Origin of the sequence: Pseudomonas sp. RA_5y_Pfl1_P24 (assembly GCF_963970945.1) — a bacterium.
Classification (GTDB): Bacteria; Pseudomonadota; Gammaproteobacteria; order Pseudomonadales; family Pseudomonadaceae; genus Aquipseudomonas; species Aquipseudomonas tritici.
Map to the genome: position 1 here is coordinate 167,314 of NZ_CAXAOJ010000008.1, position 114,211 is coordinate 281,524.

Sequence of the window (114,211 nt, forward strand, 5' to 3'; positions counted from 1 at the left end):
CTCATGAAGGTGTGCGAGTACGTTACACTCGCTGGCTTAAACAGCAGCCATGGAGGCAAGCATGAGTGTTCGCGGTCAAGATCGGCAAATCGACAACATCGAGTTCAATGTGGGCGACATTGCACGCAGCAAAGCGTTCTACGCCAGCGCGTTTGGCTGGACATTCGTCGACTACGGCCCTACCTACACTGAATTCAGCGATGGCCGCCTTACCGGTGGCTTCACCACCGGCGAACCGGTTCGACCGGGTGGTCCTTTAATCATTTTGTACACCGACGACCTCGATGCCGCGCAACAGCGGCTCAAAGCCCTGGGCGCTGTAATTACCCGCGCGACATTTTCGTTCCCCGGTGGAAGCAGGTTCCATTTCACCGATCCTGATGGTTATGAACTGGCTGTCTGGAGTGTTCAACCTCACCGCTGAATAAGCCTAATGAAATGGAAGTCACCTGATGTTCGAACGTAGCAAACTGGTTCCAGAGTTAATGGTCACTGACCTGGAAAGCAGCCTGGCCTTTTGGGTGTCCTGCCTGGGATTTGAAGTGGTTTATCAACGCCCAGAAGACGGGTTCGCTTACCTCGACCTGAACGGTGCGCAAGTCATGCTTGAGCAGGCCGTCCCGGATGCAGGCCAATGGCTGACTGCCCCGTTGAGTAAGCCGTTTGGAAGAGGCATCAACCTGCAGATTGACGTTGTGGCTGTGGCCCCCATCATCCAGAAACTGGGTCAGGCTGGATTTCCACTCTTTCGAGCATGCAAAGACACCTGGTATCGGGCGAACAACGTAGAAGTCGGCCAGCGCGAATTAATCGTCCAGGATCCCGATGGCTATCTTGTAAGGTTGGTCGAGCGTTTGGGTGAACGGCCGGCGGGTTCAGCTTGAAGCAGGCACAGGCGAGCGTCCGCTCAGCCGCACATGCCAGGTGGGCGAATAAGCACCCTTCATAGTAGGGTGGCGGCCACCAACCATCATCGGCATTCCCGCCAGCAAGGCAAGCAAAGCCATCAACCAATCGCCCAAGGTGTTTGACGAGCATGTCATCCCTGCGGGTAAACCCTTCATTGCCGGGTTCGCCATGGGCGGCTCGCAAATGTCCTGCTTTCCCGCACCCGTCACGCTCATCCCCGAGCCCGGCAAGGACTATGAAATGGAACTTCAAATGTTGAAAATCAGCACGTTCAAGGCCGGTTGCGTGATTGCCGTGCGCCAACTCTCGGCGCAGGGCGATACCACCGTTGAAACGCCGCTGAGACCGCAGGTGTGTGCCAAGACGCCGTCGGGATGGTACACCGTCAGCCCAGCACCTTTGCCCTGAAATACCAGAGCAGGACGGCATAGTCGGCCTGCTTATCGGGTAGCTCCCTGAGCTCGAAACCAGCGTGTATTCATGGAGGAAAAAATGCGGATTTACATCACAGGCGCTTCGTGTGCAGGCGTGACGACTTTGGGTCAGAACCTCGCCACGCGGCTTGATGTAAGGCAGGTCGATGTCGATGATTATTACTGGATGCCCACAGACCCTCCCTTCACGACCAAGCGGCCTCCCGCTGATCGCGTGTCATTGATGCAGCAAGCACTCGGTAAAGACGATTGGGTGTTGAGCGGTTCATGCATGGGCTGGGGAGATGCGCTCATCGCTGATGCGGAGCTGATTGTCTTCGTTGTCACACCTACACTCGTTCGCCCCTTGAACGGCTGGCCGCACGTGAGAAGGAGAACTTTGGCGGTCGGATAGCGCGAGGTGGTGACATGTATCAGATACATGAGGCTTTTCGGGAATGGGCTTCGCAGTATGATGATCCGAACTTTTCAGGACGCAACCGAGCGTGGCACGAGGCGTGGTTATCCCGGCAGGTGGCCTCGGTGTTGCGGGTTGACGGGATGAGCAGTGCTGAACGGATGGCGGAGGATGTCGTGCAGGCGGTGTCGCGCATGTCGCGATAGCTTAACGCTCTGAATCCGTTAACCCACATTGCCCCATCCACTGTTGGGACTTTTCAAGCAAGCTTTCTGTGAGAGCTGATTCTACTGAATAGAAACTGGAGCACTCGGGATGCAATTTCAGCCTGCAACTACGGATATCCCTTTAGTTACTCTTGTTGGAACTGAACCCGGTGATTTCGAAACACTTGTCGCTATTCGGATTGAAGCCATGCGTGAAAGCCTTGAGCGCATTGGTCGCTTCGATCCCGTGCGGGCCCGCGAGCGTTTTCGCGAAGGCTTTTCTTCCGAGTCCACTCGCTGCATTGAAGTTTCCGGCGAGCGAGTAGGTTTCGTCGTCATCAAGCCGCTTATCGACGGATTATTGCTTGATCATCTGTACATCAAGCCGAGCGCACAAGGCGCGGGCATAGGTTCCGTTGTCCTCAGTCAAATCTTCGTGGAAGCGGATGCCGCAGGAATGGCATTGCGGGTAGGGGCTCTCAGAGAAAGCGAGTCAAATCGTTTTTATACGCGTCATGGCTTCCAGTTTGTCGAAAGTACCGAATTCGACAACTACTATGTTCGTCACCCTGCCCAAGGCAACTCGGCGGCCGAGATCTGAGCCAGAGCCACCTGACCTGATGGATGGCATCGGCCAACGTTTGCGTGCCGAGGTGTCAACTACAGAAGAGACACCGGCACGCCATAGCTGAGTTGATCCGCGCGCGTTGGTTTCATCGCAGACTCAACGCGCGCATTGTCCAACAGCCCCCTACCCCCTTATCCTCACACCTCCCCGCCCACGCGATCCCGGAGCCGCCATGGACCTCGCCACTCTCGCCCTTTTCCTGCCCGCCTGCTTCGCCTTGAACATGGCGCCCGGCCCGAACAACTTACTGTCTGTGAGCAACGCCACGCGCTACGGCTACCGCACTTCGTGCCTGGCGGGTATCGGTCGGCTGCTGGCCTTTGCTGGGATGATCGCCCTCGCCTCGGCGGGTTTGGCGGTGGTGCTGCAAACGTCGGAGTTGTTGTTTTATGGGATCAAGTTTTTGGGCGCGGCGTATCTGTTTTATCTGGCATATCAGTTGTGGCGGGCGAATCCCGAGGCGCAAGAGCAATCGCCTACCGCCAAGGTGGGATTGTGGGCGTTGGCGCGTCAGGAGTTTTTAGTCGCAGCGGGCAATCCGAAAGCCATCTTGATCTTCACCGCGTTCCTGCCGCAATTCGTCGTGCCCGGCGAGCCGATCACTCCGAAATTCGCCCTCCTGGGCGTGATGTTCCTGGTGCTGGAATGGATCGCCATCAGTGCCTACGCCTATATCGGCCTGCATATGCGGCGCTGGTTTGCGGAGCCTCGGGGCAAGCGAATGTTTAATCGGTGCTGCGCGGGGTTGCTGTCAGCGGCGGCGACGGTGTTGTTGATGGCGCGCAGGGCTTAAATCACCTTAAATTTTCCGTGGCGTCCGACCATGACCCGCAAAAATACCCTTTGTCTCTGGTACAACGGCACCGCCCTTCATCGCCGCGATTGAAGCGGCGGTGGCCGCAGGTTAAGGCAGCACCTCAAGCATGGCCTTGGCCGCCAGCGCGTGGACTGTGCGGGTGGGGTGCCATTCGTCCCAGTAATAGTGGCCGTCGGGGTTGGTGCACAGCGGTTTCACTTCTGGGTAGGTGGCTTGGCACGGCGTGTCCAGGTCCTTGAAGCCGTTGGCGGCGGGATTGGCGCGCAGTTTGTCGCTGAAGGCCAAGTGGTCGAAATAGCTGACCTTTGCCGCGCCGATCTGCGCCAGCGCCGCCGGGAGTTTTTGCGCCAGCAACTGCTGGTATTTTTTCGCATTATCGACCTGGTTGCCCTGCACCACGGCGGGTACATGGCTGAGGTCAGTAGTCCCAACTACCATCACGTGCCTGGCGCCCGCCGCTACCAATTGCTCTGTGGCACTGCGAATGTTGGCCAAGCTGGATTCACTCAGCGCTTCAATGGTTTCAGGGTGGGAGAAATCGGCCCATTCGAAAAAATCGTTGGCCGAGATGAAGATGAAATACAGCGCCTTGGGGTCGGCTTTGTGCGACTTGGCGGCCTGCAAGTGCTCGGCGACCTGGCCCAGAACGCCCGTATCCTGGGACGGCATCATCCACGTGTAGTAGTTGCCGTGGCCACTTTTGGCCCCCCCTACCGCGTAGTCGGTCAGGGGTATGTTCAGTGCGTCGGCCAAGCCTTCGACGGCGGTCGGCCCATTGCTCCAGCGTCCCTTCCAATACAGCGGCCCTGGCAGCGCTTGGGCATCCTTGACCTTTTGCGTTGCGAGTCGAGTGGTGAGCGCTTCGCCCGCGCCATTGTCGGAATAGCTGTCGCCAAAGGCATACAGATGATCGTAGCTCGTGGCGCCCAAGGCGGTCGAGGCAGATAGAGCCAGCAGAGCAGCCAGGCACGCGCGTCGTATAATCGAAGTTCTCCCAGAATGTCTGGATAGACTAGCGGCCCGCTGCAAATGCAGTAAAACGATTGCGACCCGCACCTATCCGGCGGCGGCCATGCAAGCACTGTACAGATGCCGTTTGGCTCGTTAGGCTTTCACCTTGTAGCATCCGGCTACAGATTCAGCGCTCCCCGCCGTTACCCTTAAACCCGAATGGACTCAACGAGGCTCTCGTGCGCTTTATCACTCCTCTTTTGCTGATCGGTGGCATCGCCACCCTGGCCGGTTGTGCCAACCAGAAAACCCAAGTCGACCGCATGCTCGCCGACACTCTCGCCCAGCCCCTGGTTGAAAACAGCATCGTGCGCGAAGGCGACCTGCTGAGCTTCGAGCTGCTGATGCCGGACGGCCCGAGTGGTCTGCGACGCACCATGCAATTCGAGGCGGCCTGTTCATCGCCGCAACTGCATTTGCTGTACCTGGACGGCTCGCAACGGATCTACCCCGCCAGTGCAGGCCGCTACAGCGCGGCGCGCAAATTATCGCCGCAATTGCGCGCGACCTTGGCCGCCAACCAGACATTCGTGCGCGCCTGTGCCGAAACGCCTAAGCCAGACTGGCGCCTGATGCAGAGCAACGAGCGTGACAACCAGGTATTGATCGACGCCAACAGCATCAAGACCGTGAATGGCGAAACACGCTTCTGGGCTGCTTTCGACGAGCCAGCGGTGCTCAACGATATGCCCTACAACGCCCCCTATGCGCAGAAACGCGAGCACTTTGCGGTGTCGTGCACGGACGGTACCTATAAGGCGCTGGCCGGCTACGACATGGACGCCGACAACCGCGTCAGTGATGGCCGCGTCGACAGTTTCCCCACGCCACAGAAAATCGCCGGCAGCAATGCCGACTATGTGCAGTTGTTCAATAAGGTGTGCGTCAACCCGCAGAAGATTGCCGCGCTGCCGGCGTTCAAACCACGCCTGAAGGCGCCGGTGACCATCGCACTGACCTCGGTACAACCTCAGGTGCTGGCCGCAATCACGCCGTTGAACCTGGACAAGCCCGCCCGTGCCTTCAAATACGTGCACATGACCGGCACGTCGACCTTTAAGGGCGAGACCACCAACAGCCAGAGTACGGACTTCATCAGCCAGGATGCGGCAAGCGGACAACTGGCCATCGCCACCCGCGGGCAAGGCTATGAAAGCCACACGGTGAGCTGGCGCAACCTCATCCCGCTGGTGGCGAAAAACACCTACAGTTCCTCGGGCATGGCAGAAAGCGAAACGCTGACGCAGTTGAGCTTCACCGGCAACTGGAAATCCCTGCCGGTGGGCGACACCGTGATTTATCAAACAACGCGCTCCAGCCTCAATAGCCTCATTGGCAGCCGCACCAAAGTCCAGATTACCCGCTGCGTAGTTGAACGCGAACTGCAGGCCAGCGAGCTCAACCCTGGCCTGCTCGGGGCGGCCAAGGCCCTTAAGTGCAGCTTCGATAACGATGAATACAACCGGGTGAACCACCTGTACTACCTGACCGACTACGCCTACTTCTACGAGTCGAGCACGGACAAAAACGCGTTCTACTATTCCGACACGCGTATCGATAAATTCGAATAAACGCCGTTGACACACTCTGCAATATTCCATAAAGATGGAGGCCTTATTCAGGGTGTGTCAGCCAATGTCCGCAATGTCCTCCGTTAACCTTTCCGCCACTGGCTCCATTGCCAAGGCGCAAGGTTGCGTTGCGCACGCCCTCAAATCGAAGAAACAGTCGCTCATGTGACCGGGGCGCGCTGTCCCGTCAGATGAGCTGACAGGGCATTGAGCGCGACGGTCTTCCTCCCTTGCACAATTCCCTCTGCCCTTCTGACGGTGACTCAAGCGGTCAATCATCAGGAGAAAGTGCATGTCATCGTTTCAAGGTATCTGGGTCCCCGTGGTCACGCCGTTCCATGACGGTGCCATCGACTTTATCGGCCTGCGCCGGCTGGTCAGCCACCTGCTGGAAAAGCACGTGGCCGGGATCATGGTATGCACCACCACCGGGGAAGCCGCATCGCTGAGCCGCCAGGAACAACTCGCGGTGCTGGATGCGGTGTTGCAGTTGGTGCCGGCGCACCGCGTAGTCATGGGCTTGGCAGGCAACAACCAGATCGAGTTACTGCAATTCCAGCGTGAAATCCTGCAACGGCCGATCGCCGGTTTGCTGGTGCCGGCGCCAAGTTACATCCGCCCGTCCCAGGCCGGCCTGGTGGCCTTCTTCCACTCAGTGGCCGATGCGTCCAGCGTGCCGATCATTCTCTATGACATTCCCTATCGCACCGGCGCAACTTTCGAGCAGGCCACCTTGCTGACTATCGTCACCCACCCGCGGATCGTCGCGATCAAGGACTGCGGCGGCAACCTGGGCAATACCCTGGCGCTGCTGGCCAGCGGTGAGGTGGATGTGTTGTGTGGGGAAGATGTGCAGATGTTCAACGCGCTGTGCCTCGGCGCTACCGGGGCTATTGCGGCCTCGGCACATAGACAGACTGAAGAGTTTGTGGCTTTGTGCCAGCAGGTACGGGACAACCAACTGGCCGAGGCGCGGGCGACGTTCTTTGGGTTGCTGCCACTGATCAACACGATGTTCATGGAGCCCAACCCGGCACCGGTTAAAGCGGCGTTGGCCTTGGAGGGCTTGATCGGCAGCGAGTTGCGGGCGCCGATGCAAACGGCCGGGGCTGACGTGATAGCACGCTTGCAGCAGCTGCAGAACCGGGCCGGCTGATGCGCTAAAAACAGACCGCCAGCGGACCGTCCGGTTGCGACCGGACCGATCCCGGCCTATCGTCGAACGCAGGCTGTGCCTCTTGCTGTCCAACCCCTCCGTATCCCGGTGACGACATGCCCTCGCTTCCTCGCCCCGCTGTCCTCCAGCTTATCGGCAACACGCCGCTGGTTCGGGTCAGCGGGTTCGACAAGGTGCGCCAACGCAGCGCCGGGCACCGCTTCAGCTTTGTCGACCTGAGTGATTTTTTGGCGTTTGAGGCCAGCTTGCAGGACGACACGCGCATGGTCTGGGTCGAGACCCAACCCCCTGCTGAGCCTCACCGACCTTACCCGGGCCTGGCGTCCCATCCGCAGCATGAGCTGGCACGAAAACAGATGCGTGGGTTTGGCGCAGGCCCTGGCAAAAATCTAACAGCAGAAACCGATCACATGTGGGAGCTGGCTCCCACAGGCGTTTGCGTCAGGCTGAGGTGATCTTGGCCCGCGCCGAATGCAGCTTCTTGTAACTCTCGATTAGGCGCTGATGCCGCTCCAACCCTTCCAGCTTCATACTGGTCGGCGTCAGGCCATAGAACCGCACATCGCCCTTCACCGAACCAATCACCGCGTCCATCCGCTCATTGCCAAACATGCGGCGGAAGTTGGCTTCGTAATCCGCCCGTTCCAGGTCGTCGTCCAGTTCCATCTCCAGCACCGCATTCATCGCTTGATAGAACAGGCCACGCTCAGCGGTGTTGTCGTTGTACTGCAGGAACATCTCCACGCACTCTTTGGCTTCCTCGTGTTGCTGCAAGGCGAGGAAGATCAGCAGTTTCAACTCCAGAATGGTCAACTGACCCCAGGCGGTGTTGTCGTCGAACTCGATGCCGATAAGGGTGGTGATATCGGTGTAGTCGTCCAGCTCGCTTTCGATCAGACGCTCGACCAACGCTTGCAGCTCTTCCTCATTGAGGCTGTGCAGGTTGAGGATATCCGCGCGGAAAAACAGCGCCTTATTGGTGTTGTCCCAGATCAGGTCATCCACCGGGTAGATTTCCGAGTAGTCCGGCACCAGGATGCGGCACGCGGTGGCGCCGAGGTGCTCGTACACCGCCATGTAGGTTTCTTTACCCATGCTTTCAAGGATGCCGAACAGCGTCGCGGCTTCCTGGGCATTCGAGTCTTCGCCCTCGCCGGAGAAATCCCACTCAACGAACTCGTAGTCCGACTGGGCACTGAAGAAGCGCCACGACACTACGCCGCTGGAGTCGATGAAGTGCTCGACGAAGTTGTTCGGCTCGGTCACCGCCTGGCCTTCGAAGGTCGGCTGCGGCAGATCATTCAGACCCTCGAAACTGCGGCCTTGCAGCAGTTCGGTGAGGCTGCGTTCCAGTGCCACTTCCAGACTCGGGTGCGCGCCGAAGGAGGCGAAGACGCCGCCGGTGCGTGGGTTCATCAGGGTCACGCACATCACCGGGAATTCACCGCCCAGGGACGCATCTTTCACCAATACCGGGAAACCTTGGGCTTCGAGTCCCTGGATACCGGCGAGGATGCCAGGGTACTTGGCCAGCACCTCGGCCGGTACGTCCGGCAAGGCGAACTCACCTTCGATGATTTCACGCTTCACCGCGCGCTCGAAAATCTCCGACAAGCATTGCACCTGGGCTTCGGCCAAGGTGTTGCCGGCACTCATACCGTTGCTGAGGTAAAGGTTTTCGATCAGGTTGGACGGGAAGTACACCACCTCACCGTCGGACTGGCGCACGAATGGCAGCGAAACAATCCCGCGCGCTTCGTTGCCGGAGTTGGTATCGAACAGGTGCGAGCCACGCAGTTCGCCATCGCGGTTGTAAACCTTGAGGCAGTAAGCGTCGAGGATTTCGCTTGGCAGCGCGTCCTTGGGACCTGGCTGGAACCAACGCTCATCCGGGTAATGCACGAACGCTGCATTCGCCAGCTCTTCACCCCAGAACTGGTCGTTGTAGAAGAAGTTGCAGTTGAGCCGCTCGATAAACTCGCCCAACGCCGACGCCAAGGCGCCCTCTTTGGTCGCCCCCTTGCCGTTGGTGAAGCACATCGGCGAATGCGCATCGCGAATGTGCAGCGACCAGACGTTGGGCACGATATTGCGCCACGAAGCGATTTCGATCTTCATGCCCAAGCCGGCGAGAATGCCGGACATGTTGGCGATGGTCTGCTCCAGTGGCAGGTCTTTGCCGGCGATGTAGGTGCCGCCCTCGGCCGTAGAACCTGGCATTAACAACGCCTGGGCATCAGCGTCCAGGTTCTCGACTTCTTCGATGACGAACTCAGGCCCGGCCTGCACCACTTTTTTAACCGTGCAACGGTCGATGGAGCGCAGGATGCCCTGGCGGTCCTTGTCGGAGATATCCGCCGGCAACTCGACCTGGATCTTGAAGATCTGGTTGTAGCGGTTTTCCGGGTCGACGATGTTGTTCTGCGACAGGCGAATATTGTCCGTGGGGATATTGCGTGTTTCGCAGTACAACTTGACGAAGTACGCCGCGCACAACGCCGACGACGCCAGGAAGTAATCGAACGGCCCCGGTGCCGAGCCATCGCCTTTGTAGCGAATGGGCTGGTCGGCAATCACCGTGAAGTCATCGAACTTGGCTTCAAGCCGGAGGTTGTCGAGAAAGTTGACCTTGATTTCCATGGGGGCACACCAGAATAACGGCTAAACAAAAATGGCCGCCATTATGAGGGGTTTCATCTGCAAGTTTCAGGCTTTTGACCAGTGGCTGGCGAATTAGCCAACGTGTATTAACCTTTTTGCAGTTGGCGCCGATGGACTGAAGGCAACCAGGGAGTAGTCTGAATGCGCAATAACCAGCCTGTAACACAACGCGAGATTTCCCTCGCGCCGCAACAAAAACTCATCTCCGCCACGGATGTGCGCGGCGTCATCACTTACTGTAACGACGCCTTTGTCGAGATCAGCGGCTTTGAACGCGCCGACCTGATCGGCGCGCCGCAGAACATCGTACGTCACCCTGATGTGCCCCCCGCGGTTTTTGCGCACATGTGGAGCGCGCTCAAACAAGGCCAGCCGTGGATGGGCATCGTCAAGAATCGCTCGAAAAATGGTGACCACTATTGGGTCAACGCTTATGTCACGGCGATTTTTGAAGACAATAAGGTTGTCGGCTTCGAGTCAGTGCGGGTCAAGCCCAGCGACGACGAAATCCGCCGGGCCCAGGCCCTGTATCAGCGTATCAGCCGGGGCAAACCGGGCGTGCCACGCCAGGATGCCTGGCTGCCGGCCGCCGTCAGCTGCGTGCCTTACGTGGCAACCGGACTGGCTGGCAGCCTCGCTGGATTATTCCTCAGCGCACCGCTGGCCATTGCGGTGGCCGTCGCCGTCGCCGTGCCGGTCGGTATGCTTTGCTCACGCTGGCGCCAAGGCAGCACCTTGCGCCTGCTGCAAGGTGTCGAACCCTCGACTTCGGATGCGTTGATCGCGCAGATGTACAGCGACGCCCGGGGGCCACAGGCACGCTTGGAAACAGCGTTCCTCAGCCAGAGCGCGCGCCTGAAAACCTGCCTCACCCGCCTGCAGGACAGCGCTGAACAACTAAGTGCCCTGGCCGGGCAATCCGATCAGTTGGCCACTGCCAGTTCCAACGGCCTGGACCGCCAGCGTGTCGAAACCGAACAAGTCTCCGCCGCCGTCAACCAGATGGCCGCGACCACTCAAGAAGTCGCCAGCCACGTACAGCGCACTGCGGATGCCACCCAGCAAGCCAACGTGCTGACCGGACGCGGTCGTGAGGTGGCGCGGGATACCCGTGAAGCCATCGAGCGCCTGTCCACTGTCGTCGCCGAGACTGGCGTCACCGTGGCGCAATTGGCTCGGGACAGCGACGAAATCGGCAGCGTGGTGGATGTGATCAAAGGCATCGCCGACCAGACCAACCTGCTGGCGCTCAACGCGGCTATCGAAGCGGCCCGCGCGGGTGAAATGGGCCGCGGCTTTGCCGTAGTCGCCGACGAAGTGCGCCAACTGGCGCAACGCACCTCCCAATCCACCACCCAGATCCACGGGCTGATTACCCAGTTGCAGGTGTCCTCCAACAACGCCGTGAACAGCATGGCAAACGGTCAACGCCAAGCGCAGGAAGGCGTCGCTTGGGTGCTCGAAGCTGACCAGGCTCTGGTAGGCATCAGCGAAGCGGTGTCCCATATCACCGACATGACCACCCAGATCGCCGCCGCCACCGAAGAACAGAGCGCGGTCGCCGAGGAGATCAGCCGCAACATCACCACCATCGCCGAACTGGCTGACCAGACCTCGATACAAGCCCATCAATCCACAGACCTGAGCAAGGAGCTGACGAGTACCGCATCCACCCAATATGCGTTGGTTGAGCGGTTCAATCGCTGATCAGCAGTCATCCAGCACCCGTCATCGAAACGACGACGGGTGCACGCCGCAGATATTTTTCGACGAATTCAGCGCTATGTCCTAACCTTGCATAGCGCCTCGACGGATCATACCGTTGGTTGCTGAAATCATGGATGAGAGAAGGACCAGCCGTAGCGGAAACGGGTCGTTGTCCCCAGTGGTAGCACAGCTCGTTGTGTGCAGGGCGAAACTTGGCCTATCACCGCAATCCTCCCCTGAATGACCCCCTCCGCATTATGGCTTCGGCTTCGGCGAATAATCATTCCGACTCTCTCATTTAAAGGAATTTACCCATGAGCGATACACTAACGCCCGCCGCAGATGATCAACCCTTCGTACCCGATGGTCCCCCCCTGACCTCTCGCGGCGGCAGCCAATCCCCTCCGGATGACGAGTGGCTCAACCTTGAGCTGGAATATATCGACGACGACGGTAAAGTCAGGAAAGGCCATGCTTACTTTGTTGGTACCAATCCGACGTGGAGCTTCTACGACTACATCAGCGCAACCGCGTCCAACGGTCCGAAAGCCAAGTTCAAGAAAGTCTCCAACGATGGCAACTTCTTAGTCCTTGAGACTCAGGACGGCAACTATCTGTCCTGCCGAGCGGCCCCTCGCTGGTGGGTTTACCGCTCCTCGGCCTACCCGTTAGGCTGGGAGATTGTTGACGGGAAGTTGTACACCAACTATCACGACGGCGCCGTGGGTACAGTTCACCAGCGTAATGGTGCACCGGATGCCTATTACTTGCGCGTGAATGGTGGAAATACGCTGACAAACTGCAAATGGGTCAAGGCCGACAATTGACCGCTCTGTAGCCGGCAAAGGTGCCCGTTTACCGGTCACCTTTGCCGGCGTCAACGTTCCCCCTCACCGGGCCCCTGCCACCCCGTATGGGCGTGCGTGAGTTGACGCCTGACCACGCTCAGCTCGGAGGGAAAAGCGTTCTCCGGCCGCCCGCGAACCGCTGAAGAAATTGCTGTTTATGCTGACGGAATGGCTGATATGTTTCAGGCCTACGTAATCGCGCTACCCAGCAACTGGAGAGCCACGGCGTACTCTCCCTGGAACTGCCCGGTTTCAGCCAATCGCACTTGATGAGCGATCAACTGCCCCACCTGTTTGTCACCACTGACGACGCCGCCGGCGTACTGCTCGGCGGCCCAGCTCCAGACTTCCCTACCCGCCTCGACGACATGCCGCTGTCACCGGTACACCTGGTGCCGGTGGTGCTGATCACGGCTGCGGTTGGAGTATGTGCGTACCGGCGGGCGCGCGGCGCGGGAGGATCTGGTGGCACGGTTGCAGGCGGCAGGGGTTGGGCATGTCAACAGCGTATATCGGGAGAGTGTGGTCTAGCCTCGTGAGCCGCCTGGGAGATCACCCGCTGATGAAAGCGGATGTTGAGTCGAGAATCTAAAGACGGGAGCGCCCGGCCCGATATTCCTCTTGCGTTATCTCATCGCCGAAGCGGAGCGCTTCATTAAACAGGCGATTGTCGTGAGGGACTGGCTGGCTACTTTCGGGATCGCCGAAAAACCGCACAAACACGCGTTTTGAACGATGATCCCAGCGAAACATGACGTCTTCGTAAGGATAGGCTACGAAGATATCTTCTGTTTCGAATCGTTTGCCTTTACTTAATCCCATTAAGGCTTCCTACCGTGGCGTAGTTTGTCATCTGGCTCGCCACCGAGCCCATGGAAATGCGCGCCGTTAAACTGCGCGTACGCCATTGCGATGCACGTGTATAGGTGAAATGGAATCACTGCGTCGACACGTGGGAACCTACCCGCCGACTCATCTGTAGTTTGGCAACATTGCACCGTCAACTGAGCCGCGCACTAGCCCCTCTACATATGAAACTGCTTCACGAGCCTATTCAATTCGACCGCGAGTTTGGTCAGTTCAGACGTTGCAATAGCGGTCTGACTTGAACCCTCTGAAGCTTGACTTGATAGATCTCGGATGCTGATCAGGCTGCGATCCACCTCCCTGGCAACCTGAGCCTGCTCTTCCGATGCAGTTGCGATCAAAACATTGCGCTCGGTGATATTATCGATAGAGTCGGTGATTTCCACCAAAGCAGTACCGGCGCCTTGAGCTGTGTCAAGCGTTCTCTGAGCTTGGGCGTTGGTGTGGGTCATTGCCGAAACAGCCGCTCCAGTGCCTTTCTGAATCGAGCTGATCATCTGTTCAATCTCACTGGTCGACTGCTGCGTACGATGAGCCAAAGCCCTTACTTCATCCGCCACTACCGCGAAGCCTCGACCTGCCTCACCGGCACGAGCAGCTTCGATAGCAGCGTTCAATGCAAGAAGATTGGTCTGCTCGGCGATAGCCCGTATCACATCCAGAACCTTGCTGATGTCGGTCGCCATCACGGCGAGCCCTTGTACTTCTTGGGAAGCGTCTTCAACATTTGCGACCATTAAGCTGATGGCCTGAACGGTCTCATCTACGCGTGCACGACCTGCCAATGCGGCGGAGTTGGATCGATTGGCTGCTTCGGAGGCTGCTGAGGCATTTCTAGCCACTTCTTCTACGGCTGCGCTCATCTCGGTGACGGCAGTAGCGGCCATCTCGACCTCGTTATTTTGGCGCAGCATGCCTTTATTAGCATCCTCAGTGACGGCATGCATTTCTTCAGAAGTAGACGCTAACTGGCTGGACGAATCAGATATCAAAGAAAGCGTATTTCGCAGTCCCTGTTGCATGGCCTTCAAAGCCTGCATGAGCCTGGCAACTTCGTCGCTTCCTTGCACCTCAATGACCTCGCTGAGATCGTTTTTGGCAATACGCTCAGCGATGGCCAGTGACTGGCTGACCGGGCTAGTCACGCTGCGGGTATACATCAGAGCGAGAGTAATGGCAGCCAATGTGCCGACCAAGATAAAGCACCCAACAATAATTTTGGCCTGGTCGTAGATGAGAGTAGCTTCCTCGCCTGCTTTTTTAGCTTTGTTGGTGTTCAGTTCAATAAGTTTTTTTATATCCCGCTCCACAGTGTCTGCCGATTGCTTCATTGCTTCGTTAGACAATTTCACAGCGTCATCAAGACTGCCAGAAGAAATAAATGACAGGTATTGATCTTGTACTTTTTGGTAAGCGGCATAGCTTAGAGACAATTCACCGAAAACCTGTTTTCCCATAGCGGTGACTATGTACGGCTCAAGCGTCGAAAGTGTTTCTTGGACGCTTGCGCGGGCTTTACTTACGTCCTCAAGTGCTTGAGTTTTACGATTTTCCGGCTCGACAGGATTACGCAACCGCGCGTTGCTACCTCTAATACTTATAAAATCCCGGTCAATCGTTCCCAGCAAAGAGATGCTAGGCACTACGTTGGTTTCTACGAACTTTTCAGAAGCGTTCAAACTTGCCATCTGGTTAAGGGCGATGAGCCCCAACGCAATAATCACTAGGCAAAATAACCCGAAGCACAGGGCCGAGCGGGGAGCGAGATTGAGCTTGCGCAGTAACATAGGAAAACCTCTCTTCGTTTTATCTCTCTCGACGCTTCTGAACAGACCTGAAGCGCCGCTCGTCGCCCAAATGAAAACAGTCCATAAACGCGAGCGTTCAAAGAAAAAAAACATGTATCTAAATGTTATCCTTGTTAGCTCAAAGCCGAAGGCTGACTCAGCTAAGTATGGTCTGAAGTAGCCGCCTATTTCATGTTTGTTGCTGCTGCGAGTGCCTCCTAGCAGCCATTTCCCCCATTACGGACGCACCTGTCCCACGCCGCAGAGTAAATGTCGACGCGCCATCCACAGGTTCGACAAGGCGAACAGCGTCACCAGCTGAGCAGTGTTTTTCACCAAGCCCCGGAAGCGCACTTTGGTATAACCAAACTGGCGCTTGATCACCCGCAATGGATGCTCAACCTTGGCGCGAACCTGAGCCTTGGCTTTATCGATCTTGCGTATCGCTTTGTACAATACGCGGCGTTTGCCATGTTTTTTGTAGGTGCTACGCCGGGCTGCAATCTGCCAGATCACGTGGCGTCCCGCATGCTCTTCGCGCGTCTCGACACCGGGATAGGCTGCATCGGCGCAGACCACGTTCTCAGCACCGTGTAGCCGTTTGTCGACTTGGGTTATGTCCGCGACGTTGGCCGCAGTGACCGCCACGCTGTGCACCAGCCCTGACTCATCGTCGACACCAATGTGAGCTTTGGCACCGACTTAGTTTTTCAGCATGAGCGTTGGACGGCCGAAGGTTTGGAAAAAGCTGACGCGGTGACGTAGCGGAGCCTAAAAAGCACAGTCAGAACGTGTATTTCAATTTGCGATCCAGTGCCAGGCTGCCGCTGCCACGCACAGCGATGTACAGGGCGAGAAACGTCATCAGTACCGGGTATTCAATTCCCCGGTCGACCCACGGCCACGTTGGGCCGAGAGCGCAACTGATCCCTACCATTTCCAGAGCGACGATCAGAGCAACTGGTCGTACCCACAAGCCAACGGCGAGCATAAAAGCACCCAGGGTCTCCAGTAGCATGACAAGAAACGCAAGCTCGCTGGCGAACGGCAGCCCCAGGACGTTCTGCATAAGGTTGATGGAGCCTTCCATGGGATTTGCCATGGAGCCATGCGATATTCCTAACGCTTTCGGCAGGCCGTGAGTAAACAAAATAGCGCCGAAGGCCGCGCGCAAGACGGCATACATAACCGGCTCTCCCCGCGCATACAGGGGCGCTAGCGCTGGGAACAACAGGCGCTCCTGGCGGCTTACACTCTCAGTTGACAGCTGAACATCGTGTATTGATTTTTTCACATCCATACTCCTTAGAACCATTAAGCAAGCCCCGCCCCGATCAGATATAAATCCCGGTGGTTGCGAGGCGTTCTAGGGTTAGGCACTTAACGTCCCTGAGTTGGGGAACGCGTTTGCAGTGACCTTTTTAACCGACCTGGGGCCCAGCAAGTTGATCAGTTCACTGAGCGCAGGGTGGCAAAAGTGGCGCTCCATGGCCTGAGGCGACTCCCACAGGCCGGTCATAATCCAAAGGTCCTTTTTCGTATGACTTTGAAGCGCTTGATAAGTGATGCATCCAGGCGAGCCCAGGATGGTTGTCGCCAAGGATGACAAACACGATTCGCACGACGATGACGCCTCGGTCTGCACGTGGACTTCAATAATGCTGATCGCTTCAGTCACAACGGTATTGCTCGATGACTCGCCCGTTTCAGTCAACATTTCGCTTCTCCGGATACCTGCGAGGCGCGACCACCGTCAGTCGTGCGCATGCTGGCGTAGACAATATGGCCTGCGTCGGCCAACGCGCTCGCGCACATCGCGCCGAACCCACTGGATGCTCCGGTGATCAGAATAACTTGGCTCATGACATGACTCCTTGGTTGACTTAGGCGAAACCGCCATTGCTGCGAAGCACGTGCGAATTGATCCAGCCGCCGTCCGGTCCTGCCAGGAAGGCCACCGCACTGGCGATGTCCTCTGGGGTTCCCAAGCGTTCCAGCGGCGCAAGGTTGGCGATCTGCGCTATTTGTTCCGGGCTCTTGCCCTCAAAGAACAAATCAGTACCGACGGGTCCGGGTGCAACGGCGTTGACTGTGATGCGACGACCTCGCAGCTCGTTGGCAAGCACGTGTATAAGTCCTTCAACGCCTGCCTTAGACGCGATGTAGGGACCGTAGGAGGGGAACGATTTGGCGATCACGCTGGTGGACAGCGCGATAATGCGACCGCCGTCATCGACATGTGCAGCCGCTTGACCCAGTACCAGAAACGCACCCCGCAGGTTGGTGGCAATGACTTTGTCGAAGTCAGCCAGACTGCTTTCTCTGATGGTCGCCATCGGCATAATGCCTGCGCTGTTGACCACGACATCAATCCTGCCGAAAGCCTCTTTGGCGGCCGTGAACAAGGCAGCTACGTCCTCCGGATTGCCGACGTCACCCTTGACTGCGATGGCTCTGCCGCCGACAGCCTGGATCGCTGCAACTGTTTCTTCTGCCTTTGCGGTGTTGTGAGCGAAGTTGACCACCACAGCAAAGCCGTCGGCGGCGAGGCGCATGGCGATGCATTGGCCGATGCCACGAGAGCCTCCGGTAACAAGGGCCGTTTTCAAACTATTGTCAGTCATACAGGACTCCTGATTTGCAAGTCAGTGGGCGACAGTGCCCTTGAGTCCTATGTTGCTTGTTTGCCAGAACTGGATAAATACAGCTAAATGGCCAATAAAATTCCACCAGGAACAACAATAGATGGATCGCTTCGATTCACTCCAGCTGTTCGCGCGTATCGTTGAGTTGAGCAGCTTCAGCCGCGCAGCGGCAGCGCTCGACATTCCACGTGCCACCGCGACTCACGCCATCAAAGAGCTGGAAAGCCGACTGGGGATTCGACTACTGGAACGCACCACTCGGCATGTACGACCGACAGTCGACGGGCAGGCGTTCTACGAGCGATGTGTTTTCGTGCTGAGTGAACTGGACGACGCCGAGTCATCATTGCGCCACGTAGCGTCTAATCCGCAAGGATTGCTGCGCGTGGATATGCACGGTACTCATGCGACCAAGATTGTGCTGCCAAGGATTGATGAGTTTCGGGCGCGCTATCCAGGAATCGAATTGACAGCCAGTGGTGGTGATCGCTTGGTGGATCTCGTTCGGGAGGGGGTAGATTGCGTCGTGCGCGCAGGCACCCCCCAAGACTCGACTCTGGTAGCCAGGCCTCTTGCGGTAATGCCCCAGATCATTTGCGCGAGTCCTGAATACCTGACGCGTTTCGGCAGCCCTAAAAAACCTGAAGATTTGGCCGTGCATCAAACAGTAAAGTTCTTTTCGAGCAATGGCTCCTCGAATCTTCCTTTGGAATTGGTCCTCGGTGGCCAGATACGCCAGTTCACACTCAATGGCTGGATGGCAGTGAACGATGCTGAAAGCTACGTCGTATGTTCATTGCGTGGCTGCGGTCTGATTCAGGTGCCTCGTTACCACATTGAAGAGTATCTGGAAGCGGGGCGCCTGGTGGAAGTCTTGAGCGATTGGAAGAGCCCCGGCCTGACGGTTTCTGCCATGTACCCGCATCATCGGCACCTGTCGCCACGGGTACGCGTTTTCATTGACTGGCTGGGTGAGATCTACAGCGACATGTTTGGCACACTTCCAGCCAACTACTTGCAATCGACTTGAGACGCTGGGGTGTCCAGTCGCGATGAGTTTTGTGCGATGCCGGCATATGTTCGCTTTGGGGGCTGTAGGCGCCGCGCGAGCAACAGGTGGGTGGCGACCCGGCGATGGCCGTGCAGGATCTCGACGGCATGGGCGCTCACCCGGGCGTCAACGCTTTGCCGGACCAAGGCGCGTTGCTCCGCTATTGCAGCGGAATATACACATCTGTTTGCCATTGATCCTGCGGCGTCTCGGGGTAGGCGCTGAGGTAATGGAAAAACAGCGGCTGGTCACGAAGCTCCTCCCCACTGGCAGGAAGCCAATCGCGGTAAATGGGATAGATCGTTTCGCCGATGTGGTCCGGTGACCCCACGTGTCGCACCACGACGCAGCGACCGCCAGGAATGAGGAGCTCGTGCACGCCGAACGCATTCGCCGCCACAGCCTCGTGGATTTCGCCGCAGATTGCGAAGCGGAATGCTTGTGGGGGTGTCGTATCGGGGTTGTTAAAGGGAATGCCAAAGGTGCGACTCGACGCCACTGGCGACTGTCCGCTCTGTACACGCCACTCAATGAACCTGCACACGCTCTCATTGACAAGTCCCGGTGGTCCGCAGTGCTCAAGCGCGGCCACCTTGACTTCAGGGAAATCTACAATTCGTATTTGCATGGTGATAGTCCTGGAAAAGTGAGGGATTGCGAATACCGTATTCCAGACTTGCCAGTTAGGTTCCTTCCTGAAAGCACTCGGCGTGGTACCGAACGCTCGCCTGAACGCCCTGCAGAACGCCTCGGGGCTTTCAAAACCTGCATCGAATGCGGCGCACAGCACCGAGTGATCAGCGAGGGCGACCAAGCGATGTGCTGCACGCCGCAGTCGCATCAGTTGCACATAACGTGAAACCGGCACGCCTACGAACGCACTGAATTGTCGATGGAAGTGAAACGTCGAAAAGTTCGCCACCTGGCTTAACGCCCTCACCGACAGGTCGCCTTCGAGATTGGCATCTATGTAGGCGAGTACGGCGTTGAAACGTTTTGTGTAAGCGAAATGGGTCGGCATGTCAGACACGGGAAAAAGCTCCTGGAAGTACGGCCGTCAATAGAGTCGACCATAGCGTCGTGAGCACGCCTAGCCGCATTTGCTAAAGACACGCTTTGGGTTTGCCGATGCGATCCTCTTCCAAGGCGATTTAAAGGGCGGGGCAGTTCAATAATGAGACGGATCGAGCGGGCGTACCGACGCAGTGGTGCCGTACGCCGAGGCTCAGTTAAAGCTGCCCAGGTAGGAAATCGCTGTCTGGATGCCCACATTGGCTGTTATGTTTCGAGCCTCACGAGCAAAGGGAAGTGTCATGGAACCGCCAGCAACCCACGCGGCACTGCTGATCATCGATATGCAGCAAGGCATGAACCAGCCGAAGCTGGGACGTCGCAACAACCTCGACGCCGAAGTGCAGATACAGCGTTTGTTGAGCGCATGGCGCCAATCCAACCGTCCTGTCGTCCACATCCGGCACATTTCCCGCTCACCCGGCTCGGTATTCTGGCCAGGCCAGCCGGGTTGTGAGTTCCAGCCCGCGCTCCAACCGCTGGCGCATGAGCCTGTGGTGGACAAGAACGTTCCGGATGCCTTCACCGCCACCGGCCTGGAGCGCTGGTTGCATGCACGCTCGATCCGGCAGTTGGTGATCGTCGGTGTGATCACCAACAACTCCGTTGAAGCCACGGCGCGCTCCGCCGGCAACCTGGGTTTTGATGTGAGCGTGGTGGCGGATGCTTGTTATACGTTTGATCAGACTGATTTATCCGGGCGGCTGTGGCCTGCGGAGGATGTACATGCGCTGTCGCTGAGTAACCTGGCGATGGACTATGCCAAGGTTGTGGACGCCTCCGTAGTCCTGGGCGGGCTATGAATAGTTGGCGCGTCGCTGGCTTATCATTTGGCGAGCAAAGGCGCGAATGTCACCGCGCTGTGTGCAATCGCCCGGCATGCCGATGTTGTGGCGCTCACCTGCTCGACCTTGGGTCCATCCATTGAAAGAATCGCACCCGATATTCAGGTACCGATTTTGAGGGCGGATGAAGCCTTGGCCGCTACGGCGGTTCGCCACGGCGGCAAGATCGTCGTGCTTTGCGCCATCGAGACAACCCTAGAACCCACCACACGGCTATTTCACAAGGCCGCTCAGCAATCAAACGCAGAGGTTGATGTGCAGCGGGTTCCGGGTGCATGGCATCAGTTCAAGGCGGGAGAGTACCAGGACGCAGGGCTTATTCCGGCCTGATGGACTGAAGGGTCACCTGCGACAGGAAGACGAAAATGCCCTTGTTCATCGATGACCTCGCCCTCTGATCCGAACACATGGACATCCCATGGCCGCGTCGCTGGGGCTCGACAGCTCCCACGGTCGCTCAACCTACCCCCACCTCCACCACCCCACCGTTCAAACGCACCGGCCAGACGCGCAGGCGCTGGTCTGGCGCCTCCAGGCATTGCCCGTCAGCCAGGCGGTAATGCTGCTTGTAGATCGGCGCAGCCACCACCAGCTCGCCTTTGATACTGCCAATCAACCCCCTACCGATCACATTCGCCCCCGATTCCGGGTCGTGGTTATCAATGGCATACAGCGTCTGGTCTTGCGCACCCGGCAGGTAGAACAACGCCACTTGCGCGCCGTCCAACCACACCACCACGCCGGAGTTGGTCACCAGGTCTTGCCTGTTGCACACGGTTTTCCAGATGGGCTGGCTCATCACGCAATCTCCTCGATGACCGGAATCAAGTTGAGTTCAGAGGCCATGATCGGCCGGCGCTGGCCGCGCTCCTGGACGAAGTGGATGTCCGGGTCCGGGCGTTTGTCGTTGACGAAGGTGCGGAAGCGCTTGAGTTTCTCCGGGTCCGCGAGCGCGTTGGCCCACTCGCATTCGTAGCGGTCGACCACCCGTTGCATCTGCGCTTCGAGCTCGGCGCCCAGCCCCAGGCTGTCCTCAAGGATCACGTCCTTGAGGAAATCCAGGCCGCCCTCCAGGCTTTCGCGCCATACCGAAGTACGCTGCAACTTGTCGGCGGTGCGGATGTAGAACATCAGGAAGCGGTCGATGTAGCGGATCAGCGTGGCATCATCCAGGTCGGTGGCGAACAGCTCCGCATGGCGTGGGCGCATACCACCGTTGCCAGCGATGTAGAGGTTCCAGCCCTTCTCGGTGGCGATCACGCCGACGTCCTTGCTCTGGGCTTCAGCGCATTCTCGGGTGCAGCCAGACACCGCGAACTTGAGCTTGTGCGGCGAGCGCAGGCCTTTGTAGCGATCCTCGATCAGCAGCGCCATTTTCACGCTGTCCTGCACGCCGTAGCGGCACCAGGTGCTGCCCACGCAAGACTTCACCGTGCGCGTGGATTTGCCATAGGCATGCCCGGTCTCGAACCCCGCCGCGATCAGTTCGCCCCAGATGTCCGGCAGTTCATGCAGCTGCGCGCCAAACAGGTCGATGCGCTGGCCGCCGGTGATCTTGGTGTAGAGGTCGTATTTCTTCGCCACTTCGCCGATCACAATGAGTTTTTCTGCAGTGATCTCACCCCCCGGAATGCGTGGTACCACCGAGTAGGTGCCGTTCTTCTGCATGTTGGCCATGAACGTATCGTTGGTGTCCTGCAACGGCACCAAGGATGCGTCCATGATCGGCTGGTTCCAGCACGATGCCAGGATCGAGCCGACTGCCGGCTTGCACACATCGCAACCGGTGTGGCCACGGCCGTGTTTGGCCAGCAGTTCGTCAAAGGTGATGATGCCGTCCACACGCACCAAGGCGTACAGTTCCTGCCGGGTGTAGGCGAAGTGTTCGCACAGGCTTTTGTCAACGCTGACGCCACGGGCGATCAGCTCATGCTCGAACACCTGCTTGAGCAACCCGGCGCAGCCGCCGCAACCGGTGCAGGCCTTGGTCTGGGCTTTAAGCAGGCCGAGGTCGCTGCAGCCGCCGTCAATGGCTGAGCAGATCGAACCTTTGGTCACGTTGTGGCAGGAGCACACGGTAGCCGACTCCGGCAACGCGCCGGGGCCCAGGGTGGGAGCGCCGCTGGACGATGGCAGGATCAGGCTGGCCGGCTCGGACGGCAACGTGATGCTGTTCTGCATGTATTGCAGCAAGGTGTCGTAGTAGCTGTTGTCGCCCACCAGTACAGCACCAATCACATGCTTGCCCGAAGCATCCACCACCAGGCGCCGGTAACTGGCGCTGGCTTCGTCGATAAACTGGTAGCTGCGCGCGCCGGGCGTGTGGGCATGGGCATCGCCGATGGAGCCCACGTCCACACCGAGCAACTTGAGTTTGGTCGACATGTCGGCGCCCACAAACGGCTCGGCGGTTTGCTCGCAGAGCAGCGCGGCAACGCCTCGGGCCATCTGGTAGCCCGGCGCGACGAGGCCGAACAGGCTGCCGTTCCAGGACGCGCACTCACCAATCGCGTAGATATTGGGGTCGATGCTCAGGCATTCATCGTTGATCACCACGCCGCCGCGCGGGCCGATTTCCAGGCCAGCCTGGCGAGCCAGCGCGTCTTGGGCACGGATGCCAGCGGAGAACACGATCACGTCGGTTTCCAGGAATTCGTCATTGGCGAAGTTCATGCGGTAGCGATACTCCGCGCCCGCGCTGATCGACTGGGTTGCACGGGACAAGTGCACACCGACGCCCAGCCGCTCGATCTGCGCCTTGAGCGCGAGGCCGCCAAAATCGTCGAGTTGCACCGGCATCAAGCGCGGCGCGAACTCCACTACATGCGCTTCAAGCCCAAGGCTTTTCAGCGCGTGAGCGGCTTCCAGACCGAGCAGGCCGCCCCCCACCACCACGCCGCGTCGCGCATTGGCGGCCGCCTTGCGAATCGCATCCAGATCCTCAAGCGTGCGATACACCAGCCGCGAATCGCCTTCAGCGCCTTCGATGGGCGGCACAAATGGATAGGAACCGGTGGCCAACACCAGCTTGTCATAGGCCACGCAGCCGTCGGCGGTGATCACCTCGCAGCGGGCGCGGTCGATCTCCAGCACCGGCACGCCCAGGTGCAAGGTCACGCCTGGGGTCTGGTACAACGAAGCGTCGGACAATGCCAGCGACTCGGCATCACGGCCGGTGAAATATTCGGACAGGTGCACCCGGTCATAGGCGCGCACCGGCTCCTCGCTGAACACGTGCAAATGGTAGTGATCCAACGCGCCGCGTTCGATCAGTTGCGCCACACAGTGGTGACCGACCATGCCATTGCCGACGACGATCAGGGTTTTGAGACTGTTCATATAAATCACCCGACAAAGCTCATCACGGTTTAAAAAGCAAAAAAAAACGCCTGAAACCTTGCGGTTCCAGGCGTCTTTGCCTGTTCTTATGCGGGTTCGGATCGGGCGACTGCGCCGGATTCACCGCTATTGCCCAATGTTGTCGATCGTCGTTGACCGAGGTGGGTTGAGAGGGAGCTTGCAGGGTCTGTGCCAAACAGTCGGGCAGCCTACTGCACCGGTCCCTGGCATCAGCCAACTGCGCCGAACACCTCGCTCAGCGCCTCTCACTGGTGCGCCACGCTTCATAAATGTGCACCCCGACCGCTTTTGTAGTAGCGGGCTTGTCGAATCGTCGCACCGCCCGCTCACCACACGCCAGATGAAAAACCTGGCGCGTGACTTGCTAGGAATACTTCAACCAAGCAGTCAACGCTGATTGCTCTCTCACGACAAAGGCGCCGTGTAATCCCCGTTTTCAACGGAGGGTTACAAGGCGCCTTTTTTGTTTACGGGGTTACGGATGGCAAACCAAAACGTGCGCAGCGTGTGCCCTTATTGTGGCGTGGGCTGCGGCATCGTCATGCAGGTCGAGCACAACACAGTGGTCAAGGTGATCGGCGACAAGGCCCACCCCACCAACTTCGGCCGGCTGTGCACCAAGGGCACCACCTGCGGGCACGCCATCGCCGAGTCCGGCCGCATGGAAAGTGCCTACGTGCGCCAGGCGCGCGATCACGACCCGGTGCGCATTGCCATGGACAAGGCCATCAGCGAAACCGCCGCCCGCTTGCGTCACACCCTCGATACCCACGGGCCGGATGCGCTGGCTTTCTACGTGTCGGGCCAGATGTCGCTGGAATCCCAATACCTGATCAACAAATTGGCCAAGGGTTTCGTGCGCACCCCCAACATCGAATCCAACTCGCGCCTGTGCATGGCCAGCGCCGGCAGTGGCTACAAACTGTCGCTTGGCTCCGACGGGCCGCCGGGTTCCTACGAGGACTTCGACCGCGCCGACTTGTTCTTCGTGATCGGCGCGAACATGGCCGACTGTCACCCGATCCTGTTCCTGCGCATGATGGACCGGGTCAAGGCCGGCGCGAAGCTGATCGTGGTCGACCCCCGACGCAGTGCCACGGCGGACAAGGCCCACCTGTTCCTGCCGATAGGGCCCGGCACCGACCTCGCCTTGCTCAATGGCCTGTTGCACCTGCTGGTCAAGAACGGCCACACCGACCCTGCCTTTATCGCGGCCTTCACCGAGGGCTGGGAAGCCATGCCCGCGTTTCTGGAGGACTACTCGCCAGACCGGGTCGCCGCCATAACCGGCCTTGCCGAAGCCGATATCCGCCAAGCCGCCGACTGGATCGGCCAGGCTGCCGAGTGGATGAGTTGCTGGACCATGGGCCTCAACCAGAGCACCCACGGCACCTGGAACACCAACGCCCTGTGCAACCTGCACCTGGCCACCGGTGCCATCTGCCGCCCCGGCAGCGGACCGTTTTCCCTGACCGGGCAACCCAACGCCATGGGCGGGCGCGAAATGGGTTACATGGGCCCCGGCCTGCCAGGGCAGCGCTCGGTGCTGGTCGAGGCCGACCGCGCCTTTATCGAGGACCTGTGGCAGATCCCCCACGACAGCCTGCCGCGCCAGGCTGGCGGCGGCACCGTGGCGATGTTCGAGCAGATGGCGGCTGGGCAGATCAAAGCCTGCTGGATTATCTGCACCAACCCGGTGGCCAGCGTGCCCAACCGGCAAACGGTCATCAAAGGCCTGCAAACCGCCGAGCTGGTGATCACCCAGGACGCTTTCCTCGACACCGAGACCAACCGCTACGCCGACATCCTTTTGCCTGGCGCGCTGTGGGCCGAGGCCGAAGGGGTGATGATCAACTCCGAGCGCAACCTGACCCTGATGCAAAAGGCCGTCGAGGCCCCCGGCGAGGCCCTGCCCGACTGGCAGATCATCGCCAGGGTCGCCTGTGAGATGGGCTTCGCCGAGGCCTTCACCTACGCGTGCGCCGCCGACGTCTTTGAAGAGATCAAACGCGCCTGGAACTCCAAGACCGGCTATGACATTCGTGGCGCGAGCTACCCGCGCCTGCGTGACAAGCCGCTGCAATGGCCCTGCGCGTCAGATGACGCAGCGGACCGCAACCCGATCCGCTACGTGAAGGACGGCACGCTCGCTTTCGCCACTGAAAACGGCAAAGCCCAGTTCCTCGCACGCCCCCATATGCCGCCGGCGGAAATGCCGGATGAGGCGTTTCCCTTCGTGCTGAATACCGGCCGCGTGCAGCACCAATGGCACACGCTGACCAAGACCGGCAAGGTCGCCACGCTGAACAAACTCAACCCTGGCCCCTTCGTGGAACTACACCCCGAAGACGCCGCCCGCCTGGGTATCAAGGACAAGGACCGGGTTGAAATACGCTCACAGCGTGGCCGCGCCGTACTGCCTGCGGTAGTCACCGACCGTGTGCGGGCGGGCAACTGTTTTGCGCCGTTTCATTGGAACGATGTGTTTGGCGAAAACCTCGCGATCAACGCCGTGACCCATGACGCCGTGGACCCGATTTCCCTTCAGCCGGCGTTCAAGTTCTGCGCCGTCGCCCTGGCCCGGGTCGAACTGATCGACCACCTGTTTCTGGACGTCCACACTCCCAGACCAGACGACAGCACCTTGTCGCGCCTTAACGCCTTCGCCGACATCGTCGGCATCCGTCATCTATCGCCGCCGCCACTGAGCGACAGTGAGCGCACTTACCTCGCCGGCTTCCTCAGTGGCCTGCAATCCAGCGCCGCGGGCCAGACTGGCGGTGTACCGACGATGCCGGCGAATGCGCCATTGGCAAGGGAATCCAGGCTGTGGCTGGACGGCCTGCTTGGCGGTTTGTTCAGCCGTACAGACGCCATCGCAGCGCCCTCCCCGGCAGTCACGCTGCTGTGGGCGTCGCAAACCGGCAACGCCGAAGCCTTGGCCGAGCGTTTTGCCAAACGCCTGCGCGACGCTGGGATCACGGTGGAACTGAGCGCGATGGCGGACTTCCCCGCGAGCAAACTGGCGAGCACTCACACCCTCGCGCTGATCAGCAGCACCTTTGGCGACGGCGACCCACCGGACAACGGCGAAAGTTTCTGGCACAGCTTAAGCACCGCCGAAATACGCCTGGAATCCCTGCGCTTTGCGGTGCTGGCCCTGGGCGATCCCAATTACGACCAGTTCTGCAACCACGGCAAGCAACTCGACCAGCGCTTGCTGGAATTGGGCGCCACACGCCTGCTGGAGCGTGTCGACTGCGACACCGAATTCGAGGAACGCGCCGATGCCTGGCTGGTGCGGTTCCAACACACCCTAAACCCGGCAAAGCCCATAGCGCCGGCCACGCCAGCCGGTAAAACCAAGCTGTACGGGTCACGGCTGCTGCTCAACCGGCACCTGAACCCCCACAGCGCCCACAAGGAAACCCGCCAGTTTGCCCTGGACCTGGCTGACTCCGGGCTCACCTATGAAGCCGGTGATGCCCTCGGAGTAAGGCCGCGCAATTGCCCTGAACTGGTCAGCGAACTGCTCGACCTCATCCGCCTGAGTGCGAGCACGTGCGTGAACATCGACACCTTCGGTGATGTGCCGCTGCAACAGGCGCTCACCCAGCACTTCGAAATCGCCCGGCCGAGCAGCGACACCTTGGCCTTCATCGCCGAGCGCAGCGCCAACCCAGGCCTCAAACACTTGCTCAACCCCGAGCACAAGGCCGAACTGAATGACTGGCTGTGGGGCCGGCAACTGGCGGACGTGCTGCAGGCATACCCTATCGATTGCGCCGCGGACGAACTGCTGGGCACCCTCAAGCGCCTGCAGCCACGCTTGTATTCGATTGCCTCGAGTGCCAAGGCCTACCCGCAGGAAGTGCACCTCACAGTGGCCGCCGTGCGCTATGGCAAGCGCAAAGGCGTGTCCTCGACCTTTCTCGCCGACCGCGCGGGCGACGCTGAGGTGCCGTTGTTCGTGCAGCCGTCCAAACACTTCCGTACACCCAGCGATGGCGACGTGCCGATGATCATGATCGGGCCTGGCACCGGCGTCGCGCCGTTCCGCGCGTTTTTACAGGAACGCCGCGCCTTGGGGCATCAGGGCCGCAATTGGCTGTTTTTTGGCGAACAGCACGCGGCCAGCGATTTCTACTACCAGGACGAACTGCAAGGCATGCAACGTGACGGCATGCTCACTCACTTGAGCCTGGCGTTCTCCCGCGACCAGCCGCAGAAGGTCTACGTGCAGGACCGCATCCGCGAACAGGGCGCCGAGCTCTGGCGATGGCTGCAGGACGGCGCCAAGCTGTACATCTGCGGCGACGCCAGCCATATGGCCAAAGACGTCGACCAGGCGCTGCGTCAGGTCGCGCAAACCCACGGCGGGCTTGGCGTGGAAGCCGCCGTGGATTACTGGCGGCAGTTGAGTGAACAGAAGCGTTATCTGCGTGATGTGTATTGATTGGATACAGAACAATAAGCAGTTTGTATTGTGTACAAAAAACCCTAAAGTTTTATCGCAGAAGGGCCGAAACATCAGGGATAGCAAATCGCCGTGCTTGCGTGATGGAGAACGATGATTTGGCAACCCTCTACGCTGATGGTCGTCTCGATGAAAATAAAAAATAAGTTGGTGCTGGCATTCGTCTCTGTCGCGTTTATACCGGTAAGCCTGGTGGCTGTGATCTCGGTCATGAACACGCGGACCCAGGCGGTGGATCAGTTTATCGACGGCAGCACCCGGGAAATCCGTCAGATCGATGGCAATATCCGCCAGTTCTTCGACGGTACCCTACAGAACGTCGATCAAATGGCCACCGATCCTGTATACACATCAGTTAACACGCTGAAAAACTACCAGCCCGCCGACGCGGCCAGCCAGCCCATGCCAGCCGAGGCACAAGCCGTCATCGACCGATTCGCACGCTTTGGCGCCACGCACCCAGCGGCGGCGATCCTGTCCATCGGCCTGGAAGATGGCACCTATGCCAAATGGCCGGATGACCCGCAACTGTCCAAGTACGACCCGCGCACGCGCCCCTGGTACAAAGCGGCCATGGCCAGCCCCGGCAAGACCGTCCGTACGCCCGCCTACTATTACGACAAAGACGACGTGGCGTTGGTCGGCACCGCACGGGCGCTGTTGGATAACGGCAAAGCCAAGGGCGTGTTTGTGGTCAGCGTCTCATTGAAAAACCTCACCGAGCTGGTCAAGAGCATCAAGCTGGGTGAAAGCGGCTACGTGATGCTGATCGAAGACGGCGTGGTGCTGGTGGACCCGCGCGACGCCGCCCACAGTTTCAAACCGCTCAAAGACCTTGGCGCCGCCTATGCGCAACTCGCCGACACACCGCAAGGCTCCACCGAAGTGGAAATCGACGGCGTGCGCTACATGGCCAACGTGTGGACTTCCCCCAGCCTTGGCTGGCGCTACATCGGGCTGATCGAGCAGCGTGAAGTCATGGCTGAAGCCACCCGCATGACCTACCTCACCGCGATCATCGTCGGCGTGCTGGTACTGATCTTCGGATTGATTGCAGCCGCGTTCTCCAAGGTCATCGTCAAGCCCATTGGCCAGGTCAGCACGGGCTTGCAGTCCATCGCCGAGGGTGAAGGTGACTTGCGCCACGAACTGCAGGTGCAGGGCAAGGATGAAACCGCCGAACTGGCCGGTTGGTTCAACAAGTTTCTCGCAGCGATTCGCCAACTGATCCAGCATATCGGCGCGGCTTCGGCCAATCTGCAGAACGCCTCCAAGGTCAACAGCGAGGTCGCGCACAACATGAACGAGGCGGCGGGCCGGCAACGTGAGGCGGTTGAATTGGTGTCCACCGCGTTCAACGAAATGGTTGCCACCGCCAACGAAGTCGCGCGCTCATGCAGCGGCGCAGCGGAGTCCGCCGAAAACGGGCACCGTCGCGTGGCCGAGGGCAAGCAGCAGATCGAGGTCACTACCGATAACGTCAACCGCTTGGGCCGCCGTCTCACCGAATCGTCCCAGGCCATGATTGAACTGGAGGCCGGCAGTCGCAGCATCAACCAGATCCTCGGCACCATTCGCGCGATTGCCGAACAGACCAACCTCTTGGCGCTCAACGCTGCCATCGAAGCCGCCCGCGCCGGTGATCAAGGCCGTGGCTTTGCCGTGGTGGCCGATGAAGTGCGCGCACTGGCCAAGCGCACGTCAGACTCCACCGGCGAAATCGAGCAACTGCTTGGCACCCTGGAAAACAAGACCCAGGAGGTCACGCAAAAGATGGGCAGTTGCCTGGACCTGTCGCGGGCCAGCGTGTCTTCCATCGAAAGCGCGCGGGACAGCTTCGAAGGCATTCAACTGTCAGTGAACGAAATCCGCGACCAGAACCTGCAGATCTCCGCCGCCGCCGAGGAACAACACAGCGTGGCAGAAGAGATCAATCGGCATATCCAGCAGATCTACGACGAGGCACGACTGGTGGAAAGCCTGGCCAACTCGGCGCAGGACGATTCGGGGCGGTTGTCCAACCTTTCGGATGAGTTGAATGGGTTGGTGGGACGGTTCAAGTCTTAGGACCCGTGTGCTTCGGTTGTACCTGCGAACGCAATTTCAGCAGCGGCGCCGATCAAATGTGGGAGCTGTCGAGCCCCGACGAGGCTGCGAAGGCGGCGGTATTGCCAACCTAACGATCGCCTGACACACCGCTTTCGCAGCCTCGCTAAAGCTCGACAGCTCCCACAGGATATCTGCTTTGGATTTCGCCTATACCGGCGAACACCAGCAGAACTACGCTCGCTGTAAAACCATCCAGCTCAGAAAGGCCTGAAGTCGGGCTGAGAATTTTTCGCCGTCGGCACTCGGGTTTCGGGCTTCAAACAGGAAGAACGCCACGTTAACCATCATTGTCGGATGCCCCTGGACGAACAGCGCAACGTGCTCTTCGAGTGTCTGCGGCCACGTCGCCGCATCCTGCGAACGCAATACATGGGTCGCCCTGATCAGCTTGCGTGATGCTTCGCGCTGCCAGCGAAGTCGCTCCCGCTCGGAGTCGGCGTCTGCGATGCGTGCGAGGTAGGCGGTCAATACCGGTTCAAAGTCACGGTTCATGGCCAAGGCAATGTCCACCGAAGGCCGAAACCGCTCAATGTGCAGCGCAAGGTCCTCACCCCACACGCAACGGCAATGGTGCTTGAGCCAGAAGCCCCAGCTCTTGCGGTTTTCCGCCGCCACTCCTGCGACAGAGCGGTGCAGGCCTCCTCAAGCAATGGCTGAAACTCGCTCTGCACGGACGTTTCGAGGACGGTGAGGATGAAACCTTCGGCGTCGACCCCTTTAAAATGCGCTGCACTCACGGGCGATGCACCTCAATCACCAACCCCTCCTCCTCACTCGGCACACAGAAGTGGCGTGTGATCAGGTCAAACTCGGCATCCGTCGCCGCAAAATCGTGCTCACCGTGCGCATTACGCGCATGCAGTCGAGCGCGGCAGGTGTCGTCGTCCAGTTCCAGGTAGTGCAAGCAGTGTGGCACCCCGGCGGCCTGCGCCAGTCCCAGCAGCCACTGGCGGTTAGCCAACGTGTTAGCCGGAAAATCCAGCACCACGTTGACGCCCGACTCCAGCAAACCTACCACCAGCGGCCCCAACACCCCGCGGATGCGTTGGGCGCAGCGCAGGTAATCCGCCACCGATAAAATTTCGCCGGGATACAACTGTGCAAGCCACGGGTCCTCGCTTAACCGCATCGCCGCGTGTTCAGCGCTGAGGGTGCTGGCGAGCGTTGATTTGCCCGACGCTATCTTGCCGCATAGCAGATGCAGGGTTGGCATGAGTAAAGGTTCCCTTTTTTAAACTGAACGTCGCTTGAAAGGCTTATAAAACGCCCAAGCTGCCACATTCTTGTCCTTGGACTCCAGCATGATGTCGAAACGATCGAAAAACTGCAGCGCGTAGTCGTTGGTCCAGCGGTTCCACATGTGTGCGCTGTGGGCATACAGGTCGCGCTTGTAAGCCACCTTCAACAGTGCGTCCACTTCCAGCGTGTGCTCGGCGTCGAAACCGAGCCCCTGCAAGACTTCCTGGGGCTGGGAGTAATGCAGGCTAGGCCGCACGCCCTGTGCCGAATGGTGCGAAAAACATCTCGACACCAATCCCTAGTGAACTTTCTGATAAACCAAAAGCTCCTCTGCTATGCGAAGTCACCGCGCCCTGACGCCAGGAGCGCTGAACAATAAGGAGCCGCTACCCCCATGACTACCCTCCCCGCCTACTACGCGACAAGACCTGGCCCGCTGCATTCGATAGTGCTCGCCGGCAGCGTGCCGCTGTTTCTGGGTGCACTGCTCAGCGACATTGCCTACGGCCAGACCTACCAGATTCAGTGGGCCAACTTCGCGTCCTGGCTGATTGCCGGCGCACTGGTGTTCAGTGGATTTGCGCTGTTGTTCGCGCTGATCAATCTATTGCGCGCCGAGCGTAAATCCGGGCGACCAGCCGCGTATTTCCTGCTGTTGTTAGCCGCCTGGGTAGTGGGCCTGGTCAATGCCTTTCAGCATGCCAAGGATGCGTACGCCATGATGCCCACGGGCTTGGTGCTGTCGGCGATTGTCACGCTGCTGGTATTCGTCGCAACGTGGATCGGCCTGACTAACCTGCGCTCGGGAGCTGCCCAATGAAAACGTCCAGCACGCTGACCCTATTAAGCGCTGCGCTGTTGCTGACCGCATGCGGTGGCGAAGGCGACAAGACCCAGGCCCGCGGCCCAGACCCCAAGTTGCCGGAACAGCAAAGCAGCCTGTTACCCAGCATGAAGATTGCCGAGCCCGTGCCTTGGGGCGAGCAGAAACCCAAGGTACCGGACGGCTACAGCATCTCCGCTATCGCCACTGACCTGGCCATCCCACGCCAGACCCTGGTGCTGCCCAACGGCGACATCCTGATCGCCGAAGGCCGTGGCGGCAGCGCGGCCAAGCTCAAGCCCAAGGATGTGATCGCCAGCCTGATCAAGGCCGAAGGCAACACCAAGGTCAAGGGCGGCAACCGCCTGACCCTGCTGCGCGACGCCGACGGTGACGGCACCTACGAACTCAAGACCGTGTTCGCCGATAACCTGAACGCGCCGTACGGCTTGGCCTTCGCCGACGGCAAGCTGTATGTGGCCAACCAGGATGCGCTGGTGCGCTTCGACTACACCGACGGCCAGACCAAAGCCAGCGGCGCGCCCATCAACGTCACCAACCTGCCGGCGCAGATCAACCACCACTGGACCAAATCCCTGGCCGTGAGTGCTGACGGTCGCCAGCTCTACGTGGGTATCGGCTCCAACAGCAACGTGACCGAACGCGGCATGGAAGTGGAGATCGACCGCGCGATGGTCTGGCAGATCGATGCCGCCACCGGCGCGCACAAACCTTACGCGACAGGCCTGCGCAACCCGACGGCGCTGACTATTCAGCCGGACACCGGGCAACTGTGGACGGTGGTCAACGAACGCGACGAACTCGGCCCGGACCTGGTGCCGGACTACCTCACCTCGGTGCGTGAAGGCGCGTTCTACGGCTGGCCCTACAGCTATTGGGGCCAGAACGTCGACCCACGGGCACAGCCACAGAACCCGGCCAAAGTTGCCGCCGCGATCAAGCCGGATTACAGCCTCGGCTCCCATGTGGCGGCGCTGGGCGTGGACTTTTCCATCGCGCAAATGGGTGAGAAGTTTGCCGATGGCGTATTTGTTGGCGAGCACGGCAGTTGGAACCGCGACAACCCGGTGGGCTACAAGGTGATCTTCGTGCCCTTCAGCAACGGCAAGCCTTCTGGTGAACCCATCGACTTTGCGACCGGTTTTCGCGGTGACGACGGCAAAACCCGCGGCCGGCCGGTGGGTGTGACGGTGGACCCGAAAGGCGCGCTGATCATTGCCGATGATTTGGCCAATACCGTGTGGCGAGTGACACGTAACCCCTAGCCGTGCACGACAGGGGCGGATAACGCCCCTGTCATCCGTCCTTCAGCAGTTGCGCCTCGAGCCAGGCGAGCAGCGCCGCCACCTCGTCCCGCCTCCCAGCCGCTTGATGCCGATAAACCGAAATAGCTTCGGGCAAGTGCACGCTCTCGGCGCACGGCCTCACCAGCGCGCCACTTTCAATCAAGCGGCTCGCGGTGCGACGCCAGCCCATGGCAATCCCGTACCCCTCGACAGCGGCCTGCAACATCAGTGGGTAGCTGTCGAACGTGGCACTGCGCGCGTCCCCCGCCAGCCTCTGGCCAAACACCTGCAGCCACTCATCCCACTCCATCAGATGCGGCGGCGGCGCGCTGTGGTGCAAGAACGTATGATGCTGCAATGCATTCAGTGACAGCGGTTGCTCTACGGCCAGGTAGAGCGGACTGCACACCGGAAAGACCTCGTCCGAGGCTGTGAATATCAGCGGATGAGCCCCGCTGGCGCGCCGCGTGCTTTGCAGTGCAACGTCAAAGGGGTCGTTGAATTCAGTCAAGGGTCGAGTGGCGGTCACCACCTGGATTTCGATATTCGGGTATTGCTGGTGAAACGTCGATAATCGCGGCATCAGCCAATAAAACGCCTCACACAACTGGCAGAGCAGCACCACGCGGTTGCTGTGGTGCACCGCGCGCAGGCGGGCGGCGCCGTCACCGATGCGGCGCAGCGCCTCGCCGATCACACGCCCCAGCTCGCGCCCCTCTGGCGTGAGGAACACGGCACGATTGCGGCGCTGAAACAGTTTGATCCCGAGGTTATCCTCGAGCCCACGAATCTGCCGGCTGATCGCGGCCTGGGTAATGTGCAGCTCATCGGCTGCCTTGGAAAAACTCTCCAGGCGTGCCGCCGCTTCGAAGGGCAGCAAGCTGGCAAGGGGCGGTAAGGTTTTGCCGAGCGCATTCATAATCTTTGGTTATGTATCCATGGCTGAGAACTCGTTTGTAGCACGGCCGTGCGGCTGGGCACCATGCGTATCCATTACTTAATGGATAACCCGGATGAACTCTGCACCCGCGTCAATACTTGTCGGACTGTTCCTTGCCGTGATTGCGACCCTCGGCTGGGCGCTGAACTTCATCACCCCCTACGTTTCCGGCGAATACAGCCTCTACGACCTGATGCTCGTGCGATTCCTGTTCGTCGGCGGGCTGGGCGGCGGTTGGATACTCCTGAGTCGCGCCCATTTGCACCTGATTATGCCTGGCCAACGATTATTGGCAGGCGGGCTGGGCGCGCTGGGGTGCCTGGGTTATGGCGTGTGTATCGCCGCCGGCGTGCACTTTGCCGGGCCGGTGCTCACGCCGGCGGTGATCGGGACGGTGCCGGTGCTGCTCGCGTTGCTGGGCAATGCGCGGCACAAGACCGTCGAATGGCACCGACTGATCACCCCCTTGTCGTGCCTGATGACAGGGCTGGCATTGTCGAACGTCGGCAGCCTTCATCAACCGTCGTTGAGTGCCGATTCGTGGCTGGCGGGGTTGTTTTGTTCGCTGGGTGCCGTGGCGTTATGGCTACTGTTCAGCGTGCTCAACCAACAGCACCTGATGCAGTTGCCGGCTCAGGCGACCGGGCTTTGGACCGCGTTGATGCTGGCCGGTGCCGGCATCGCTGCGCTGTGCCTGTGGCCGATCATGCAGGCCCTGGGGTTGCTGAGGCTGCCAGTCCTCGGCGCTGGGCTTGAACAGGCAGCGCCGTTGTATGCCTGGGGCTTGGTCATCGCCGTGATGTCCACCGTGGTCGGCGCGTGGGCCTGGAACGCTGCAACGCGTCGCTTACCCATGGTCCTGAGCGGCCAGTTGATTGCCCTCGAATCACTGTTCGCCACCCTGCTCGGCCTGGGCTTCGCAGGTCGGGGCCCGACACTCATGGAAGCGGCAGGCCTCGCGGCGGTGCTGATCGGCGTGGTGATGGCGGTGCGCATCATCCTGATAGCCAGGCCCGACACCGCCTCGTCCATGCCAATTACAGGTCAGTGATTTCCTTGTGACGCGGCACCAGTGCCTTCATCACACTCCAGGCCACCAGGTAGGCCAGTGCGCAAATGGCGAACATGATCATGTAGCCGGTGTGGATGTCGTTGATGGACTTGTAGTAGTCGAACACCCAGCCACCGATCTTGGTCATCACCACGCCGCCCAGGCCGCCGGCCATGCCGCCAATGCCGACCACCGAGGCTACGGTCTTCTGCGGGAACATGTCAGACACGGTGGTGAAGATGTTGCACGACCACGCCTGGTGCGCCGACGCGCCCACGCCGATCAGTAATACCGGGATCCAGAAGCTGATGTAACCCAACGGCTGCGCCAGCAGCACCACCAGCGGGAACAGCGCAATCACCAGCATCGCTTTCATGCGGCCGTCATACGGCGCATCGCCGCGCGCCATGAAGTAGCTGGGGAACCAGCCGCCGCCAATACTGCCCACCATGGTCATGCTGTACAGCACCGCCAGCGGCAGCACGATGTCGGGGCCCTTCATGCCGTATTGCGCCGACAAGTAGGTGGGCAGCCAGAACAGGAAGAACCACCACACGCCGTCAGTCATGAACTTGCCGAAAGCAAAGGCCCAGGTCTGGCGGTAAGTGAGCAACTTGAACCACGAGACTTTTTTCGCCACTGCGCCAGCGGGTTCAGGCGTGAAGGGCTGCACGGTCTGGTCGCTGCGGATGTAGGCCAGCTCTTCGGGAGACAGACGCTTTTGCTCGTCCGGCTTCTTATAGAGTGCGACCCACACCGCCACCCACACGAACCCCAACCCACCGATCACAATAAATGCCGCTTCCCAGCCCCATAAACCGGCAATCAACGGCACGCAGATAGGCGCCAGGATGGCACCGACGTTGGCCCCGGAGTTGAAGAGGCCGGTGGCGAGCGAGCGTTCTTTCTTGGGGAAGTATTCGGCAGTCGCCTTGATCGCAATTGGGAAGTTGCCCGCCTCGCCAATCGCCAACACTGCACGGGACAGCATGAACCCCGCAATCGACACAGGAATCACCGCCAACCCAATCGCGCCGCTGATCGCCGCGATGCTCTCGCCCATCGGCACCGAGAACGCGTGCATGATGGCGCCTGTGGACCAGATGCCAATCGCCAGCACGTAGGCTGCCTTGGTGCCGATCTTGTCGACAAAGCGCCCGGCGAACAGCATGGAGATCGCGTAGACAAACTGGAAAACTGCAGCAATGTTGGCGTAGTCGGTGTTGCTCCAGCCAAATTGCGTCGACAGCTGCGGCGCCAGCAGGCTGAGCACCTGGCGGTCGAGGTAATTGACGGTGGTCGCGAAGAACAGCATCGCGCAGATGGTCCAGCGATAGTTGCCTACAGCTTGGCCAACGCGGTGGGCGTGGATGGGCTCGTTCAAGTTCATGGCATCACTTTTTATTTTTGTTAGGCAGGACATATGTAACGTCATATGTCGTCGTACAACTGCGGTTTTTATATCGGGACGCCCACACGGTGTCAATCTGAAATATTGCCGTTTATCGCGGTATTACGCAGCTATGTGATAGATCAGGCAAAAGCAGTTGTAGGATGACAAATGCGAAACACCAGGCTCGGCGACTTGCCCGGCACATCGTCAAGCGCGCCGAAAGGCTGCATGCCGATCTTTTCCAGCACGCGGATCGACGCTGCGTGGTCCGGTCGTACCAGGCCAAACACTTCGGGCACGCCCAGGGTGTCAAATGCCAGCGCCAGCGCATCGCAGCCAAGTTCGGTCGCGTAGCCCTGTCCCCAGGCTTGCACTGCAAACCTATAACCCAGGTTGACGCGCTGCTCGGTCAAGTAGTTGAGTGGCGCTATCCCACCGAAGCCGATGATGTGTTCCGGCGCCTCATTTCGCGCAATCGCCCACCAGCCATAACCCTCAGCGGCCCACTGCCCTAGCCAGCGATCCAGCAGGCGTTGCGCCTCGTCGAGGGTGGCCATGGGGCCGGCAGGATTAAACAGGTTGGTCTGCGGGTCGCCGAAGATCGCGAACAATCGCTGCACGTCTGCAGGCTGTGGTTGACGGTAGATCAGGCGGGAGAAAGTCGTTGGCATAGAAATCGCTCCGTTGTGAACCGAAGAAGTTCAATGCATCTGCAAAAAAAAGCAAATAACGCTGAATTATTTCGTGTCCGCTTGTATCTGAACTGACAGAGCGGCGCCATCGCTGCGATGGCACCTCCCCTGTTCTGCTTTAGAGTGCCCCGCATGAAATTACGTAAGAAAAGCGTCAAACCGATCGGATTGAAAGACATCACCATTGTCGACGACACCAAGGTGCGCAAGGCAATCACCGCCGCCGCACTGGGTAACGCCATGGAATGGTTCGACTTTGGCGTCTACGGATTTGTCGCCTATGTGCTCGGCAAGGTGTTCTTCCCCGACGCCTCGCCCAGCGTACAAATGATCGCTGCACTCGGCACCTTCTCCGTGCCGTTCCTGATCCGCCCCCTGGGTGGCCTGTTCTTTGGTGCGCTGGGCGATAAGTACGGGCGGCAAAAAGTACTCGCCGCGACCATCGTGATCATGTCCCTGAGCACCTTTGCCATTGGCCTTATCCCCGGCTATGCCTCGATTGGCATCTGGGCGCCGGTCCTGCTGTTGCTGTGCAAAATGGCCCAGGGTTTCTCGGTGGGCGGCGAATACACCGGCGCGTCGATCTTCGTCGCCGAGTACGCCCCGGACCGCAAGCGCGGCTTCCTGGGGAGTTGGCTGGACTTCGGTTCCATCGCCGGTTTCGTCCTGGGCGCAGGCGTGGTCGTACTGATTTCCAGCGTCTTGGGCGAAGCGGACTTCGAAGCATGGGGTTGGCGCCTGCCGTTCTTCCTCGCCTTGCCCCTGGGCATCATCGGCCTGTATCTGCGCCATGCGCTGGAAGAAACCCCAGCGTTCCAACAGCACATGGACACACTCGAGCAAGGCGACCGCGAAGGCCTGACCCACGGCCCCAAAGTCTCGTTCAAGGAAGTCGCGACCAATCACTGGCGCAGCCTGCTGACCTGCATCGGTATCGTCGCGGCGACCAACGTGACGTACTACATGCTGCTCACCTACATGCCGAGCTACCTGTCGCATAACCTGCACTACAAAGAAAACAGCGGCGTGCTGATCATCATCGCGATCATGGTCGGCATGCTATTCGTGCAGCCGTTCATTGGCTTTATCAGCGACAAGGTCGGCCGCAAGCCCTTCATCATCGCTGGCAGCATCGGTCTGCTGTTCCTGTCCATCCCGGCGTTTATGCTGATCACCAGCGGCAAGATCGGGCTGATCTTCGCCGGCTTGCTGATCCTGGCCGTGATCCTCAACTTCTTCATCGGCGTGATGGCCTCGACACTGCCCGCGATGTTCCCCACGCACCTGCGCTACAGCGCCTTGGCCGGCGCGTTCAACGTTTCGGTACTGATCGCCGGCCTCACGCCAACCGCCGTGGCCTGGCTGGTAGAAAGCACCAACGACCTGTTCATGCCCGCCTACTACCTGATGGTGTTTGCCGTGGTCGGCCTGATCACCGGCCTGACCATGAAGGAAACCGCCAACAAGCCACTGCGCGGCGCAGCGCCGGCCGCTTCGGACATGGAAGAAGCCAAGGAGTTGCTGCAGGAACACCACGACAATATCGAGCAAAAAATCGAAGACATCGATGCAGAAATTGCGGCTCTGGAAGCCAAGCGCCAGAACCTGGTGCAGCAGCATCCGCGTATCAATTAAAGCCTGAATGTGCGGGGTGGCCCCGGCCACCCCGCCCTCAAAAGATAGGTAGATGCCAATCCCTCCATCGGAGTGTCACCCAGGGTTGGATTCGCGCGATGCTGTCCGAGCTCCCAACCTGCCGGAAACTCTGAGCCTGTTTGCACGGTCGAGAACCCTGCCCGACGATGCCGAAGCCGGGGGCGGCTTGATGGTTGCGATCATTCAACTGGCGATCGCCTCGGGCGCTATCGTGGGAGGCCTGGTGTTTGGCCTGAGCGGGTATCAGGCGACATTCGAGTTGGGTGCGGCAGTGCTGGGCGCCGCGGCCTTACTGGCTTGGCTGGCAGCACGCGCCAGCGGTAATCACCTGTGGCGGTCTAAATATTTCGCCGGGCTCGCCGATAACAAGGGATAACTCTTGACTTGCAGAGACGCCCTGCGGGAAACAATGCCGAATACTCTCGCCCCTATTGTCCGCTCGCTTTCCGATCGCACCAGCCTTTCGCTGGCACGTACCTCATTGTTCAAGTTCATGGCGTTGCTGGCCGTCGTCTTTGCGGCGGCGGCTTATTCGCTGGTTTACCTCGCCTATGAGATGGACCGCACCGAACAGGCGGAAAGTGCCTTCTATACCCGTAAAGCCCTGCAATCCCTAGAAAAATCCCTGCGGGTGACGGTCAAGGACTACGCGTTCTGGAGCGATGCGTACAAGCACCTGCACGTTAAAGTGGACACTGATTGGGCGTATGTCCGGGGCAATATCGGCGCCACGCTGTTCGATGATTTCGGTTTTCAAGGCCTGTTTGTGGTCAACGATGCCAACCGCACGGTCTATGCGGTCGTCGATGGCAAGCTGCAAGATGTCGAACTCACGCAATCGCTCGACCAGCCCTTTGCCGGGATTGTGGAGCAGGCACGTGCAGGCGCTGACAACGAAACACCCGTCACAGCCTTCATCAACGTCAAGGGCAGCCCCGCGCTGGTGGCCGCAGCCGCCATCACCCCCGGCACAGACCCCACGGTGAAGCCCGATGGCAGACCCGCTTCGGTCCTGATCTTCGTCGACATCCTCAACAGTGCCAAGCTGGCCGTGATCGGCAATGAATTCGGCGTGGCCAAGCTGCACATCGCCACCCCTGATGAAATCGGCCAGACGTTGCTGTTCCCCCTCGGCGACAACGGTGCTGCCGGCAGCCTGCATTGGGAGCCGGCCCGACCCGGTTTGCGCTTGATGGGCGTCGGCCTGCCCCTGCTTGGCCTGGCAGCGTTATTGGTATGCGTGATGAGCTGGGTCATTTCACGCCGCACCACGGCGGCCGCGCTCGCCCTGGACGCTAGCCATTCGTCGCTGCAAAACAGCCAGAATGCCCTGGCGACCAGCGAAGCACGCTTTCGCGATGTGGTAGAGGCGAGTTCCGATTGGGTGTGGGAAATCGACGCCAGTTGGCGCTTTACCTACCTGTCGGAGCGCTTCGAAGGCGTCACCGGGTTGGCGCGGCATGCGTGGATCGGTGCGACGATGAACGACTTGCTCGAGACCGAGACCGGCCTGCTCTCGCAATGGCTCAGCACCCCCGGACGCCGCCCGGATATCAGTGTGCAGTGCCGCTACGTCGATGCACTGGGGCTGGAACGCAGCACACGGCTGTCAGCGCGGCAGATGCCGTGTGGCGGCTTTCGCGGGACGGCCACCGACGTGACGGAAGAAGTCGAGTCCCGTCGACGCATCGAGTTCTTGTCCCAGCATGACGCCCTCACCGGGCTGCCCAATCGCACGCGGCTGCAAGCGTTCCTGGAGGGCAAGTTCAAGGCGCTGTCGAGTACGGCGCTGTCGGCAGCTGAGTTGTCCACCTCAACGCAGCCGTTGGTAATGCTCAGCCTGGACCTTGATCGGTTCAAACCGGTCAACGATCTGCTCGGGCATGCTGCCGGCGACCGGGTACTCAACGAAGTCTCGGCCCGCCTGGCCGCCTGCGTGCGCCATGGTGATCTGGTCGCCCGTGTGGGTGGTGATGAATTTGTGCTGATCCTGAGCGATGCAGGCACTCAAGACGAGGTCGAAGCCCTGTGCAAGCGCTTGATCGAATCGATCGAGCGCACGATCAGAATCGACGAGCAAGAGGTGTTCGTCAGCGCCAGTATTGGCATCGCCCTCGCCCCCAATGATGCCCGCGAAGCCACGGAGCTGCTGCGTTACGCCGATATTGCACTGTACGAGGCAAAGGCTGCGGGCCGTAATACCTGGCGGTTCTACTCCGGCGATATGAACGCGCGGATCATTGAACGCCGACGCCTGGAGAGCGACCTGCGCTTTGCAATCAAACATGCAGAGCTGCGCCTGCACTTCCAACCGCGCTATCGCATCGCCGACGGCCAGATGGTCGGCGCGGAAGCCCTGGTGCGCTGGCAACACCCGTTGCGCGGCCTGATCACGCCGGACACCTTTATTCCGATCGCCGAAGAGTCAGGGCTGATCCTGGCCCTGAGCGACTGGGTACTTGAAACCGCTTGTAAATGCGCCGCCCAGTGGCCCGAGCATCTTTTTGTGTCGGTGAACCTGTCACCCATGGAATTCAGGCGTGGCAACCTGGTAAAGCGCGTACGGCAGGCCCTGAAGACCTCAGGTATCGAACCCGCGCGCGTGGAACTGGAAATCACCGAAAGCGTCATGCTCGAAGATGCCACCGGGGCGCTGGAGGTCATGCGCACGCTCAAGCAATTGGGCATACGCATCGCCATGGATGACTTCGGCACCGGCTACTCATCCCTGAGCTACCTGCGCACGTTCCCGTTCGACGGTTTGAAGATAGACCGCAGCTTCCTGACCCGGCTGGAAGAAAGTGATGATGACAAGGCGATTATCCAGGCCATCGTCGGCCTGGGTCGGGCCCTGGCACTGACCGTAACGGCCGAAGGCGTGGAAACGGCTGAACACCTGGAATTGCTCAAGGCCGTGGCCTGTGAAGAGGGCCAAGGCTATTTCCTCAGTCACCCCCTGGATATCGAAACCTTCACTCGCCTGTTGGGCGTGCACGCCGGCATCGTGCAGGGATAACGCCGGGCGCTACCTGAAAAAATGGCTGGGCGTCTTGCCGAACTGCTTCTTGAACATGCTGGTGAACGCGCTCGGGCTTTCATACCCCAGCTCCAAGGCGATATCGATCACCTTTTCGCCCACCGCAATGCGCTCCAGCGCCAGCAGCAGCCTTGCTTGTTGGCGCCACTGGCCGAACGTCAAGCCGGTTTCCTTGCGGAACAAGCGCTGGATGGTTTTCTGGTCAAGGTTCAAGCGCTCGCTCCAGTCCGCGACCGTCGAGGCGTCGCCCGGTTCATCCTGCAACGCCAGGCAGATCCGGTGTACGCGCGGGTCGGCAGGCAGTGGCAGCAACAGCGGCAACGCCGGTAACAGCGCCAGCTCGTCCAGAATCAGGTGCATGATGCGCGCATCCCGGGAGTCCTCGGCATACGGTGGTTTCAAGCTCACCGACGCCTTGATCAGCTCACTCAGCAGGGGCGAAATACTCACGGCCTTGGTTTCGGTGGGCAAGTTGGGAAAGCTGTCGGGACGGACAAAGACGCTGCGCATCTTCAACGGGCCTACACAACGCAAGGAGTGGACGTGCCCACTGGGCATCCAGAAGCCGCGATTGGGCGGCACCGTCCACTGGTTCTGCGCCGAGTGCACCACCATCACGCCTTCGGTGGCGTATAGCAGTTGATGCTTCTCATGGCTGTGGTCGGGGATCACCCAGTTCTCCGGATAATCGGTGGCCGAACTGATGACAGCCCAATCGCCCTCGTCGATCTCCTGTAGAAAAACATCCAGTGACTTGATCATTTCGCCCTTTTTGCGATAGTTGCCTCCCGAATTTCGCGAGACAGGCATTTGCGGCGAATCTAGCATAGCTCCCGAATCATTTTGTATTGGATGGCGACCTTAAGAAGTTGCCACCTGTGTTCGCCGCCTTGAATGGAATGCCTGCATGTCGACCCTCACTGCGTCACCCGCCGCTGCAACCACTGCGCCCCAGGCCAGCCCGTTGGTCATGCGCGTCCTTGGCGCCTGCGCCCTGGCGCATTTAATCAATGACCTGATCCAGGCCGTGCTGCCGTCGATCTACCCGATGCTCAAGGCCAACTACGGCCTGTCGTTTACCCAGGTGGGCCTGATCACCCTGACCTTCCAGCTGACGGCCTCGTTGCTGCAGCCGTGGATCGGCTACCACACCGACCGCCACCCTAAACCGTGGCTGCTGCCAGCGGGCATGGTGTGCACCCTGATGGGCATCCTGATGCTGGCGTTTGTCGGCAGCTTCCCGGCCATCCTGATCGCAGCCGGCTTAGTCGGTGTCGGCTCGTCGACCTTCCACCCGGAAACCTCGCGCGTCGCACGCCTGGCCTCTGGCGGGCGCTACGGCCTGGCGCAGTCGACGTTCCAGGTCGGCGGCAACACCGGCAGCGCCCTGGGCCCGTTGCTCGCGGCGGCAATCATCATTCCCTACGGCCAGGGCCATATCGCCTGGTTTGGGCTGTTCGCGGTGTTCGCGATCCTGGTGCTCTACGGTTTGAGCCGCTGGTACAGTAACCACCTCAACCTGTTCAAGCTCAAGCAAGGCGGCCAAGCCACCCATGGCTTGTCCAAAGGCCGTGTGACCTTTGCCTTGGTGGTGCTGGCTGCGCTGGTGTTTTCCAAGTACTTCTACATGACCAGCCTGACCAGCTACTTCACCTTTTACCTGATTGAAAAATTCCAGCTGTCCGTCGCCAGCTCGCAGATGTACTTGTTCCTGTTCCTCGGTGCGGTTGCCGTCGGCACCTTCGCGGGCGGCCCGATTGGCGACAAGATCGGCCGCAAGAAGGTCATCTGGTTCTCCATCCTCGGCGCCGCGCCATTCACCCTGGCGCTGCCCTACGTTGACCTGTACTGGACGGCGGTGCTGAGCGTGGTGATCGGTTTTGTGCTCGCCTCGGCGTTCTCGGCCATCGTGGTGTTTGCCCAGGAACTGGTGCCGGGCAATGTGGGCATGATCGCCGGGATATTCTTCGGCCTGATGTTCGGCTTCAGCGGGATTGGTGCAGCGTTGCTGGGGTTGCTGGCCGATAGCCACGGCATCGAATACGTCTACAAAATCTGCTCGTTCCTCCCGTTGGTCGGCATCCTGACGATAGTGTTGCCGTCAACCAAAGGCGTTTGACGTCTACAGCATGCGCAGGCACGAACGCCTGCGCATGCTGAGCAGGCCAATCCATGTTTAAATCCTTGTTTGGCGGCTTCCTGTGCGTTCACGCTTGCCGCCCCACCAAGGAACACCCGTATGCGCCTGGCAGATTTCATTATTGAGAACCTCGAGCCGATCCTTCAGGCCTGGGAGGACTTTGCCCGGACCATTAAGACCCCCGGGGCCGATCTCAACCGTATAGACCTGCGTGATCATGCCGAACAGATGCTGCGGGCCATTGCGCAGGATCTGCGCAGCGCACAGACCGCGCAGGAGCAAATCGACAAGGCCCAGGGCCTCGCACCGCAGGACGAACACGAAAGCCCGGCCGAAACCCATGCCATGACGCGCTTGATGGCGGGTTTTTCGTTTGATCAGATGGTGTCTGAATACCGCGCGCTGCGCACCAGCGTGCTCAGCCAGTGGCTCCGGCAGGTCAAACACGGTACGCCACGGGATATCGATGACATGAACCGCTTTCATGAAGCCATCGATCAAGCCCTCACGGAGTCCATTGCCAGTTACTCGCGGGCGGTGGAAGCCTCGCGCAATGTGTTCCTGGGTATCCTCGGCCATGACTTGCGCACGCCCTTGGGCGCCATTCTGCTAGGCGCCAACATGCTGCGGCGTTCGGAAGAGGTTGGGGAGCGCGGTAACAAAGTCGCCGGGCAGATTTACACCAGTGTTCAACGGGCGAGCCAAATTGTCAGCGACCTGCTGGATTTGACCCGTTGCCAGATGGGCCCCGGCATCCCCGTGAAACGCATGGACATTGACCTGGCCCCCTTTTGCGAACGCATCGTCGAAGAAATGCGCTCGTTTCACCCACACGCGCAACTCGAATATGAAACAACAGCGCCCGCACTTGGTGCGTTCGACGGCGCGCGCATGGAGCAGGTGTTCTCCAATATCATCAGTAACGCCGTGCAGCACGGCAATGCTCGCCTGCCGATCACGGTGCGACTTGCGGTTTCAGATGGCCGCCTGCTGTTCACCGTTCACAATCAAGGCGAGCCGATTCCGGAGGATGTGCTGCCGTTCATTTTCAATCCCATGGGGCGTTTTTCGCAGCGCTCGGTGATTGAACATGGCCCTGCGGAAGGCCTTGGACTGGGGCTTTTCATCGCGTCTGAGATCGTGGCGGCCCATTAGGGTTCGATCGAGGTCACGTCAACATCGCAGTGGGGTACGGAGTTTCGGGTAACGGTGCCGTTGCTTGCAACTGGAGAGGCTTGACAGTCCCAGCGAATTGGATGATTTAGCTAGCGCTATTGAACGATCCGTCCCTGTTTCATTTTAACCGTGCCCAAAGCAGTCTAACTGCAGGAGCTTCTAGGTCCGCTAACTGGCCGATTCTGTTGAAAAAGTAGGTCTCCTGTCGATCTATAGCGCGCGGCCAGCTAAAGCAGGTTGGCTAGAAAGCGCCCCCTTGAGAGCCTAAGAAACCAGTATCATCCGATAGGTGATATCGAGAGCAGAACTATGACAGAGAAAGAGGCATGTGCGATTTTGCAAGCACAAGGTTGGGCCTGTGGAAAGGATGAGGTAAGTGACCGCTTTTGCATCAAGTGTTTGGGCGAGATCCAAGTCCAGATCATTCCGACTATAGGGAAGCGCTCGGATCATTTTAGAGTTTCGTTCATGCCCTCCATCTCCTCGACAGCGTTTTCGGATGCTGTCGCGTTTATCTTTGGGGAGGGAAAATATTTTTCACCTGTCATCGTAAGCAACGAAACGCCCCAGAAGCTAGAGACCATTGGCGCTGACGATGTAGTCGAGCTATCTGACAGGGCGTTATCTTGGGCTCAGAATCAAGATATAGATGCCGGCTTGGCGCTCTACAGGTCTTTACCTACAGACGCCAAAGGAGCAATGCCACTCAGGCATCTAGCTGCGCTAGCAATTGCGCAAGATGTCGATCAGTTAGAGGGTTACGAAAAAAGCTTTAAAAAGGGCGAAAGGCTGGGATTCGTCCCATACATCACCGTTGAAATGATTGAGCGCTCGCTGCTGATTGCTCGGGGAAACGCTCCCAAGGTTAACTGATTCCCTGAGTAGCTACATCGACTGATCTGCGGCAAAATCACTCCATCGGCCAGCGGGAGAGTACGCAGCATGATGGGACAGTTATCGAGTGGGCAGGAGCGGCTGTTTTACTCGTTCAACCTTGAAGACCACATCCCAAAAAATCATCTTCTGCGCAGCATTGATCGGTGTCTCGATCTGAGCGACCTGCGCCACTACCTCGCCGATTTCTATAGCCCAATTGGGCGTCCTTCGATTGATCCTGAGCTGATGATCCGCATGCTAGTCGTGGGCTATTGCTATGGCATCCGCTCCGAACGGCGGTTGTGCGAAGAGGCCCATTTGAACCTGGCATATCGCTGGTTCTGCCGGTTGAGCCTTGAAGATGAAGTCCCCAACCACTCAACCTTTTCGAAAAATCGACACGGCCGTTTTCGAGAGAGTGATCTGTTTCGCTGGTTGTTCAATGAAGTGCTGCGTCGCTGCATGGACGCCGGCCTGGTCAAGGGCGAAGGCTTTGCCGTGGACGCCAGCATCATCAAAGCGGATGCGAGTCGGCAGCGCGGCGTACCGGGTGATGAACCGGTCAACTGGAGCGATCCGGCCCTGAGCACCCGCGCCGTGCGTGAGTACCTTGAAGGCCTCGATGAAGAGGCTTTGGCCGAAACGCTACCGAAGCGCCTGTCGCTGACGGATCCTCAAGCCCGCTGGACCGCTGCGCCAGGCGGCCCAGCTTTCTACGCTTACTCCACGAATTATCTGATCGATACCGAGCACGGCATGATCATGGATGTGGAACCCACACCCGCTCATCGAACCGCAGAAGTCGAGAGCACCAAGACCATGATCGATCGGGTCGAAGCGCAATTCGACATCAAGCCGGAGCGTCTCATTGGCGACACCGCTTACGGTACCGCACCGATGCTGGCCTGGATGGTGGAGGAAAAAGACATCGAACCGCATGTGCCGGTGTGGGACAAAACCGAGCGCAAGAACGACAGTTTTTCGAGCAACGATTTCCACTGGAATGAAGAGGCTGAGGAATACCGCTGCCCGGCCGGAAACCCATTGCGCAGCGAATGGCGAGCCTTCAAGAATGAGCGTTCACATGTCACCAAAGCCAACACCATCATCTTCCGATCCCGGCAGACCGACTGCGCTACGTGTCCGATGAAAGCCAAGTGCTGCCCAAACACAGCGTTCCGCAAGATCGCTCGCAGCGTCCATGAAGCCGCTCGCGATGTGGCTCGGCGCATTGCAGCAACGCCGGCATATCAGCGGTCTCGCCACGAACGTAAAAAGGTCGAAATGTTGTTTGCCCACCTCAAGCGCATCCTGAAATTGGATCGGCTGCGGCTACGTGGCATGAGTGGCGCGACGGATGAATTCACGCTGGCCGCTGCGGTGCAGATCCTGCGACGGCTTGCCAAATTTTCATCTCAAGGGCCACCAGTCACGGGATAGGTGCGCCTGCACCAAGCAAAAAACCTCAAATTAACCCAATAACAGAGCGGCAAAGGTCATCGAAGGACCGAAAAACCACTCAATGTGGTGAGTCGGTTCTCCGGTGGTGGTCGTGCCTGAGTTCAGGCAGTTTGAAAATCCGACTTTTTCAACAGAATCGGCCAAAAGCGGACGTCGAGCATTCCCCAGACCGTGTGCAAATCGCTCCTTAGAATGATCGACAACGCCTTAACGGCTAAGTAACGTTGCCTCAGGGCGGGCAATGGATGAGCTCGGCGGCGTAGATGGAGGGTCAGCATGCAAGGCAAGCTAATTTATGAATTAACAGAGGAAGACTTCCGAGAGCACGGTGTCTGGTATTTTCCGATGGACGATGATGACTGGGAAATTGTTCGCCCCTGCCTGGAAGAGAGCGATACGACTGTGCTGGTAAGAACAGTTTTTCGCGGCGCTGATGGAGCCAGTTACGCTGGGTATGTGTACTGGAGTCTTACCGACGACATCGGTCATATCCAACCTAACCTGTTTTTACCCGATGGGTCCTCCATGACCTTTTGGGGAGGAGTTATCAAAGCTGTATGGGAGGACTGGATTCAGGGTGAAGCCGCACGCTTGGTTTTTCCGATCACGTTTGAATCCGAGCCTTTGCTTGGAATGGCACAGATGACGGGGCAAATCGACGGACTCTATTATCTTGATGATGACAAGCGCACGCAGTGCTTAACTCCGCCGCTTCAAATTAATTAGCGGACGTTTAGAGCCTATCCCCTCCACACGACGGCTGTTCATATCAACCCGGCCACCAGCATGCCGCCCAGCCCAAAGAGACACGCTACGCCAACCCCATAGGCCAACGTGCGCCAAGGTTGCCACTGCGCCAGATACGTCACCGTGTGCACCAACCGCGCCAGCGTAAACCCGGCGAATAAGCAGACAATGGGGAAACTGGACGCCCCCAGCGCCACGCACAGTCCTCCCAACACAAAAAACAGGGGGATATTCTCCAGGTCATTCGCCCAGGCCTTGGCCGCCCTGGCGACTTGCGGCACTTCCTCTGGATGCACGGTTCGATTGAAGAACGCCGCATCCTCACGATTGGTAAATGCGAAACCCCGTATCCGGAAAAAGCCCTGATAGCAGGAAATCGCAAACATCTTCAGGCAGAGCACCAGCACACACAGCGCGTAGACGTGCAAAAGCTCATTCATCGCGGTACCCATTCACCACGAGATAGAGCAACGGCCCCACCGACACAAGCACCGCCGTCAGCACCCAGTACGGCACCACCGAAGCCATCGACCGCCCTCGCCGGCGCGCATCCCGGTACATCCACGCGCACGCCAGCACCGCCATCAAGTACAGGTCTATGACCACCTGCGCCGTGTCCGGCCGCGACATCAGTTGCAGCCCAAATGCCAGCAGCGACTGCTCCGCCGTCAGCATCGTCGCCAGGGTGTACAGCGAAAATCCCAGCAAGCCCGCCAGGGCAATATAGGGTCGTCTCATGGTCGCTTCCTTGGAATGATGCAGGCTTAAGTTAGTGATAAGGTTCAGCCCTTCGCAATGACCTCGGAGGTCATGACCACGCCATGGACACCCCTTCTACTGCCGGCGAGCAACTGCGCCAATTGCGCCGACAGGCCAAGCTGAGCCAACTCGACCTGGCGCTCATCACCGGTATTTCCCAGCGCCACCTCAGTTGCCTCGAAACAGGCCGCGCCAAGCCGAGCCCAGCCACCTTGCATAACCTGCTGACGGCTCTGGAGGCACCGTTGGACCAGTGCAACCGAGTCTTCCTCGCGGCCGGATTCGCTCCGCGCTACACCGCCACACCGCTCGCCTCGCCCGCCATGGCCGCGATTCGCGAAGCGGTCAGCCATGTATTGCACGCCAACAACCCAGCGCCTGCGATCCTGTTGGATAGCCAGTGGCAAGTGCTCGCGGCGAATGCCAGTACCGGCGTGCTGTTTGCATTGGTGGGTATCCCGTCCGAGACGGCTGAAGGTTTGAACCTGCTGACCACGCTCCTCCAAGCCGGCGGCCTTGGCGATCATCTGCTCAATGCCGATGAGATCCGCACCCTGGCCTGGCAGCGTGCCACTCGCGAGGCGCTGGGCAACCCGGACCTGGCCGCGCTGCTGGCGAGCCTGCCAACCCCGACGAACGCTGAACTGCCCGCGCACCTGCCACCGCTGGTGCTGACCCGCCTGCGCTCAACCCAGGGCGAGCTGAGCTTTTTGTCCACCTTCACTACCTTCGGCATGCCCCAGGACATCACCCTCACCTCCCTGCGTATCGAACACCTGATTCCCGCTGACGACGCCACTTGGCAGGTGATGCGCGGCGCCTATGTGGATTATGCGGCGCTGGTTTTGTGAAATATCTGTACGTAGACTGCCGCCATACCCCCACTTGAAGGCGGCGAAAAACACGTGATGCAAGTTACCGAAGTCTCCATTGCCCAATTGCGCGCGGCGCTTGAGTCCGGCCAGACCACGGCCGTTGAACTGGTCCAGGCGTACCTGGCGCGAATCGATGCCTATGACGGTCCGCAGACCGCCACCGCCTTGAACGCCGTGGTGGTGCGCAACCCCCAAGCGCTGAAAGAAGCCGAAGCGTGCGATGCACGCCGGGCCAAAGGCGAAACCTTGGGGCCCTTGGACGGCATTCCTTACACCGCCAAAGACAGCTACCTGGTCAAGGGCCTGACTGCGGCATCCGGCAGCCCGGCATTTGCCAAGCTGGTCGCGCAGCGTGATGCGTTCACCATCGAGCGCCTGCGCGCCGGCGGTGCCATCTGCCTGGGCAAGACCAATATGCCGCCGATGGCCAATGGCGGGATGCAACGTGGCGTGTATGGCCGCGCAGAAAGCCCGTATAACGCCGATTACCTGACCGCGCCGTTCGCCTCCGGCTCGTCCAACGGCGCTGGCACCGCGACGGCGGCGAGTTTTGCGGCCTTTGGCCTGGCAGAAGAAACCTGGTCGAGCGGGCGCGGCCCGGCGTCCAACAATGGCCTGTGCGCCTACACCCCATCCCGCGGGGTGATTTCGGTGCGCGGCAACTGGCCGCTCACGCCGACCATGGACGTAGTGGTGCCCTACGCCCGGACCATGGCCGACCTGCTGGAAGTGCTCGACGTGGTGGTCGCCGAAGACCCGGACACCCGTGGCGACCTGTGGCGCCTGCAGCCGTGGGTGCCGATCCCGAGCGTCACCTCGGTGCGCCCTGCTTCCTACGCTGAATTGGCGGCGCCTGCCGAGTCCCTGGCGGGCAAACGCTTTGGCGTGCCGCGCATGTACATCAACGCCGACCCCGACGCAGGCACCAGCGAAAAACCCGGAATCGGTGGCCCGACCGGGCAGACAATCAACACCCGCGCCAGCGTGATCGACCTGTGGCAAGACGCACGCCAGGTGCTGACAGCGGCCGGCGCGGAAGTGATTGATGTGGATTTCCCGCTGGTGTCCAACTGCGAAGGCGACCGCCCTGGCGCACCTACCGTGTTCACCCGGGGGCTGGTGTCCAAGGAATTCCTCCACGATGAACTGTGGGAACTGTCAGCCTGGGCGTTTGACGACTTCCTGCGCGCCAACAACGACCCGGCGCTCAACCGCCTGGCGGATGTGGACGGGCCAAAGATCTTCCCCCACGACCCGGGCACCCTGCCCAACCGTGAGGACGACTTGGCCGCCGGCATGGATGAATACGTGCGCATGGCCGAGCGCGGCATCACCCCGTGGGACCAGATCAGCACCGTCCCCGATGGCCTGCGCGGATTGGAGCAAACCCGGAGAATCGACCTGGAAGCCTGGATGGACAAGCTCGGCCTCGACGCGGTGCTGTTCCCCACCGTGGCCGACGTGGGCCCGGCGGATGCCGACGTGAACGAAGCCTCGGCCGATATCGCCTGGAGCAACGGCGTCTGGGTGGCCAACGGCAACCTCGCCATCCGCCACCTGGGCGTGCCGACCGTTACCGTGCCGATGGGCGTAATGGCGGATATCGGCATGCCGATAGGGCTGACATTCGCCGGGCGCGCCTATGATGATTCGGCGCTGCTGCGGTTTGCTTGCGCGTATGAAGCGACGGGCAGCAAACGCCAGATTCCGCCGCGCACACCGCCGTTGACGCCGATGTAACTGACTCAACGCTCCCACCTTTGCGCCTGCATTTCACATCAAGCCAGGTGGGGCACGGCAACCAGCAGGATTGCCGTGCCATGGGTCAGCGTCGCCGCCAACACGCCATAGCGCATGCGCACCAGCGCACAGGCCAACCCTTCGATCAGCGTGAACAGCAACACCGGCCAGCCCAATTGGGTGACGCTCAGTGCCAGGAACGCATGGCAAGCGGCAAACGCCACGCCGCTGGCCAGTGCGGCGCGTAAGGGCGCGACATGCTGTTCCAGATAACCTTGCAAATAACCGCGAAACAACACTTCTTCCAAGGCATTGGCGCCATAGGCCAGCACGACCATCCCCGGTAGCCATACCCAATAACCCGGGATCGCTGACACCTCGATACCCTGGTAAAACCGTAGCGGCACACCGATCAGGCACCCGACCACGATCCCGACCGTAAGGCCTGACGCGCAATGCCCCTTGGACCAGAGGATAAGCGGCGACAAGTCTGGCGCCACGCGCACGAGCAAGACGATCAACAGCACCGAGAAGCCACCCAGGGCTGCCAATACAAAGGTGTTTGCCGTGAATGCCAGTTGCACTTCGGTGCCAAGCGACCACATGCCCAAAGGGGTCATCACATCGCGCATCAGCACAAACGCTGCCAATAGAATCAGGACGCGCATACCCGTCAGCGACTTGGGCGTGAGTGCGAGCCACAGGCAAAACAGCAGCAGGCCCGGCGCCAGATACGTGCCGTAGTTGATCAGTACCGCCATTCCCTGGGTAATCATCGGTCGCTCAATCGTGTGCCACCGCAATCATATCGACCTCCACCGCCGCCGACTTCGGCAACTGCATCACCCCCACCGACGTACGCGTGTGCGACCCGGCAGCGCCGAGAATCTCGTGTAACAAGTCAGACGCGCCGTTGGCCACTTCACTCTGCTGATCGAAATCCTCGGCACTGCGCACATACACGGTGATACGCGGGATCGCCTTGACCCGGTCCAGTGAACCCAACGCCTGCTTGAGCAACCCCAAGCAACGCAAGGCACTGATACCGGCGGCGATTTGCGCCTGGGCCACGGTCAGGCTTGCTCCAACCTTGCCCGGCAGCACGATTACATCGCCGACGCGGGGGATCTGGCCACTGATGTACAGGTGGTTGCCGTCGCGAACCAACGGCGTGTAGTTGCCGCCGATTTTGAGTTCGTCCAGCTGATAGCCAAGGCGTTGCTGGGCGGCCTGGTATTTTTCATCGGGTGTCATGGGCGTGAATCCTCGTTTCTGAGTTGCCACTCATCCACCACATCGCCCAGGGTCTTGGGCTGGTCGTTGCGAATCCAGGCCATGAAGGGACGGTCAAACTTGAACCCCGGACCGCAGTGCTCAAGCATGAAGCGGCGTACATTTTGAGTGTTTTTATAGTGTGGGGTCACGGGGGTGCTGCGAGTGATGGGATCGCTGTGCCAATTGAAGTCCATTTGCTTGACGCTCTGATGCCTCAGGAGGCTGCAGCATAGCGTCAAAAGGCCACGCTGAACGCCGGTCAACCGACGTTCAGCGTGGTTTTTTTGCATTACCCGCCGAAACCCGCGTCTCGCGTATTCACGAACAGCGCATAGATCGAATGGCTGCCAGCCATGAACAGGCGGTTACCTTCGCGGCCGCCAAAACACAGGTTGGGACAGCGTTCGGGCAACGAGATATGCCCGATGGCCTTGCCTTGTGGATTGAATACGCGCACGCCATGCCGACCGATATCGACAACTTCCAGGTCTGGCAGAAGCAGGAAGGCAAGTGGCTGCTGATCGGGCGCCAGGCTTACAAATACTGAGTACGCACCCCGAAAATCACTCTCCAGGACGGTGGGTAACGGGTTAGCATCAAAGCCCCGACACTCACCGAGCCTGAATATGGACACTCACTCGATCCTGGCCTTCACCCTTGTCGCGGCCATTGCCATCGCAAGCCCCGGCCCGGCCATCCTGATGGCCCTGAACAACAGCCTGGCCTACGGCGCGCGCACCACACTGTGGTCAAGCGCAGGCAATGCCAGCGGATTGTTTTGTATGTCGGCTGCCGCGATGCTCGGGCTTGGCGCGTTAATCGTCAGCTCGGAATGGGTCTTCAATGGCGTGAAGCTGATTGGCGCAGGGTATCTGTTCTACCTCGGCGCCAAGACGCTGTTCAAACAGAGTCCTGCGCTGGCAACCCATGCTCAAGCGCCTGGGCGCGTCCAGCCACCGAGCCGCTGGAAGCTTTACAAACTGGCGTTCCTGACGGCGGTCACCAATCCCAAGGCGGTGCTGTTCTTTACCGCACTATTTCCACAGTTCATCAACCGAAACGCCGCGCTGGTTCCGCAGTTTCTGGTGCTGACCCTGATATTCATTGCGCTGTCCGTAATGACGCTGAGCCTGTATGCCCTGCTCGCTTCTCAGGCCAAGGGCTTGCTGGCACGCCCGACTTTTGCCAAGTGGGTCAACCGTGCAGTGGGCTCCACGTTTATTTTCTTCGGCAGCGCACTCCTGACAATGCGGCGCCAGACGCTTTAGTAGGCTTCGACCACCCGTCGCACTTTCAGCAGCGCCTCGCGCAGCGCCGACAGGTCCACCGAGCCCAGCGCCAGGCGCAGCGCGTGGGGCACATAAGCCGTGACGGCAAACGGCTCGGCGGTGGATACCGAGATATTGTCGCACTGCAAGGCCATGGCGATCTGGTCGGCGCGCGCGTCCTCCGGCAGGGGTAACCACAAGAAATACGACGAAGGATGGCTGGTGTAGGCCAGCCCTTTCAACACCTGCGCCGCCAAGGCTTGCCGCGCCTGGGCGTCCTGGCGCTTTTGCGCTTCCAGTTGCGCCACCGTGCCATCTTCGATCCACGCCACGGCAATGGCGCTCATAACACCGGGCACGTTCCAAGTGGTGGCCATGATGGTGCGCTCGAGTGCCTTAACCCAGTCACTTGGCACCGCGACAAACCCCACGCGCAAACCGGTCGCGACACTTTTTGAGAGCCCGCCCACATACACCGTGCGTTCCGGCGCCAGGGTGGCCACGGGTGGCGGTGCGGTTTCGACCAGGAACGCGTAGGCCGCGTCCTCAATGATCATCAGATTGTGCTGCCGGGCGATGGAGACCAATTGCTCGCGCTGGTCCCTGTCCATCACCCAGCCAAGGGGATTGTGCAGGGTTGGCATGCTGTACACGGCGCGCACCGGGCGTTTGCGACACAGGTTTTGCAAGGCGTTCAGGTCCGTGCCGGTGGGCGTGACCGGGATCGCGACAACTTCCAAATGCAGGGTCTCGGCCAGCACCTTGAACCCGGAATAGGTCAACGCATCGACCGCGATCACATCGCCCGGCTTGAGCAACGCCATCATCGTCACCGCCAAGCCGTGCTGGGCGCCGCTGACCAGCAACACCTGGTCGGCCTCTACCGTCAGGCCTCGGCTCAGTAAATGCCGTGCGACGGCAGCCCGCTCATGCAAACGCCCCGCGTGAGGTTGGTAACGCAACAGGGCCTCGAGGTCGCCGGACAGCGCCAACTGGCGCAACGCCGTGCGCAGCAGGTCCGCCTGGCCTGGCAGTGAGGGATAGTTGAAATTGAGGTCGAGCATGCCCGCCGCAACCGTCATCTGCCCACTGCCCTGCCCTGGCGGCAGCGAGATCTCGCGCACAAAGGTGCCGCGTCCGGTTTCACCGCTGACCAGCCCCATGGCCTCCAGTTCGGTATAAACCCGGCTTGCGGTCACCAGCGCCAGGCCATGATCGGCGGCCAGTTGCCGGTGTGTCGGCAGACGCGTACCCGGCGGCATTTTCCCCGAACGGATGCCCTCGGCAAACGTGTCGACCAACGATTTATAGCGGGCGCGCGGCATAGGGATGTATCCATGACAATTTTTTGATTGTCTCAATGCTCGCCCCTAGGATGGCTTGAACGCAACCCCCTCATTATTCGGGCGCCTCCTCATGGAATGCACATCCCCCTTCAGCACCCTGGATACCCGCACCCAAGGCTGGGTCAATGGCTTTATTGGTGTGGTGATTTTCAGCGGCTCCTTACCCGCCACACGGCTGGCCGTGATGGAGTTCGAACCGGTGTTCCTCACCATGATCCGTGCCGCCATCGCCGCCAGCCTGGGGTTGTGCCTGCTGTGGTGGTTCAAGGCAAAACGCCCCGCGCGCACCCAATGGGTGCCCCTCGCTCTTGTTGCTCTTGGCGTGGTGATCGGCTTTCCCTTGTTGACCGCACTGGCGCTGCAGTACGTGACCTCGGCCCACTCCATCGTGTTTATCGGCCTGCTCCCCCTCGCGACCGCGGTATTTGGCGTACTGCGCGGTGGTGAGCGCCCGCGTCCGGTGTTCTGGTTGTTCTCGATCCTGGGCAGCGTGCTGGTGATGGGTTATGCCATTGCCCAGGGTTTGAACGCCGCACCCGCCGGCGATTTGCTGATGCTGCTGGCGGTGCTGGTCTGCGGCCTGGGTTATGCCGAGGGCGCCACGTTGTCGCGCAGCCTGGGCGGCTGGCAGGTGATCTGCTGGGCGTTGGTGGTGGCGATGCCGGTGGTGCTGCCCTTGAGCCTGCTCCTGGCACCGCCAAGCGTGCGCGGCATCAGCCTGCCCGCCTGGCTGAGCCTGGGCTATGTGGCGTTGTTCAGCATGTTGATCGGCTTTGTGTTCTGGTACCGCGGCCTGGCCCAGGGGGGCATTGCCGCCGTCGGCCAGTTGCAATTGCTGCAACCGTTTTTCGGCCTGGCATTGGCGGCGGGCTTGCTGCATGAGCAGGTCAGCCTGGGCATGGTGGTGGTGACGGTCGCGGTGATCGGCTGCGTGGCGGGCGCGAAGAAGTTCGCCCGTTAACGCTGCGGGGCAACCATCTTGAACTTGATGTTGATGTCATTCGACACCACGCTGTTGCCGGCCCACTCGCCCTCGCCAATCTTGAAATCGCCGCGTTTGAGGATGAATTCGCCGTCGAACACGCCGATACCGCTTTGCTCCTTGAGCACCACGTCGACATCCACTGGGCGTGTGATGCCCTTGATGGTGAGGTTGCCGCTGATCTTGTAGCGGTTATCCCCCAGGACCGCGACGCCGGTGGATTCGTAGACGCCCACTGGATAAGTCGCGGTGTCAAACCACGACGCACGTTGCAGCTCGTCATTCGCGTCCGGGCTGCCGGCGTCGATGCTGGCCAGCTGGATCTTGAGCAATGCATGCCCGGCTTCCGGCTTTTGCGTATCGAACGTCAAGGAGCCTTCGAACGCGCTGAAGGTGCCGTACACCCGCTGCCCCAACTGTTTATAGGTAAAACTGATCTGGCTGGCGGTGCGGTTGACGTCGTTGTACTCCACCGCCTGGGCGCTGGAATAGAACGCGAGGATCAGGACCAGTATGGCGACCGAGGGCATTCGACGTTTCATGCAACGCTCCGCAGAGGAAAAGACACAGGCACCGAGCCAACACGCTTTAACAGGGATTTATTCCCATCAGGCGTTTGTCCTGCTAAACAGAGTAGTCGCCCCAGAATAATAAGGACGCTCCATGCATTCCCCTTCGCTTCAGGACCTCACCGCGCCGGACGGCATCTGCTATGGCTGCGGTGGCAGCAACCCCCACGGCCTGCATATCAAGAGCCGTTGGGACGCGGACGGCATCCACCTGATCGCCGAGCATAGGCCCGACGCAAAATACAGCGGCTGGCCCGACCTGGTCTATGGCGGCCTGATCGCCATGTTGGTGGACTGCCATTCCAACTGGACCGCCATGGCCTACCACTACCGCGCCGAGGGGCGCGAACCCGGCAACCTGCCCCGCATTGACTGCGTGACCGGCAACCTGGGCATCAAATTCATCAAGCCAACGCCCATGGGCGTCATCCTCACCCTGCGCGCACGGGTCGAGGGCGACGTGGGGCGCAAGACCCGCGTGATCTGCGAGGTGTACGCCGGCGACGTGCTCACCGCCATGGGTGACTCGGTTTTCGTGCGCGTCGATACCGGCCAATTGGCAGCGGCCGCCCATGGGCGTGAGGGCTGATCCTGATCTACATTGACTGCCACCGCTAATCGAGGACGCACCGATGACTCGTCTCACCGCGAAAGACTTTGCCCCCGAACTGCTGGAACTCTACGACGGCTACGCCCACGGCAAGATTAACCGCCGCGAATTTCTCGACCGCGCCGCGCTGTTCACCTTGGGTGGCCTTACCGCCTCGGCCCTGCTCGCAGCCCTCAGCCCCAACTACGCACTGGCCGAACAAGTGAAATTCACCGACCCGGACATCGTTGCCGACTACATCACCTACCCCTCGCCCAAAGGCAACGGCACCGTGCGCGGCTACCTGGTGCGCCCGGCCAAGGCCGCGGGCAAGTTGCCAGCCGTGGTGGTCGTGCATGAAAACCGTGGCCTCAACCCCTATATCGAAGACGTCGCCCGGCGCCTGGGCAAAGCTGGCTTCATCGCCCTGGCGCCGGATGGCCTGACTTCGGTGGGCGGCTACCCCGGTAACGACGAAAAAGGCGTGGCGCTGCAACAGACGGTTGACCCGACCAAGCTGATGAACGATTTTTTCGCCGCCATCGAATGGCTGATGCACCACGACAGCAGCACCGGCAAAGTCGGCATCACTGGGTTCTGTTATGGCGGCGGCGTGGCCAATGCGGCGGCGGTGGCTTATCCGGAACTGGGCGCGGCCGTGTCGTTTTATGGGCGCCAACCAGAGGCCAAGGACGTGCCACGGATCAAGGCGCCGATCATGCTGCATTTCGGTGAGTTGGACACGCGGATCAATGAGGGCTGGCCGGCGTATGAGACGGCGCTGAAGGCTGCAGGCACGAACTATGAGGCGTACATCTACAAAGGCGCCAATCATGGTTTTCATAACGACTCGACGCCGCGATATGACGAGGCGGCGGCGAATCTGGCGTGGGAGCGGACGCTGGGATGGTTTCGCAAGTACCTTGCTTGATGCCAACACCGTGTAGGCGCTAGCGTGTCAGCGCCGACACATTGTTGGGTCAATGTTCGAGGGCATATCTGCGGCAATGGTTGAGGTACCCCTGCTCATGGCTACCCACCAGTTGCACCACACTGGTCCACAGCCAGGACGGCGCATCGAGTTGCTTGGAGCGGTTTTCCTGGAGCACCGCCATCCAGTCCTTGCGCGTATCGCGGTCCATCTGCCGAGCATGGGCAATGCCCACGACCCGCGCCAGGTAACCGGCGGCGTGCATGGCGTCGGTTTCGTTCAATTCGTCCAGCTCCAACTTCATGTCCTGGGGCAGCAGTTCGCGGATGAAGAATCCGTGATCCAGAAAACGCGTTGCCATCATGCGCTCACCCAGGCTCGGAGAGAGCTGACGCGCGCCCTCCACCACTCGACGACCATTATCCCTGGGCATCTTCGCCCGTGCCGCGCGGGGTGCAGCAGCGCCGACGGCTTCCTTGATATCAATCAGGCAATATTCCTCATCGCCCTTGTCACCCACGCCGAGCAGTACGGCATAACGGAGCAGCCCGAGGGAGCTACAACCCTTGACCCAGTAGGCCGAGTCCAGCAGTTCAACCCTGGCGTCCTTGGGCCGCCCCTTGAGCGAGGTGACCAACTGGTGGACTTCATCCGAGGCACAGAGGGTTTCCAGCGCAACCTTCTCGGCCCGTGACAACGACCAGAAGTGCTTGCCCAGCGGGATGGTCGGCCGAGCGTTCTCGATACGCTCACGCGCGAGGTTTTTCCAAGTGCGCTCCACCGCGGTGCGCATGCTCGCCTTGACCTGGGACGGGCGCGGCGGCGCGGCGTCGGGTTTGTCCTTGAACGCCTGTTCGTAGCCGCCCATCATTTCTTCAAGCATGCGCGCAGTGGTTACTCCAGGCAGGTCCGAGCCGCGCGCAGCAGTGGCCAGGGACAAGGCCAAGCGCACCAGGTCGTGAGTCGGGTTACCGATCACCGCCTGGTCAAGGTCACGGATATGCATATCGATGCGGCCCTTCGTGTCTCCCGTAGGGCCCAAGTTACCGGCGTGGCAGTCGCCGCAGATCCAGATCGCCGGGCCGTGGGGCAAACGTCGACCCGTCTGGCTGTGCAGCCACTCGTAGAATTGCACCGTGCTGCCACGTACGTAGGCGTGAGCAGAGCGCGCCATCTTGAGGTTTCGCAATTGGATCAGGTGGGGCATACGGGCGCAGGGGCGTGGTATTTTCATGGAATAACTCAGTACAGGTGTTGCTGTAGAGCGAAGGCCCTGAGCAAATGTTTCATTATATTTCAAAAATAAGCACGTTCAGCCTTGCATCTTCATTTCCTGCAACCACCCCTTGAACGCCAACATCGCCGACGTCTCGGCCCGCGACTGCAAACGCGTCAACCAATAGCTGCCGGTGGTGATGCCGACGTCGAACGGCTGGCGAATCACATCATTCTCCAGTTGGCGCGAAAACATCATTGCCGGCGCCAATGCCAACCCCATTCCTTGCAAGGCCGCTTCCATCATTGCCAACGAGGAATCAAACACGATACTGCGCGGCACCAGGGTGTCGGCGGGCAGGCCAGCGGCCTGGAACCACAGGCTCCACTCATCGGCGCGGTAGGAGCGCAGCAAGGTGTGTTTCAACAGGTCGACAGGGGTGTGCAGTTGCTCGGCCAGTTGCGGCACGCAAAGCACGGTGAGGGGCGCTTCCAGCAGTTCGCAGGCATCGGTGCCGTGCCAGGCTCCCGCGCCGAAGCGGATCGCGTAGTCGAGGCCTTCGGCGGCCACGTCGACGCGGTTGTTGTGGGTGGATAACCGCAGATCGATAAAGGGGTAACACGCGTGAAAACCCGACAAGCGTGGCAGCAACCAGCCCACCGCAAAGGTGCCCACTGCGCCCACGGTGAGCACTTCGCGGTAGTGCCCGCCTTCGAACTGGCTGAGCGTCTGGGCGATGCGGTCGAACGACTCACGCACTACCGGCAGTAAGGTTTCGCCTTCACGGGTGAGCATCAGGCCTCGAGGAAGACGCTTGAATAATGTGACATTAAGTTGCGCTTCCAGGCTCTTGACCTGATGGCTGACCGCCGCCTGAGTCACGCATAACTCGATAGCTGCGCGGGTAAAGCTCAAATGCCGGGCTGAAGCCTCGAATGCGCGCAGGGCATTGAGGGGCAGATGGGAACGCAGCATGTTTGACCCCAAATTTTCTAATGGCTGGTGCGAAATATCATTGTTTGCCCAGAGGCAAGAATCCGCCTAACTTTGCGGCGCCTGCGCAGGCACTGATCGTTAGCCCATCACTTACATGGACGCCAGATTACTATGTGCGAAAGATCTCACTTAAACGTACGAAGCTTCTTATTTTCGGCCTTGTTGTTCGCCTCCGGCACCTGCATGGCCAACACCGATTTGCGCAAGGTCGTGGACAATAGCGTTGAACCCCTGATGCAGCAACACGGCATCGCTGGCCTATCGGTCGCTGTGGTAAATAAAGGCAAGGTGCAATACTTTAATTACGGCATCGCCAATAAAGACACCCAGCAACCCGTCACCCAAGACACGTTGTTTGAGATCGGTTCGGTGAGCAAAACCTTCACCGCCACACTGGGGGGTTACGCCCAGGCCAGTGGCAAGCTCAAGCTGTCGGACAACGCCAGCCAGCACCTTGCAGCACTCAAGGGCAGCGCCTTCGACCGCATCAGCCTGCTACAACTGGCAACCTACACGCCAGGCGGCCTGCCGCTGCAGTTTCCGGACGCTGCCGACAGCGCGGGCACCATGCTCGGCTATTTCCAGCAGTGGAAACCTGCGTACGCGCCCGGTGCGCAGCGTCTTTATTCCAACCCTAGCATTGGCCTGTTCGGCTACCTGAGCGCACAAAGCCTCGGCGAGCCGTTCAACGTGGCCATGGAGAAAATCCTATTGCCCCAACTGGGCCTGAAGAACACCTATGTCAGCGTGCCTCCCGACAAAGCCAATCTCTATGCCCAAGGTTACGACAAGGACCAGAACCCCGTACACGTCGGCTCTGGGGCGCTGGACAGCGAAGCCTATGGCATCAAAACCAGCACCCAGGACTTGGCGCACTATGTGAGGGTGAACATGCACCCGCAAACGCTGGGGAAACCGTTGCAACAGGCAATCGCCACCACGCATACCGGCTACTACACCGTAAATGGCATGACCCAAGGGCTCGGCTGGGAGTACTACCCCTACCCGATCAAGTTACAAGCGTTGATTGATGGCAACTCTACATCGATGGCGATGGAGCCACACAAGGTGAACTGGCTAAGTCCCGCTCAGGCGCCACCAACCAACGCCCTCTACAACAAAACCGGTTCGACCCGTGGTTTTGGCGCCTACGTGGCGTATGTGCCGAGCAAGGATGTGGGCGTGGTGATCCTGGCGAACAAGAACTATCCAAATGCGGAACGGGTGAAAGTAGCGCATGCAATCTTCAGCGCGCTGAATCCGTGAAGCATTGACGCCCGTGACCTCAGGTCGTCCGCTGCAGCGGACGACCGCCGGCCAGACACTGCTGATAGTAATTATCAGCTGGGCCATGCTCAAATCGAATGTCACTCAACACCCCCATTAAAGGACGCAGGTCATGTTCAGGATGTAGACGCGCGAGGGTTTCCAGGCGTCGTTCAATGGTTGCGTAAGTAGCATCTATTAACACCAAGGCGGCATCAAACACGCCGGCGCGACCATAGGCTTTGATTATTTTCTTTTTCTGTGCGTTGGTTTTTTTGCCTTTCCTCAATGGATCATTGGCAAGCATCATTAAAATTGACTTGGGTCCGCCTTCAAGGTCGGGAGCAAAGCCCTTTTTTTTGTAATGCGCAGTGCGATTTACATCCGAGTAGTCGTTGACATAACGATAATAAACAGCCAATTCGAGAAGCAACACGTAGAGTTCCAGATACGTCGCTTCATCGATGGGCGTCAGGCATTGACACGCGTCCAGTAGAAAAACGAACAGACAACCCGTATTGGCTTGAGCGATTAATTCATATTCTTCCCAGGTCGGCAGGACATCGCCATTGCTGAACTGTAGATCCAAGTGCTGCCCCACGTGCAGGTGCTCAAGACTGGTGAGCGCGGCCTGCAGGACGCCAGCATTGAAAGACTGTGCAAGGAGTTGCAGACCGACAAGGTACCCACACATGCCGGAATTCAGAGCGATTTCAACGCCGAATTTAGCCCACACCGACGGAAGCCCGCGGCGAATATGATCGCCGTCAAGCACATCGTCATGTATTAACGTGGAGGTGTTAAGAAGTTCTATGGCTTCGCACAAAACATGGGTCTGATGGGGCGCAAGTTTATAGACAGCTGACAGCGCCACAGCAATCGCGCTGCGCACTTTCTTGCCACCCGCGCGCGCTTGGTATTCAAACGCTTCGCGCCATTGAGCGTGCGCAACTTTATAGTCAGTTCTTTCTGTCAGCGCGTCGGCAGTGATCATCGTAGCGGCCTCTAGTTTGCGAGCGACCCGCAAGGCTCTAACGCTTACCTGCGGTGCGGCACATGGATTACCTAGACGTAAAAGACCGGAACTGCAATGGACACCACTTTACGAGGACAGCGCCTTAACCGTAGCGGATGCCTGAAAAAAAGAAATACTTTTTCTTTGATTCTTTGATATAGCCCTGAGTGCGAATAAGTATAACGAATAAGCGTTCACCCCTTGATCACTCGATCTATGCTCTCACCCTGAACGTGTCAGACACCCTTGAAATGGACCGCCTTACCGTCCTGCATATAAAGCTCAGGAGAGCGGCTATGGAAGACGTCCTCATTCTGGTTGACGTGAATGATCAGCCGACAGGTTTCGCTGGCAAACAACAGGTGCATGAAGAAGGGCTGCTTCATCGAGCTTTTTCAATATTCATTTTTGACCCTCACTCCAGACTGTTACTGCAACAAAGAGCGGACAGTAAGTACCACTCTGCTGGGCTGTGGAGTAATACCTGTTGCGGGCACCCACGCCAGGGCGAGACGACGCCAGACGCAGCGCGGCGCCGTTTGTATGAAGAAATGGGGCTGACCTGCGAGCTTGAGCAATACTCCACGCTGGTTTATCGGGAACGCGTGTCGAAAACCATGACGGAATATGAATACGATCACGTGTTCGTAGGCTGCTGCGCGACTGACCCCATTGCCAATCCGGATGAAGCCAAAGCATGGCGCTGGGTGGAGCCTGAGCAATTACAGGATGAGCTGCAACACACGCCAAAAATATTCACGGCCTGGTTGCGTACCATCGTGAAAGGTGCCGGAGCCGCAGGCATCAAAGGATGGGCCCCTAAAGCTCAGAGGGCCCTTCAGACGCCGATAGTCGGCGGGGCTTTTGAACTCCCTCGCTGGCTGGCTGAAGCGCATTACCCGCTAAATCCTTATGCCGAAGAGGCACAACATCACACGCGTCAATGGCTCAAGAGCATCGGCCTGGAAGACACACCGCGCGCAGCCCGCCAATTGGACATTTACGTCCCTGGCACATATGCCGGTTATATGTGGCCAGACGCGCCGCGGGACCTGTTGTTGATTTTGTCAGACGTGGTGGGGTGGTTCAGTTGCCAAGATGATCTCGCAGACGAAGACTGCAAGGACCCTCACACGTTGGAACAATTGCTTCGGGGAGTTCACAGCAGTGCGTTCACATGCTACGCCCCCCAACCAGGGCTGCTTGCCTCAGGGCTCAAGGATATAATCAGGCGCTCCGCACGCTTGGCACCGCCTCTCTGGAAAGAACGGGCTGGCGAGCGGTATGCCTCTTACATTGCCCCCTGCATGACAGCGTTGATGCATCGAGTTCATCACACCCAGCCAGGAATCGAAGGCTACGATAGCCTTTGGCGGGACGCCGGAGGCTTCCAGTTCTGCCTAGAATTCATCTACTGGGTACAGAATATTTACCTGCCCTCCTCCCTCTACTACAGCAAGCCTTGGCAAGAGTTGTGCTTGCTGGCACTGAACCTCTTCAAGGCTGTCAACGATTTACTGTCGTTTCGAATCATGGAAGACCCCGATGATGACATCTATAACCTGCTGACCCATCTGCGGCACACCCAGGGTTACTCCCCTGAGGCGGCTGCCCGCGAAGTATCACGACGCATTGATCAATGGGCCCACGCGTTTACCGATGCCCAGGAACGGTTGCCTGCATGCCTGGCAAGCTACGGCTATGACGAGCAATCGGTGCAACAGATGATGATTTGTGCGCAAGCCCTGCACAACCAGTGGCGCGGAAATATTGCCTGGCACCTGACAGCGCCGCGTTATCGGGAAATTCGCTTCGAGAACCTCCAAGGGGAAACCATCGACCCGCACCTCGTCGACGGCTTCGTGAGTTAGCCTCTACATCCCCAGCCAATGCGGCAGCGCAATGAATGACAGATAAGTAACCATGCTCAAGAACACCAACAGAATCATCAGCCACGGCAACGCCGCACGAATGGTCTGCCCCAGCGTCAATCCAGTCACCGCTGATGTCCCAAACAGGTTCAACCCCGCCGGTGGGTGCACCAGGCCAACTTCCATGTTCACCACCATCACGATCCTCAGGTGAATCGGGCCAATCCCCAATTTCGATGACAATCGGGTCCGCCGCCTGGGCCAAGTCCGCGACAAACAGGGTGGCGGCTTCACAGCAGCGCCCTAGAGAGCTTGAGCATGGAAATCAGCTTCTTATTGTTGTGTTGCAAGGCAAGTTGCCTGATGCCAGGCGTGTAGTGAATTTCGGATTCTAGATACCTGCGTTCAGCCAGGCAGCCCCCAAATCTGAGACACAGCACAGATCCAATGTGCGAGCGCGCATCGTCACTTACTACTGTGCAGCCCAATAGCCGTTGTGCCCGCAACAACACCGGCGCATCCAACATCTGCCCATCGATCTGGTAGGCCCCTGCCCCATGCGCACCCGCGTCCACCACCCGTTTTGCCCAGGCCAAGTCTTCGGCGCTCGGCGCCAGGGCTTGGTGAATCACCGCTACCTGCCTGGGGTGAATACACAGCGCACCGGCAAACCCCATTTCATAGGCATGCCGAATCGAACGGCACAGCCCCTCTGGGTCATCGATGGCCGGATGCACCCCATTCAGCGGTGCGACAAGGCCGGCAGCGCGGGAATGCACGATCAGCGCCAGGTCCAGACCACCAAACGACAGGCGCTCCACCAGCGGCGCATGGGCAATTTCGGCCACGACCAACAGGCCGCGCACGCTCTCGATAATCGGCCAGATGAGTTTGCCGGTCGCCGTCACCACGGCGACCTGTGCTGCACGTTCAACCTTAGGCAGTAGCACGCCCGCCACATTCGGATGGGCTTTGCAGAACGTCACATCCTCGAAATGCTCGGCATGCTCCGGCGCATTGATGCGCACCCATACCTGGGCAGTAGGGTTGGCCGTCAAAAACGCCCCGAGGTTATCGCGCGCCTGGCGCTTGAGCGGTTCTTCAACCGTTTCTTCAAAATCCACGATCACTGCATCAGCACCACTGGTCAAGGCTTTGAAGAATCGCTCCGGCCGGCTACCAGGCACAAACAACGCCGACAGGATGCCGCTGACTACAATCGATTTCAGGGTCGTTAATCGGCATACGCCCACGTCATCCGGAACGACGCCCCGCCCCATTCCGAATCCAGCACTTGCACCTGGCCGCCGTGCCACTGCGACACCCGTTGTACCAGCGCCAGGCCAAGGCCGAAGCCGCCGGTGCGACGGTCACGGCTGGCGTCGAGGCGCATGAAGGGCTGGAAGATCTTCGAGCGGCCTTCCTCCGGCACACCCGGGCCGTCGTCGCACACCCGCACTTCATAGCCGCCGCCGAACGTGGCCAGCGACACCTCCACACGGCGCTCGGCGTATCGGATCGCATTGCGCAGCAGGTTGATCACCGCTCGCGCCATGAAGCGCGGTTCGATCTGGATAAAGTCCACCTCGCACGTACGCAGCGACAGCTGAATGCCGGCCGCTTCCGCTTCGAGGGCCACGCTGCCGATCACACTGTCGAGCCAGCTGTGGGCCTCGATGCGCTCGCGCGTGACCTGAGTGGCGCCACGTTCCAGACTGGCATAAGTGAGCAGCTCGGAGACCATTTCTTCCAGCTCGCCGAGGTCGGCGTACATGTCGGTAATCAATTGGCTGCGCTGGCGCGGGTCGGTCTGTTGCTTGAGCTGGTCGAGCTCGAACGACAGTCGCGCAATCGGCGTGCGCAGCTCGTGGGACACGGCGTTGGTCAGCTCGCGCTGGTTGGCGATCAGGCTTTCAATGCGCTCGGCCATCTGGTTAAAGTGCCCCGCCAGCTCGCGCACGGTGGAGCGGCGTGGCAGCAGGATGCGGGAACTGAGGTCGTTGTCACCGAAACGTTGTGCCGCCAGGCGAATATGCTCCAGGTCGCGCCAGTGCGGACGAACCCAGAAATACAGCACAATTGCCAAGCACAACCCCAGCAAACCGTAGGCCCACAGGTACAACCATTTAGGCTCTTCAGGCAGCTTGATATTGAGCAGTTGCGGGCCGCCATCGATATTGGCGATGAACTCCATGAAGTCGCCCCGTACCACTAATTGGCCGGCCGCGAGCAAGTGCTGCTCGCGTTGGCTCAGCGCCAACTCATCGCGTTGCACCAAATCCAGACGCAGACCGTAATGCTGCTGCAATTCGCTCAGGCGCACCTCGCGGGCCTCGGCCGGCACGGGACGCAATTGCTCCACCAGGCCATAGGCGGGGCCGCGCAGGGCTTCGCGGTTATAGGTTTCGTTGGCCTCAGGGAGCAGCTCATCGAAGGTGTAGTTAACCAGCCAGATTGCCCCCGCCAGGCCCAGCGCCAGGATGATGTAAAGGCGGATGTAGAGCCGCAGCATCTAGACCTCCCACGCAAACGGGTTGAACAGGTAGCCCTTGCCCCAGATGGTCTTGATGCACACCGGTTCGCGCGGGTTGTCGTTGAGTTTGCCGCGCAGTTTGCTGATGTACACATCGACACTGCGGTTGAGGCCATCGAACGCGATACCGCGCATGCGGTTGAGAATGTCATCACGGGACAGGATCGTCCCCGAGTTGCTCGCCAGCAGCCACAACAGCTCGAACTCCATGGTGGTGAGTTCGATCTTGTCATCCCCCAGGCTGACGCCCCGGCAACTGCGGTCGATGGCCAACCGCCCGAAAGCGAGGGCGCCGCGCACCGTCGGCTCTGGCGCCTGCCGCCGCTGCAGGGCGCGCAGGCGTGCGAGGAGCACCGGGGGTTTGATCGGTTTGATCACATAGTCGTCAGCACCAGACTCCAGGCCGAGGATGTGGTCCAGGTCATCTTCCTTGGCGGTCAGGATCACGATGGGGGTGTCGGACACCGCGCGGATCCCGCGACACACATGCAGGCCGCTCTGACCGGGCAGCATCAGGTCGAGCACGACGATCTTCGGTTTGAAGTCCAGGAACGCCGCCAGGGCCTCATCGCCCCGGTGCACCACGCGCACCTCAAAACCATGCTGTGACAGAAAATGCGCGATCAGCCCTGCCAGCTTCTCGTCGTCCTCAACGAGCAAGACCTTGCCCAACCCCAGGTTTTCCATAAGTTCTCAGTGTGCAGATGCGGATTGAAGAGCGGGGATTATAGATGGCAAGCTGGGCAACAAACGCAGCGGGCTCACACCGGCCGACCAAGCTTCATGCTTTTAAGAGTTTTTAACAAATAACCTGCAATCTTTAACGCCACCCACAGGGAGTTGCATGCGCAAGGATTACCTGGCTTTTTTTATCTCACTGTTCCTGTCACGGCTGGCGGACCAGATACTGCTGTTTATCGTGCCGCTGCTTGTGTTCCAGACCACCAACAGCGTCGCATGGGCCGGGCTTGCGTTTTTCGTCGAATCGCTGCCGCGCTACCTGGTTTTTCCAGTCTGTGGAGCGCTGTGCGATAAATTCTCGCCGGTGCGCATCCTGCATATCAGCCAGGTTTACCGCGCACTGGCGTGCGTAGTGGCCGTAGCGCTTTACGGGGTGTTTGACGGTATCTATTGGCTGGTAGCGCTGTCTGCGCTGTGCGGCGTGCTGACGACTCAAGGCATCATGGCCCGCGAAGTCGTGATGCCGCACATCTTCAAGCATTACACCTACGCCAAGACCTTGTCCTACTCACAAATAGCCGACCAGAGCGGCCTGGTGCTGGGGCCGCTGGTAGCGGCATTGATGCTGGAGGTGTGGGCCTGGCATTGGGTGGTGCTGGGGGTTGCCGGGCTGTTTGTGCTAGCAGATCTGGCGATGCGGACCTGGCAGCGCAACACTGCGGTGAATCTGGAGAGCTTTGAACAGCATCAGGACATCTGGCTGCAACCGCTGCGCATCGCATTCGGGCATATCCGCAACCTGCCAGAGCTGAAGCGCATCATTGCCCTCGCAGTCGGCGTTAACCTGATCATCGGCGTGACGCTGGCCACGTCGGCGGCGATGGTGACCGGTCAATTCGCCGCCGGCAAGGATGCCTATGCGCTGCTACAGGCTGCCGGCGCAGTGGTCACCATCGCTATTCTGTTTTACCTGGCACGCGCCACCCTGGCGTTGAAAGTGCTGGGCGGGCTGTCGTATTCAATGATCGGGGCCGGGGCCTTGGTCATGGCGGTCAGCCCCACGCTTTGGGCTTACACCGTGGGTTTCCTGCTGGTCACCGGTTTCGACAAAATGTTCAACGTGTACATGCGCAGCACCCGTCAACGGGTCATTCCGGTGCAAGACTTCGGCAAAACAGTGGGCGTGACCACCTTGCTCAACAACCTGGCGCAGCCATTGGCCGGCCTGGCGATTGCCGTACTCGCCGCGCCCTTGAGTACCCAGACGGTGATCCTGCTGCTGGGCGGGATCACCGCGCTGATCGGCGTGGCCGTCGCGTCAGGCTGGCACGCCACTGTGAAAGCGGAACTCGATGTCGGTTGACTCGATCAGTTCCTGCTCGGCCGCCCTCACCCGCTCGATCACCTGGGCGATGTCCTTGGCGTCGCCATACTGGTACGCCAGCTTCAGGTAACCCTGGAAGTGCCGCGCCTCGCTTTTGAGCAAGCCGAAGTAGAACTTGCCGAGTTCTTCGTCCAAATGCGGCACCAATGCTTCGAAACGCTCGCAACTGCGCGCTTCGATAAAGGCACCCACCACCAGCGTGTCGACCAGTTTGACCGGCTCGTGGCTGCGCACGACTTTGCGCAAACCCGAGGCATAGCGCCCGGCGTGCAGTTGTCGCAGCTCGACCTTGCGCTTTTTGATCAAACGCATGACTTGCTCGTGGTGCACCAGCTCTTCACGGGCCAGACGCGACATCATGTTGATCAGGTCAACATGGCCGTGGTACTTGGCCATCAGGCTCAGCGCGGTGCTGGCGGCTTTGAATTCGCAGTTCTTGTGGTCGATCAGCAGGGTTTCCTGATCGGCAAGCGCGGCCTGGACCCAAGCGTCAGGGGTGCGGCAACCGAGGAATTCGTGGATTTCTGGCAGGTTCATCGGGCTCACGGGCAAAAGGATCACAAAAGGCCGGCGATTATACCGACCCCGCCGCAGACCACCAGTCACGGGCCTTGATGTGCATCAACATGACGTGCGCCAGCCAGCAACTATAGTTGTTCCAGCCCCCGCCTCTTTTGGAGATCCGATCATGCAAGCCATCCGCAGCATCCTGGTGGTCATCGAACCCGAGCATTCGGAAAGCCTGGCCCTCAAGCGCGCCAAGCTGATCGCCGGGGTCACTGGCGCGCACTTGCATTTGCTGGTCTGCGACAAAAAGCATGAGCACTCGGCGCTGCTGGCGCTGCTGAAGTCGGGCTTACAGGAAGATGGCTACAGCGTCAGCACCGAGCAGGCCTGGAATGACAGCCTGCATGAAACCATTATTGATGTGCAGCAAGCCGAGGGTTGTGGCTTGGTGATCAAGCAGCATTTCCCCGACAGCCCGCTGAAAAAAGCCCTGCTGACGCCCGCGGACTGGAAGCTGCTGCGCTATTGCCCGTCGGCAGTGCTGCTGGTCAAGACGGCTAAGCCGTGGACGAGCGGTGTGATCCTGGCGGCGATCGATGTGGGCAACACCGATGCAGACCATCGAGCGCTGCACAATTCAATCATCGACCATGGTTTTGATATCGCCAGCCTGGCCAAGGCGCAGTTGCATGTCATCAGCGCCCACCCGTCGCCGATGTTGTCGGCGGCAGACCCGACCTTCCAGCTCAAGGAAACCATCGAGGCGCGTTATCGCGAGCAATGTAAGGCGTTTCAGGCAGAGTTCGATGTGGACGACTCACACTTGCACATTGAGGAAGGCCCGGCGGATGTGCTGATCCCTTTCGCCGCCCATAAGTGGCAGGCGGCGGTGACGATCATCGGCACCGTGGCGCGCACAGGGATTACCGGGGCGCTGATCGGCAATACGGCGGAGGTGATACTGGATGCCGTGGAAAGTGATGTGTTGGTGCTCAAGCCTGACACGCTGATGGATCAGTTGGAGTAACTGGCCAGCAAGGCCTGACGGGGTCTTTCGGACGATTGCTCCCACATTGGGTTCTGTGTCATCCGCTGGAAAATGCATCTTTGAGAAAGCTTGGCGCGATATAGCGCTGGTAGTGCGCCTCCGACAGGATAAAGAACTCTCGATCAATGGCGTCACGCAGGTCTGGCAAGGGCCAATCGCGAAATTCCGGCAACAGCACCATGCCGTAAGCCTCCACGTTGGAAATCACCCGCGCACCACGGGCGATCAACTGGTAGGCCCAGCAATACTCGGATTGATGTGGCACGAAGCGAATCTTGCGCTGCTCCAACTGCCCACGCAGGGTCTTGGGGTCAAATACCTCGAGTTTGCCGGCCATTACCTGCACCAACAGTTGCTCCAACCGCAGCCAGACCGCGCGTTTTTCTTCTTCGTTATAGCCGTTCCACTGGATCACTTCGTGGTGGAAACGCTTGCAGCCACGGCACACGAGATCACCGTAAACCGTGGAGCACAGGCCGACGCAGGGGGTCTTGATGGTTTGGTTGGACATGGGCAACGACACGCAGATAAGCAAAACAATGCGCCATGTTAGCCCTTTGTCTAACGGCTATCACCCTGCAAACTTGGCGAGGCAACTTACCTTTAGATTTTTTTTGCCGTAGAATCATCCGGCCTTGTAAGGCGCCAATAATCCGCTGGAAGCTGTTTTCAAAGCGTCACGAGCACAGTCGTTCCTTCAGAACGGTGTTGGCGATGGTGAATGACTCGGTAGGTCAACGCCCTCGCCAACCCTCATCAGCTCCGTTCTGCAGGCGTAAAACTTTGAAAGCAGCTTCTGTGAGAAATGCCGGCAGCGCTGGCTTTGTGGCCCAAAAAGCCCCCGAGCGCATGCGTGCCGTTCATTGCTGGATGAGCGTCCCGTGGGACCACTGATGAGGGTAATAACTGTGCTTGAAGCCTACCGCAAACATATCGAAGAGCGTGCAGCCCTGGGTATTGTTCCCCAGCCGCTTAACGCCGAACAAACCGCAGGCCTGGTTGAGCTGCTGAAAAATCCTCCGGCTGGCGAAGAAGAATTCCTCGTTGACCTGATCACCAACCGCATTCCACCAGGCGTTGACGAAGCTGCCTACGTCAAGGCCGGTTTCCTGTCTGCCCTGGCCAAGGGCGAAGCCACTTCCCCCCTGATCGACAAGAAACGCGCCGTTGAACTGCTTGGCACCATGCAAGGCGGCTACAACATCGTGACCCTGGTTGAGCTGCTGGACGACGCCGAACTGGCACCTGTCGCCGCGGCCCAACTCAAGCACACCCTGCTGATGTTCGATGCGTTCCACGACGTGGCCGAAAAAGCCAAGAACGGCAACGAGCATGCCAAAGCCGTGATCCAGTCCTGGGCTGATGGCGAGTGGTTCAGCAACCGCCCTACCCTGGCCGACAAGATCAGCCTGCGCGTGTTCAAGGTCACCGGCGAAACCAACACCGACGACCTGTCCCCTGCGCCAGATGCCTGGTCCCGTCCTGACATCCCGCTGCACGCCCTGGCCATGCTGAAAATGGCGCGTGAAGGCATCGTGCCGGACGAGCAAGGCAAGACCGGCCCGATGAAGCAGATCGAAGAGATGCGCGGCCAAGGCTTCCCGATCGCCTACGTCGGTGATGTGGTTGGTACAGGCTCCTCGCGTAAATCCGCGACCAACTCCGTACTGTGGTTCTTCGGTGACGACGTTCCTTACGTGCCGAACAAGCGCGCTGGCGGCTTCTGCTTCGGCAGCAAGATCGCTCCCATCTTCTATAACACCATGGAAGATGCTGGCGCACTGCCAATCGAATTCGACGTTACCAACATGAACATGGGCGACGTGATCGACCTGTACCCGCATGCTGGCAAAGTCTGCAAACACGGCACCGACGAAGTCATCACCACCTTCGAAATGAAGACCCCGGTGCTGTTGGACGAAGTCCGCGCCGGCGGCCGTATTCCGCTGATCATCGGTCGTGGCTTGACCGACAAGGCGCGCGCAGAACTGGGCCTGGGCCCTACCGACCTGTTCAAGCTGCCTGAAGCGCCTGTCGACACCGGCAAAGGCTTCACCCTGGCACAGAAAATGGTCGGCAAGGCGTGCGGTCTGCCAGAAGGCAAAGGCGTTCGTCCTGGCACCTACTGCGAACCGAAGATGACCACCGTGGGTTCCCAGGACACCACCGGTCCGATGACCCGTGACGAACTGAAAGACCTGGCGTGCCTGGGCTTCTCGACCGATCTGGTAATGCAGTCGTTCTGCCATACCGCGGCCTATCCAAAGCCGATCGACGTGACCACCCACCACACCCTGCCTGACTTCATCATGACCCGTGGCGGTGTATCGCTGCGTCCAGGCGACGGCATCATCCACAGCTGGCTGAACCGCATGCTGCTGCCGGACACCGTCGGTACCGGTGGTGACTCCCACACCCGTTTCCCGATGGGCATCTCGTTCCCGGCCGGCTCTGGCCTGGTCGCGTTTGCCGCAGCCACTGGCGTAATGCCACTGGACATGCCGGAATCAATCCTGGTGCGCTTCAAAGGCAAAATGAAACCTGGCATCACCCTGCGCGACCTGGTTCATGCCATTCCTTACTACGCGATCCAATCGGGTCTGCTGACTGTAGAGAAGAAAGGCAAGAAGAACGCGTTCTCCGGCCGCATCCTGGAAATCGAAGGCCTGAACGACCTGACGCTGGAGCAAGCTTTCGAGCTGTCCGACGCCTCGGCCGAACGTTCGGCTGCCGGTTGCACCATCAAGCTGTCGAAAGAGTCGATCACCGAGTACCTGAACTCCAACATCACCCTGCTGCGCTGGATGATCGGTGAAGGCTACGGTGACCCGCGTACCCTGGAACGTCGCGCCCAATCGATGGAAGCCTGGGTTGCCAACCCGGAGCTGATGGAAGCCGATGCCGACGCGCAATACGCCGAAGTCATCGAGATCGACCTGGCCGACATCAACGAGCCGATCCTCTGCGCACCGAACGACCCGGACGATGCCCGTCTGCTGTCGAGCGTTGCCGGCGAGAAGATCGACGAAGTGTTCATCGGCTCGTGCATGACCAACATCGGTCACTTCCGCGCTGCCGGCAAGCTGCTGGAGCAGGTCAAGGGCCAGCTGCCAACCCGTCTGTGGCTGTCGCCGCCGACCAAGATGGACGCTCACCAACTGACCGAAGAAGGCTACTACGGCATCTACGGCAAGGCTGGCGCGCGCATGGAAATGCCGGGCTGCTCGCTGTGCATGGGTAACCAGGCACGTGTAGAGCCGAATTCGACCGTTGTGTCGACATCGACCCGTAACTTCCCGAACCGTCTGGGTGATGGCGCTAACGTCTACCTGGCTTCGGCCGAGCTGGCAGCAGTGGCGTCTACCCTGGGTCGCCTGCCGACCGTCGAAGAGTACATGGGCTACGCGGCGAAACTGGACACCATGGCCAGTGACGTCTACCGCTACCTGAACTTCGACCAGATCGCTGAGTTTCGCAAGATCGCAGCAAGCGCCAACATCCCGGTGATTCAAGCCTAATATGTTGATGTGAAGAAGCGCCGCGTATCGCAAGGTACGCGGCGTTTTTTTATGCCTGCAATACGGTATTAGCGACACCCCAAAACAAATGTGGGCTTGCTCGCGAATGCGGTGTGTCAGTCAGTGATTTATTCACCGATCCACTGCATTCGCGAGCAAGCCCACTCTCACATTTTTAGTGCCGTGCAGTCAGCTTGACCGCATCAGACTCAAGCAATAAACGAATACACCAACGCTGTAATCGCCACCAAGCCGACGGCCGTGACAAACACATTCGACGCCTGCCCACGGTACTTGGCCATGGCCGGAACCTTACGAATGGCGTACATCGGCATCAGGAACAGGATCGACGCGATGATCGGCCCGCCCAGCGTCTCGATCATGCGGAGGATACTTGGGTTAAGCGTGGCAACCATCCAGCACACCACCAGCATGAAAGCGGCAGTCATGCGGTCCAGGCTCTTGGCACCCGGGCGGCGACCCGTTTTCAGCACCAGCCCCTTGAGGCCTTCGCTGGCTCCGATGTAGTGGCCCAGGAACGACTTGGCAATCGCCACGAACGCGATCAGGGGGGCTGCGAACGCGATGGTCGGGTTATCGAAGTGGTTGGCCAGGTAGGACAGGATCGACAGGTTCTGCGCTTTCGCTTCGGCCAACTGCGCCGGCGACAGGGTCAGCACGCAGCTGAACACGAAGAACAGCACCATCCCGACCATTAACAGGTGCGCGCGGGACAGGATCTGCGAACTGCGCTCATCGGCATGGACACCGTACTGGCGCTTCTGGTCAACCGCAAAGGCCGAGATGATCGGCGAATGGTTGAACGAGAACACCATCACCGGGATCGCCAGCCACAGCGTATTGAGCAGTGCCGACGGGGCTGGGACTACGCTGGCGGTGCTGAGGATGCCGCCATTCCAATGCGGAACCAGGTAAACCGCCAGGAACAGCAACGCGACGATGAACGGATACACCATCAGGCTCATGGCCTTGACGATCACTTGCTCGCCGCAACGCACCACGGCCAACAGACCGAGGATCAGCACCAACGACAGAATCGCCCGTGGTGGCGGCATAATGTGCAGTTGGTGTTCCATGAAGCTGCCAACGGTGTTGGTCAGCGCCACGCTGTAGATCAGCAGGATCGGGAAGATCGCAAAGAAGTAGAGCAAGGTGATCAGCGCACCGGCCCTGATGCCGAAGTGCTCTTCGACGACGTCGGTGATGTCGGAGCCTTCTCGGCCGGACAGCACGAAACGGGTGAGGCCACGGTGGGCGAAGAACGTCATCGGGAAGGCCAGTACCGCGAGGATCACCAGTGGCCAGAAGCCTCCCAGGCCCGCGTTGATCGGCAAGAACAGCGTGCCGGCACCAATGGCGGTGCCGAACAGGCCCAGCATCCAGGTGGTGTCCTGGCGGCTCCAGCGTGTGAGGGTTGCAGGTGTCGTCTCATAGCGTTGGTCGACGCTACTGGCCTGATCATTCATCCGATCGGATCTCCGCTTTTACACGGCCGGGACGAGTCAGAAAACCTGACAGGCAGCGCCCCGACCATAGAAGGGGCCGGATTGTCCGGGATTCTGTTGAATAAGCAAAGACTTAGCTGAGGAACGGTGGCGTGGTACATCGACGCGCCGCGCGCAACTCAAATACATTCGTTGACAACTAAGCGCCGCTCTCAGCATGATCCAGCCATGAACCGTATTCAGCTGAACCTCACCACCACCACCACCACCACGACCGCCTCAGGCGGGTCGTGCGGTTGCGGTGGGTGTTCACGCTAAACACCTCACAGATTCAACCCAAGGCCCCGCCAGCAATGGACGGGGCCTTTTTATTGCTCCGCCATCTGGCCATTGCAAGGAGCAACACCATGACTGACGCCCTGCTGATCATCGATATGCAAACTGGCTTATACGACGGTCCGGAAAAGCCCTTCGAGCGCGAACGTGTCCTCGTCACCATCAACCAACTGATTCAGCGTGCCCGCCCTGCAGGCGCACCGATCTTCGTCGCCCGCCACACTGGTCCGACAGGCTCGCCGATTGAAGCCGGCAGCGCGCCCTGGCAGCTATGGCATGGCCTGGATGTCGACGAGTCCGGCGATCTGGTGTTCAACAAAACCCGCCCCAGTTGCTTCCTGGGCACAGACTTGCAGCAGCAACTGAGGGCGGCGCAGGTCAGTCAATTGGTGATTGTGGGCATGAAAACCCAGTTCTGCATCGACACCACCTGCCGGGTAGCGGTGGAACTGGGCTTTTCGGTGGTGCTGCCGGAAGACGGCCATACCTGCATGGACACTGCGGCACTGAAGGCAGAGGCGATTATCGAGCATCACAACGCGACGTTGGCTGGGGCGTTTGTGAAGCGCACGAGAGCGGCTGAGATCCGCTTCTGACCACGCAAATACTGCATACTCATGCCCTCAAACCCTTCAGCAAGAGCCTTCCGATGACCGCCACCGTTCTGGTCCTGGTAGAAACCATCAACGACTACCTGCCCATCATCGAGAGCAATGACTTTCATGTGATCCTGGCGCCGACACCTGCCGAACGCGCCGAAGCCATCAAAGCCCACGGCAGCCAGATCAACGCCGTACTGACCCGTGGCCCGCTGGGTTTGTACGCCGAGGAAATCGCCGCCCTGGCGCTGCTGGAAATCATCTGCGTGATCGGCGCCGGCTATGAGCATGTCGACCTGCAGGCCGCCAGCAATCGCGGAATTGTCGTGACCAATGGCGCCGGAGTGAATGCGCCGTCGGTGGCCGATCACGCCATGGCGTTGCTGCTGTCGCTGGTGCGCGGTATCCCGCAGACCGACGCCGCCGTGCGCCGCAGTGAATGGCCGAAAGTGATGCGCCCGTCGCTGGGCGGCAAGCAGCTGGGCATTCTCGGACTCGGTGCGGTGGGCCTGGAGATCGCCAAGCGTGCCGCCCTGGGATTCGGCATGGAGGTGAGCTATCACAACCGCCAACCGCGCGACGACGTGGACTACACCTACTGCGCCACCGCCGTGGAACTGGCGCGCACCTCGGACTTCCTGATCCTGGCCACGCCCGGCGGCGCCAGCACCCGCCACCTGATCGATCGCCACGCCCTGGACGCCCTGGGGCCGAATGGCTATCTGGTCAACATCGCCCGTGGCAGCGTGGTGGTCACCGCCGACCTGCTCGCCGCCCTGGAGCAACGCCGCATCGGCGGCGCCGCGCTGGATGTGTTCGACGACGAGCCCAAGGTGCCCGACGCGCTCAAGAAGCTCAGCAACACCGTGCTCACCTCCCATGTCGCGGGCCTGTCGCCGGAAGCCGCCCATGACACGGTGCAGCGCGTAGCGGACAACTTGGTGGAATACTTCGCCGGGCGTCCAGTGCTCACGCCGGTCGCCCTGCCCCCGCCCAATAAATGACCGATCAGGCACGCTGATCATCATCCAACACGCTAACCTATTAAGCCGCCCCGACCTTGTCGCTGGGCGGTGGTGCGCATTAGATTAGGAAATAGTCCAAGGCCTTTAGAATAAGCAGAAGGGATAAGCATGGCGCTGAACGACCAATCGACCCAGATTCGCCCAGGCGAAGAACTTGATGCCAGCCTGATCGATCCCTACCTCAAGGCCCACATCCCCGGTTTGAGCGGCACGCCTACGATCAGCCAGTTCCCGGGTGGTGCGTCCAACCTGACCTACCTGTTGGAATACCCCGGTCAGGAATTCGTGCTGCGTCGCCCACCGTTTGGTCACAAGGCCAAGTCCGCTCATGACATGGGCCGCGAATACCGCATTCTCAACCAGCTCAAAGACGGCTTCCCTTATTGCCCCAAGGCCTACGTGCATTGCACCGACGAGTCGGTGATCGGTGCCGAGTTCTATGTGATGGAACGCGTCAACGGCATCATCCTGCGCTCCGACCTGCCGCCCGAACTGGGCCTGGATGCGGCCAAGACCGAGGCGTTGTGCAAAAGCTTTATCGACAAATTCGTCGAACTGCACCAAGTTGACTACAGCGCCTGCGGCCTGGCTGACCTGGGCAAGCCGGAAGGCTACGTAGAGCGCCAGATCCGTGGCTGGAGTGATCGCTACGAAAAAGCCCTGACCCCCGACGCGCCGCGCTGGGAAGCCGTGCGCGCGTGGCTGAATGACAAAATGCCCGCCGACCACCCAACGTCGAGCATCGTGCATAACGACTACCGCTTCGACAACGTGATCCTCGACCCAAACAACCCGATGCAGATCATCGGCGTGCTGGACTGGGAGCTGACCACCCTCGGCGACCCGCTGATGGACCTGGGCAACACCCTCGCCTACTGGATCGAAGCCGCCGACCCTGCGCCGGTGCAACTGATGCGCCGTCAGCCAAGCAACGCCCCCGGCATGCTCACCCGCCGCCAGTTCGTCGACTACTACGCTGAACGCGCGGGCCTGCAGATCGACAATTTCGACTTCTACTACACCTACGGCCTGTTCCGCCTGGCGGGCATCGTGCAGCAGATCTACTACCGCTTCTTCCATGGCCAGACCCAGGACAAACGCTTTGCGCAGTTCATTCAAATGAACAAGCTGCTGGAGCAAATGAGCCTGAATGTCATCGGCAAATCAGCGCTCTGATCGCACACACCAAGGAACCCTCATGTCCAAGACCAACCTGTTCGACCTCGATGGCAAGATTGCTTTTGTTTCCGGCGCCAGCCGTGGCATCGGTGAAGCCATCGCCAAGTTGCTGGCCCAACAAGGCGCTCACGTGATCGTTTCCAGCCGCAAGCTGGAAGGCTGCCAGCACGTGGCTGATGCAATCATCGCCGACGGCGGCAAGGCCACCGCCGTGGCCTGCCATATCGGCGAGATGGAGCAGATCACCCAAGTGTTCGCCGGCATTCGCGAGCAATTTGGTCGCCTGGATATCCTGGTGAATAACGCTGCGACCAACCCGCAATTCTGCAACGTGCTGGACACCGATCTCGGTGCGTTCCAGAAGACCGTTGACGTGAACATCCGTGGCTATTTCTTCATGTCGGTGGAAGCCGGCAAGCTGATGCGCGAAAACGGTGGCGGCAGCATCATCAATGTGGCGTCGATCAACGGGATTTCGCCGGGTCTCTTCCAGGGCATCTACTCGGTGACCAAGGCCGCCGTGATCAACATGACCAAGGTGTTTGCCAAGGAATGCGCCGAGTTCGGCATTCGTTGCAACGCCCTGTTGCCGGGCCTCACCGACACCAAGTTCGCCTCGGCCCTGGTGAAGAATGACGCAATCCTGAAAATGGCCCTGGCGCAGATCCCCCTCAAGCGTGTGGCGGATCCGAGCGAAATGGCCGGCGCGGTGTTGTTCCTGGCCAGCGATGCGTCCAGCTACACCACGGGTGTGTCGCTGAATGTGGACGGTGGTTTCCTGTCCTGATAGCCCAGACACCGCCGCACCCACAGTGTTGACAGTGTGAAACCTGGGATTCAGGGCCGTTTGAACTGCTGCCGCAGCGTTTCAATTCGCGGCCGGCAGCAGCAGCCGTCCAGATGATCATTCACCATCCCCATCGCCTGCATCAGCGCATACATCGTAGTCGGGCCGACAAACGTCCAACCCCGCTTCTTCAGGGCTTTCGACAAACGTTCGGAAGCCGGCGAGGTGGGGTTACCCGTCCAGTAAGCCATGTCCACCACGGCCGGGCGCTCATCGTCAGCGGGCTCAAACGCCCACAACCACCGTGCCAGCGAGCCGGTCTCCTCCACCAACTCACACGCCCTGCGCGCATTGTTGATGGTGGACACGATCTTCGCGCGATTACGCACGATGCCCGGGTCCTGCATCAGCCGCTCGATATCCGCCTCGCCGTACTGCGCCACCCGGCGAAAATCAAACCCCTCGAACGCCGCGCGAAACTGCTCGCGTTTGCGCAGGATGGTGATCCACGCCATGCCTGCCTGAAAACCTTCCAGGCAGATCTTCTCGTACAGCTGGGTATCGTCCGCCACCGGCACGCCCCACTCACAGTCGTGGTAATGCGGGTATTCCGGCGCTGCGGTGCGCCAGGTGCAATGGGTGCACCCGGTGTCGTCAGTGGTCAGTCCTGGCGGGTCCATCTATCACCTCGTATGCCGAGCGACGGATGATAAGCGAAAAAAATCCCACCCCGCCAACCGCTCAAGCATCGACTTCACCGACCAACTGGTCAGACCGGGACCCGTCAAACGCTAAATAATGACTTGTTATTTCAAAAATACCTGGCCTAGACTGGCCCCGCACTGGACTTACCGGTATGACCACAACAATTAAGCCCTGGAGTCACCAGGGCACCGAATAGAGATCCCTCCCATGCTCAGATGGTGCTCGCGTTCGATTTTCCTGCAAGTCGTGATTGGCCTGATGCTAGGCGTAATCTGCGGCTTGGCCCTTCCCGAATTCTCCTCGCAACTCAAACCCTTGGGCGACGGCTTCATCAAGCTGATCAAGATGCTGATCGGCCTGATCGTGTTCTGCGTGGTGGTCAGCGGCATCTCCGGCGCCGGCGACTTGAAAAAGGTCGGACGCATCGGCCTTAAGTCGGTGATCTACTTTGAGGTCCTGACCACGGTCGCCCTGGTGATCGGACTCATCATGGCTTTTAGCACCGGTATCGGCACTGGCGCCAATATCCATCTGGAGCAGTTGTCGTCTGCCGGTTTGAATGAGTTGGCCGACAAGGGCCAGCACATCAAGGGCACCAGCCAGTTTCTTATGGACCTGATCCCCAACTCGGTCATCGGCGCCTTTGCCGAGAACAACGTGCTGCAAGTGCTGTTGTTCTCGGTGCTATTCGGCAGCGCGTTGAACCTGGTGGGCGAAGCGGCGTCGGGCATTTCCCGGCTGATCAACGAACTGAGCCATGTGATCTTTCGCATCATGGGCATGATCGTGCGCCTGGCGCCGATCGGTGTGTTCGGCGCGATCGCCTTTACCACCAGCACCTACGGGCTTGATTCGCTGCAACACCTGGGCAGCCTGGTCGGCCTGTTCTACCTGACGTGCCTTGCCTTCGTCGGCCTGATCCTGGGCCTGGTGATGCGCCTGTCGGGCCTGCGCATGCTGCCGCTGCTCAAGTACCTGCGCGAAGAACTGCTGATCGTGATGGGCACCGCCTCCTCCGACGCCGTGCTGCCGCAAATCATGCGCAAGCTGGAGCACCTGGGGATCGGCAGCTCCACCGTGGGCCTGGTAATTCCAACTGGGTATTCGTTCAACCTCGATGGCTTTTCGATCTATCTGACCCTGGCCATCGTGTTTATCGCCAATGCCACCGGCACACCGCTGTCGATGACCGATCTGATGACCATCTTGTTGGTATCGTTGATTACATCCAAGGGCGCCCATGGGATTCCCGGTTCGGCGCTGGTGATCCTGGCGGCGACCCTTACCGCGATCCCGGCGATTCCGGTGGTGGGCCTGGTGCTGGTGCTGGCGGTGGACTGGTTCATGGGCATCGGTCGCGCCCTGACTAACCTCATCGGCAACTGCGTCGCCACCGTGGCCATTGCACGCTGGGAGAAAGACATCGATATCCAGCGCGCCAACAAGGTCCTCGATGGTCACCAAGGCTACGCTTTCCAGGCCAAGAAACCGGTGCTGCCCGCGCATCAGGAGTTCTGAGCAAGCGACACCGTTTAAATGTGGGAGCTGGTTTGCCTGCGATAGCGGTGGGTCAGCCTACAAAGCTATCAACCGATAGTCAGCCAGCGCAGCGATGCGGCGACCCGACAAGCCAGCGCCCACATTGGCTCAATGCCAGTTTAATTATTGTATTGGCAACTTAAAGGAGTGTACGACGTGATCAGCACCTCAACCGTCGTCAATTCAGTCGTAGAAAAACTCCGAGCCGCTCTGGCGCGGGGCCAGTGGCGCCGCGGCGAAATGCTCCCCGGCCAGCGCGAACTGGCCGAACAAATGGGCATCAGCCGCCCCAGCCTGCGTGAAGCCGTGATCGTCCTGGAAACCCTTGGCCTGGTGCGCTCCATGCCCGGCAAAGGTGTGGTGGTGCTGGAAACCAGCGTCAGCGACGCGCACTCCAGCGACACCGTGGCCGACGCCAGCCTCGAAGACATCCTGCAACTGCGCTACACCCTCGAGCCGTTCATTGTCGGTCTGGTGGCCCAATCCATCAGCAGCAAAGAGGTCGGCCAATTGCGCCTGACCTTGATGGACATGCGCGAAGCCCTCGACGCCGGCGACGCCGAAGCTGGCATGAACGCCTACATCGGCTTCCATGAAGAACTGTTCGCCCTGACCTCCAACCCGATCTTCCAGAACGTGGTGCAACAAACCAGTAACGCCCTCAAGCAAAGCGCCCAAGTGCTGCGCAACTCGCCCGAGCACCTGGCGGAGCGCCTGCGGGAAAACGAAGCCGTGGTGCGCGCCATCCGCAACAAGAACAGCGCCCTGGCCAGTGCGGAAATGCGTCGGCACATCCTTCAGGAAGGCCTGCGCATGGGCATCCGTTTGAACATCCCGGACGACCATCTGGGCAGCTGACTTTCTGGAGACAGGCCATGACCGCTCACGCGCTGCAACGCGACCCTATCCTCCCTGCCCTGCGCCTGGTCGCTGGTAAAAAGCCTTCGGTGGACGACATCTACCCGCGTCTGTTCGACGCCATCCTCGAACAACGCATCGCCCCGGCCAGCCGTTTTACCGAAGAAGGCCTGGGCGAAATCTTTGGCGTGAGCCGCAGTGTGATTCGCCGGGTCCTGGCAAAACTGTCCCATCAGCAAGTGATCATCCTGCGGCCCAACCAACGGGCCCAGGTCGCCGCGCCGGACCCGCAACAAACCCGGCAAATCCTTGAAGCACGGCGCCTGACTGAAATAACCGTGGTGCAACTGGCCTGTGCACACGCCACACCGCCCCAGGTGCGCCAGTTACGCGAGCTGATTGCCCGCGAGCGCGAGTGCATCGAGCGCGGCCAGCGTGGACCGGCGATTCGGCTGTCGGGGGAATTTCATCTGCAATTGGCAGCGATGGCGCGCAATGCACCGCTGGCGCAGTTCCTTAACAGTTTGGTGCCGCTGACGTCGTTGATCATTGCCCAACACGAAGCAAAAGCCTGCACGTATTGCGCGTGGCAGGAGCATGCGGCGATTGTGGATGCGGTGGAGCAGCGTGACTCAACCACCGCGGTGACCCTCATGATGCAGCACTTGGATCATCTGGAAAGCAAACTAGTAAAACACCACTGCACCTAAGTGAATGAAGATCAAAATGTGCCCTTCAGTGTTTGATAAATAGCGTTGCAACAAAAAGCCCCCGCATCTCACGATGTGGGGGCTTTTGTTTTACCGCTTGATCAAGCCGGTTGCAGCACCGACTGACCACTCAACGCCAGGTCCAGCAACTCGCGGTTGGCCACGGCATACATGGCGTAGTCCGTACCTACAGCAGCACGAATCTCAACCATCATCGCCACCCAACGCTCGGCCATGTCCTTGTGCTGCTCAAGCCACAGGGCCACGCGGGCTTCCATGTCTTGTGGCGCGTCGGCCATTTGCAGGACGGAGATGGTGATTGCACGCTGCTGCCAGTCCACGTCATCGCGGAAGGCTTCGCGGGCCTGGGCCTGCCAGTTGTTGGCTACCGGCAGATCGCTGATCTGCTGCAGGTACCATGGCAAGTCCAGGGCGCTGCCGACGGCGAAGTAGGCCTTGGCCACTTCGGCAGCGTCATGCCCGGTGACGTCAGCGGCTTCGATGATCGGCAGCAAGGTGTACAGGTGAGCCGTGCCTGCAACCATGCGTGCCAACAGCTCAGGAACACCGGCTTCGGTGTAGGCCTGGTAACGGTTCTGCCAACCTTCACGGGTCGGGCCTTCCAGCAGTTCGTCGAGCTTGAGGCCCAACGCCGCCAGGTGCGGACCGAAGTGCGCGGTGTCACGGCCAGCGTCCTGCTCGTTGCGACGGCTGCGCAGGAACCAGCGCGTGGCGCGACGACCCAGGCGCATCAGCTCGTCCATCAGCTCCAGTTGCACGTCAGCCGACACCTGGTGGTCCAGGGCTTCGATCTGGCGGAACCAGTGCGGGAGATGGAAGATGTCACGCACGATCACGTAAGCGCCGGCTACGTTCGCCGGGGTCATACCGGTCGACTCTTTGAGCCGTTGAACGAAGGTGATACCCATGTGGTTGACCAGATCGTTGGCGATCTGGGTGCTGACGATTTCGCGTTTGAGGCGGTGGCGGCGCATGGCCTCACCGAACTTGGCGACCAGGCTCGGTGGGAACGCGGTCTCCATGTCTCGGGTCAGGTAGTCGTCATCCGGTACGCGAGACTTGAGCAGCGCTTCCTTGAGGTCGATCTTGCTGTACGAGATCAGCACCGACAGTTCCGGACGGGTCAGGCCCTTGCCATTCGCGGCGCGCTCGACGAGCTGCTCCTCGGTCGGCAGGTACTCGATGGCGCGATCCAGCTTGCCACGGCCTTCCAGGTCGCTCATCAGGCGCTTGTACTCGGCGGCACGCTCGTAGGCACGGCGCGCAGCCAGGGACAGGGCCTGGGTCTGCTTGTAGTTGTTGCCCAACACCAGGTTGCCGACTTCGTCGGTCATGCTCGCCAGCAACTGGTTGCGTTGCTTGTCGGTCATGTCACCGGCCTGCACCACTTCGTTGAGCAGGATCTTGATGTTCACTTCGTGGTCGGAGCAATCCACACCACCGGCGTTGTCGATGAAGTCGGTGTTGGAACCGCCGCCATTGAGGCCGAATTCCACACGACCCAGCTGGGTCATGCCGAGGTTACCGCCCTCGCCCACCACTTTGCAGCGCAGTTCGTTGCCATTGACGCGCAGTGCGTCGTTGGCTTTGTCGCCCACATCGGCGTGGCTTTCAGTGCTGGCCTTGACGTAGGTACCGATACCGCCGTTCCACAACAGGTCTACCGGCGCCTTGAGCAAGGCGTTCAGCAATTCGGTCGGGGTCAGCTTGTTGGCCGAGATGTCGAAGCGCTCTTTCATCTGTGGCGAGATGGCAATGCTCTTCGCGCTGCGCGAGAAGATACCGCCGCCTTCGGACATGATGCGGGTGTCGTAGTCGGTCCAGGCCGAACGCGGCAGCTCAAACAAGCGCTGGCGCTCAACGAAGCTGGTGGCCGGGTTCGGGTTTGGATCGATGAAGATATGCAGGTGGTTGAAGGCCGCGACCAGCTGCAGCTTGTCGGACATCAACAGGCCGTTACCAAACACGTCACCGGCCATGTCGCCGACGCCCACAACAGTGATGCTGTCTTCCTGTACATTGATGCCGCGCTCACGGAAGTGACGCTGTACACCGACCCACGCGCCCTTGGCGGTGATGCCCATTTTCTTGTGGTCGTAACCCGCGGAGCCACCGGAGGCGAACGCGTCGCCCAGCCAGAAGCCGTAGTCGATGGCGATGCCGTTGGCGATGTCGGAGAAGGTCGCAGTGCCCTTGTCCGCAGCCACCACCAGGTACGGGTCATCGTTGTCATGGCGCACAACGTTGGCCGGCGGTACCAGGGCGCCGTCTTTCAGGTTGTCGGTGATGTCCAACAGGCCGGAAATGAAGATGCGGTAGCAGGCGATGCCTTCGGCCGCGATCTCGTCCCGGCTGCCGCCCAGTGGCAGGCGACGCGGCAGGAAACCGCCCTTCGCCCCCACTGGCACGATGACCGAGTTCTTCACTTGCTGGGCTTTTACCAGGCCAAGCACTTCAGTACGGAAGTCTTCTTCACGGTCGGACCAGCGCAAACCGCCACGCGCCACGTTGCCGAAGCGCAGGTGCACACCCTCAACCCGTGGCGAGTACACGAAGATTTCAAACTTCGGCACTGGCTTAGGCAGCTCAGGAATCGCGTGCGGGTTGAACTTGAAGCTGAAGTACGACTTGTTCTGACCGTTGGCGTCGGCCTGGTAGAAGTTGGTACGCAGGGTGGCCTTGATCAGGTCCAGGTAGCGACGCAGGATGCGGTCTTCGTTGAGCACCTGAACGTCGTCCAGGGCGCTGAGAATCGCTTGTTCCAGGCGTTGCTGCTTGTCTTCCAGGTCTTCGGCGGTGAGTTTGCGGGCCAGGTAGAAACGGGTCTTGAACAACCGGGTCAACTCGCGAGCGATGTCGGTGTGGTTGTTCAGGGTGCTGGCGATGTAACCCAGGTCAAAGCCCAGGCGGATCTGCTTCAGGTAACGGGCGTAGGCACGCAGCAAGGCCACGTCGCGCCAAGGCAGGCCAGCAGTCAGTACCAGGCGGTTGAACGCATCGTTCTCGGCGTCGCCATGCACGATATGCACGAACGCGTCTTGCAGGGTGTCGTTGAGCTGCTGGATATCCAGGTTCACGCCTTCGGCGGCGATGAACGCGAAGTCATGGATCCAGAACTCACGACCATTGGCGTGACGCAGGCGATAAGGGAACTCACCCAGCACGCGAAGGCCGAGGTTTTCCAGGATCGGCAGCACGTCGGACAGCGCCAGCGGGGTGTCGGCATGGTAGAGCTTGCAATGCAGCTCGCGTTGGCCGGAGACCTGGCCCAGCGGCTGGTAGAAGCTCATCACCAGCGGGTTGGCTTCGGTCAGGCTGTTGAGGTGCTGCATGTCGACCACGGCCGAATGCGCAGCAAAACGCTCGCGGTAACCGGCGGGGAAGCCTTTCGGGAAGTCGGCCAGCACGTTGGTGCCTTGGGCTTCGCCGAAGCTTTCCACGACCAGGCTGGAGTAGTCGTCCTGCCAGCTGCGGCAGGCCTGCACCACTTCTTTTTCCAGTTGCAGCGTGTCGATGTCCAGGCGGTTCTTCGGGTCAACCCGCAGAATCAACTGCACGCGCGCCAGCACGGACTCGGAGAAGAAGGTCCAGAATTCGCAGTCCGAGGCCTTCAGGCGATCCATCAGCACTTGCTGGATTTTCTGGCGCACTTCGGTGGAATAGACGTCGCGCGGCACGTAGGCCAGGCAGTAGCAGAAACGACCGTACGGGTCTTTGCGCAGGAACACACGGATCTTGTTGCGTTCCTGGATCTGCACGATCGACATCACGGTGCTGAACAGCTCGTCGACCGGAGTCTGGAACAGGTCATCACGCGGCAGCACCTCAACGACTTGAGCAAGCTCCTTGCCCAGGTGAGCCTTGGGCTGGAAGCCGGAACGGCGTTCGATTTCCGCGACCTTGCGGCGGATGTACGGGATCACCCGCACGCTTTCGCCATACACCGAGGAAGTGTACAGGCCCATGAAACGGTGTTCCTTGATGACCTTGCCGTCGGCGCTGATCTCACGGATCGACACGTAGTCCGGATACGCCGGGCGGTGCACGCGGCTCGGGTGCGCAGCCTTGGCGAACGACAGCACGGTCGGCTCACGCAGGTACGACACTGCATAGTCTTCGATGCGCAGGTCGTCGGCGGTAAGGCCGGCGCGCAGCAGTTTGGTCAGACCGAGGAAGGAATCGGCGTCATATTCGATATGACCGCCATCCGCCTCGTCACGTACCACAAACTCTTCATAGCCGAGGAAGGTGAAGTGGTTGCCCACCAGCCATTCCAGGAAGTTCTTGATCTCGGCTTTTTCTTCGCCGTCGATGCTGAACTGGCTGGCGTCGATACCGGCCAGCAGGTCCTGGACCTTAGCTTTCATCGGTTCGAAATCAGCCACGGCCACGCGCACTTCGCCGAGCACCTGCTCAAGCTCTTTGCTCAGCACGCTCAGTTCGGCGGCGTTGGCGCAGCGATCAATTTCCAGGTACATCAGCGATTCTTGCTGGATGCCTTCGCCCTGGGTGCCTTTCGGCAGGATTTCCAGCAGCTCGCCCTTGGCACCACGACGTACGCTGAGCACGGTGGTTTGCAGGGTGTGGATGCTGTAGCCACGGCGGTTCAGTTCGGTGCGGACCGAGTCCACCAGGAACGGCAGGTCATGGTGCAGCACTTCGACCGCGGTGTGGGTCGACTGCCAGCCATGACGTTCATAATCGGGGTTGTAGACCCGCACCTGCGGCTGGGTGTGGTCAAAGCGCTCAAGCAGGCGCCACGCAGAGAGGGTGCAGCCGGCCAGGTCGGAAAGGCGACGCTGGGTCAGTTCGTCCAGGGAAATGATGCCGAAGAATTGTTCAGCAAACAGCGCCACTTGTGGCAGTGCCTGTTCACTGATGTGCTGGGCCAGTGCCGCTTGCAGTTGATGCTGGAAGTCGGCCTTGCTGGCTGCGGTGAAGAACGCCATCTGTGGTACTCCGCTTGGGCTTGTTATTGATGGAAGCGTCGCGTGTTATCCCCTTGGGGGACCGTCAGCTCTGTTCGCTGGTAATTCTGGAAACACCATAAACGAATCAGAGTGACAGGTGGGTGAAGCTGGACAAGACAATCAGGTCACATACAACTTCCATAAGATGCGCACCTTGCCGGGTGACGGTACGACGGGCAGGTCAGGCGCCTGGCGGGTGCACATCCGTTGCGCAGCTTAACGAGTGTAGGAAGACAGCTGCTTGCGACGCTGCGACATATTCGGTCATCGGTAAGCAGGCTTTGGGTTGCGACTTGGGCAACCCGGATTTCCAGGTAGAAAAACCGGCGCTTTTCAATCCCCCGAGTACCAGAAGTGACTGATTCAGCCGGCCAGGTCATGCACGAGGTCTGACACTGGATGCAGCACAAAATTCGTCGCAATGGCACAATTGCCCCCATCACGCCCTACCCCAGACAGGATTCCCCATGCTGCAACTGAAAACCGACGCCCTGATGGTCACCCCGTGCGACGACGAAGAAGACAACATGGCCATGCTCTGCTGCCACGGCAAAAACGGCGAGATGTTCATGCTCACCCGTTATCCCGATGAAGAGGAGGTGGAACTAACCTGGGACTACGCGCCGTCGACCCTGGATGGGTTGAAGGTCACCCTGAGTGAGACGACCGTGCTGGTAGAACTCGCCGCCGGCGATGCCGACGCGTTGGGTGGCAAGGATCAGTTGCAGATCACCCATGCCACGGCCGTGTCGGACATGGCCGAAGTTGAAGAAACCCTGCAGAACATCCTCAAGGGCACCGGTACCTTCTCCCGGACTTAAGTCACTGTTTAGTGAGCGGGCTTGCCCCGCTCACTAAACACCCGGTCCAGCCCTCATTCCTCGCGGACACACAAAAATCCTACAAGTTTTGCCAAAAATACCCGTTACGTCGTTAGTCGCCTGCCCCCTCGATGGATTAAAGTAAGCCCCCCAAGCCCGGCGTTTTTTACTCGACGCCTGCGCTCATCTCTCCAGGAACCGTCATCGATGGAACATCGTGAAGCGCTGCTTGCGCTGCGAACTTTTCTTTCTACGCAGATTCTCGGCCAGGAAAAACTCATCGATCGCTTGCTGATCGCCTTGCTCGCTGACGGCCATATGCTGGTAGAAGGCGCGCCGGGCCTGGCCAAGACCAAGGCCATCAAAGAGCTGGCCGAAGGCATAGAAGCGCAGTTCCATCGAATCCAGTTCACCCCCGACCTGTTGCCCGCCGACATCACTGGCACCGAGATCTATCGCCCGGAAACCGGCAGTTTCGTGTTCCAACAGGGGCCGATCTTCCACAACCTGGTGCTGGCCGATGAAATCAACCGCGCGCCGGCCAAGGTGCAATCGGCGTTGCTGGAAGCCATGGCCGAGCGCCAGGTCAGCGTCGGACGCAGCACCTACGACCTGTCGCCGCTGTTCCTGGTCATGGCCACGCAAAACCCCATCGAGCAGGAAGGCACCTACCCGCTGCCCGAAGCCCAGCTCGACCGGTTCCTGATGCACGTCAAGATCGGCTTCCCCGACGCCGCCGTCGAGCGGCGCATCCTGCAACAGGCGCGTGGCGAAGCCCTGAACGGCGAAACCAAGCCTGAGCGCCGCGTCAGTCAACAGGCGATCTTCGCCGCACGCAAGGAAATCCTCGGCTTGTACATGGCTGATGCGGTAGAGGAATACCTGGTGCAGCTGGTGATGGCCACGCGCACCCCGGCCAAGTTCGACCCGGAGATGGCCGAGTGGATCGCCTATGGCGCCAGCCCACGCGGCTCCATCGCCCTCGACCGCTGCGCCCGCGCCCATGCCTGGCTGGCCGGTCGCGACTTCGTCAGCCCGGAAGATATCCAGGCGGTGCTGTTCGACGTGCTGCGCCATCGCATCATTCTGTCGTTCGAGGCCGAAGCCGCCGGCATTGACCAGGACCGCGTGGTGCAACGCATTCTTGACGTCGTTGCCGTCGCTTGAAACCCATGAACGCCAGCGATGGAATCCGCGTCACGCTCAGCGAATTGATCGAGATGCGCCACCGTGTGCGCGAAGTGCAGCTGTTTTCCACGCCAAGCCAGCGCAGCCCGCTGATCGGCCTGCATCACTCCAAGCTGCGCGGGCGCGGTGTCGACTTCGACCAGGTGCGCGTGTACCAGGCCGGCGACGATGTGCGCACCATCGACTGGCGCGTGACCGCGCGCACCCAGGAACCGCACACCAAGCTGTTCCACGAAGAGCGCGAGCGACCGATTTTTATCATTGTGGAGCAAAGCTGCCGGCTGTTTTTCGGCTCAGGGCAGATGTTCAAATCGGTGCTGGCGGCCCAGGCGGCCAGCCTGATCGGCTGGGCGGCGCTGGGGCATAACGACCGCGTGGGCGGGTTGGTATTCGGCGATAGCGAACACTACGAAATCAAGCCGCGCCGCAGCAAACAAAGTCTGCTGCAACTGCTTAACCGGTTGGTGCGCGTCAACCAGAGCCTGAACACCGAAAGCCGCCCCGAGGCTGACGCGCTGGGCATGGCCCTGCGCCGTGGCCGCGAAGTGTTGCGCCCAGGCAGCCTGGTAATTGTGATCTGCGATGAACGCGCGCTCACCGACGGTGCCGAGCAGCAATTGAGCCTGTTGTCACGGCACTGCGACCTGCTGCTGTTGCCCATCTCCGACCCGCTGGACCACGCCCTGCCCGCTGCCGGGCTGCTGCGTTTCGCAGAACGCGGTGCCCAGCTGGAACTGGATACGCTGAACGTCGATTTGCGCCAGGCCTACAAGGCCCAAGCCGAAGCGCGCATCGCCCGCTGGGAACTGCTCGCCCAGAAGCTGCGCATCTTGTTGATGCCCTTGAGCACCCAGAGCGAAATGGTCGAGCAACTGCGCGAGTACCTCAACCCGCAACGTCCGGTTAAAAAACAATGAGCAGCCTTGACCAACTGCAACCGCTGATCGCCCCGCCAGCCGTCGGCTTTTGGCCACCTGCGCCGGGCTGGTGGTTGTTGCTGCTGGTGATTCCACTGCTCGGCTGGGGGCTTTGGTCACTGCGACGCTTCCTGCCAACCCGTCGCCCCATCGCCCGCGCCGAGCAACCGCTGGACCCATTGCGCATCGCCGCCCTCGCGGAACTGGCGCTGATGCCCAAACCCTACGACGGGGCCCCGGCCGGCGCGTGGTTGCAGCAACTCAACGGCCTGCTCAAACGCCTGTGCCGCAACGACTATCCCTACAGCCAGAGCCATACCCTCAACGGCCGAAAATGGCTGGCCTTCCTCGACAACCGCTGCCCCGCCGCTGGCCTCACACGCTGGATGGTGTTGGTGGAAGGCGCCTACAAACCCGAATGCAAACTCGACGACAAGGCCATCGCCGGCCTGACCCAAGCGGTCGACACCTGGATTCGCAAACATGTTTGAGTTCGCCTGGCCGTGGATCTTCGCCCTGTTGCCCTTGCCCTGGCTGATGCGGCTTGTGTTGCCGGCAGCCGACAGCGGCGAGCCGGCGTTGAAAGTCAGCTACCTCAGCGACCTCGAGGGCCTCGCTCGCCGCCGCGCCCGCGTCAACCTGCCCGGCTGGCGCCAGCAAGGGCCCTTTGTGGTGCTGTGGCTGCTGCTGTTAACCGCCGCCGCCCGCCCGGAATGGCTTGGCGAGCCGCTGCCGATTGCCGCCAGTGGCCGCGACCTTCTGGTGGCGGTGGACGTGTCCGGCTCCATGGACTTCCCCGATATGAACTGGCAAGACGAGGACGTCAGCCGCTTGAGCCTGGTCAAACACTTGCTCGGCGATTTTCTTGAAGGCCGTGAAGGTGACCGCGTCGGCCTGATCCTGTTCGGCAGCCAGGCCTACCTGCAAGCACCGCTGACCTTTGACCGCCACACCGTGCGCACCTGGCTGGATGAAGCGCGCATCGGCATTGCCGGCAAGAACACCGCGATTGGCGATGCCATTGGCCTGGCCTTGAAACGCCTGCGTCAGCGCCCGGCGCAGAGCCGTGTACTGATCCTGGTCACCGACGGCGCCAACAACGCCGGGCAGATCGACCCACTGACCGCCGCGCGCCTCGCCGCTGAAGAAGGCGTGAAGATCTATCCGATCGGCATAGGCGCCGACCCGGAACAAACCGGCTCACTGGGCATCCTCGGCGTCAACCCGAGCCTGGACCTCGACGAACCGGCACTCAAGGCCATCGCCGAGGCCACGGGCGGTCAGTACTTCCGCGCCCGTGATGGCGAAGAGCTGCAAGCGATCAAGGCAACGCTCGACACGCTCGAACCCGTTGAGCAGCAACCCACCCAGGCACGCCCGGCCCTGGCCCTGTACAGCGCGCCGCTGGCCTTGGCATTGGTGCTGAGCATGTTGCTGGTGATCCAGGAACGCTGGCCGAACAACGCCTTGCATCGGTGGTTCACCAAATTGTCGAGCAAGGGGATTTTCCTGCAACAGCACCCGGAATGGCGCCAGCGCCTCACACGCCTGCGCTTGCGGAGGCGTCGATGATCGACCTGTGGCCGCACTGGTTCCGCCCTTGGTCGCTGTTGCTCCTGCCATTGCTCGGCTGGTTGCTGTGGCACCTGTGGCATCGGCAAAAGCGCGCCGGGCGTTGGCAGATGATCCTACCGCCGGCCTTCCACGCCGTGTTGCTCAGTGGTGGTAACGGGCGCGAAAGCAAATCGCCATGGGTGGTGCTCGGCATTGCCTGGCTCTTGGCCGTGCTGGCGCTGCTTGGGCCCAGTTGGCAAAGGGTTGAGCAGTCCAGCCAGAAACCCTCCGATCCTTTGGTGGTGCTGCTGGAACTGACCCCGGAAATGCTCGCCACCGACAGCCCGCCCAACCGCCTGGAACAGGCGCGGCGCAAGCTGTATGACCTGTTGCAGGCACGCACCGATGCGCAGACCGCCATCGTCGTTTACGCCGGCAGCGCCCACACCCTGGTGCCGCTGTCAGACGACCTGGGCACCAGCCGCAACCTGCTCGAAGCCCTGCGCCCGTCAATCATGCCGGAGCCCGGCCACCGCGCCGACCTGGCAGTCGAGAAAGCCCTGGGCCTGCTCAAACAAGGCGGCCTCGGCCAGGGTCGTCTGTTGCTGATCGGCTCGTCGCTGTCCAAACAGGAACGCCAGGGCATTCGGCTGCTGCTGCAAAGTAGCCAGGCGCCGACCCTGTCGATCCTCGGTATCGGCAGCCGGGAAGGCACCCCGGTGACCCAGGAAAGTGGCGAGTTCCTCAAGGACGAACACGGCGCGATCCTGGTGCCACGTCTGGACAGCCCGACGCTCAAGGCGTTCGCCAGCGAAATGGGCGGCCGCTACCGCGCCGCCCGCCTGGACGACAAGGACCTGCGCCAACTCGGTGTACTGGACCCGCCACACACCTTGCGCAACGACGCTCAACGGCTGCACCTCGACACCTGGGCCGACCAGGGTTACTGGCTGCTCCTGCCGCTGTTGCTACTCGCTGCCTGCGCCGGTCGGCGTGGCTGGTTGTTCTGCCTGCCCCTGCTGCTGTTGAGCGCGCCACAACCCAGCTATGCCTTCGGCTTGCAGGACCTGTGGCTGCGTCCCGACCAGCAAGGCCAATACCTGCTGAAGCAGAAACGCCCCGCCGAAGCCGCCGAACACTTCGAAGACCCACAGTGGCAGGGCGTAGCGCTCTACGAAGCCGGCAACTATGCCGAGGCCATCAAGCGTTTCGCCGAGAGCAATGACGCCTACGCCCACTACAATCGGGGTAACGCCCTGGCCAAGTCCGGTGAGCTGGAGGCCGCCATCGACGCCTACGAACAGGCCCTTGAAGCACAACCCGACTTGCAACCGGCCCTGAAAAACAAAGCGCTGGTGGAAACCCTGATGCAGGAAAAAGAGCAGCCCGAACCCGATAAGCCAGCCAATAACGAGGATGACGAAACCACCCAACCCGGCCAAACTGCGCAACCGGGCGCGAGTGGGCAGAGCACCACGGGTGGCGAGCAGTCACCCCAAGGCCAGGGGAAAGCCGGCACCGGCGACACACAGGCCGGTAATACGCCGCACACCGCAGGCAATGAAGTGCCGGGCAGCGAACTGGGCGACGAACAAACCACTACCCCGCCGCTGCTTCCTGCCGACGCCAGCCTCGACGGTGAACGTCGCCAGGCCCTGGAGCAATGGCTGCGGGAGATCCCGGACAATCCCGGCGAACTGCTGCGCCGCAAATTCTGGTACGAACAGCAACAACATCAGGACAAGACTCGATGAGCCGTCGCACCACCCTACTGTTCCTGCTCGCACTCTCGGCAGGCCACGCCCAGGCGGCGAGCCTGACTGCCAGCGTCGACCGCAGCCGCCTCAATTCCGGGGAAACGGTGGAGCTCACGGTAGAGTCCAGCGATGTAACGCAGTTCGGCAAACCCGACCTGTCGCCGCTGGATGCGCAGTTCGAAGTCAGCGGTACGCGGCAGATCAACCAACTCACCACGCTGGGCGGCGATAACCACGCCACCACGCGATGGATCATCACGCTGCTGCCCAAGGAAAACGGCACGGTGCTCATCCCGCCCCTGCAAGTAGGCGCGTACAAGACCCAGCCGATCAGCCTGCAAGTGATAGAAACCGCTAGCCAGAACACAGCCGCCGAACTGGCCCCGGTGTTTGTCGAGGCCAATCTTGACCAGACCAGTGTCTACGTCCAGGCCCAGGCACTGTTGACCGTGCGGGTGTACCACTCGGTGTCGCTGTATGACGACAGCAGCCTCACGCCGTTGCAGATTGCCGACGCACGCGTCGAGCAATTGGGCGAGTCACGCACCTACGAGAAGGTGATCAACAGCATTCGCCACGGCGTGATCGAAACCCGCTACGCGATTTACCCGCAGCACAGCGGCACGTTGGCAATTGCGGCGCAGACGTTCAGCGCCACGCTGGTTGAGTCGCGCCCGCCGCAAGAGAACACACTGCAAGGCACCAAACCCGGCAAGCTGATCCACGTCAGCTCGGCGCAGCTGCCGCTGGTGGTCAAGCCCAAGCCGGCGCTGTATCCCGCCGATACGCCCTGGCTACCGGCGCGCAGCCTGACCCTGAGCGAAAACTGGAACCCGGAGCCCGAGCATGTCCAGGTCGGCGACTCCCTGACCCGCAGCCTCACGGTCAAGGCCGAAGGCCTGTCCAGCGCGCAACTGCCGGCCCTGCCTAGCACCGAGATCAACGGCCTGCGCCGCTACCCGGACCAACCGGTGCTCGGCAACCAGACCAACGACCGCGGCCTGATCGGCAGCCGCGAAGACCGCGAAGCCCTGGTGCCCAACCGCGCAGGTGCACTGGAACTGCCTGCCGTTGAAGTGGTGTGGTGGAACACCCACGAAGATCACCTTGAGCGCACCAGCCTGCCGGCCCGCACCCTGCAAGTGGCGATCAACCCTAGCCTGGTGGTCGACACTCCCGCCACGCCCACCGTCATCACCGCCCCCGATGACAACCACCTGTGGCTGTGGCAACTCAGTACCCTGCTCCTTGCCTGCACCACCTTGCTGGGCTTTGGCTTGTGGTGGCGCGCACGCCGACAGCCCGCCGTACTGCGCGCCGCACAAACCGGCCCGAGCCCGCGCACCCTGCTCGACGACCTCAAGCGCGCCACCCAGGCCAACGACCCCCAGGCCACCCGCCAGGCCCTCGACGCCTGGGCACGGCAACAGCCGGAAACCCTGGCAGACATGGCCGCGCGGTTTGTGCCGCTGTCGGACGCGTTGGACGGCTTGAACGGCGCGCTGTACAGCGAGGGCGGCCATTATTGGCAGGGTGAAGACCTGTGGCGTTCGGTGAAGGCCATCACGGTGGCTGAGCGTGAGTTGGATCCCGCCGCCGACACCACCAGCCTGCCGCCGCTATATCCCAAGTAACCGCTATTTCACTCGGTTAGCGATCCTCACGGGTATGCCACAGGCGCAACAGATAAACAGTGGAACCCACTATCTCGTAACGCATTTCGTAATGGCCGATCAGAATCCGGCGCACATCCCTGGGCTCGAATTCTTCCAGGCGCTCGCCTATACGCGGATTGGGCAGCAGCGTAATGAGGGCAGCCGTGAGTTGCTGCACGGTTCGTGCGGCGGCAGGTTGACTCACTAACGCCAGAAATTCATACAGTCGGGCAAGGTCGGAAAGCGCCTTGGCTGTCCACTTCAATTCCATCAGCGCGGCACCGGCAATGGCGTTTCGCTGCTGAGGCTATCAGCCCAGGCCTGGACTGCCTGGTGATCAATCACGCGGCCGGCGTCAACATCAGCCAAGGCCTCAAGGGTCAGGCGACTACGCTCCTCTTCCTGGTCTATCCATGCCGACAGAGCCTGCTTGACGATCCAGTTTCTGGAGCGATCAAGGCGCTCTGCCATTAAATCGACCTTTTGGGCCAGATGCTCAGGAACATGAGCGGTGACGGATCTGGTTTTTGAGGGGATTGCCATGATGGGGTGGCTCCTGATCGGTACATGTTCTCTTGACGCATCATTATGCCCCGCTGTGCGGCAGTATGAATCAAAGTTAATCATAGCGACTTACGGTACAGCATCAAGTGCCTGTATCGACATGGGTTGTGAAGGCCAGCAATCCCTATCCCTTTAATTTGCGGGACGTTTCCTAGACAACCCCACGGCCTTGCGCCTGCTCAGTTCACTGGCTAGCCGTCGCTCCGTCGCTGTTTATCAGCGATCGGGTGTTTCTATCTGACACACCGCATTCGCGAGCAAGCCCGCACACAGTTGATCTGTGTCACCCGCAGGCACCGTGTGTGCTTTTACGGGTAAACTCCCCTCCTTTTCATCTATTCCACGGAGTTCGCCTTGCGTCTGTTCCACACCTCCGACTGGCACCTTGGCCAAAACCTCCACGGCCAGGAACGCGATTTCGAACACGCCTGTTTCCTCGAGTGGCTGCTGGGCCAACTCAATGCCCAGCGCCCGGATGTGCTGCTCATCGCCGGTGATATCTTCGACACCGTCAACCCGCCGCTCAAGGCTCAGGAGCGGCTGTATGACTTCATCATCAGCGCCCACGAGCAAAACCCCAAGCTGACCATCGTGATGATCGCCGGCAACCACGACTCCGGCTCGCGCATCGAACTGCCCGCGCCATTGATGCGTCGCCTGCGCACCCATGCGCTCGGTCGCGTGCTGTGGCTGGATGACGGCCAACTGGATGCCGAACGCCTGCTGATCCCCCTGCCGGATGCCAAGGGCAAGATTGCCGGCTGGTGCCTGGCCTTGCCATTCCTGCGCCCGGCGGAAGTCACCGGTGCACACCTGGGTGACGACTACCTGCGCGGTATCGGCCAGGTGCATGAATGGCTGATCGCCGCCGCCAACGCCAAGCGTAAAAAAGGCCAGCCGCTGATTGCCATCAGCCATGCGCACATGGCCGGAGGGTCGGTGTCGGAAGACTCCGAGCGCAGCCTGATCATCGGCAATGCCGAGGCGCTGCCGGCCAGCCTGTTCGATAAAAGTGTCGGCTATGTCGCCCTCGGCCATTTGCACAAGCCGCAGAAGGTCAATGGCGAAGAGCGGATTCGCTACAGCGGCTCGCCGATTCCGCTGTCGTTTTCCGAAATCGGCTACAAGCACCAGATTCTCGACGTGACGTTCCAGGGCCAATGCCTGGTGAGTGTCGAGCCACTGCTGATCCCGCGCTCGGTTGACCTGCAACGCCTGGAGGCCGCGCCGCTGGCGGATATCCTCAAGGTCTTGGCCGAGTTGCCGGACGTCGACCTGCTCGCCGAAACCCAGCGCCACCCCTGGCTGGAAGTACGTGTACGCCTGGACGAGCCGCAACCCGACCTGCGCCAGCAAATCGAAACCGCCCTGCAAGGCAAAGCCGTGCGCCTGGTACGCATCGCCGCCGAATACGCGGGTAAACGCGCCAGCGACAACACGGACGACGAGCGCCTGATCGAGCTCGACCAGCTCACGCCCCAGGAACTGTTCAGCCGCGCCTGGCAGGACAGTTACGGCAGTGAAGTGGATGAACAGACCTTGAAGGATTTCGCCGTGCTGCTCCAGGAAGTGCAACAGGAGGAGCAACAGCCATGAAGATCCTCGCCATTCGCCTGAAAAACCTCGCCTCCCTGGCTGGCCCGTTCGAGATCGACTTCACCGCCGAGCCCCTGGCCAGCGCGGGGTTGTTCGCGATAACCGGTCCCACCGGGGCCGGTAAAAGCACCCTGCTCGATGCACTGTGCCTGGCGCTGTTTGGTGCGGTGCCGCGCCTGGGCGATACCGGCCAGGCCAAGATGCCGGACGCCGACAGCGACATTTCCATCGGCGACCCGCGCACCTTGATCCGTCGCGGCACCGGTGGTGGTTATGCCGAAGTGGATTTTGTCGGCGTCAGCGGCCGCCGCTACCGTGCGCGCTGGGAAGCCAACCGCGCCCGCGACAAGGCCAGTGGCAAGTTGCAGAACAGCCGCCAGAGCCTGATCGACCTGGACAGCGAGCAACTGCTGGCCAGCCAGAAAACCGAATACAAGACCCAGTTGGAACTGGCCCTGGGCCTGAACTTCGAGCAGTTCACCCGCGCCGTATTGCTGGCGCAAAGCGAGTTCAGTGCCTTCCTCAAGGCCAACGATAACGAGCGCAGCGAACTGCTGGAAAAGCTCACCGACACGGCCCTCTACACCCAGCTTGGCCGACGCGCGTTCGACAAGGCCAAAGACGCCAGGGACGCGCACAAGCAGTTGCAGGACCAAGCCACCGGCGTGGTGCCCCTGGCCCCTGAAGCCCGCGCCGAACTGGATCAGCAGTTCGACGCCGCAAACGCCCAGCTCAAGGCCCAACAGGCCCAACTCAAGCAGTTGGAGCGGCAACACACCTGGCTTAAGGAACTGCGCGAATGGCAGGAACGCCAGCTCGCCGCCACCGAACAACTGCAGCGCGCGCAGGCTGATTGGGATGCCCAGGGCCCGCAACGCCAGGACCTGAGTCGCCTGGAGCACTTGGCGCCGCAACGTCATCAGTTCGCCCGCCAAGCCGAACTCAACAGCGTGCTTGCCCCGTTGGCCGTGCAGATTCAGTTGCATATCGAACAACAGGGCCAACTGCATAGTCGCCAGACGCAGGCCGAGCAACAGCAAGCCAGCGCGCAAACCGCGTTGGCCGAGGCGCTGAAAAACCAGGCCGATGCCGTGCCTTTGCTGCGCCAGGCGTTTGAAGAGCAGAGCACCCTCGCCCACTTGACCAAAGAGCTGGTCAAGCGCACCGAGGACAAACAGCAGCACGAACACGCCTGCACCGAAGGCCAGGCCCGGCTTAACGGTCTGCTGGAAAAGCAGAACCAAGTCGCCGAACGCCTCCAACGCCTGGTCACCGAACTTGATCGCAGCGCCGCCCTCGCCCCCTTGAGCGACGCCTGGACCGCCTACCGCGATCGCTTGCAACAGCTGATGTTGATCGGCAATCGCCTGAACAAAGGCCAGGCCGAACTGCCGCAATTGGAACAACGCGCCGCCCACGCAGCCGAACAGTTCACCGCACAACGCGAGGCTCTGGACCTGCTCTATCAGGAAGCCGGTGCCGAGCCCCATGCCGTGGCCGAGCAAATCCAGTTGCTGGCCAGCCTGCTGCAAGACAATCGCAAACAACAACGCGCCTTCGAAGACCTGACGCGCCTGTGGGACAGCCAGCAACAGCTGGACCAGCAAGCCAGCGTACTGACGCAAAAGCTCGCCGATGCCCAACAGCAACGCGAGCAACTGAACCAGACCGGCCTGCAAACCAAAGCGGAGCTGACCATTGCCGAACAAACCCTGGCGGTCACGAAGCAACTGCTTGAGCGCCAGCGCCTGGCCCGCAGCGCCAGTGTCGAGGAATTGCGCGAGCAGTTGCAGGACGACCAGCCCTGCCCTGTGTGCGGCAGCCACGAACACCCGTACCACCAGCCCGAAGCGCTGCTGCAGAGCCTCGGTCGCCATGACGAAAACGAGGAAGCCACGGCGCAGAAAGCCGTCGACTCACTCAAGGAAAAGCTCACCGAGCTGCGCGGCGAAGTCGGCGGTCTGATCGCCCAGCAAAAGGAATACCTGCAACAGCAGGAGCAACTGGCGACGCAACAACAAGCACTCAAGCCCAGCCTGGATGCGCACCCACTGTCGGCCGCGCTGTTCAACCAGGAGGCGGCCAAACGCAGCGCCTGGCTTGATCAACAGTTGAGTCAACTGACCCAGAGCATCGCCCAGGACGAACAACGCCAAGGCGCCCTGCTCAACCTGCAACAAAACGCCGGGCGCTTGCAGCAACAACTGCAAGCCGCCCAGGAAGCAAGCCAGCAGGCGCGTCAATTGCTGGTGGATCAGCAACGCGAGTTGGCCAGCGACCGCGAACGTCTTGAGCAGGAACTGACTGCCTTCGCCAGCTTGTTGCCCGCCGAAACCCTGGAAGGTTTGCGTGCCGAGCCGGCCGCAACCTTCATGCAGCTGGACCAGCAGGTCAGCCAACGCCTGGAACAGCTCGGCCATCAACGCGATGAGCTGGCCGAGCAACAAGAACGCCAACAGGCGATCGAGAAAGAACAGACCCATCAGCAGCATCGTCAGCAGCAACTCGATGCGCTGAATCAGCAGGTCAACGAGTTGGCCGCCCAGCAACAAGCAGCTCAGGACAAACTCGGCGCGTTGCTGGGCGAGCACAGCAGTGCCGAACACTGGCAACAGCAGTTGGATCAGGCCGTGACCCAATCACGCCAGCGTGAAACCGACGCCAACAAGCAGTTGCAAGAGATCCACAACGCATTGATCCAGTTGGCCGCCGATCTCAAGGCCCAACAGGAGCGTCAGCAAGCGTTACACGCCGAGCAGCAATCGCTGGGCACACGCCTCAGCGAGTGGCGCGCCCTGCACCCGGAACTCGATGACGACGGCCTCAACCGTCTGCTGGCCTACGATGACGCCCAGGTCAGCCAATTGCGCCAGCAGTTGCAGCACAGCGAAAAAGCCGTCGAACAAGCCAAGGTCCTGCTGCAGGAACGCGAGCAACGCCTCGCCGAGCACCAGGCCCTGCACAACGGCAACCTCGACGCCGAAGCACTGGACAGCGCCCTGGCCGCGCTCAACCAGCAGTTGGCCGAGGGAGAGAAAGCCTGCGCCGAATTGCGCGCGCGCCAATCCGAAGACCAGCGCCGCCAGGATGCCAATCAGGCCTTCGCCGAGCAGATCGCCAAGGCCTATGACGAATGGCAACGCTGGGCACGCCTGAATGCGCTGATCGGCTCGGCCACGGGCGACACCTTCCGCAAGATCGCTCAGGCCTACAACCTCGACCTGCTGGTGCACCACGCCAACGTGCAATTGCGCCAACTGGTGCGTCGCTACCGCCTCAAGCGCGGCGGCAGCATGCTGGGCCTGTTGGTCATGGACACGGAAATGGGCGATGAACTGCGCTCGGTGCATTCGTTGTCCGGTGGCGAGACGTTTCTGGTGTCGCTGGCGTTGGCCTTGGGCCTGGCGTCGATGGCCTCCAGCACGTTGAAGATCGAGTCGCTGTTTATCGACGAAGGTTTCGGCAGCCTGGACCCCGAGTCGCTGCAGTTGGCCATGGACGCACTGGACGGTTTGCAGGCGCAGGGCCGCAAAGTGGCGGTGATCTCCCACGTGCAGGAAATGCACGAGCGCATTCCGGTGCAGATCCAGGTCAAGCGCCAGGGCAATGGCTTGAGCACGCTGGAGGTCAAGTGAGTGAGGCGTTGCTGTATTCGTTTCGGCGCTGCCCGTATGCGATGCGTGCGCGCCTGGCGTTGCGCTATTCGGGGGTGCCCGTGCGCATTATCGAAGTGAGCCTCAAGGCCAAGCCGGCCGAGATGCTGGCACTGTCGCCCAAAGGCACGGTGCCGGTGTTGAGCGTGAATGGCGAGGTGATCGATGAAAGCCTGGCGATCATGCAATGGGCGCTGGCTCAGCACGATCCGCAGGATTGGCTGCTGCCGGGTAACCCGGCGGTATTGGCGTTGATTGCCGAGAACGATGTGGGCTTCAAGTATCACTTGAATCGATACAAGTATGCCGAACGCTATCCGGAACAACCGATGGAACATTATCGGGCCGAGGGTGAGGTGTTCTTGCGCGCACTTGAGGGATTATTGGCGAATCACGAGTACCTATTCGCCGATCACCCAAGCCTGGCAGACATGGCCCTGGCGCCGTTTGTGCGGCAGTTCGCCCATGTGGATCGGGAATGGTTTACCGGTGCACCGTATCCCCGGTTACAGCAGTGGCTGGAGCGCTTCCTGCAATCGCCGCTGTTCATTGCCGTGATGGCAAAGAACTGACACCCGGCGTCAAAAGGGCTCACTGCAAAGAGCCTGTTCCACAAGCTATTCGGCTTAGCCTTCAACCAGGTTAAGCAACCGCTCACGGGCAATCTCCGGCTCACCGTCCACCCCTTGTATGGAGGACAGGATGGGGGCGGAGTAGAGAACCAGGATGAGTGCGGCGAGTCGGAGTGCCATGCTGTCGATTCCAGGAATAAATGCGTCAATATTTGAGCGTCAAATTTAAACACATGGCAATGTGATATCAATCATTTTTATTCTGCAGATGCACAAACGCCAAACCACTCGAACGAGCCAGGCTTCGTTCCAGTGGTTTGGCGCCTGCTTTTGTGCAGGTTATTGCTGAGTCTTGTGATCCAGTGCGGCGTAGAAGTTGGCACTTTGTTGCAGGTATTTCTGGGTGTAGGCGCTGGTGCTGGATTTTTTGTCGGAGACTTCCACACTGGCCGCCGCTGGCAGGGCAACAGTGGCGGAAACTGCGGAAGCGGCGATGATGGAGAAGAGATTCAAGTTCATGTCGGTACCCCTTGTGTTCGTTTGGTTGAGTGGCCTGGGAAGGCCTTGGAACCAAACTTACGCCCGAGGGTTAAACCTTAGAAATGCTTTGAAACATTAGCCGCTATTAATAAAATTAATACACCGGGTCAGGCCCCACAGTGCGGGGCCTGTGGCTTATTGACGCACCAGGAACTTGAGGTCACTGGGGGCATCAATCGCCAGTTTCTGCACGGTTTCACCCAGCAGACCGGTTTTGGGGTCGCGTTCAACCACCACGATTTCGTTGCTTTTCTGGTTGGCGATCAGCAAAAACTTGCCGCTCGGGTCCAGGCTGAACTCGCGCGGGTGGTCGCCTTCCACGGAACGGCGTTGCAGTTCCTTGAGGTGCGCGGTGGCCGGGTCGATGCTGAACACCAGCAACTGATTGGCCGTGCCACGGTTGCTCACGTAGAGGAATTTGCCATCACTGGACGCATGCAGCGCGGCGCTGGCCTTGTCTGACACCGGTTGCTCGGCCGCCAAATCCACCCGTTGCGTCTGGGTCAGTTGCCCATCTTTGTAGTCAAACACCGCGACCTGTGCGCTCATCTCGGTGGTCAGCCAGGCATGCTTGCCATCAGCGCTGAACAACAAGTGACGCGGACCGCTGCCCGGCGGCAGTTGCACCGACGCCGGAGTGGCCGGGGTCAATGGCAGTTCATGATTGGCCTTGGGGTCGTAGTGATAGGCAAACACCTTGTCTGCGCCCAGGTCCTGCACGAACACGTAGTTACCATCTGGCGACGACACCACCGAATGTACATGGTTGGATGCCTGGCGCTCCGGGTTGACGCGGCTGGCCGGGTGGCCGCTCAGTTGCACCGGGGCTGACAGCTTGCCCTCGGCATCGACCGGCAGCACCGCCAGGCTTCCGCCCGGATCTTCCACTACCGAGTAGTTGGCCACAAACAGGTAGCGCCCATCGGCGGCCACGCTGGAATGGGTGGGCTCGTTGCCAAGGCTCTGGACCTGGTTGATCAAGGTCAACTGATGATTCTTCGGATCAATGCTGTAGCTGCTCACGCGGCCGACCGCATCCTTTTGGCCCGGCCCGTTTTCGTTGACCACAAACAGGTGCTTCTGGTCCTTGGAGACCGTCAGCCATGACGGGTTCGCCGCCTTGGCCGCTAACACCGGCTGGCCTTGGAACGCGCCGGTACGGCTGTCGAATTGCAGGCGGTAGATGCCTTGGCTGGTGCCAGCAGTGTAGGTGCCCACCAGCAGTTCATAGGTGTCGGCCGGCGCGGCTTGCACCGACATCGCGCCTACGCTGCCGGCCATCAGCAGGGGCCAGAATTTACGCATCATCCGCTTCATCCTCGTCGTTGTTGTTGTCGCCCTTGATCGCACTCAGGCAGACCAGACGGTGTTCACCGTCTTCGTTGCTCAAGAGCCAGCTTTGCAAGCTGCCATCAAAGGTGGCGGCGTTCAGTTGATCTGGACTGAACGTCCAACGCTTGAGTTCCCGGCCGTCCATGCTTTCGATCTGCAAGTGCTGATCGAACGTGAAGTCGAAGGCGTGCAGCCCGTTGATGATCAGCATGTCGCTGTCTTTCAGGGCGGTGCTCAGGTTGGGTGCTGCGTCGGTCATGATGTGAAGTCACTGCGGGGGAAAAGACACATGATAGGTCAATTCCCCCGCAGTGCCTTGCGGCAATGGTCTCTATCGGTCAGTGAGCAAACAAAGAATTGCCCTTCTGCCCCGCCAACTTCTCCGGTTTGATCAGGAACCGCGCCAGCGCCGGCAGCAGCCACAGCGCACCAAACATGTTCCACAGCAGCATGAAAGTCAGCATCAAGCCCATGTCGGCCTGGAACTTGATGGCCGAGAAGATCCAGGTGCACACGCCAATCGCCAGGCACAAACCGGTGAACAGTACGGCTTTACCGGTGGACTTGAGCGTCTGGTAGTACGCCTCTTGCAGCGGCAGGCCGGCACGCAGGAAGCTTTCCAGGCGGCTGTAGATGTAGATGCCGTAGTCCACGCCAATCCCCACGCCCAAGGCCACTACCGGCAAGGTCGCGACCTTGACGCCGATCCCCATGAACGCCATCAGCGCGTTGCCGAGCACCGAGGTCAGCACCAGCGGCAGCACGATGCACAGGGTCGCGGCCCAGGAGCGGAAGGTGATCATGCACATGGTCGCCACGCACAGGTACACCAGGATCAAGATGGTCAACTCCGATTCCTTGATCACCTCGTTAGTAGCTGCCTCGATCCCGGCATTACCAGACGCTAGAATGAATTCCAGGCCATCCTTGTTGTTTTCCTTGGCAAAGTCCTGCACCGCATGCACCGCGCGGTCGAGGGTTTCGGCCTTGTGGTCGTTGAGAAACACCAGCACTGGCGCCACGGAGCAGTTGTTGTTGTACAGGCCATCGGCACGGGCGATGGAGTTGTTCAGCACATCCGGGTTGCGCGACAGCGTTTCCCATTTCAGGTTGCCCTCGTTCATGCCCTTGATCATCTGCTTGGACACGGTCACCAGCGAGATCGCCGACTGCACGCCTTCAGTGTTCTGCATCTTCCACATCAACTGGTCGATGGGCGCCATGGTTTCATAGCGCGAGCAGCCTTCGGCCTTGGTCTTGACCATGACCACTAGCACGTCAGAGCTGGTCGAGTAGTTGCTGATGATGAAGTTGTTGTCTTTGTTGTAGCGCGAGTCCGGGCGCAGTTCCGGCGCGCCTTGGTCCAGGTCGCCGATCTTCAGGTTCTGGCTGTACCAGAGGCCACCACCAAAGGCGACCAACGCGAGCAGGATCGAGACTGGCGCCACTTTGGCGCTGGCGAATTTCGACAGCAGGCGCCAGAACGGGTGTTCGCGGTGCGCGTCTTTCTTGCTTTGGGCAATGGCGCGCTTGCTGATGCCGACATAGGAGATCGCCACCGGCAGCAGGATAAGGTTGGTGAACACGATCACCGCCACCCCGATGGACGCGCCGATGGCCAGTTCGCGGATCACGCCGATATCGATGATCAGCAGCGTGATAAAGCCAACCGCATCTGCGAGGATCGCGATCATTCCCGGCAGGAACAGCTGCCGGAATGTGCGTCGCGCCGCCGTCAGCGCGTTGTCGGCCTCACTGGACTGCAGCGCGATGCCGTTGATCTTCTGCACGCCGTGGGAAATACCGATGGCGAAGATCAGGAACGGCACCAGCATCGAATACGGATCGAGGCCAAAACCGAAAAAGTGCATCAACCCGAGCTGCCAGACCACCGCCACCAATGTCGTGCTCAACACCGCAATGGTGCTGCGCAGGCAGTGGGTGAACCACAGCAGCAGAATCAGCGTGATGACAAACGCGATGCCAAAGAACAGCACCACCATCACCAGGCCATCGATCAGGTCGCCGACCTTCTTGGCAAAACCGACGATGTGGATCTTGACGTTGGGGTTCTGCGCTTCGAACTTGTCGCGAATCTTGTCTTCAAGCTCATGGGAGAACTTGCGGTAGTCAAGGGCCAGCAACGTGCCTTGGTCCTGCGGATCCGGGTAAGACTCCAGCAGCGGGATATCGACAATGCTTGATTTGAAATCGTTGGCTACCAGGCGCCCGACCTGGCCGGACTTGAGCACGTTGTTGCGCAGTTGATCAAGGCTTTGCGGCGAGCCGTTGTAACTCTGCGGAATCACTTCACCACCGGCAAAGCCTTCTTCGGTCACTTCGGTCCAGCGTACGCTGGGGCTCCACAGCGACTTGAGGCCCGAACGGTCGACGCCGGAGATGTAGAACACTTCGTCGTTGATCTGGCGCAGAGTCTCCATGTACTCCTTTGTAAAGATGTCGCCGTTCTTGGCCTCCACCGAAATGCGCACCGTGTTGCCCAGGTTGGCCAGGTCGTTGCGGTGCTCCATCATCTTCTCGATGAAGGGGTGCTTGAGGGGGATCATCTTTTCAAAGCTGGTGGACGGGCGAATCAACGTCGCCTGCCAGAACAGGAAAATACTCACCAGCAGGCAGATGACGATCACTGCCGGGCGGTTGTTGAAGATCAGGCGCTCAAGAAAGGTCGCTTTATCGTTGTGATGACTGCTCATTCTTTGCCCGCCTTCTTATTGTTTTGTCGGTTCGGCGCCGGTGGGCATGGCAACACGAACGCCACCCTGCCCGGCCAGAATCAAGTTGCCGTTGCCTGCCGCCGTGACGGCCGACAGCGAAATACGGTCCGGACGATTGAACACGCTGAAGGTCGCCCCATCATCATGACTGATCACCACGCTGCCACCGTTGCCGACGACAACGATGGAACCGTCATCCAGCAAAGTCGCGCCCGACAAACCAAACTCCAGCGCTCCCCGCGCCGCGTTCAGCTCGACTTGTTCCCAGGTGCTGCCGAAATCCGTGGAGCGGTAAAGGTTGCCACGCAAGCCATAAGCCAACAGGGTCTGCGGTTGGGCGGTGCTGATCACGCCAAACAGCGAGCCCTCGTAAGGGCCTTCGAGTTTTTCCCAGGTCTGGCCGTCGTCGCTGGAGCGGAACATGTTGCCTTGCTCACCGACGATGAACAGGCCGGCGTCCTTGATATGGGCGATGGCGTTGAGGTGGAACTGGTCTTCGTTGTCGAGGCGGTCGCTGACGTCGTTCCAGGTTTTGCCGCCGTCGGTGGTTTCGATCAACGCACCGTAGGCGCCGACGGCCAGGCCGTGATTGGCGTCGTTGAACCACACGTCGAGTAACGGGGCTTCGCGTTTGAGGTCTTGATACTGCTGGGTCCAGGTAGCGCCACCATCGGAACTGGCGAGAACTTGCGCATCATGGCCCACCGCCCAGCCCTGCTTCTCATCGACGAAAAACACCGCCGTGAGCAGTTGCCGGGTGGGGACTTTGGCTTGGGTCCAGGTGCTGCCCTGGTCATCGGAATAGAGGATATGCCCGCGATCCCCAACGGCCACCAGGCGCTTGCCGGCATGGACCACGTCGATCATCAGGCCTTTGGCGGCCTTGGGGGATTCAATCGCAAACGCAGGCGTTGCGGTGGTATCGCTGGCTGCCAGTGCGGACGTTGACAACACGCCACCGACCAGCAACGAGAGCGCTGTGGCCAACAACGCAACCGTGCGTGCGGCGCGTGGGCGGCAAACAACCCAACCCATGACAGGCTCACTCATAGACCTTTCTCCCATTTATTATTGTTATCGCCTGCCTTCCGGGGCCTTGAAACCTGCAATCTAGAGCGCCTGGAGGAAGCAGGGGCCATCCTATCGGGCTTTCGAATCGTCTGACAATCGGCGCTACGTTATCTTTTGTTAACTGATGCCGTTTCCCCCTCGCCTGAATATAGCTGCATTCGCTGGGGTGATCTTCGACAGGCTAATGAATTTTTATTCCATATCTTGAATTTAAAGAATTTTTATTCCATTAATAACCTCTCTCAAAATAATAATGCAAAGGACCACGGCAATGCGCGAACTCGGAATCGGCTTGATCGGCACAGGCTTCATGGGCCGCGCCCATGCGTTGGCATTCAACAATGCGCGAGCGGTATTTGAGCTGCCGGTACAGCTCAAGCTGGCCGCCCTGGCCGATGCCGACACCGAGCGTGCCCAGCGCTGCGCCAACGCCTGGGGGTTTGCCCAGGCCCACGGCGACTGGCAGGCGTTGATCAATGATCCCGGCGTCGATGTAGTGGCCATCACCACCCCCAACCATTTGCACTACCCCATGGCCATGGCCGCCATCGCCGCAGGCAAAGCCGTGTACTGCGAAAAACCCCTGGCCGTGAACCTGGAACAAGCCGACGCCATGCGCCGCGCCGCCCGTGCGGCCGGCGTGGTCACGCGGGTCGGCTACAACTATCAGCACAACCCGATGATCACCCTGGCCCGACAGATGATTGCCACTGGTGAGCTTGGCGAGATCATCAGCTTCCAGGGGGAATTCAGCGAAGACTTCATGGCCGACCCGTCGTCGCCTTGGTCGTGGCGTTGCGAAGTGGAACATGCCGGCGGCGCACTGGCGGACTTGGGCAGCCACTTGCTGTCGATGGCACGTTATCTGGTGGGGGATGTAGTCAGCGTGTGCGCCGATACCCACACTGCCCACGCCCAGCGCCCTGCCGTCAAAGGGAGCAAGGATTTGAAACCCATCGCGGTGGACGATCAGGTGCATGCCCTGCTGCGCTTCGCCAACGGCGCGCGCGGCACGGTGAGCAGTAGCTGGCTCAAGCATGGCTACAAGAACCACCTGAGCTTCGAGATCAGCGGGACGAAAGGCACCCTGGCGTTCGATCAGGAGCGCTTGAATGAGTTGCGCGTTTACCGGGTTGGTCAGGAGGGTTTCCAGCGTCTGTTGGCCGGTCCCGCCCTGCCCGGCTATGCGGCGTTCAGCCCGGCTGCGGGGCACCAGTTGGGGTACAACGAGTTGAAAACCCTGGAAGTGCAGGCGTTGATCCTGGCCGTGGCGGGCCAAGGTACGGATGGCACTGACTTTGAGGCGGCATGGGAGGTTGAGCGGTTGGCGACGGCGATTCGCCTGGCTGCCAGGGAAGAACGCTGGGTAGCCGTGAACTCACTCTAAAATCCACCACAGAACTTTGTGGGAGCTGGCTTGCCTGCGATAGCGGTGTAACGGTTACACCGCTATCGCAGGCAAGCCAGCTCCCACATTTGGATCACCTAAACCTTCGAGTCAGCGCAAGGCTCGGCGCAGCACTTTACCCACGGTGGTCTTAGGCAGCTCAGTGGTCCGAAACTCCACATACCTCGGCACCTTGTACCCCGTCAGATACTCGCGGCAATGCGCCAGGATCTGCTCCTGCGTCAGGCTCGGGTCCTTGCGCACCACGATGATCTTGACCTTCTCCCCCGTCACGCCATCTTCCACCCCAATCGCCGCCACTTCCGCCACCCCTGGGTGCAACGCCACCACGTCTTCGATTTCATTGGGGTACACGTTGAAGCCCGAGACCAGGATCATGTCTTTCTTGCGATCCACCAGGCGCATATAGCCACGCTCGTCCATCACACCGATATCGCCGGTCGACAGCCATCCCTCGGCATCCAGCACCTCGGCGGTGGCTTCCGGGCGTTTCCAGTAGCCCTGCATCACCTGCGGCCCGCGCACTTGTAGTTCGCCCTGCTCGCCAATCTCGGCCAGCTCCCCGTCTTCACGGATAAACCGCACCCAGGTCGACGGCAATGGCACACCGATGCTGCCGGTGAATTCCATCTCGCGCATGCGCGCAATATTGATCGGGCTGATGCTCACCACCGGCGAACACTCGGTGAGGCCATAGCCTTCGATGATCGGCAGTCCGGTGACTTCCTTCCAACGCTTGGCCACTGCGGTGTGGGTGGCCATGCCGCCCGCGATTACCATGCGCAGGTCGGAAAAGTCCCGCGCGCAAAACGCCTTGTTTTCCAGCAAGCCATTAAACAACGTGTTGACCCCGGCAATGCCGTTGAAGCGCTCCTTGCGCAGGATCATCTGCACCCGCTTCACGTCCCGTGGGTTGGCAATCAGGATATTGCGCCCGCCCAGGCACATGAACATCAGGCAGTTCACCGTCAGCGAAAAGATGTGGTAAAGCGGCAGCAAGGTGACGTTGGTTTCCTGCTTGTGCTGGTCCAGTTGGTCACCGACCCAGGCCTTGGCCTGCAGCAGATTGGCGATGATGTTGCGATGGCTGAGCATCACGCCTTTGGCGTCGCCGGTGGTGCCGCCGGTGTATTGCAGGAAAGCCAGGTCATCGAGGTGCATTTCCACCGGAAAATGATTGAGCCCGCGCCCCTGTTTCAAGGCCTGATTGAACCGCACCGAGCCGCGCAGATTGAACGCCGGCACCTGCTTTTGCACGCTACGCAGGATAAAGTTCATCGCTGCGCCCTTGAAGGTGCCGAGCAAATCGCCGATGGCCGCGATTACCACGCGCTTGACGCTGCTGCCGGCAATGACTTTTTCCAGGGTATGCGCGAAGTTTTCGAAGATCACCACGGTCTGCGCGCCGCTGTCCTTGAGCAAATGCTTGAGTTCATGAGAGGTGTACAGCGGGTTGACGTTGACCACCACCGCGCCGGCCAGGATCGTTCCCAGCAGGCAGATCGGGTACTGCAAGCAGTTGGGCATCATCAACGCGACGCGGTCGCCCTTTTGCACACCCTGGCCCTGCAACCAGGCGGCGAACGCAATACCTTGCACCTGCCAGTCAGCGTAGGTCATTTCGGTGCCGATGCTCACATACGCCACACGCTCGTGGAATTTCTCCAAGTGTTCGAGGAACACCTCGCGCAACGATGGGTAATCTTCAATCGCGGCATCGATATCCGCCGGGACGCCAGGCAGGTAAGCGTCAAGCCAGATGCGTTCGGTTTGTTCCAGGCTTACAGCGTTCATGGCAGTCTCCTTATTGTTGTTTTTGATAGCGCTACTTTTCGACGATGGCAGTAATGCCCAGTCCGCCTGCCGCACAGATGGAAATCAGGCCGCGCCCGCCGCCGTTCTCATGGATGATCTTGGCTAGCGCTGCCAATTGCCGGCCTCCGGTGGCGGCGAACGGGTGACCGCAACCCAGCGAGCCACCGTTGACGTTCATTTTCGCCCGGTCAATGGGGCCCAGCGGCGCGTCCAAGCCTAGACGCTCGCGGCAATAATCGGCGTCTTCCCAGGCCTTGAGCGTGCACAGCACCTGGGCGGCAAAGGCCTCGTGGATCTCGAAAAAATCGAAGTCATTAAAGCTCAGGCCTTCACGTTTGAGCATGCGTGGCACCGCGTAGGCCGGGGCCATCAGCAGGCCTTCGGTGCCGTCGACAAAGTTCACGGCTGCCGTTTCGCCGGTCCGCAGGTAAGCCAGCACTGGCCAGCCGTGCTCGGCCGCCCATTCTTCGCTGGCCAGCAACACCACCGAAGCGCCATCGGTCAGCGGCGTGGAGTTGCCTGCGGTGAGCGTGCCGTTCTGGCGGTCGTAAGCGGGTGACAGCCCGGCGAGCTTCTCCAGGCTGGCGTCAGCGCGTAGGTTATTGTCCCGGGCCAGGCCGCGATGGGGGCTGATCAGGTCGTCGAAGAAGCCACGTTTGTAAGCGGCATCCAGGCGCTGATGGCTGGTGAGTGTCAGCTCATCCTGGGCCAGGCGCTTGATCTGCCAGCGCTTGGCCATTTCCTCGCAGTGTTCGCCCATGGACAGGCCGGTGCGTGGCTCACCATTGCGGGGCAGCAAGGGCTTGAAAAACATCGACGGCCGAACCTTGAGCAGCGCTTTCAGCTTGTCGCCCATGCCCTTGGCGCGGTTGGCCGCGAGCAAGGTGTGGCGCAGGGATTCGTTGATCCCGATGGGGGCGTCGGAGGTGGTGTCGGAACCACCGGCAATGCCCACCTCGATCTGGCCCAGTGCGATCTTGTTCGCCACCAGCAATGCTGCTTCCAGGCCGGTGCCGCAGGCTTGCTGCACATCATAGGCCGGCGTATCCGCAGACAAGGTGGTGGACAACAACGACTCACGCGCCAGGTTGAAATCCCGCGAATGCTTGATTACCGCGCCGGCGGCAAACTCACCCAGGCGTTGGCCGTGCAGGTTGTAGCGGTCGACCAGCCCCTGCAAGGCGGCGACCAGCAGGTCCTGGTTGCTGTCGTGGGCATACACCGTGTTGGAGCGCGCAAAAGGGAGGCGGTTACCGCCGATAATCGCGACGCGGCGAACCGGGGCTGGGTTGAAGCTGTAATCAGTCATTTAAGGCTCTCTTTCCAGACGAACAGTCCACGCATGTGAGGCTT

Annotated in this window: 98 protein-coding genes and 14 pseudogenes (1 of these 112 cut by a window edge); 61 read left to right on the plus strand and 51 right to left on the minus strand. The window is 60.1% G+C overall.

Annotated features, from left to right (window positions below; all coding sequences use genetic code 11):
* Positions 1-61: 61 nt before the first annotated feature.
* The 6 genes and pseudogenes from AACY30_RS15545 to AACY30_RS15570 all read left to right on the plus strand — a co-directional run bounded on the left by AACY30_RS15545 (position 62) and on the right by AACY30_RS15570 (position 3,367).
* Positions 62-424, plus strand: coding sequence for a VOC family protein (locus tag AACY30_RS15545; RefSeq protein WP_339416027.1), 363 nt, complete (start codon positions 62-64; stop codon positions 422-424).
* Between the two features lie 28 nt (positions 425-452).
* Entirely contained in the window at positions 453-884 is a 432-nt protein-coding gene (locus AACY30_RS15550) for a bleomycin resistance protein (RefSeq protein WP_339540634.1), read from the plus strand.
* 265 nt (positions 885-1,149) lie between these two features.
* Positions 1,150-1,317, plus strand: a complete 168-nt coding sequence (locus tag AACY30_RS15555) for a hypothetical protein (protein WP_339472052.1) — start codon at positions 1,150-1,152, stop codon at positions 1,315-1,317.
* 84 nt (positions 1,318-1,401) lie between these two features.
* A pseudogene (locus AACY30_RS15560) lies at positions 1,402-1,946 on the plus strand (AAA family ATPase).
* Positions 1,947-2,055: 109 nt separating this feature from the next.
* Positions 2,056-2,547, plus strand: a complete 492-nt coding sequence (locus tag AACY30_RS15565) for a GNAT family N-acetyltransferase (RefSeq protein ID WP_339416023.1) — start codon at positions 2,056-2,058, stop codon at positions 2,545-2,547.
* A 199-nt stretch (positions 2,548-2,746) separates the two neighbouring features.
* Complete coding sequence (locus AACY30_RS15570; protein ID WP_339540635.1) at positions 2,747-3,367, plus strand: LysE family translocator; 621 nt, start codon at positions 2,747-2,749, stop codon at positions 3,365-3,367.
* Between the two features lie 111 nt (positions 3,368-3,478).
* Here the strand turns inward: AACY30_RS15570 and AACY30_RS15575 are convergent, their stop codons facing one another.
* Positions 3,479-4,375 (minus strand): SGNH/GDSL hydrolase family protein, encoded by an 897-nt coding sequence (locus AACY30_RS15575; protein ID WP_339540717.1) that lies wholly within the window; start codon positions 4,373-4,375, stop codon positions 3,479-3,481.
* Between the two features lie 206 nt (positions 4,376-4,581).
* On the opposite strand from AACY30_RS15575, the gene AACY30_RS15580 reads away from it, so the two are divergent.
* From AACY30_RS15580 to AACY30_RS15590, 3 genes and pseudogenes are all read left to right on the plus strand, one after another.
* Entirely contained in the window at positions 4,582-5,973 is a 1,392-nt protein-coding gene (locus tag AACY30_RS15580; RefSeq protein WP_339540636.1) for a hypothetical protein, read from the plus strand.
* Positions 5,974-6,265: 292 nt separating this feature from the next.
* Positions 6,266-7,129 carry a 4-hydroxy-tetrahydrodipicolinate synthase gene (gene dapA, locus AACY30_RS15585; RefSeq protein ID WP_339540637.1) on the plus strand — a complete coding sequence of 288 codons (864 nt, stop codon included), beginning with the start codon at positions 6,266-6,268 and terminating at the stop codon, positions 7,127-7,129.
* A gap of 116 nt (positions 7,130-7,245) precedes the next feature.
* A pseudogene (locus AACY30_RS15590) lies at positions 7,246-7,474 on the plus strand (hypothetical protein); the annotation flags it as partial.
* Positions 7,475-7,591: 117 nt separating this feature from the next.
* On the opposite strand, the gene AACY30_RS15595 reads toward AACY30_RS15590, so the two are convergent.
* Complete coding sequence (locus AACY30_RS15595) at positions 7,592-9,790, minus strand: OsmC domain/YcaO domain-containing protein (protein ID WP_339471637.1); 2,199 nt, start codon at positions 9,788-9,790, stop codon at positions 7,592-7,594.
* 162 nt (positions 9,791-9,952) lie between these two features.
* Here AACY30_RS15595 and AACY30_RS27515 point away from each other — a divergent pair.
* From AACY30_RS27515 to AACY30_RS15615, 5 genes and pseudogenes are all read left to right on the plus strand, one after another.
* Positions 9,953-10,234: pseudogene (locus AACY30_RS27515) on the plus strand (PAS domain-containing protein); the annotation flags it as partial.
* Between the two features lie 249 nt (positions 10,235-10,483).
* Entirely contained in the window at positions 10,484-11,518 is a 1,035-nt protein-coding gene (locus AACY30_RS15600; RefSeq protein WP_445261438.1) for a methyl-accepting chemotaxis protein, read from the plus strand.
* 314 nt (positions 11,519-11,832) lie between these two features.
* Entirely contained in the window at positions 11,833-12,345 is a 513-nt protein-coding gene (locus AACY30_RS15605; RefSeq protein WP_339471635.1) for a hypothetical protein, read from the plus strand.
* Positions 12,346-12,453: 108 nt separating this feature from the next.
* Entirely contained in the window at positions 12,454-12,636 is a 183-nt protein-coding gene (locus AACY30_RS15610; protein WP_445261439.1) for a hypothetical protein, read from the plus strand.
* A pseudogene (locus AACY30_RS15615) lies at positions 12,570-12,897 on the plus strand (suppressor of fused domain protein); the annotation flags it as partial. The gene AACY30_RS15610 and the pseudogene AACY30_RS15615, both read left to right, overlap by 67 nt.
* Before the next feature lie 57 nt (positions 12,898-12,954).
* On the opposite strand, the gene AACY30_RS15620 reads toward AACY30_RS15615, so the two are convergent.
* The 7 genes and pseudogenes from AACY30_RS15620 to AACY30_RS15650 all read right to left on the minus strand — a co-directional run bounded on the left by AACY30_RS15620 (position 12,955) and on the right by AACY30_RS15650 (position 17,644).
* A complete protein-coding gene (locus tag AACY30_RS15620; protein ID WP_339540638.1) occupies positions 12,955-13,188 on the minus strand; it encodes a hypothetical protein in 234 nt (77 codons plus the stop codon).
* Between the two features lie 203 nt (positions 13,189-13,391).
* Positions 13,392-15,020: a methyl-accepting chemotaxis protein gene (locus tag AACY30_RS15625; RefSeq protein WP_339540639.1), complete on the minus strand. Its 1,629-nt coding sequence runs from the start codon at positions 15,018-15,020 to the stop codon at positions 13,392-13,394.
* Positions 15,021-15,257: 237 nt separating this feature from the next.
* Positions 15,258-15,719, minus strand: a pseudogene (locus tag AACY30_RS15630) (transposase); the annotation flags it as partial.
* An 85-nt stretch (positions 15,720-15,804) separates the two neighbouring features.
* Positions 15,805-16,206 (minus strand): DoxX family protein, encoded by a 402-nt coding sequence (locus AACY30_RS15635; RefSeq protein ID WP_339540640.1) that lies wholly within the window; start codon positions 16,204-16,206, stop codon positions 15,805-15,807.
* A gap of 186 nt (positions 16,207-16,392) precedes the next feature.
* Complete coding sequence (locus tag AACY30_RS15640) at positions 16,393-16,737, minus strand: antibiotic biosynthesis monooxygenase (protein ID WP_339540641.1); 345 nt, start codon at positions 16,735-16,737, stop codon at positions 16,393-16,395.
* A complete protein-coding gene (locus tag AACY30_RS15645; RefSeq protein WP_339471631.1) occupies positions 16,731-16,883 on the minus strand; it encodes a hypothetical protein in 153 nt (50 codons plus the stop codon). Before AACY30_RS15645 ends, AACY30_RS15640 begins: the two co-directional genes overlap by 7 nt.
* 20 nt (positions 16,884-16,903) lie before the next feature.
* Positions 16,904-17,644, minus strand: a complete 741-nt coding sequence (locus tag AACY30_RS15650) for an SDR family oxidoreductase (protein ID WP_339471630.1) — start codon at positions 17,642-17,644, stop codon at positions 16,904-16,906.
* Positions 17,645-17,765: 121 nt separating this feature from the next.
* Here AACY30_RS15650 and AACY30_RS15655 point away from each other — a divergent pair, with 121 nt between their 5' ends.
* Positions 17,766-18,695 (plus strand): LysR family transcriptional regulator, encoded by a 930-nt coding sequence (locus AACY30_RS15655; RefSeq protein WP_339427561.1) that lies wholly within the window; start codon positions 17,766-17,768, stop codon positions 18,693-18,695.
* On the opposite strand, the pseudogene AACY30_RS15660 reads toward AACY30_RS15655, so the two are convergent.
* Both AACY30_RS15660 and AACY30_RS15665 read right to left on the minus strand, forming a co-directional pair.
* Positions 18,694-18,865: pseudogene (locus AACY30_RS15660) on the minus strand (IS21 family transposase); the annotation flags it as partial. The gene AACY30_RS15655 and the pseudogene AACY30_RS15660 overlap by 2 nt on opposite strands.
* An 11-nt stretch (positions 18,866-18,876) precedes the next feature.
* On the minus strand, positions 18,877-19,746 hold the full coding sequence (locus AACY30_RS15665) for an AraC family transcriptional regulator (protein ID WP_339540642.1): 870 nt from the start codon (positions 19,744-19,746) through the stop codon (positions 18,877-18,879).
* Between the two features lie 283 nt (positions 19,747-20,029).
* On the opposite strand from AACY30_RS15665, the gene AACY30_RS15670 reads away from it, so the two are divergent.
* On the plus strand, positions 20,030-20,590 hold the full coding sequence (locus AACY30_RS15670; protein WP_339471628.1) for a cysteine hydrolase family protein: 561 nt from the start codon (positions 20,030-20,032) through the stop codon (positions 20,588-20,590).
* 27 nt (positions 20,591-20,617) lie between these two features.
* Positions 20,618-20,962: a hypothetical protein gene (locus AACY30_RS15675; protein ID WP_339471627.1), complete on the plus strand. Its 345-nt coding sequence runs from the start codon at positions 20,618-20,620 to the stop codon at positions 20,960-20,962.
* 127 nt (positions 20,963-21,089) lie between these two features.
* Here the strand turns inward: AACY30_RS15675 and nirD are convergent, their stop codons facing one another.
* Both nirD and nirB read right to left on the minus strand, forming a co-directional pair.
* On the minus strand, positions 21,090-21,431 hold the full coding sequence (gene nirD / locus AACY30_RS15680) for a nitrite reductase small subunit NirD (RefSeq protein WP_339436571.1): 342 nt from the start codon (positions 21,429-21,431) through the stop codon (positions 21,090-21,092).
* Positions 21,431-23,971, minus strand: a complete 2,541-nt coding sequence (gene nirB, locus AACY30_RS15685; protein WP_339540643.1) for a nitrite reductase large subunit NirB — start codon at positions 23,969-23,971, stop codon at positions 21,431-21,433. The genes nirD and nirB overlap by 1 nt, the downstream gene beginning before the upstream one ends.
* 502 nt (positions 23,972-24,473) lie before the next feature.
* Between nirB and AACY30_RS15690 the strand changes: the two genes are divergently transcribed.
* The 3 genes and pseudogenes from AACY30_RS15690 (at position 24,474) to AACY30_RS27525 (ending at position 30,536) form a co-directional block, all read left to right on the plus strand.
* Positions 24,474-28,448, plus strand: a complete 3,975-nt coding sequence (locus tag AACY30_RS15690; protein WP_339540644.1) for a bifunctional nitrate reductase/sulfite reductase flavoprotein subunit alpha — start codon at positions 24,474-24,476, stop codon at positions 28,446-28,448.
* Between the two features lie 231 nt (positions 28,449-28,679).
* Positions 28,680-29,681: pseudogene (locus AACY30_RS27520) on the plus strand (cache domain-containing protein); the annotation flags it as partial.
* An 87-nt stretch (positions 29,682-29,768) separates the two neighbouring features.
* The gene (locus tag AACY30_RS27525; RefSeq protein WP_445261440.1) at positions 29,769-30,536 is read left to right on the plus strand and encodes a methyl-accepting chemotaxis protein; all 768 of its coding nucleotides are present in this window, start codon (positions 29,769-29,771) and stop codon (positions 30,534-30,536) included.
* A gap of 213 nt (positions 30,537-30,749) precedes the next feature.
* On the opposite strand, the gene AACY30_RS15700 is transcribed toward AACY30_RS27525, so the two are convergent.
* From AACY30_RS15700 to AACY30_RS15710, 3 genes and pseudogenes are all read right to left on the minus strand, one after another.
* Positions 30,750-31,193: a hypothetical protein gene (locus AACY30_RS15700; RefSeq protein WP_445261436.1), complete on the minus strand. Its 444-nt coding sequence runs from the start codon at positions 31,191-31,193 to the stop codon at positions 30,750-30,752.
* 118 nt (positions 31,194-31,311) lie between these two features.
* Complete coding sequence (locus tag AACY30_RS15705; RefSeq protein WP_339540645.1) at positions 31,312-31,791, minus strand: AAA family ATPase; 480 nt, start codon at positions 31,789-31,791, stop codon at positions 31,312-31,314.
* Between the two features lie 18 nt (positions 31,792-31,809).
* A pseudogene (locus AACY30_RS15710) lies at positions 31,810-32,085 on the minus strand (UV damage endonuclease UvsE); the annotation flags it as partial.
* Positions 32,086-32,211: 126 nt separating this feature from the next.
* Here AACY30_RS15710 and AACY30_RS15715 point away from each other — a divergent pair.
* Positions 32,212-32,637: a DUF2231 domain-containing protein gene (locus AACY30_RS15715; RefSeq protein ID WP_339540646.1), complete on the plus strand. Its 426-nt coding sequence runs from the start codon at positions 32,212-32,214 to the stop codon at positions 32,635-32,637.
* On the plus strand, positions 32,634-33,926 hold the full coding sequence (locus AACY30_RS15720; protein WP_339540647.1) for a PQQ-dependent sugar dehydrogenase: 1,293 nt from the start codon (positions 32,634-32,636) through the stop codon (positions 33,924-33,926). Before AACY30_RS15715 ends, AACY30_RS15720 begins: the two co-directional genes overlap by 4 nt.
* A gap of 31 nt (positions 33,927-33,957) precedes the next feature.
* Here the strand turns inward: AACY30_RS15720 and AACY30_RS15725 are convergent, their stop codons facing one another.
* A complete protein-coding gene (locus AACY30_RS15725; protein WP_339540648.1) occupies positions 33,958-34,866 on the minus strand; it encodes a LysR substrate-binding domain-containing protein in 909 nt (302 codons plus the stop codon).
* A gap of 94 nt (positions 34,867-34,960) precedes the next feature.
* On the opposite strand from AACY30_RS15725, the gene AACY30_RS15730 reads away from it, so the two are divergent.
* Positions 34,961-35,938 (plus strand): DMT family transporter, encoded by a 978-nt coding sequence (locus AACY30_RS15730; RefSeq protein WP_339540649.1) that lies wholly within the window; start codon positions 34,961-34,963, stop codon positions 35,936-35,938.
* On the opposite strand, the gene AACY30_RS15735 is transcribed toward AACY30_RS15730, so the two are convergent.
* A complete protein-coding gene (locus AACY30_RS15735; protein WP_339540650.1) occupies positions 35,925-37,328 on the minus strand; it encodes an MFS transporter in 1,404 nt (467 codons plus the stop codon). The two genes, AACY30_RS15730 and AACY30_RS15735, sit on opposite strands and share 14 nt — an antisense overlap.
* A gap of 143 nt (positions 37,329-37,471) precedes the next feature.
* Positions 37,472-38,002, minus strand: coding sequence for a GNAT family N-acetyltransferase (locus AACY30_RS15740; RefSeq protein ID WP_339471615.1), 531 nt, complete (start codon positions 38,000-38,002; stop codon positions 37,472-37,474).
* Between the two features lie 153 nt (positions 38,003-38,155).
* On the opposite strand from AACY30_RS15740, the gene proP reads away from it, so the two are divergent.
* The 3 genes and pseudogenes from proP (at position 38,156) to AACY30_RS15755 (ending at position 42,695) form a co-directional block, all read left to right on the plus strand.
* A complete protein-coding gene (gene proP / locus AACY30_RS15745; protein WP_339471614.1) occupies positions 38,156-39,658 on the plus strand; it encodes a glycine betaine/L-proline transporter ProP in 1,503 nt (500 codons plus the stop codon).
* Between the two features lie 148 nt (positions 39,659-39,806).
* Positions 39,807-40,055, plus strand: a pseudogene (locus AACY30_RS15750) (MFS transporter); the annotation flags it as partial.
* A gap of 33 nt (positions 40,056-40,088) precedes the next feature.
* The gene (locus AACY30_RS15755) at positions 40,089-42,695 is read left to right on the plus strand and encodes a bifunctional diguanylate cyclase/phosphodiesterase (protein WP_339540651.1); all 2,607 of its coding nucleotides are present in this window, start codon (positions 40,089-40,091) and stop codon (positions 42,693-42,695) included.
* Between the two features lie 9 nt (positions 42,696-42,704).
* Here the strand turns inward: AACY30_RS15755 and AACY30_RS15760 are convergent, their stop codons facing one another.
* Complete coding sequence (locus tag AACY30_RS15760) at positions 42,705-43,526, minus strand: AraC family transcriptional regulator (protein ID WP_339540652.1); 822 nt, start codon at positions 43,524-43,526, stop codon at positions 42,705-42,707.
* A 97-nt stretch (positions 43,527-43,623) separates the two neighbouring features.
* Between AACY30_RS15760 and AACY30_RS15765 the strand changes: the two genes are divergently transcribed.
* The 5 genes and pseudogenes from AACY30_RS15765 to AACY30_RS15785 all read left to right on the plus strand — a co-directional run bounded on the left by AACY30_RS15765 (position 43,624) and on the right by AACY30_RS15785 (position 49,095).
* Positions 43,624-44,835, plus strand: coding sequence for an MFS transporter (locus tag AACY30_RS15765; RefSeq protein WP_339540653.1), 1,212 nt, complete (start codon positions 43,624-43,626; stop codon positions 44,833-44,835).
* A 120-nt stretch (positions 44,836-44,955) separates the two neighbouring features.
* Positions 44,956-46,095 (plus strand): annotated as a pseudogene (locus tag AACY30_RS15770) (ATP-binding protein).
* Between the two features lie 246 nt (positions 46,096-46,341).
* The gene (locus AACY30_RS15775; protein WP_339540654.1) at positions 46,342-46,905 is read left to right on the plus strand and encodes a DUF6990 domain-containing protein; all 564 of its coding nucleotides are present in this window, start codon (positions 46,342-46,344) and stop codon (positions 46,903-46,905) included.
* 69 nt (positions 46,906-46,974) lie between these two features.
* Complete coding sequence (locus AACY30_RS15780) at positions 46,975-48,348, plus strand: IS1182 family transposase (RefSeq protein ID WP_339540655.1); 1,374 nt, start codon at positions 46,975-46,977, stop codon at positions 48,346-48,348.
* Between the two features lie 297 nt (positions 48,349-48,645).
* Complete coding sequence (locus AACY30_RS15785; protein ID WP_339540656.1) at positions 48,646-49,095, plus strand: hypothetical protein; 450 nt, start codon at positions 48,646-48,648, stop codon at positions 49,093-49,095.
* A gap of 38 nt (positions 49,096-49,133) precedes the next feature.
* Here AACY30_RS15785 and AACY30_RS15790 read toward each other — a convergent pair whose 3' ends face one another.
* Both AACY30_RS15790 and AACY30_RS15795 read right to left on the minus strand, forming a co-directional pair.
* Entirely contained in the window at positions 49,134-49,556 is a 423-nt protein-coding gene (locus AACY30_RS15790; RefSeq protein WP_339540657.1) for an MAPEG family protein, read from the minus strand.
* Complete coding sequence (locus tag AACY30_RS15795) at positions 49,549-49,854, minus strand: DUF2834 domain-containing protein (protein WP_339540658.1); 306 nt, start codon at positions 49,852-49,854, stop codon at positions 49,549-49,551. Before AACY30_RS15795 ends, AACY30_RS15790 begins: the two co-directional genes overlap by 8 nt.
* Before the next feature lie 83 nt (positions 49,855-49,937).
* Here AACY30_RS15795 and AACY30_RS15800 point away from each other — a divergent pair, with 83 nt between their 5' ends.
* Together AACY30_RS15800 and AACY30_RS15805 are read left to right on the plus strand one after the other, a co-directional pair.
* Positions 49,938-50,726 (plus strand): helix-turn-helix domain-containing protein, encoded by a 789-nt coding sequence (locus AACY30_RS15800; RefSeq protein WP_339540659.1) that lies wholly within the window; start codon positions 49,938-49,940, stop codon positions 50,724-50,726.
* A gap of 54 nt (positions 50,727-50,780) precedes the next feature.
* Positions 50,781-52,490, plus strand: coding sequence for an amidase (locus AACY30_RS15805; protein WP_339471606.1), 1,710 nt, complete (start codon positions 50,781-50,783; stop codon positions 52,488-52,490).
* A gap of 38 nt (positions 52,491-52,528) precedes the next feature.
* Here AACY30_RS15805 and AACY30_RS15810 read toward each other — a convergent pair whose 3' ends face one another.
* From AACY30_RS15810 to AACY30_RS15825, 4 genes and pseudogenes are all read right to left on the minus strand, one after another.
* On the minus strand, positions 52,529-53,266 hold the full coding sequence (locus tag AACY30_RS15810) for a CPBP family intramembrane glutamic endopeptidase (RefSeq protein WP_339471605.1): 738 nt from the start codon (positions 53,264-53,266) through the stop codon (positions 52,529-52,531).
* Positions 53,267-53,273: 7 nt separating this feature from the next.
* Complete coding sequence (locus AACY30_RS15815) at positions 53,274-53,744, minus strand: RidA family protein (protein WP_339471604.1); 471 nt, start codon at positions 53,742-53,744, stop codon at positions 53,274-53,276.
* Complete coding sequence (locus AACY30_RS15820) at positions 53,741-53,959, minus strand: DUF6434 domain-containing protein (RefSeq protein WP_339540660.1); 219 nt, start codon at positions 53,957-53,959, stop codon at positions 53,741-53,743. Before AACY30_RS15820 ends, AACY30_RS15815 begins: the two co-directional genes overlap by 4 nt.
* A gap of 95 nt (positions 53,960-54,054) precedes the next feature.
* A pseudogene (locus AACY30_RS15825) lies at positions 54,055-54,255 on the minus strand (SMP-30/gluconolactonase/LRE family protein); the annotation flags it as partial.
* On the opposite strand from AACY30_RS15825, the pseudogene AACY30_RS15830 reads away from it, so the two are divergent.
* Positions 54,226-54,312: pseudogene (locus AACY30_RS15830) on the plus strand (nuclear transport factor 2 family protein); the annotation flags it as partial. The pseudogenes AACY30_RS15825 and AACY30_RS15830 overlap by 30 nt on opposite strands.
* Before the next feature lie 79 nt (positions 54,313-54,391).
* Positions 54,392-55,033 carry a LysE family translocator gene (locus AACY30_RS15835; protein ID WP_339471602.1) on the plus strand — a complete coding sequence of 214 codons (642 nt, stop codon included), beginning with the start codon at positions 54,392-54,394 and terminating at the stop codon, positions 55,031-55,033.
* Here the strand turns inward: AACY30_RS15835 and AACY30_RS15840 are convergent.
* Positions 55,030-56,358 (minus strand): aminotransferase-like domain-containing protein, encoded by a 1,329-nt coding sequence (locus AACY30_RS15840; protein ID WP_339471601.1) that lies wholly within the window; start codon positions 56,356-56,358, stop codon positions 55,030-55,032. The genes AACY30_RS15835 and AACY30_RS15840 overlap by 4 nt on opposite strands.
* Before the next feature lie 91 nt (positions 56,359-56,449).
* On the opposite strand from AACY30_RS15840, the gene AACY30_RS15845 reads away from it, so the two are divergent.
* Positions 56,450-57,340 (plus strand): DMT family transporter, encoded by an 891-nt coding sequence (locus AACY30_RS15845; protein ID WP_339540661.1) that lies wholly within the window; start codon positions 56,450-56,452, stop codon positions 57,338-57,340.
* On the opposite strand, the gene AACY30_RS15850 is transcribed toward AACY30_RS15845, so the two are convergent.
* On the minus strand, positions 57,337-57,903 hold the full coding sequence (locus AACY30_RS15850; RefSeq protein ID WP_339415963.1) for a YceI family protein: 567 nt from the start codon (positions 57,901-57,903) through the stop codon (positions 57,337-57,339). The genes AACY30_RS15845 and AACY30_RS15850 overlap by 4 nt on opposite strands.
* 121 nt (positions 57,904-58,024) lie before the next feature.
* On the opposite strand from AACY30_RS15850, the gene AACY30_RS15855 reads away from it, so the two are divergent.
* A complete protein-coding gene (locus AACY30_RS15855) occupies positions 58,025-58,519 on the plus strand; it encodes a PaaI family thioesterase (protein ID WP_339471598.1) in 495 nt (164 codons plus the stop codon).
* A gap of 43 nt (positions 58,520-58,562) precedes the next feature.
* Positions 58,563-59,450, plus strand: a complete 888-nt coding sequence (gene yghX / locus AACY30_RS15860; protein ID WP_339540662.1) for a YghX family hydrolase — start codon at positions 58,563-58,565, stop codon at positions 59,448-59,450.
* Positions 59,451-59,499: 49 nt separating this feature from the next.
* Here yghX and AACY30_RS15865 read toward each other — a convergent pair whose 3' ends face one another.
* Both AACY30_RS15865 and AACY30_RS15870 read right to left on the minus strand, forming a co-directional pair.
* Entirely contained in the window at positions 59,500-60,684 is a 1,185-nt protein-coding gene (locus tag AACY30_RS15865; RefSeq protein ID WP_339415959.1) for a DUF2252 domain-containing protein, read from the minus strand.
* A gap of 78 nt (positions 60,685-60,762) precedes the next feature.
* On the minus strand, positions 60,763-61,641 hold the full coding sequence (locus AACY30_RS15870) for a LysR family transcriptional regulator (RefSeq protein ID WP_339471596.1): 879 nt from the start codon (positions 61,639-61,641) through the stop codon (positions 60,763-60,765).
* Between the two features lie 132 nt (positions 61,642-61,773).
* Here AACY30_RS15870 and ampC point away from each other — a divergent pair, with 132 nt between their 5' ends.
* Entirely contained in the window at positions 61,774-62,928 is a 1,155-nt protein-coding gene (gene ampC / locus AACY30_RS15875) for a class C beta-lactamase (protein WP_339540663.1), read from the plus strand.
* Positions 62,929-62,947: 19 nt separating this feature from the next.
* Here ampC and AACY30_RS15880 read toward each other — a convergent pair whose 3' ends face one another.
* On the minus strand, positions 62,948-63,922 hold the full coding sequence (locus AACY30_RS15880; RefSeq protein ID WP_339540664.1) for a polyprenyl synthetase family protein: 975 nt from the start codon (positions 63,920-63,922) through the stop codon (positions 62,948-62,950).
* Between the two features lie 317 nt (positions 63,923-64,239).
* Between AACY30_RS15880 and idi the strand changes: the two genes are divergently transcribed.
* On the plus strand, positions 64,240-65,814 hold the full coding sequence (idi, locus tag AACY30_RS15885; protein WP_339427579.1) for an isopentenyl-diphosphate Delta-isomerase: 1,575 nt from the start codon (positions 64,240-64,242) through the stop codon (positions 65,812-65,814).
* A 3-nt stretch (positions 65,815-65,817) separates the two neighbouring features.
* Here the strand turns inward: idi and AACY30_RS15890 are convergent.
* The 4 genes and pseudogenes from AACY30_RS15890 to AACY30_RS15905 all read right to left on the minus strand — a co-directional run.
* Positions 65,818-66,057: pseudogene (locus AACY30_RS15890) on the minus strand (TRAP transporter large permease subunit); the annotation flags it as partial.
* A gap of 242 nt (positions 66,058-66,299) precedes the next feature.
* Positions 66,300-67,034, minus strand: a pseudogene (locus AACY30_RS15895) (HpcH/HpaI aldolase/citrate lyase family protein); the annotation flags it as partial.
* Between the two features lie 14 nt (positions 67,035-67,048).
* Positions 67,049-68,326 carry an ATP-binding protein gene (locus AACY30_RS15900; protein ID WP_339540665.1) on the minus strand — a complete coding sequence of 426 codons (1,278 nt, stop codon included), beginning with the start codon at positions 68,324-68,326 and terminating at the stop codon, positions 67,049-67,051.
* The gene (locus AACY30_RS15905; RefSeq protein WP_339540666.1) at positions 68,327-69,034 is read right to left on the minus strand and encodes a winged helix-turn-helix domain-containing protein; all 708 of its coding nucleotides are present in this window, start codon (positions 69,032-69,034) and stop codon (positions 68,327-68,329) included. It abuts the gene before it with no gap.
* A 157-nt stretch (positions 69,035-69,191) separates the two neighbouring features.
* Between AACY30_RS15905 and AACY30_RS15910 the strand changes: the two genes are divergently transcribed.
* Complete coding sequence (locus AACY30_RS15910) at positions 69,192-70,391, plus strand: MFS transporter (protein WP_339540667.1); 1,200 nt, start codon at positions 69,192-69,194, stop codon at positions 70,389-70,391.
* Here AACY30_RS15910 and AACY30_RS15915 read toward each other — a convergent pair.
* Positions 70,347-70,949, minus strand: coding sequence for a tRNA-(ms[2]io[6]A)-hydroxylase (locus tag AACY30_RS15915; RefSeq protein WP_339540668.1), 603 nt, complete (start codon positions 70,947-70,949; stop codon positions 70,347-70,349). The genes AACY30_RS15910 and AACY30_RS15915 overlap by 45 nt on opposite strands.
* 151 nt (positions 70,950-71,100) lie before the next feature.
* On the opposite strand from AACY30_RS15915, the gene AACY30_RS15920 reads away from it, so the two are divergent.
* Positions 71,101-71,946: a universal stress protein gene (locus AACY30_RS15920; RefSeq protein WP_339540669.1), complete on the plus strand. Its 846-nt coding sequence runs from the start codon at positions 71,101-71,103 to the stop codon at positions 71,944-71,946.
* 58 nt (positions 71,947-72,004) lie between these two features.
* On the opposite strand, the gene AACY30_RS15925 is transcribed toward AACY30_RS15920, so the two are convergent.
* Complete coding sequence (locus AACY30_RS15925) at positions 72,005-72,478, minus strand: DUF1289 domain-containing protein (RefSeq protein WP_339415945.1); 474 nt, start codon at positions 72,476-72,478, stop codon at positions 72,005-72,007.
* 397 nt (positions 72,479-72,875) lie between these two features.
* On the opposite strand from AACY30_RS15925, the gene acnB reads away from it, so the two are divergent.
* A complete protein-coding gene (acnB, locus tag AACY30_RS15930; RefSeq protein WP_339540718.1) occupies positions 72,876-75,485 on the plus strand; it encodes a bifunctional aconitate hydratase 2/2-methylisocitrate dehydratase in 2,610 nt (869 codons plus the stop codon).
* Between the two features lie 209 nt (positions 75,486-75,694).
* Here the strand turns inward: acnB and AACY30_RS15935 are convergent, their stop codons facing one another.
* Positions 75,695-76,972 carry a serine/threonine transporter gene (locus tag AACY30_RS15935; RefSeq protein WP_339540670.1) on the minus strand — a complete coding sequence of 426 codons (1,278 nt, stop codon included), beginning with the start codon at positions 76,970-76,972 and terminating at the stop codon, positions 75,695-75,697.
* 386 nt (positions 76,973-77,358) lie between these two features.
* Between AACY30_RS15935 and AACY30_RS15940 the strand changes: the two genes are divergently transcribed.
* From AACY30_RS15940 to AACY30_RS15955, 4 genes are all read left to right on the plus strand, one after another.
* On the plus strand, positions 77,359-77,883 hold the full coding sequence (locus AACY30_RS15940; RefSeq protein WP_339540671.1) for a cysteine hydrolase family protein: 525 nt from the start codon (positions 77,359-77,361) through the stop codon (positions 77,881-77,883).
* A gap of 53 nt (positions 77,884-77,936) precedes the next feature.
* A complete protein-coding gene (locus tag AACY30_RS15945; protein WP_339471574.1) occupies positions 77,937-78,890 on the plus strand; it encodes a 2-hydroxyacid dehydrogenase in 954 nt (317 codons plus the stop codon).
* 129 nt (positions 78,891-79,019) lie between these two features.
* Complete coding sequence (locus tag AACY30_RS15950) at positions 79,020-80,087, plus strand: phosphotransferase family protein (RefSeq protein ID WP_339471573.1); 1,068 nt, start codon at positions 79,020-79,022, stop codon at positions 80,085-80,087.
* Positions 80,088-80,109: 22 nt separating this feature from the next.
* On the plus strand, positions 80,110-80,877 hold the full coding sequence (locus AACY30_RS15955) for an SDR family oxidoreductase (RefSeq protein ID WP_339471572.1): 768 nt from the start codon (positions 80,110-80,112) through the stop codon (positions 80,875-80,877).
* Between the two features lie 50 nt (positions 80,878-80,927).
* Here AACY30_RS15955 and AACY30_RS15960 read toward each other — a convergent pair whose 3' ends face one another.
* The gene (locus AACY30_RS15960) at positions 80,928-81,557 is read right to left on the minus strand and encodes a DNA-3-methyladenine glycosylase I (protein ID WP_339540672.1); all 630 of its coding nucleotides are present in this window, start codon (positions 81,555-81,557) and stop codon (positions 80,928-80,930) included.
* Positions 81,558-81,774: 217 nt separating this feature from the next.
* Here AACY30_RS15960 and AACY30_RS15965 point away from each other — a divergent pair, with 217 nt between their 5' ends.
* The 3 genes from AACY30_RS15965 (at position 81,775) to AACY30_RS15975 (ending at position 84,689) form a co-directional block, all read left to right on the plus strand.
* Positions 81,775-83,100, plus strand: coding sequence for a C4-dicarboxylate transporter DctA (locus AACY30_RS15965; RefSeq protein ID WP_339471642.1), 1,326 nt, complete (start codon positions 81,775-81,777; stop codon positions 83,098-83,100).
* A gap of 177 nt (positions 83,101-83,277) precedes the next feature.
* The gene (locus AACY30_RS15970; protein ID WP_339415936.1) at positions 83,278-83,979 is read left to right on the plus strand and encodes a FadR/GntR family transcriptional regulator; all 702 of its coding nucleotides are present in this window, start codon (positions 83,278-83,280) and stop codon (positions 83,977-83,979) included.
* A 17-nt stretch (positions 83,980-83,996) separates the two neighbouring features.
* On the plus strand, positions 83,997-84,689 hold the full coding sequence (locus AACY30_RS15975; protein ID WP_339540673.1) for a GntR family transcriptional regulator: 693 nt from the start codon (positions 83,997-83,999) through the stop codon (positions 84,687-84,689).
* Positions 84,690-84,790: 101 nt separating this feature from the next.
* Here the strand turns inward: AACY30_RS15975 and AACY30_RS15980 are convergent, their stop codons facing one another.
* On the minus strand, positions 84,791-89,659 hold the full coding sequence (locus AACY30_RS15980) for an NAD-glutamate dehydrogenase (RefSeq protein ID WP_339540674.1): 4,869 nt from the start codon (positions 89,657-89,659) through the stop codon (positions 84,791-84,793).
* Positions 89,660-90,147: 488 nt separating this feature from the next.
* Here AACY30_RS15980 and AACY30_RS15985 point away from each other — a divergent pair, with 488 nt between their 5' ends.
* The 7 genes from AACY30_RS15985 to AACY30_RS16015 all read left to right on the plus strand — a co-directional run bounded on the left by AACY30_RS15985 (position 90,148) and on the right by AACY30_RS16015 (position 97,551).
* Positions 90,148-90,501: a hypothetical protein gene (locus tag AACY30_RS15985; protein WP_339471568.1), complete on the plus strand. Its 354-nt coding sequence runs from the start codon at positions 90,148-90,150 to the stop codon at positions 90,499-90,501.
* Positions 90,502-90,708: 207 nt separating this feature from the next.
* Positions 90,709-91,668, plus strand: a complete 960-nt coding sequence (locus AACY30_RS15990) for an AAA family ATPase (RefSeq protein WP_003174327.1) — start codon at positions 90,709-90,711, stop codon at positions 91,666-91,668.
* A gap of 5 nt (positions 91,669-91,673) precedes the next feature.
* The gene (locus AACY30_RS15995) at positions 91,674-92,606 is read left to right on the plus strand and encodes a DUF58 domain-containing protein (RefSeq protein WP_339471567.1); all 933 of its coding nucleotides are present in this window, start codon (positions 91,674-91,676) and stop codon (positions 92,604-92,606) included.
* Complete coding sequence (locus AACY30_RS16000; protein ID WP_339540675.1) at positions 92,603-93,097, plus strand: DUF4381 domain-containing protein; 495 nt, start codon at positions 92,603-92,605, stop codon at positions 93,095-93,097. The genes AACY30_RS15995 and AACY30_RS16000 overlap by 4 nt, the downstream gene beginning before the upstream one ends.
* Positions 93,090-94,178, plus strand: coding sequence for a vWA domain-containing protein (locus tag AACY30_RS16005; RefSeq protein ID WP_339471565.1), 1,089 nt, complete (start codon positions 93,090-93,092; stop codon positions 94,176-94,178). The genes AACY30_RS16000 and AACY30_RS16005 overlap by 8 nt, the downstream gene beginning before the upstream one ends.
* A complete protein-coding gene (locus AACY30_RS16010) occupies positions 94,175-95,914 on the plus strand; it encodes a tetratricopeptide repeat protein (RefSeq protein WP_339471564.1) in 1,740 nt (579 codons plus the stop codon). Before AACY30_RS16005 ends, AACY30_RS16010 begins: the two co-directional genes overlap by 4 nt.
* Complete coding sequence (locus AACY30_RS16015) at positions 95,911-97,551, plus strand: BatD family protein (RefSeq protein ID WP_339540676.1); 1,641 nt, start codon at positions 95,911-95,913, stop codon at positions 97,549-97,551. The genes AACY30_RS16010 and AACY30_RS16015 overlap by 4 nt, the downstream gene beginning before the upstream one ends.
* A 16-nt stretch (positions 97,552-97,567) precedes the next feature.
* Here AACY30_RS16015 and AACY30_RS16020 read toward each other — a convergent pair whose 3' ends face one another.
* On the minus strand, positions 97,568-97,843 hold the full coding sequence (locus tag AACY30_RS16020) for a type II toxin-antitoxin system RelE/ParE family toxin (RefSeq protein WP_339471561.1): 276 nt from the start codon (positions 97,841-97,843) through the stop codon (positions 97,568-97,570).
* On the minus strand, positions 97,843-98,115 hold the full coding sequence (locus tag AACY30_RS16025; protein WP_339471559.1) for a CopG family ribbon-helix-helix protein: 273 nt from the start codon (positions 98,113-98,115) through the stop codon (positions 97,843-97,845). The genes AACY30_RS16020 and AACY30_RS16025 overlap by 1 nt, the downstream gene beginning before the upstream one ends.
* A gap of 375 nt (positions 98,116-98,490) precedes the next feature.
* Here AACY30_RS16025 and AACY30_RS16030 point away from each other — a divergent pair, with 375 nt between their 5' ends.
* From AACY30_RS16030 to AACY30_RS16040, 3 genes are read left to right on the plus strand one after another with little or no spacing between them, the layout of a single operon-like run.
* Positions 98,491-99,732, plus strand: coding sequence for an exonuclease SbcCD subunit D C-terminal domain-containing protein (locus AACY30_RS16030; protein WP_339540677.1), 1,242 nt, complete (start codon positions 98,491-98,493; stop codon positions 99,730-99,732).
* Positions 99,729-103,367, plus strand: coding sequence for an AAA family ATPase (locus AACY30_RS16035; RefSeq protein ID WP_339540678.1), 3,639 nt, complete (start codon positions 99,729-99,731; stop codon positions 103,365-103,367). The genes AACY30_RS16030 and AACY30_RS16035 overlap by 4 nt, the downstream gene beginning before the upstream one ends.
* A complete protein-coding gene (locus AACY30_RS16040) occupies positions 103,364-103,957 on the plus strand; it encodes a glutathione S-transferase (protein ID WP_339540679.1) in 594 nt (197 codons plus the stop codon). The genes AACY30_RS16035 and AACY30_RS16040 overlap by 4 nt, the downstream gene beginning before the upstream one ends.
* Positions 103,958-104,011: 54 nt before the next feature.
* Here the strand turns inward: AACY30_RS16040 and AACY30_RS16045 are convergent, their stop codons facing one another.
* The 6 genes from AACY30_RS16045 to AACY30_RS16070 form a co-directional block, all read right to left on the minus strand.
* On the minus strand, positions 104,012-104,137 hold the full coding sequence (locus tag AACY30_RS16045; protein ID WP_339415919.1) for a hypothetical protein: 126 nt from the start codon (positions 104,135-104,137) through the stop codon (positions 104,012-104,014).
* A gap of 159 nt (positions 104,138-104,296) precedes the next feature.
* The gene (locus tag AACY30_RS16050) at positions 104,297-104,476 is read right to left on the minus strand and encodes a hypothetical protein (protein ID WP_339540680.1); all 180 of its coding nucleotides are present in this window, start codon (positions 104,474-104,476) and stop codon (positions 104,297-104,299) included.
* 156 nt (positions 104,477-104,632) lie between these two features.
* Positions 104,633-105,805 carry a lactonase family protein gene (locus AACY30_RS16055; RefSeq protein WP_339540681.1) on the minus strand — a complete coding sequence of 391 codons (1,173 nt, stop codon included), beginning with the start codon at positions 105,803-105,805 and terminating at the stop codon, positions 104,633-104,635.
* Positions 105,795-106,088, minus strand: coding sequence for a DUF5629 family protein (locus AACY30_RS16060; protein WP_339415915.1), 294 nt, complete (start codon positions 106,086-106,088; stop codon positions 105,795-105,797). The genes AACY30_RS16055 and AACY30_RS16060 overlap by 11 nt, the downstream gene beginning before the upstream one ends.
* Before the next feature lie 79 nt (positions 106,089-106,167).
* Positions 106,168-108,543: an efflux RND transporter permease subunit gene (locus AACY30_RS16065; RefSeq protein WP_339471554.1), complete on the minus strand. Its 2,376-nt coding sequence runs from the start codon at positions 108,541-108,543 to the stop codon at positions 106,168-106,170.
* A 15-nt stretch (positions 108,544-108,558) separates the two neighbouring features.
* The gene (locus AACY30_RS16070; RefSeq protein ID WP_339540719.1) at positions 108,559-109,599 is read right to left on the minus strand and encodes a WD40/YVTN/BNR-like repeat-containing protein; all 1,041 of its coding nucleotides are present in this window, start codon (positions 109,597-109,599) and stop codon (positions 108,559-108,561) included.
* 307 nt (positions 109,600-109,906) lie between these two features.
* On the opposite strand from AACY30_RS16070, the gene AACY30_RS16075 reads away from it, so the two are divergent.
* Positions 109,907-111,022: a Gfo/Idh/MocA family protein gene (locus AACY30_RS16075; RefSeq protein ID WP_339540682.1), complete on the plus strand. Its 1,116-nt coding sequence runs from the start codon at positions 109,907-109,909 to the stop codon at positions 111,020-111,022.
* A gap of 111 nt (positions 111,023-111,133) precedes the next feature.
* On the opposite strand, the gene AACY30_RS16080 is transcribed toward AACY30_RS16075, so the two are convergent.
* The 3 genes in view from AACY30_RS16080 to AACY30_RS16090 are tightly spaced (at most 31 nt apart) and all read right to left on the minus strand, a layout consistent with a single transcriptional unit that may run on beyond the window.
* Complete coding sequence (locus AACY30_RS16080; RefSeq protein WP_339540683.1) at positions 111,134-112,837, minus strand: AMP-binding protein; 1,704 nt, start codon at positions 112,835-112,837, stop codon at positions 111,134-111,136.
* Between the two features lie 31 nt (positions 112,838-112,868).
* Complete coding sequence (locus AACY30_RS16085; protein ID WP_339471839.1) at positions 112,869-114,167, minus strand: acetyl-CoA C-acetyltransferase; 1,299 nt, start codon at positions 114,165-114,167, stop codon at positions 112,869-112,871.
* Positions 114,164-114,211, minus strand: partial view of a MaoC/PaaZ C-terminal domain-containing protein gene (locus tag AACY30_RS16090; protein WP_339540684.1) — the final stretch only. It continues 843 nt past the right edge of the window; only the last 48 of its 891 coding nucleotides appear in the window; the start codon falls outside the window, past its right edge — the gene reads right to left on this strand; its stop codon occupies positions 114,164-114,166. Before AACY30_RS16090 ends, AACY30_RS16085 begins: the two co-directional genes overlap by 4 nt.

Excerpts from the sequence above, each read along its gene's own strand:
- AACY30_RS15880 (WP_339540664.1), bottom strand. The coding sequence starts at position 63,922 with ATGATCACTGCCGACGCGCTGACAGAAAGAACTGACTATAAAGTTGCG.
- AACY30_RS15780 (WP_339540655.1), top strand. The coding sequence starts at position 46,975 with ATGATGGGACAGTTATCGAGTGGGCAGGAGCGGCTGTTTTACTCGTTC.
- AACY30_RS15725 (WP_339540648.1), bottom strand. The coding sequence starts at position 34,866 with ATGAATGCGCTCGGCAAAACCTTACCGCCCCTTGCCAGCTTGCTGCCC.
- AACY30_RS16025 (WP_339471559.1), bottom strand. The coding sequence starts at position 98,115 with ATGGCAATCCCCTCAAAAACCAGATCCGTCACCGCTCATGTTCCTGAG.
- ampC (WP_339540663.1), top strand. The coding sequence starts at position 61,774 with ATGTGCGAAAGATCTCACTTAAACGTACGAAGCTTCTTATTTTCGGCC.
- AACY30_RS15975 (WP_339540673.1), top strand. The coding sequence starts at position 83,997 with ATGACCGCTCACGCGCTGCAACGCGACCCTATCCTCCCTGCCCTGCGC.
- AACY30_RS15945 (WP_339471574.1), top strand. The coding sequence starts at position 77,937 with ATGACCGCCACCGTTCTGGTCCTGGTAGAAACCATCAACGACTACCTG.
- AACY30_RS16075 (WP_339540682.1), top strand. The coding sequence starts at position 109,907 with ATGCGCGAACTCGGAATCGGCTTGATCGGCACAGGCTTCATGGGCCGC.
- AACY30_RS16080 (WP_339540683.1), bottom strand. The coding sequence starts at position 112,837 with ATGAACGCTGTAAGCCTGGAACAAACCGAACGCATCTGGCTTGACGCT.
- AACY30_RS15755 (WP_339540651.1), top strand. The coding sequence starts at position 40,089 with ATGCCGAATACTCTCGCCCCTATTGTCCGCTCGCTTTCCGATCGCACC.
- AACY30_RS16000 (WP_339540675.1), top strand. The coding sequence starts at position 92,603 with ATGAGCAGCCTTGACCAACTGCAACCGCTGATCGCCCCGCCAGCCGTC.
- AACY30_RS15605 (WP_339471635.1), top strand. The coding sequence starts at position 11,833 with ATGAGCGATACACTAACGCCCGCCGCAGATGATCAACCCTTCGTACCC.
- AACY30_RS16060 (WP_339415915.1), bottom strand. The coding sequence starts at position 106,088 with ATGACCGACGCAGCACCCAACCTGAGCACCGCCCTGAAAGACAGCGAC.
- AACY30_RS15960 (WP_339540672.1), bottom strand. The coding sequence starts at position 81,557 with ATGGACCCGCCAGGACTGACCACTGACGACACCGGGTGCACCCATTGC.
- AACY30_RS16045 (WP_339415919.1), bottom strand. The coding sequence starts at position 104,137 with ATGGCACTCCGACTCGCCGCACTCATCCTGGTTCTCTACTCCGCCCCC.
- AACY30_RS15720 (WP_339540647.1), top strand. The coding sequence starts at position 32,634 with ATGAAAACGTCCAGCACGCTGACCCTATTAAGCGCTGCGCTGTTGCTG.
- AACY30_RS15855 (WP_339471598.1), top strand. The coding sequence starts at position 58,025 with ATGCATTCCCCTTCGCTTCAGGACCTCACCGCGCCGGACGGCATCTGC.
- AACY30_RS15785 (WP_339540656.1), top strand. The coding sequence starts at position 48,646 with ATGCAAGGCAAGCTAATTTATGAATTAACAGAGGAAGACTTCCGAGAG.
- AACY30_RS15925 (WP_339415945.1), bottom strand. The coding sequence starts at position 72,478 with ATGTCCAACCAAACCATCAAGACCCCCTGCGTCGGCCTGTGCTCCACG.
- AACY30_RS15935 (WP_339540670.1), bottom strand. The coding sequence starts at position 76,972 with ATGAATGATCAGGCCAGTAGCGTCGACCAACGCTATGAGACGACACCT.
- AACY30_RS15650 (WP_339471630.1), bottom strand. The coding sequence starts at position 17,644 with ATGACTGACAATAGTTTGAAAACGGCCCTTGTTACCGGAGGCTCTCGT.
- AACY30_RS15715 (WP_339540646.1), top strand. The coding sequence starts at position 32,212 with ATGACTACCCTCCCCGCCTACTACGCGACAAGACCTGGCCCGCTGCAT.
- dapA (WP_339540637.1), top strand. The coding sequence starts at position 6,266 with ATGTCATCGTTTCAAGGTATCTGGGTCCCCGTGGTCACGCCGTTCCAT.
- AACY30_RS15915 (WP_339540668.1), bottom strand. The coding sequence starts at position 70,949 with ATGAACCTGCCAGAAATCCACGAATTCCTCGGTTGCCGCACCCCTGAC.
- AACY30_RS15910 (WP_339540667.1), top strand. The coding sequence starts at position 69,192 with ATGCGCAAGGATTACCTGGCTTTTTTTATCTCACTGTTCCTGTCACGG.
- AACY30_RS15995 (WP_339471567.1), top strand. The coding sequence starts at position 91,674 with ATGAACGCCAGCGATGGAATCCGCGTCACGCTCAGCGAATTGATCGAG.
- AACY30_RS15655 (WP_339427561.1), top strand. The coding sequence starts at position 17,766 with ATGGATCGCTTCGATTCACTCCAGCTGTTCGCGCGTATCGTTGAGTTG.
- AACY30_RS16070 (WP_339540719.1), bottom strand. The coding sequence starts at position 109,599 with ATGGGTTGGGTTGTTTGCCGCCCACGCGCCGCACGCACGGTTGCGTTG.
- AACY30_RS15920 (WP_339540669.1), top strand. The coding sequence starts at position 71,101 with ATGCAAGCCATCCGCAGCATCCTGGTGGTCATCGAACCCGAGCATTCG.
- nirB (WP_339540643.1), bottom strand. The coding sequence starts at position 23,971 with ATGAACAGTCTCAAAACCCTGATCGTCGTCGGCAATGGCATGGTCGGT.
- AACY30_RS16020 (WP_339471561.1), bottom strand. The coding sequence starts at position 97,843 with ATGGAATTGAAGTGGACAGCCAAGGCGCTTTCCGACCTTGCCCGACTG.
- AACY30_RS15950 (WP_339471573.1), top strand. The coding sequence starts at position 79,020 with ATGGCGCTGAACGACCAATCGACCCAGATTCGCCCAGGCGAAGAACTT.
- AACY30_RS15955 (WP_339471572.1), top strand. The coding sequence starts at position 80,110 with ATGTCCAAGACCAACCTGTTCGACCTCGATGGCAAGATTGCTTTTGTT.
- AACY30_RS15740 (WP_339471615.1), bottom strand. The coding sequence starts at position 38,002 with ATGCCAACGACTTTCTCCCGCCTGATCTACCGTCAACCACAGCCTGCA.
- AACY30_RS15810 (WP_339471605.1), bottom strand. The coding sequence starts at position 53,266 with ATGATTACCCAGGGAATGGCGGTACTGATCAACTACGGCACGTATCTG.
- AACY30_RS15900 (WP_339540665.1), bottom strand. The coding sequence starts at position 68,326 with ATGCTGCGGCTCTACATCCGCCTTTACATCATCCTGGCGCTGGGCCTG.
- AACY30_RS16015 (WP_339540676.1), top strand. The coding sequence starts at position 95,911 with ATGAGCCGTCGCACCACCCTACTGTTCCTGCTCGCACTCTCGGCAGGC.
- AACY30_RS16050 (WP_339540680.1), bottom strand. The coding sequence starts at position 104,476 with ATGAACTTGAATCTCTTCTCCATCATCGCCGCTTCCGCAGTTTCCGCC.
- AACY30_RS16055 (WP_339540681.1), bottom strand. The coding sequence starts at position 105,805 with ATGATGCGTAAATTCTGGCCCCTGCTGATGGCCGGCAGCGTAGGCGCG.
- AACY30_RS15790 (WP_339540657.1), bottom strand. The coding sequence starts at position 49,556 with ATGAATGAGCTTTTGCACGTCTACGCGCTGTGTGTGCTGGTGCTCTGC.
- AACY30_RS15840 (WP_339471601.1), bottom strand. The coding sequence starts at position 56,358 with ATGCCGCGCGCCCGCTATAAATCGTTGGTCGACACGTTTGCCGAGGGC.
- AACY30_RS15835 (WP_339471602.1), top strand. The coding sequence starts at position 54,392 with ATGGACACTCACTCGATCCTGGCCTTCACCCTTGTCGCGGCCATTGCC.
- AACY30_RS15870 (WP_339471596.1), bottom strand. The coding sequence starts at position 61,641 with ATGCTGCGTTCCCATCTGCCCCTCAATGCCCTGCGCGCATTCGAGGCT.
- AACY30_RS15800 (WP_339540659.1), top strand. The coding sequence starts at position 49,938 with ATGGACACCCCTTCTACTGCCGGCGAGCAACTGCGCCAATTGCGCCGA.
- AACY30_RS15595 (WP_339471637.1), bottom strand. The coding sequence starts at position 9,790 with ATGGAAATCAAGGTCAACTTTCTCGACAACCTCCGGCTTGAAGCCAAG.
- AACY30_RS16005 (WP_339471565.1), top strand. The coding sequence starts at position 93,090 with ATGTTTGAGTTCGCCTGGCCGTGGATCTTCGCCCTGTTGCCCTTGCCC.
- AACY30_RS15985 (WP_339471568.1), top strand. The coding sequence starts at position 90,148 with ATGCTGCAACTGAAAACCGACGCCCTGATGGTCACCCCGTGCGACGAC.
- AACY30_RS15865 (WP_339415959.1), bottom strand. The coding sequence starts at position 60,684 with ATGAAAATACCACGCCCCTGCGCCCGTATGCCCCACCTGATCCAATTG.
- AACY30_RS15820 (WP_339540660.1), bottom strand. The coding sequence starts at position 53,959 with ATGGACTTCAATTGGCACAGCGATCCCATCACTCGCAGCACCCCCGTG.
- AACY30_RS15705 (WP_339540645.1), bottom strand. The coding sequence starts at position 31,791 with ATGCCAACCCTGCATCTGCTATGCGGCAAGATAGCGTCGGGCAAATCA.
- AACY30_RS27525 (WP_445261440.1), top strand. The coding sequence starts at position 29,769 with ATGAACGAGGCGGCGGGCCGGCAACGTGAGGCGGTTGAATTGGTGTCC.
- AACY30_RS15940 (WP_339540671.1), top strand. The coding sequence starts at position 77,359 with ATGACTGACGCCCTGCTGATCATCGATATGCAAACTGGCTTATACGAC.
- AACY30_RS15670 (WP_339471628.1), top strand. The coding sequence starts at position 20,030 with ATGGAACCGCCAGCAACCCACGCGGCACTGCTGATCATCGATATGCAG.
- AACY30_RS15620 (WP_339540638.1), bottom strand. The coding sequence starts at position 13,188 with ATGGGATTAAGTAAAGGCAAACGATTCGAAACAGAAGATATCTTCGTA.
- AACY30_RS15815 (WP_339471604.1), bottom strand. The coding sequence starts at position 53,744 with ATGACACCCGATGAAAAATACCAGGCCGCCCAGCAACGCCTTGGCTAT.
- AACY30_RS15690 (WP_339540644.1), top strand. The coding sequence starts at position 24,474 with ATGGCAAACCAAAACGTGCGCAGCGTGTGCCCTTATTGTGGCGTGGGC.
- AACY30_RS15545 (WP_339416027.1), top strand. The coding sequence starts at position 62 with ATGAGTGTTCGCGGTCAAGATCGGCAAATCGACAACATCGAGTTCAAT.
- AACY30_RS15640 (WP_339540641.1), bottom strand. The coding sequence starts at position 16,737 with ATGTTGACTGAAACGGGCGAGTCATCGAGCAATACCGTTGTGACTGAA.
- AACY30_RS15775 (WP_339540654.1), top strand. The coding sequence starts at position 46,342 with ATGACAGAGAAAGAGGCATGTGCGATTTTGCAAGCACAAGGTTGGGCC.
- idi (WP_339427579.1), top strand. The coding sequence starts at position 64,240 with ATGGAAGACGTCCTCATTCTGGTTGACGTGAATGATCAGCCGACAGGT.
- AACY30_RS16065 (WP_339471554.1), bottom strand. The coding sequence starts at position 108,543 with ATGAGCAGTCATCACAACGATAAAGCGACCTTTCTTGAGCGCCTGATC.
- AACY30_RS15635 (WP_339540640.1), bottom strand. The coding sequence starts at position 16,206 with ATGTATGCCGTCTTGCGCGCGGCCTTCGGCGCTATTTTGTTTACTCAC.
- AACY30_RS16010 (WP_339471564.1), top strand. The coding sequence starts at position 94,175 with ATGATCGACCTGTGGCCGCACTGGTTCCGCCCTTGGTCGCTGTTGCTC.
- AACY30_RS15555 (WP_339472052.1), top strand. The coding sequence starts at position 1,150 with ATGGAACTTCAAATGTTGAAAATCAGCACGTTCAAGGCCGGTTGCGTG.
- AACY30_RS15765 (WP_339540653.1), top strand. The coding sequence starts at position 43,624 with ATGTCGACCCTCACTGCGTCACCCGCCGCTGCAACCACTGCGCCCCAG.
- AACY30_RS15845 (WP_339540661.1), top strand. The coding sequence starts at position 56,450 with ATGGAATGCACATCCCCCTTCAGCACCCTGGATACCCGCACCCAAGGC.
- AACY30_RS15565 (WP_339416023.1), top strand. The coding sequence starts at position 2,056 with ATGCAATTTCAGCCTGCAACTACGGATATCCCTTTAGTTACTCTTGTT.
- AACY30_RS15570 (WP_339540635.1), top strand. The coding sequence starts at position 2,747 with ATGGACCTCGCCACTCTCGCCCTTTTCCTGCCCGCCTGCTTCGCCTTG.
- AACY30_RS15990 (WP_003174327.1), top strand. The coding sequence starts at position 90,709 with ATGGAACATCGTGAAGCGCTGCTTGCGCTGCGAACTTTTCTTTCTACG.
- AACY30_RS16085 (WP_339471839.1), bottom strand. The coding sequence starts at position 114,167 with ATGACTGATTACAGCTTCAACCCAGCCCCGGTTCGCCGCGTCGCGATT.
- AACY30_RS15550 (WP_339540634.1), top strand. The coding sequence starts at position 453 with ATGTTCGAACGTAGCAAACTGGTTCCAGAGTTAATGGTCACTGACCTG.
- nirD (WP_339436571.1), bottom strand. The coding sequence starts at position 21,431 with ATGAGCCAGCCCATCTGGAAAACCGTGTGCAACAGGCAAGACCTGGTG.
- AACY30_RS15625 (WP_339540639.1), bottom strand. The coding sequence starts at position 15,020 with ATGTTACTGCGCAAGCTCAATCTCGCTCCCCGCTCGGCCCTGTGCTTC.
- AACY30_RS16035 (WP_339540678.1), top strand. The coding sequence starts at position 99,729 with ATGAAGATCCTCGCCATTCGCCTGAAAAACCTCGCCTCCCTGGCTGGC.
- yghX (WP_339540662.1), top strand. The coding sequence starts at position 58,563 with ATGACTCGTCTCACCGCGAAAGACTTTGCCCCCGAACTGCTGGAACTC.
- AACY30_RS15730 (WP_339540649.1), top strand. The coding sequence starts at position 34,961 with ATGAACTCTGCACCCGCGTCAATACTTGTCGGACTGTTCCTTGCCGTG.
- AACY30_RS15980 (WP_339540674.1), bottom strand. The coding sequence starts at position 89,659 with ATGGCGTTCTTCACCGCAGCCAGCAAGGCCGACTTCCAGCATCAACTG.
- AACY30_RS15850 (WP_339415963.1), bottom strand. The coding sequence starts at position 57,903 with ATGAAACGTCGAATGCCCTCGGTCGCCATACTGGTCCTGATCCTCGCG.
- AACY30_RS15645 (WP_339471631.1), bottom strand. The coding sequence starts at position 16,883 with ATGAGCCAAGTTATTCTGATCACCGGAGCATCCAGTGGGTTCGGCGCG.
- AACY30_RS15760 (WP_339540652.1), bottom strand. The coding sequence starts at position 43,526 with ATGCCTGTCTCGCGAAATTCGGGAGGCAACTATCGCAAAAAGGGCGAA.
- proP (WP_339471614.1), top strand. The coding sequence starts at position 38,156 with ATGAAATTACGTAAGAAAAGCGTCAAACCGATCGGATTGAAAGACATC.
- AACY30_RS15735 (WP_339540650.1), bottom strand. The coding sequence starts at position 37,328 with ATGAACTTGAACGAGCCCATCCACGCCCACCGCGTTGGCCAAGCTGTA.
- AACY30_RS15795 (WP_339540658.1), bottom strand. The coding sequence starts at position 49,854 with ATGAGACGACCCTATATTGCCCTGGCGGGCTTGCTGGGATTTTCGCTG.
- AACY30_RS15905 (WP_339540666.1), bottom strand. The coding sequence starts at position 69,034 with ATGGAAAACCTGGGGTTGGGCAAGGTCTTGCTCGTTGAGGACGACGAG.